We start from the raw sequence: 89065 nt of genomic DNA on the forward strand, positions 1-89065 counted from the left end.
GCGCCAGACCTTCCTGTTCTCGGCGACGTTCAGTCCGGACATTCTCAACTTGGCCAGGCAGTGGACGCATGGCGCCACGCACGTCGAGATCGAGGCCAGCCTCGAGAATGCCGCCAACATCGATCAGCGTGTCTATCTGGTGGGCGACAGCGACAAGCAACGCCTGCTGATCAACTTGCTCAACCAAGAGAGCATGGAGCGCGTGATCGTGTTCGGTAACCGCCGTGATCTGGTACGTAGTCTCGACTCGAGTTTACGTGACGCCGGCATCAATGTGGCGATGCTTTCCGGTGATGTACCGCAAAAAGCACGTATCGAAACTCTCGATCGTTTCCGCAACGGCGAGGTGGATGTGCTGGTCGCTACCGACGTGGCAGGGCGTGGCATTCATATCGACGATGTCAGCCATGTGGTGAATTACACCCTGCCGGAAGATCCCGAGGATTACGTTCACCGTATCGGCCGCACGGGTCGTGCCGGCGCCGAGGGTGTGTCGATCAGCTTCGTCGGCGAAGAAGACGCTTTTGCGCTGCCGGGAATCGAATCCTACATCGACGCCAAGCTGCCCTGTCAGCATCCTCCCGAAGGGCTGCTCTGACCCTTGGCGGAAACGGCATCACAGACGCTCGATCCCGAGCTCAAGGCGACTATTCAGACGGCCTACCGGCAGGTGCTCGATGGGCTCGAGCTGACGCCGCGTTATGGGCAGCGTCTGATGATCGCCGAGATCGCGCGGACCCTGGGCGGCATCGAGGCAGATGACGCTGGGCGACGTCTCTCCAACGAGCATGTCTGCGTGCTTGAAGCGGGGACCGGCACAGGCAAGACGCTGGCCTATCTGCTTGCCGCGCTACCCATCGCCCAGGCGCGCGGTAAGCGCTTGGTGATCTCCACCGCCACGGTGGCGCTGCAAGAGCAGGTGTTGCATCACGATCTGCCGGCCCTCAAGGCGCATAGCGGCCTCGATTTCGAATACGCCCTGGCCAAGGGGCGGGGGCGCTACCTGTGCGTGGCGCGACTCGATCAAGCCTTGGAAGGCGGAGAAGACAACCCCACGCTGTCGCTTTTCGAGGAGGCGATGTCCTCCGGCGACGGTGACGACTTCCAGGCCCTGGCGCACGAGATGGCCGAGGCCTACTCGGCAGGGCGCTGGGAAGGGGATCGCGATAGCTGGCCGACGGGGATCGACGATGCCGATTGGCGCCGTCTGACCATCGACCATCGCCAGTGCACCAATCGTCGCTGTGGCCACTTCGGCGCCTGCGCCTTCTTCCGTGCCCGCCGTGGGCTCGACCAGGCCGATATCATCGTGGCCAATCACGATCTGGTGCTGGCGGACCTTTCCTTGGGCGGCGGATTGGTATTGCCATCGCCCAAGGAGTGCATCTACGTCTTCGATGAAGGTCACCATCTGCCCGATAAGGCGCTCGATCACTTTTATCATCGTCTGCCGGTCAACGGCACGCTGCGCTGGCTGCGCACGCTGAAGAAGTCACTGACCGAGCTCAACACCGCGCTGGCCGTGCAGCCGACCCTGGCGCGTTTGCTGGGCAGCCTGCCGGAAGCCATCGCCGCGCTGGAGCCGCGCCTCGGCGAGGCGTTCGCCATGGGGCATCGTATCGCCGAACTGGAGCACGGGCTGCCTGAAGAGGCCAGTGACGCCGTGCATCACCGCTTCTCCATGGGGCGGGTGCCCGAGGCGCTTTCCGAGCAGGCCGGGGCGATGGTCACGGCCTTTGCCGAGTTGTCGCGTACGCTCGAGAGCATGGCCGATATCCTGCGCGAGAGCCTCGACCCGGAAAAGGCCACGGGCTTACCGCGCGAACAGGCCGAGGCCTGGCTGCCGTTGATCGCTCTGCTGCATGGCCGTGCCCTGGAAGCGCACGCCTTGTGGCAGGCGTTGGCCACGACGGACCCCGAGGACGGCGTGCCGCAGGCACGTTGGCTGACCTTCGAGCGTGTCGCCGGTGAGGCGGAGTTGACGTTTTCGGCAAGCCCCGTCTCGGCCGCCGAAACCTTGGCCCGGCATCTGTGGGGCACATGCTATGGTGCGGTGGTAACCTCGGCGACGCTGACCGCGCTCAATCGCTTCGAGCGTTTGCAAGAGCGCGCCGGTCTTGCCAACCGCTATCGCTATCAACGTCTGCCCAGCCCTTTCGATTATTCGCGGGCGGTGCTCAGCGTGCCGCCGGAAGCCGTCGACCCCAGCAATCGCGAGGCCCACGAGCGTGCGCTGATCGATTTCACCCAGGCACTGGGCGAGCGCGAAGCCGTGCTCATGCTGTTCTCGTCACGCAAGCAGATGCGTGCCGTGCTCGAGGCATTGCCAGAGGCGGTGCGTCAGCGGGTGTTGGCGCAGAATCATCTGCCCAAGCGTGAGTTGCTGCAGCGCCATCGTGCGCGCGTCGATGCCGGGGAGGGAAGTGTCATCTTCGGGCTGGCAAGTTTCGCCGAGGGTATCGACCTGCCGGGCAAATACCTGACGCATGTGGTGATTACGCGGCTGCCGTTTTCCGTGCCTGATGATCCGGTAGGAGCGACCCTGGCGGAGTGGATCGAAAGCCGAGGCGGAAATCCGTTCATGCGCATCTCGGTGCCGGATGCCTCGATTCGTCTAGTCCAGGCCTGCGGCCGATTGATCCGCAAGGAAGCCGATCAGGGGCGTATCACATTACTCGACCGCCGTGTCCTGACGCGCCGTTACGGACGGGCGCTGCTCGATTCATTACCGCCTTTCCGACGTGAAATAGACGGCGCGGCGCAGTAAGGCGCTTTTCAGACAGCCTATTTCGAGCAATGCCGGGTCTCACGAGCGATAGGCGATGAAACCGACCCCGCGGGTGAAGCGGGGTCGTGGAGAGGGTCTTGCTCGCGAGGGACTTATTCGCCGCGCTGGCGTTGGGTCAGCACCGGCTTCAACTTCTCGTTCATCTCGCGCATGGCCGTTTCGGTGGTCGGCCAGTCGATGCAGGCGTCGGTGATCGAAACGCCGTACTGTAGCTGTGAGCGATCCTCGGGGATCTTCTGGTTGCCCCAGCCGATGTGCGACTCGACCATCAGCCCCATGATCGAGGTGTTGCCTTCGAGGATCTGGTTGGCGATGTTATCCATCACCAGGGGTTGCAAGGACGGATCCTTGTTGGAGTTGGCGTGCGAGCAGTCGACCATGATGTTCGGTATCACGCCGGCATTACGCAGTTCCTTGTCGGCGAGGGTAACGCTGACGCTGTCGTAATTGGGCTTGCCGTTGCCGCCGCGCAACACGATATGGCCGTAGGGGTTACCGCGTGTGCGAATCACGGCGACCTGCCCGCCCTGGTCGATACCCAGGAAATTGTGCGGATGGGCAACCGACTTGAGCGCGTTGACCGCGACATCGAGACTGCCATCGGTACCGTTCTTGAAGCCGACCGGCGACGACAGGCCGGACGCCATCTCGCGGTGGGTCTGGGACTCGGTGGTGCGCGCCCCGATGGCCGACCAGCTGATGCAATCTTGCAAATACTGCGGCGAGATGGGGTCGAGCGCCTCGGTGGCCAATGGCAGGCCCATTTCGGCGAGCTCCACCAGAAGGCGCCGAGCGGTGCGCAGTCCTTCCTGAATGTCGAAGGTGTCGTCGAGGTGCGGGTCGTTGATCAGCCCCTTCCAGCCGACGGTGGTGCGCGGCTTCTCGAAATACACGCGCATGACCACGTACAGGCTATCGCTCACCTCGTCGGCGAGCTGGCGTAGGCGGCGAGCATAATCGCGTGCCGCGTCCACATCGTGGATCGAACAGGGGCCGATGACGACGACAAGACGCGGGTCGTCGCCGTCGAGAATCCGTTGAACGGTTTGGCGACCTTCGAGTACCGTGCGCTCCGCCTCCTCGGAAAGGGGAATTTCACGCTTGAGCGCTTCGGGTGTGACCAGTACGTCCTGGGAAAGGACGTTAATGTTATTGACCTGCTGTTCTGACATTCCGCTACCTGTAGATATGTGTCGCGAAGGGCATCGGTTTCGCTTGCAAAGAAGCGCTACTATCGCTTGTCGGCGCTGGGAAAATCAATGTCATGGCCGAACTTCTCGCCATGATGGCGGTCAATGCTCGGATGCCATCAGCGCATCCGCCGCTTTATCGTCTTGATGGGGCGAGCAGAAAAAGGAACACTAGGCACTACTTAAGTTAAGCAAGTGGATCGGCCACATGACCCTAGGTCTTCGCCCAATTTCGTCTATTACCTTGATTATTCAGCGCCCCGTGGGCTCGACTGGAACATGATGACCACACAGCAGAGACAATTTTCCTGCGCTGGCGCCGTTGTCTGCGCTTCGCTTTATAGTGCCTCCGGCATGGGGGAGGAATGAATGGGCACTAGGGAAACCGATCACCAGCTCGTCGAGCGTGCCCAGAAGGGAGATACCCGGGCTTTCGATCTCCTGGTCAAGAAGTACCAGCACAAGATTCTCGGATTGATCGGGCGTTACGTGCATGATCCTGCCGAAGTGCAGGATGTCGCTCAGGAAGCCTTCATCAAGGCATACCGCGCCTTGAGCAAGTTCCGCTCCGATAGTGCCTTTTATACGTGGATGTATCGTATCGCCATCAACACCGCCAAGAATCATCTTGTTTCGCGCGGTCGGCGGCCGCCGGGCAGTGACATGGACATCGCGGATGCCGAGGTGCTCGATCATAGCGGTCGCCTTTCCGATATCGAGACCCCGGAAGCTGCCTTGCAGCGCGATCAGCTCGAGGCGGTGGTGTTCGAGGCCATCGAGAATTTGCCGGAAGATCTACGCACCGCGATTACCTTGCGCGAGATGGACGGTCTCGCCTATGAAGACATCGCCAATATCATGCAGTGCCCGGTGGGGACGGTGCGCTCGCGCATCTTCCGGGCGCGTGAGGCGGTGGACAAAGCCATCGAGCCGATGCTCAACGCACCGCGTCACGCCGATGCCACGGTCGAGTGATCAAGGCGGGTGATAAAAAAGTGTCGCTCGACGCATTCAAAATTGAACTGTCCGGCGCCTTTGACGTCTCAACGAGTACCAGTGGAATGAGTGGGCGCTACCGCGTCAGGTGGGCAAGGCGCTCGTGCCAGATATCAAGAAAAGGTGTTGCCACACGTGAACCGCTGCGTAGCGCCCAGTAGACGATGGGCATTCGTCTTCTCGAATGTGAGGGTGTAGGTATGAATCAGAACGTGCGAGAGTCCTTGTCCGCGCTGATGGATAATGAGGGCGACGAGCTCGAGGTACGCCGTGTCATGAGGTCGTTGCAAGACGCCCCTGAAGACGCTGAAACATGGCGACGTTATCACTTGGCACGCAGCATGATGCAGCGTGATCGTGGTGTGGATGTCAGTGCGGATCTTTCCGCCGGTGTAATGGCACGCTTGGCCGATGAGCCTGGGGTGCAGGAGGCGACGCCCCCCGGCTCGCGTCGTGCGGTGCCGTTTTCCTTCGCCGGAAGTGCCGCCATCGCGGCGGCGGTGTCGCTGATGGTCATCACCGGCGTTCAGGTATATAACGCCAATTCGCCGAGTGGCGTCAGCGGTGAAGGTGCCGAGTTCGCTAGCGGTAACGCCTCTTCCGGCGAGACGCCTTCCGCCGAGGGCGGCGCCAGCGTGCAGCCAGCATCGCTGCAAAGCGCGCCCTCGGGGGGCGCGGTCGGTGCCAGGCTCGCGAGTTTCGGCGGTGACGGTACTGGGTTCTTGACCTCGTCTGGGGCGAATCCGGTATTTCCCAGCCTAGCACCTTCGGGTCCCGGCGGTGCCATGGAAGCCAGCATGGACGCGTCGCTCTTTTCCGACTCCCCGCGTCAGACGTCACGCAGCGACTATGAACAGGCGCGTCTCCTACAGGCGTACCTGAACCAGCAGTCCGGTGGTGCGAACGAGGCTTGGATGTCGTCTTCTCGTGCATCCGATGGTATGGGTGCCGAGGTGTCGCGCCAGCGTTAATTCAGAGTCGTCAGTCGTTCGCGTGTGACGCTCTCGTCGGTCACTGCGCCAAGGCGCGTCACCTGTTATCAGGGGCGCGCCTTTTGTCGTTTTGCGCTCGCCGATATGCGGTGCAGCAGGGTGGGATGAGCGCGGCTGGCAGGTACCCGTGCCGCGCATTGAACTCGTGGCGTTGAACTAATTACGTTGTTCAGTGAACTCTTGTCCCGTTAGTGTATCAATGGAGTTGGCGATGCTAGGTTTCGTAGCCGTCGACCCATGGTAAGCCGGTAATGCGCACCGGCACCTTGTCAATGTGACTCCTCGTTTTGGTTAACGAGTTCACGCTTTTCATCAGGAGTCTTTTATGCAACGTCTCTCTCGTTATGTCACTCCACTGTTATTGGCGTTTGTAGCGCTATGCGCTGCGCAGTTCGCGCAGGCGCGCGAATTGCCGGACTTCACCCAATTGGTCGAGGACGCCGCGCCGGGCGTCGTCAACATTTCCACTACCAGCACGGTCGATACACGGGCCATGCAGGGCTCGCCATTCGGTGAACAGGGCGTCCCCGATATCTTTCGCCACTTCTTCGGCGATCAGATGCCGCCCATGACGCCGGGGGCGCCTGGCCAGGGCAGTCAAGAGCGCCACTCACTGGGGTCAGGGTTCGTGATCAGCCATGACGGTTACATCATGACCAACGCCCATGTGGTGGACGGTGCCGATGAGATCGTGGTGAGGCTCAACGACCGCCGCGAGCTCGAGGCCACGCTGGTGGGCGCCGACAAAAAAACCGACGTCGCCGTCCTCAAGGTCGATGCCGACGACTTGCCGACACTCGACATGGGCGACTCCGACGATCTGCAGGTGGGTGAGTGGGTTGCTGCCATCGGCTCGCCTTTTGGGTTCGATCATTCGGTCACCGCAGGCATCGTCAGCGCCATCAACCGTACCCTGCCGAGTGACGCTTACGTCCCCTTCATCCAGACCGATGTGGCGATCAATCCCGGTAACTCCGGCGGTCCCTTGTTCAATCTCGATGGCAAGGTCGTGGGTATCAACTCGCAGATCTACACCCGTAGCGGTGGCTTCATGGGTGTTTCCTTTGCCATTCCGATCAACGTGGCAATGGACATCGCCGATCAGTTGAAAGACTCCGGACACGTCAGCCGTGGGTGGCTCGGGGTGGTGATCCAACCTGTGTCGAACGACTTGGCGGAATCCTTCGGTCTCGACGATACGCGTGGTGCGTTGATTGCCGATGTCAGCGATGACAGCCCTGCCAGTGAGGCTGGACTCAAGGCCGGCGATGTGGTGCTCGCGGTCGACGACGAAGAGGTCGAGGACTCCACCACCTTGCCTCGTTTGGTGGGCCGTGTGTCGCCTGGCGATGACGTGACGCTGAACATCCTGCGTGATGGCGAGCCTCAGAAGGTCGAGGTCACCGTGGGCAATTGGCCGGAAGAGGGCAAAATGGCTTCCAGCCAACAACACCCCGAAAACGACAGCCAATCGCGCCTGGGTGTCGCGGTCAGCGACCTCGACGATCAGATGCGTAGCCAACTCGACGTCGACAGCGGTGTCGTGGTGCGTCAGCTTGATCCGCGCGGTGCCGCGGCGGCCGCCGGGATCGCGCGCGGCGACGTCATCGTCAGCTTCGATAGCACCGCCATTGATGACACCGATGCCTTGATCGAGGCGGTGGAAAACGCGCCGACCGATCGCGCCATCCCGGTGCGTATCGTTCGCGAGGGGCGTTCGCTGTTCGTGGCGCTGCGGTTGCAGTCCACTGATGACTGACGCCGGATCGATGTGCCGACGCTAGGAATCGAGGCCCCGCTCAGCCGGGGCCTCGTCATGTCGATCACACACCCTCGCTGTCCATGAAGGGTGCTTGCCGGTACAATGCCTTTCAATTGAATGCCCGTCGGTCCGCGTACGCTTGCCTCGCGGTATTGCTTGGCCGGATCGTGTTTCTGACTCAGGTAGGACTTGATGAGCCGCGACGAAAATAACGCAACGCTTCCACTCATTCGCAATTTCTCCATCATTGCCCACATCGACCACGGCAAGTCGACGCTTTCCGACCGCATCATCCAGATCTGCGGTGGCTTGACCGAGCGCGAGACGAAGGAGCAGGTGCTCGACTCGATGGATCTCGAGCGTGAGCGAGGCATCACCATCAAGGCTCAGTCCGTGACACTGGACTACAAGGCCGAGGATGGTCAGGTCTATCAGCTCAACTTCATCGATACGCCGGGCCACGTCGACTTTTCCTACGAAGTGTCGCGCTCGCTTTATGCCTGCGAGGGCGCGTTGCTGGTGGTCGATGCGGCGCAAGGCGTCGAAGCGCAATCGGTGGCCAATTGCTACACGGCGGTGGAGCAAGGGCTCGAAGTCCTGCCGGTCCTCAACAAGATCGATCTGCCCCAGGCCGACCCCGATCGCGTGGCCCATGAGGTAGAGGAAATCATCGGCATCGATGCCTCCGATGCCTGTCAGGTCTCCGCAAAGAGTGGCCTGGGCATGGAAGCCTTGCTCGAGCGTCTGGTGCGTGACGTACCGCCGCCCAAAGGCGACCCGGAAGCGCCGTTGCAGGCGCTGATCGTCGACTCGTGGTTCGACAATTACCTAGGTGTGATTTCCCTGGTACGCCTCTTCGACGGCACGATCAAGAAGGGCGACAAGATCCGCATGAAGTCCACCGAGCGGGCCTGGGAGGTCAGTGAAGTCGGTATCTTCACGCCCAAGCGCAAGCAAACCGGTGTCCTGCGTGCCGGTGAAGTCGGTTTCGTCGTGGCGGGCATCAAGGACATTCATGGTGCGCCGGTGGGTGACACCATCGTGCATGCCAAGGGAGGGGATGACGTCGCGCGCCTGCCCGGGTTCCAGAAGGTCAAGCCCCAGGTCTATGCGGGCATGTTTCCGGTCAGCTCCGACGATTACGAAGACTTCCGCGATGCGCTGGAGAAACTGGCCCTCAACGATGCGTCGCTGGGTTACGAGCCGGAAAATTCCGATGCATTGGGCTTCGGTTTCCGCGTCGGCTTCCTCGGCACCTTGCACATGGAAATCATCCAGGAACGTCTCGAACGTGAGTACGATCTGGATCTTCTGACCACGGCGCCGACGGTCATTTACGAACTGGTCATGAAAGACGGTGAGATACGTTACGTGTCCAATCCGTCCAAATTGCCGGACATGGCCGACATCGAAGAGATGCGCGAGCCCATCGTGCGTGCCAGCGTTCTGGTGCCGCAGGAATACGTCGGCAATGTCATCACCGAGTGCGAGCAGCGGCGCGGGACACAGCTCGACATGCTGTTCCTGGGCAGTCAGATTCAGCTCACCTACGAATTGCCGATGAGCGAAGTGGTGATGGACTTCTTCGATCGCTTGAAGTCGATCTCCAAAGGCTATGCCTCGCTCGAATACAACTTCGAGCGTTTCGAAGCCGCCAATCTCGTGCGTCTCGACGTATTGATCAACGGCGACCGCGTTGATGCGCTCGCCACCATCGTGCACCGCGATCACGCCCATCCGCGTGGGCGCGCGCTAGTGGAAAAGATGAAAGAGCTGATCCCGCGACAAATGTTCGATGTTGCCATCCAGGCGACGTTGGGCGGTCAGGTCGTGTCGCGCTCGACCGTCAAGGCGTTGCGCAAGAACGTGACCGCCAAGTGCTACGGCGGCGACGTGACCCGTAAGCGGAAATTGCTCGAAAAGCAAAAGGCAGGCAAAAAGCGCATGAAGCAGGTAGGTAAAGTGGAAATTCCCCAGGATGCCTTCCTTGCCGTCCTCAAGATGAATGATTAGGAATCATAGCCATGGATTTTTCGTTGTTGCTGGTGTTGGCGGTGGCCATCACCGGCGTTGTCTGGCTGGTTGATATCGTATGGTGGCGGCGAGCCCGCCGCGCCCGTCTGGAAAAGGCCGAATCGCAAGTCGATGGTGGGCTGGATACCGCGACGCGGAACAAGTTGAGCAAGGAACCCTGGGCGGTAGATTATGCGCGTTCCTTCTTCCCCGTGTTGCTGATCGTGCTGGTGCTGCGGAGTTTCGTGGTCGAGCCGTTTCAAATTCCCTCCGGCTCGATGCGCCCGACACTCAAGGTCGGGGATTTCATCCTGGTCAACAAGTTCACCTACGGGCTGCGGTTACCCGTCATCAACACCAAGGTCGTCGATTTCGGCGAGCCCGAGCGGGGCGATGTCATGGTATTTCGCTTCCCGGACGATCCCTCGGTCGACTTCATCAAGCGTGTCATCGGCTTGCCGGGGGACCGCATTCGCTATGAAGACAAGCAGCTTTACGTCAACGATGAGCCGGTCGGCAAATCGGTGACGGATGACGAGATCAAGGCAGCGCCCGGCGAGCAGCAGCTCGAGGAGCAATTGGGCGGCGTGTCGCATGCCATTTATAACAATCCCGACGATCCCGGTCCGCAAATGCGTGAGGTCGTGGTGCCGGAAGGCCAATACTTCATGATGGGCGACAACCGCGACCATTCCAACGATAGCCGCTACTGGGGCTTCGTGCCGGAAGAGAATATCGTGGGCAAGGCGTTCGCGGTGTGGATGCACTGGGATAGCGGCTTGCCGAGTTTCTCTAGTGTCAGAGTCATCGAATGAACCATACTCTTGTATGACTCATACTGGGGGAGAGCAACGCTCTCCGCCGCTTCACCCAGAACAGATGAAAAAGGCAGTGTCGTGAGTAGCCCTTTGTACGCCCTCAGTAAACGAATTGGTTACCAGTTTCGCGATGCCGCGCGGCTTGAGTTGGCGGTGACCCATCGTAGCTATGGGGGCAAGAACAACGAGCGCCTGGAATTTTTGGGTGACTCCATCGTCAACTTCGTGATCGGTGAAGCGCTTTTCCAGCGCTTCCCCCAAGCGCGAGAAGGTCAGTTGTCGCGTTTGCGCGCGCGCCTGGTGAAAGGGCAGACCCTGGCCGAACTGGCGCGCGAGTTCGAGCTGGGCGAATGCCTGCGACTCGGCTCCGGCGAGATGAAAAGCGGCGGTTACCGGCGCGATTCGATTCTTGCCGATGGCGTGGAAGCGCTGATCGGCGCCATCTATCTCGATGCGGGCATGGACGTCGCCAAAGCGCGGGTGCTGTCGTGGTACGCGACGCGCCTGGAAGCGCTCGATCTACAAGACAACCAGAAAGACCCCAAGACGCGACTGCAGGAGTTCTTGCAGTCGCGGCAGTCGGCGTTGCCACGCTATGACGTGGTCTCGGTCGAAGGCGAAGCGCACGCGCAGATCTTCACCATCGAGTGTCATGTCGAGATGCTCGAGGATCATACGCTAGGCGTCGGTTCCAGTCGCCGCCACGCCGAACAGCAAGCCGCCGAAAAGGCGCTGGAAATACTCGAACCTTCCCAGAGCAGGCACGCATGACGCAACACTGTGGTTTCGTGGCCATCGTTGGCCGCCCCAATGTCGGCAAGTCGACGCTGATGAACCGGATTCTCGGTCAGAAGATTTCCATCACCTCGCGGCGTCCGCAAACGACGCGCCATCAGGTGATGGGCATCAAGACCGAGGAAGACACCCAGTTCATCTATGTCGATACACCGGGCATGCACATTCAGACGCGCGATCGCAACAAGGCGATCAATCGCTTCATGAATCAGGCCGCCACGCACGCCCTGCGCGATATCGACTGCGTGATCTTCATCGTCGACCGCACCAAGTGGACCGAGGAAGACGACGTCGTGCTCGAGAAGCTCAGCAACGTGCCGGCACCAGTGATTCTGGCCGTCAACAAGGTCGATTGGCTCGAGGACAAGAGCAGTCTGCTGCCGTGGCTGGATAGCGTGAGCAAGAAGCGCGAGTTCGCGGCCGTGGTACCGCTCTCGGCCAAGAACGGCACCAACGTGCCTGAGCTTGAAGCCGAAGTCGCCCAGCGCTTGCCGGAAAGCGTGCATTACTTTTCCGAAGACCAGATCACCAACAAGAGTCAGCGCTTTCTGGCCGCCGAGTTGGTGCGCGAGAAGGTCATGCGTCAGCTCGGTGACGAACTGCCGTATCAGATGACCGTCGAGATCGAGGAATTCAAGGATGACGGCAAGACGCTGCACATCAGTGCCTTGATTCTGGTCGAGCGCTCGGGGCAGAAGAAAATCCTGATTGGCGACCAGGGCGAACGTATCAAGAACATCGGCCGCGAAGCCCGTCTGGAGATGGAGCGTGCCTTCGATGCCAAGGTCATGCTCAATCTGTGGGTGAAGGTCAAGCGGGGGTGGTCCGACGACGATCGCGCCCTGAAAAGCTTGGGTTACGATCTCGATTGATGGCGCTTGCCATGGCGCATGGATGCCGCGATGACGCCTGAACCGGCTTTTTTACTGCACAAGCGTCCCTACCGTGAGACCAGCGCCATCGTCGAGTTGCTGACGCTCACTCAGGGGCGTGTGCGTGCCGTTGCCCAAGGCGTGCAACGCGGTGGCAGCAAAGCGCGCGGGATTCTGCAGCCATATTCCCCCCTGCACGTCACCTGGAGCGGCAATGGCGAACTCAAGCGTTTGCGACTGCTCGAAAGCCAGGGCAGTACGGCCTTGCTGGCCGGCGAAGGGTTGCTGTGCGGATTTTACGCCAACGAACTCATGGCGCGGGTATTGCCGCTTGAGTATCCGGTGGGCGAGGTATTTTCGCTTTACGCGCTGACGCTCGAGGCCTTGCCATCGCCTGCCAAGCGGGCCGGCGCGTTGAGACGCCTGGAAATCACCCTGCTGGAGAGTCTCGACATGGCGCCCCGTTTCGTCGATGAGCACGACGCCCCGCTGGATGCCTACACGCATTATCGGTACCACGCCGAACGTCATTGTTTTCGCGCCGTCGCTGCCGGTCAGGGGGGCATCGACGGGCGCAGCCTCAAGTGGTTGGCGCGGGGCGACTGGGAAGCGCCGGGTCTGGCCGGCGTTGCCAAGCATGTCACGCGTGCGGCATTGGCGCCTCTGTTGGGCGAGCGCCCTCTGCGCTCGCGAGAGTTGATGCGGCGACTGGCCGAGCGTCGACGCACTTCCTGACGATCATTTCATCTTCTTCTTATTTCAACTTCTTATCGAAAGGACATCGCCATGCATCCGCCACGTATCCTATTGGGCGTCAACATCGACCATATCGCCACGCTGCGCCAGGCCCGCGGGACACGCTATCCCGACCCGGTGCAGGCGGCCATGCTGGCCGAAGAGGCCGGCGCCGATGGCATCACCCTGCATCTGCGCGAGGACCGCCGTCATATCCAGGAACGCGACGTGCGCGTGCTGGCCGAAACGCTGGCCACGCGCATGAACCTGGAAATGGCCGTGACCGAGGAGATGATCGCCTTCGCCGAGACGTTGCGTCCCGCCAACGTCTGCCTGGTGCCCGAGCAGCGCGAAGAGCTCACCACCGAAGGCGGGCTCGATGTCGTGGGTGCCTGCGAGCGGGTGGGCGAGGCTTGCCGCCGGCTAGCCGCAACGGGCAGCGAAGTATCGCTGTTCATCGATCCAGAGCCCGCCCAGATCCAGGCGGCGTTCGAGTTGGGCGCGTCGACCGTCGAGCTGCATACCGGGGCGTATGCCGAGGCCCGTGGCGAAGCACAGAGTATCGAGTACCAGCGCTTGGTGGCGGCGGCCGAGATGGCGTTCGAACTGGGACTGACGGTCAATGCCGGTCACGGGCTGCATTACCATAACGTCGAGGCGATTGCCGCGATCCCCGGCATTCATGAACTGAATATCGGACATGCGATTATCGCGCGAGCGCTGTTCGTGGGCCTCAAAGAGGCCGTAGCGGAAATGAAGCGTCTCGCCATCGCCGGGCAGGAAGCCGGGGTCATGGCGCAGATCGATGCCCACGAGCACGGTCATGACCATGACCACGATCATGACGATAACGGCGAGTGTTGCGGCGATTGATCCTGGGTTTGTCAGGTCTGCCAGTGCTGGGCCTGCCACTCACGTAGCCGGGTGATCGCGGTCTGCAGCGCCGCGTAGAGTCCCTGGCAGGCCTCGAGCCCTTGGGCCTTGAAGCGGGTTTCCAGCGTCTCCGCCAACAAGGCCAGTTGCGGCACGCCGCAGTAGCGACAAGCGCCATTGAGGCGATGGACCTGCTCATGGAAAGCCTCGGCATCCTGGGCGACCCAGGCGGCGTGAATCGCCTGCTCGGATTCATCCAGATGCTCGAACAGCAGGGTAAGCATGTCGTGCGCCAGTGCTTCGCGGCCTCCGGCCATGCGCATGCCAAGCTGCATATCGACCACCGGTAATTCATCCCCAGCGGTATCGTCCTGGGCTGCTTGCGTCGGGGCCTCGTCGGGTGGTGGCGAGGGCAGCGCCGTGGGGCGAGAGTCGGGTGTGGAGTTGACGGCCTCGCCCAGGTGGCGTTTGAGCAGGGTGTCCAGCGCCTCCTCGCGAATCGGCTTGATCAAGCAGTCGCTCATGCCATCGCGCAGCAACTGCTGGCGTTCCTCTTCGAGAGCGTGCGCAGTCAGCGCCACGATAGGCCGCCGCTGCCAATCGTCGCCCAGTGCGCGGAGCGCTTTCATGGCGTCCACGCCGTTCATGCCGGGCATCTGGATGTCCATCAACACCAGCGAAATGGACTCTCCATAGGCCATTGCCAGCGCTTCCTCGCCGCTTCCCGCGAGTAGCGGCGTCAAACCGCGGTCCTGCAACAACTCCTTGACCAGCAAGCGGTTGGAGGGCGTGTCATCGACGACCAACACCTTGCCGGCCGGCGTGGGGGATGGCGCTTCCAGCGTTGCGGGCGCCGGTGCGCTTTCGCTCGTCAGCAAGACATTGATGGCATTACCCAGGCCGCGTCGCGAGACAGGCTTGGTGGTGATTTCGCCGCCATGAGGAAGCGCCAGGTCGGGGAGTTCGAAGGGGTCGGCATTGACCAGCAACAGCCCCGGACAGGCGCACTGGTTCAGCACTTCGCGCCAGGCCGTGATCTCCCGGGGGCGCAGGTCGTCCTGGGTCAGCCCCAGCACCAATAGGTCGATCTCTGGCGGCGGGGTCGTGCAGGCCTCCCGCGAGGGCAGCGACACGACGCGGGCATCCCAGCGCTCGAGCAGATGCGTGAAGGCTCGCCGGCTGGCGGCGTGAGCTTCGAACAAGCCGACGCGGTAGCCGCCCAGGTTCAATTCGGGAAGGCGTTCGCGTTGTTGCGTGGCGATCAGTGTCAGCGAAAACGTGAAAGTCGTGCCTTCGCCGCTTTCGCTTTCGACATCGATCTCACCGCCCATCTGCTCGACCAGACGCTTGCTGATCATCAGCCCCAGCCCGGTGCCACCGTATTTGCGCGAGCGGCTCGCATCGCCCTGGCTAAAGGCCTGGAACAGCCGCTCGCGACTCGCCAGGTCGAGGCCGATGCCGGTATCGCGGACGCTGATATGCAGCTTGGTGCTGGTGGCGCTGAGATCGTCGAGCATGACGCGCACCACGATCTCGCCGCGCTCGGTGAACTTGACGGCGTTGTTGACCAGATTGGTCAGCACCTGCTTGATGCGCAGCGGATCGCCGAGCAGTTGGTCGGGCACATCGTCGTAGATCAGGCCCAGCAGGTGCAGGTTCTTGCGCTGCGCGTTGGGGGCCTGAAGGCCAAGCACTTCGTCGACCAGGGCCACCATGTCCACCGGTACGGTTTCCAGTTCGAGCTTGCCAGCCTCGATCTTGGAGAAATCCAGCACATCGCTAATCAGCGAAAGCAGGTTGTCCGAGGCAGTTTGTACCTGTTCAAGCCACTCGCGCTGGCGACTGTCCAGGGCGCTGCGTCCGAGCAGTTGGCAGAACCCGATGATGCCGTTGAGCGGCGTACGAATTTCATGGCTGATATTGGCGAGAAACTGGGACTTGATGCGGTTGGCTTCCAACGCGCGACGGTGGGCCATGTCGAGCTCGATGTTCTTGACCTCGATGGTTTCCATCGACTCGCGCAGGTCGAAGGTCGTCTGATCGATCTGCGCCTGGGTGTCCTCGCGCAGGCGCATCATGTGATCGCCCAGGTCGTTGAGCTGGTGACCCAGTGTTGCCAGTTCACGCGCGCCACGAGGCTTCAGGCGGGCGCTGTAATCGCCACCGTTGAGGCGTTCGAGCAGGTCGATCTGATGTTGCAGCGGCCGGGTCAGGCGGCGGCTCAGCGGGTAGGCGAGCAAGAACAGCAGCAAGCCCAGTACCAATCCGGCCATGCCGTGGCCGGCTAGCTGGCGATAAAAGGTCAGCGTCAGCGCTGTGGTGCCCAGATCGACATCGAGCCAGTAGGGCGTGGCATCGTCTGCCGTCTCCGTATTGATCGTGCCCAAGGGTTGCAGCCAGCGCCAGCGTTGCGCGTGCTCCTGTAATGTGCCCTGGGTCGGCATCGGCCGGGCGGGGGCTTGCTGCGTTTCGCCGAGGCTGAGCACGGCCTCGCCGTCACCGTCGCGAACGCTGACGGCGTCGACCTCATCGATATCCAGCAGGCGTTGGGCCAACTGGCGGAGATGCTCGTCACGCCCTTCATCGAGCGCCAGCGTGAGAGCCGGCGCCAGCGTCGTGGTGACATCGGCGATGCGTGTGGCGAGTGCCTGACGCGCCTCCTGGCGCCCGGCATAGATATCATATGTCCCATAGGCGATTCCCACGCCCAGGGGCAAACCCAGCAATAAAAGCAGCAAGCGCAGCCTTAGTGACATTCCTACCGTTCCCTTCGTGTTCCCCGTTGGCAGTATGCCACACTCAGCGGGTTCGCCTGTCGCCGACGGGCCGTCCCGGATATAATTGGACGCATCGAATTACCGACGAATGCGTTTTGATGCGACGCGCATCGCAAAGGATGAATCATGCAATTTCCCACTCTCGCGGATGTGGTCGGCCACACGCCGTTGGTCCGTTTGACCCGCCTGCACGCTGGTCGCAACAACACGTTATTGGCCAAGCTAGAGGGCAACAACCCGGCGGGGTCGGTCAAGGACCGCCCGGCACTATCGATGCTCGGAGAAGCCGAGGCGCGTGGCGAGATCAGCCCCGGCGACACTCTGATCGAGGCGACCTCGGGCAATACCGGCATTGCGCTTGCCATGGCGGCGACGATCAAGGGATACCGCATGACCTTGATCATGCCCGAGAGCGCTTCCAGCGAGCGCAAGCAGGCGATGGCCGCTTATGGCGCGCAGTTGATCGAAGTCAGCAAGGAAGCGGGCATGGAAGGTGCGCGCGACCTGGCTGACGAAATGATCGCGCGGGGCGAGGGTAAGCCGCTCAACCAGTTCGCCAATACCGACAATCCTTTGTCGCACTATCGCACCACCGGGCCGGAGCTCTGGGAGCAGACCGACGGACAAATCACCCATTTCGTCAGCTCGATGGGCACCACCGGCACCATCATGGGCGTCTCGCAGTATCTCAAGGAACGCCGCGACGACATTCAGATCGTCGGCCTGCAACCCGCCGATGGCGCCAGCATCGCTGGCATTCGCCGTTGGCCGCATGAGTACTTGCCGAGCATTTTCGATGCCTCGCGGGTCGACGTCACCCTGGATATTGGCCAGCAGGAAGCCGAGGAGCATATGCGGTTGCTCGCCCGCGAAGAAGGCATCCTGGCGGGTGTCTCCTCCGGCGGCGCGCTGGCGGGGGCGCTGCGGATCGCCGAGCAAGTGGAAAACGCGGTGATCGTGTTCATCGTCTGTGATCGTGGCGACCGTTACCTGTCCACCGGCCTGTTCGCTCCGGAGCGCTGAGATGGCGATGCTGGGCAAACGGCGCCCACCGCGCGCCGCTACAGGCCGCGTGCGTCGTGAAAGTGGGGCGAATACGCCACGTAGTGGCGAGGCGGCAGATACGTTGACCATCGAGCGCTTGGCGCATGATGGTCGGGGCGTGGCACGCGACCCGCATGGCAAGACGGTATTCGTCGATCAGGCGCTCCCCGGTGAGCGTGTGCGCATCGCCGTGCATCGTCAGCGCAAGCGCTTCGACGAGGCGCATGTCGTCGAGTGCCTTGAGCCCTCCCCGCAGCGGGTAACACCGCCTTGCGCGTACTACGGGCGTTGCGGCGGTTGTGACTTGCAGCACCTGGCACTCGAGGAGCAGCGCACCCATAAGCAGCGTACGCTTGAGGAGCTGTTCGCGCGTCAGGGGCTCGAGCTCCCTGAGGTGCAGCGTTTGGCCGGCGAGGGGCTGGGCTATCGGCGTCGCGCGCGCCTGGGCGTCAAATGCGATGCCGAGGGCACGCCGCATCTCGGCTTTCGCGCCCGGGGCAGCGAGCATCTGATCGATATCGACACCTGCATGGTGCTCGAGCCTGTACTCGCGGACTTGATCGCCCCGCTGCGCGAATGCCTGACCACTCTGGAGGCGCCACGACGCGTCGGCCACATCGAATTGCTCGCCACTGCCGAAGGCGCCTGTGTGGTGATACGTCAGTTGCGCGATGTGCCCGGTGACGAAACCCGCTGGCAACGTTTCGCCGCCGAACGCGACATCACGCTGATCTGGCAGGTGGGGCGCGAGTCGCCCACCCGGCGTTGGCTGCATGCGCCGTTTGGCGAGACGCTACACGTCACGCTGGCGCTGGACGACACCACCTTGCAACTAGGGTGCGCGCCGGGCGATTTCCTGCAGATCAACGCCGAGGTCAATGCCCAGTTGGTGCGTACGGCACTACACTGGCTTGCACCACGAGGGCACGAACGGGTGCTCGACCTGTTCGCCGGCGTGGGCAATTTCACCCTGGCGCTATCGCCGCATGTGGCCGCGATCAGTGGCATCGAAGGTAGCCCGGCGATGGTCGAGCGTCTTGCCGACAATGCGCGCCGCGCCGGTTTGCACCATGTCGAGGCACATCAGGCCGATCTGACCACGCGAATGCCCGATGTCGACGATGTCGATTGGGCCGTGCTCGACCCGCCGCGTGGCGGTGCCGAAGCGCTGTGTCGGGGGCTTGCCGAGCATCCGGTGGAAAAGGTGCTGTATGTCTCGTGCGATCCCGCCGCGCTGGCGCGGGATACGGCACATCTTGTGCAAGGTGGCTACCGCATCGAACGTGCCGCGGTGGTCGATATGTTTCCGCACACCGCGCACTTGGAGTCCATGCTGTTGCTGACCCGCGAGTTATCGCGCGGTCGATCCATGTCCGCAGAAAGGGAAGATCATGGTCAAGGTCCGTGAAGACCAACCGCTGACGCCGGCCGGCGAGGTCGATATCGCATTGTGGTTGAAGCGTCTCCAGGATGACGTCGTGCTGCGCGATACCGAGGAGATGCGCCAGGCCTGCGAACTTGCCCGGCATCTGGCCTATAACGCCGAGAAACCGCACCACAACTGGGCCGAACCGGCCTCGAGCTTCCGCACCGGCCTGGAAATGGCCGATATTCTCGGCGAACTCAAGCTCGATCAGTCGATTCTCGAGGCGGCGGTACTGTACCGCGTGGTACGCGAGGGGTTGATCACGCTGGAGGCCATCGAGAAGCGCTTCGGCGCGGAAGTGGCCTCGCTGATCGACGGCGTGTTGCACATGGCGGCGATCAGCCAACTGCAGGCGCCGCGTCAGGGGTTATCGCAGCACAATCAGCAGGAAAACCTGCGCAAGATGCTGGTGGCGATGGTCGACGATGTGCGCGTTGCCTTGATCAAGATCGCCGAGCGTACCTGTGCGCTGCGCATGGTGCGCGACGCGCCGCGCGACAAGCGTCTGCGGGTGGCGCGCGAGGTCTTCGATATCTACGCACCGCTGGCCCACCGTCTGGGTATCGGGCAGCTCAAGTGGGAGCTCGAGGACCTGTCGTTCCGCTATCTGCAAGAGAGCGACTACAAGGCCATCGCCAAGCAGCTGGCCGAGAAACGCCTCGACCGCGACCGCTACATCCATGACGTGGTGGAAACCATCAAGGGATTGCTCGATCAGCAAGGCATCAAGCAATACGATGTCGACGGCCGTGCCAAGCATATCTACTCGATCTGGCGCAAGATGCAGCGCAAGCACATCGACTTCTCACAGGTCTACGACGTGCGCGCGGTGCGCATTCTGGTGCCGGAAGTCGCCGACTGCTACACCGCGCTGGGCATCGTGCATTCGAGCTGGCATCACGTGCCGCATGAATTCGACGATTACATCGCCAATCCCAAGCGCAATGGCTATCAATCGCTGCACACGGCGGTGATCGGCCCCGAGAACAAGGTGCTGGAGATCCAGATCCGTACCTTCTCCATGCACGAGGAGGCCGAGCTCGGTGTCTGTGCCCATTGGCGTTACAAGGGCCACGATGTCGACTCGAAAAGCCGCAGCTACGAGGAGAAGATCGCCTGGTTGCGCCAGGTGCTCGAATGGCAGGAAGAAGTCGGCGAGCTGGGCGACCTGCGCGAGGGCCTGTCCAGCGACGTGGCGCCGGATCGTATCTACGTCTTCACCCCGGATGGCCATGTCATCGACATGCCCAAGATCGCCACGCCCATCGACTTCGCCTACCGCGTGCATACCGAGGTCGGCCATCTGTGTCGGGGCGCCAAGGTCGATGGCCGCATCGTGCCGTTGACGTATCAGCTTGAAACCGGGCAGCAGGTCGAGATTCTCACCGCGACCAAGGGCGGGCCGAGCCGCGACTGGCTCAATCCCAACCTGGGCTTCGTCAAGACCTCGCGGGCGCGGGCCAAGATCCAGGCATGGTTCAAGTACCAGGCGCGCAGTCAGAACATCGAGGAAGGTCGCACCCTGTTCGAGAAGGCGTTTCGGCGCCTGGACATCGAGGGCGTGGATTTCGACGCCCTGGCGCAAGCCGTCAATTACCAGACGGTCGACGACATGTATGCCGCCATCGGCGGCGGTGATCTGCGCATCGGGCAAGTCTTGCACCAGGCGCAGCAACTTTTCGGCGATACCGACGATCAAGAGCAGCTCGACCGCCTGCTGGCCAAGCCGGGGCGCTCGTCCAAAGCGGCGGTGGACGACATTACCGTGCTCGGCGTCGGCAACCTCAAGACCTCGATGGCCAATTGCTGTCACCCGGTACCCGGCGATCAGATCGTCGGCTATATCACCCAGGGGCGTGGCGTCACTATCCACCGTCAGGATTGCCCCAATATTCTGCAGCTACGTGCCGAGGAGCCGCGACGCATCGTCGATGTCGAGTGGGGCAACGCCAGCGCTCAGTACCCGGTGGATATCGAGATCGAAGCCTGGGACCGCTCGGGATTGCTGCGCGATGTCACGCACATTCTCACCAGTGATCGTATCAATGTGCTGTCGGTCAATACGCTGACCGATAAGCACGACAACCTGGCACGTATGAAGATCACCCTGGAAGTCGATGGCCTCGAGGCCTTGGAGCGCATCTTTTCGCGAATTCAGCAGCTCCCCAACGTCATCGACGTCAAGCGGCTGCGCAGTGGAGGAGGCAAGACGGCATGAGCGAGGCATCCGCGCGTTACGGGCTCGACGATCTTTTGACGTTGATGGCGGTGTTGCGGGACAGCGATCAAGGTTGCCCCTGGGACGTCAAGCAGGACTGGGACAGCATCGTCCCGCACACTCTGGAGGAGGCCTACGAGGTGGCCGATGCCATCGAGCGCCGGGCCTTCGACGAGCTGCCCGGCGAGTTGGGCGATTTACTCTTTCAGGTCGTCTACTATAGCCAGTTCGCGCGGGAGGAAGGGCGCTTCGATTTTCACGCTGTCGTCGACGTGCTGACCGCCAAGATGGTGGCGCGCCATCCGCATGTCTTCCCCGAAGGAACGCTTGACTCGCGGCGTCCGGTTGGCGTCTCGGCCGACGAGGTCGAAACGGCGGGCGTCAAGACGCGCTGGGAAGCCCTCAAGGCGCAGGAGCGCGAGACCCGCGAGGCGGTCTCGGTACTCGATGACGTGCCTCGCACGCTGCCGGCGCTGTCGCGTGGTGCCAAGCTTTCCAAGCGCGCCGCGCGGGTCGGCTTCGACTGGCCCGATGCCCAAGGCGTTTACGACAAGATCCGCGAAGAATTGGCAGAGGTAGAAGAAGCTGCGGATCACCAGGACGCAGACCACGTGCGCGAGGAAATCGGCGACCTGCTGTTCGCCGTGACCAACTTGGCCAGGCGCTTCGATGTCGACCCCGAACGCGCGCTACGCGAAGCCAATGGCAAGTTCGAGCGCCGTTTTCGTCATGTGGAGAGTGCGCTGGCGGAGCAGGGCGATTCGCTCGAAGCCTCCTCCCTCGACGAGATGGAGAGCCACTGGCAAGCCGCCAAGCGCGGCGAAACCTCGGTGTCCTGAGAGGGAACATCCGTTGTGGGTGTCGGCGTGCCCGGGTAATGTAGTCAAGACAACAATAGTCAAGACAACAACTTGCCATGTCGGTCACCGCGATGACCGGCACATCCACCACGGAGGGCATCATGAGTCACGACTTGCATGAATCGCTGCGCGACAACGTCCGCATCCTCGGCGATAGCCTAGGGCGCACCATTGCCGATGACCTGGGCGATGGCTTCGTCGATAAGATCGAGACCATTCGCAGCCTGGCCAAGCAAGGGCGTCAGGAAGACAGCGAAGGCCGCCGTGAATTGATCGAATACCTGCGCGCGCTGCCCGAGCAGGACTTGCTGCCGGTGACGCGTGCCTTCAACCAGTTCCTCAACTTCTCCAATATCGCCGAGCAACATTACCGCGCGCGCTTTCGTCGCGTCGAGGACTACAAGCCCGGCACCCAGCCCGATCTCGGCGAACTCTTCGGGCGTATTAGAAGCGCCGGGCACGCGCCGCGCAAGCTGGTCGAAACACTGGCCGCCATGCGCGTGGAACTGGTGCTCACCGCGCATCCCACCGAGGTCATCCGGCGCACTCTCATCCGCAAGTACGACGCCATAGACGAGTGCCTGAGCACCATGGAAGGCGCTACCGAGCGTGAGGAAATCGCCGACCGCGCCCGTGGGCGGCTCGAAGAATTGATCGGCCAGGCCTGGCACACCGATGAGATTCGCCACGAGCGTCCGACGCCGGTGGACGAAGCCAAGTGGGGCTTCGCGGTGATCGAGAACTCGCTGTGGCAGGCGGTGCCCGATTTTCATCGTGAGCTGGATGACCTGTTGCTGGCCTCGGCCGGTGAACGCTTGCCGTTGGATGCCGCGCCCCTGCGCTTCGCTTCGTGGATGGGCGGGGATCGTGACGGCAACCCCAACGTCACCGGGCGGGTCACCGAGGAAGTCTTGCTGCTGGGCCGCTGGATGGCCGCCGATCTCTACGCGCGTGACCTGTTGCGTCTCAAGTCGGAGCTCTCGATGTGGAAGGCCAACGGCGCGTTGCGCGCCGAGGTCGGCAGTGATCCCGAGCCGTATCGCGCCTTGCTCAAGCGCTTGCTGGCACGGGTCGAGGCGACGCGCGATTGGGCCAAGGCGCGTCTCGACGGGCGCCCCTTCGACAGCAATATCCCCATCATCGAAACGCGCGATCAGCTTTATGCGCCGTTGTTGTCCTGCTATCGCTCGTTGTGTGACGTGGGCCTGGATACCATCGCCAATGGCAGCCTGCTGGATACTCTGCGGCGGGTGGCGGTGTTCGGCGTCTCGCTGACCAAGTTGGATATTCGTCAGGAATCCAGTCGTCATGCCCAGGTCTTCGACGAGTTGAGCGATTGCCTGGGCTTGGGCCACTACCGCGACTGGGATGAAGAACAGCGCCAGGCTTTCCTGCTCGAGGAACTGGAATCGCCACGCCCGTTGATTCCTCGGCGCTGGGATTGTTCGGCGGAAACCCGTGAGGTTATCGATACCTTCCGCGTCATCGCGCGCGAGCACCGCGAAGCGCTGGGTACCTACGTCATCTCCATGGCGGGGCAGCCGTCCGACGTGCTGGCGGTGGCGCTTTTGATGAAGGAAGTCGGCGGCGACATGCACCTGCCCATCGCGCCGTTGTTCGAGACGCTCGACGATCTCAATCGCGCTGGCGACGTCATTGCCCGGTTACTGTCATTGCCGGGGTACCGGCGCATGGCCGGCGATGGCCAGGAAGTCATGATCGGCTATTCGGACTCGGCCAAGGACGCCGGTCAGTTGGCCGCCGCCTGGGCTCAGTACCGTGCCCAGGAACAACTGGTCGGCATCTGCCGCGAGCACGGCGTCGCATTGACGCTGTTCCATGGGCGTGGCGGTACCGTGGGGCGTGGCGGCGGTCCGGCGCATGCGGCGATCCTCTCGCAGCCGCCGGGCTCGGTGAACGGTAGCTTGCGCGTCACCGAGCAGGGCGAAATGATCCGTTTCAAGTTCGGTCAGCCGGATATCGCCCTGCGCTCGATGGAGATCTACGCCTGTGCGGTGCTCGAAGCCACGCTGCTGCCACCACCCGACCCCGAACCGGTGTGGCGCGAGGAAATGGACCGGCTGTCCGATATCGCGCATCGCGCCTACGTCGGCGTGGTGCGCGAGGACCCCGACTTCGTCCCCTATTTCCGCTCGGTAACGCCGGAAAGCGCGCTCGGCCGCCTGCCGCTGGGATCGCGCCCGGCGAAGCGTCGCCAAGAAGGCGGCGTGGAGTCGCTGCGCGCGATTCCCTGGATCTTCGCCTGGACCCAAACGCGCCTCATGCTGCCGGCTTGGTTGGGCAGTGGCGAAGCCTTCGCCACGCGTCTTGCCGAACCCGACGGCCGCGAGCGCCTGCGTGACATGCGCGCGCGCTGGCCGTTCTTCGGCACTTATCTGGATATGCTCGAAATGCTGCTGGCCAAGGCCGATCCGGACATCGCCGCGTATTACGAGCGCCGCCTGGTCGACGAACCGGCGCTGCAAGCCCTGGGCAAGTCGCTGCGCAATCGCTTGTCGCATCTGGAAACGGCGCTGCTGGATATCCTCGACCAGGATGAACTGCTCGAGCACACGCCGCTGATTCGCCAGGCCATTGAGGTGCGTAACCCCTATATCGATCCCTTGCATGGCTTGCAGGCGGAGCTTCTACAGCGTAATCGCGACGCCGACGGCGCGATCAGCCCCGAGCTGTCGCGGGCATTGATGGTGACCATGGCGGGCATCGCGGCAGGGCTGCGCAACACTGGGTGAGTGCTGCTTCTGCTTGCGCCGAGCGCTTGTCATGACTGGCGGGCGGGCGTCAGCAGCGCCCGGGTCAGCATGCCGCCGACGAGGCCCCAGAACGCGGCGCCGACACCCAGTAGCATCACCCCCGAGGCGGTGATGAGAAAGGTGACCAGCGCCGCGTCGCGGTGGGCTGCGTCGTGTAGCGCGTTATGCAGGCTACCGCCGATGGTGGTCAATAGCGCCAGCCCTGCGATGGCTAGGACCAAGGGGCCAGGCAGGGCGGCAAACAGCGTGCCGATAGAACCGCCGAAGAGCCCCGCCAGCAAGTAGAACGCCCCCGCGCAAGCGGCGGCCATGTAGCGTCGCTCGGGGTCGGGATGCGCCTCGGGTCCCATGCAGATGGCGGCGGTGATCGCCGCCAGGCAGATCGAGAAACCGCCCAATGGCGCCAATATTAGCGTCGCCAACCCCGTACAGGCGATCAACGGCGATACCGGTGGCGTATAGCCCGCCGCGCGCAAAGTCGCCACGCCCGGCGCGTTCTGGGACGCCATGCTGACCACGAATAGCGGAATACCCACGCCGATCAGTGATGACAGCGTAAAGCGTGGCGCGACCGGTTCGGGCATATCGATGGCCAGCGTGACCTGCGTCGTGTCGATGCCGCCTTGCAGTCCGGCGACGGCCAACCCCGCCAGCAGGACACCCAGTACCGCATAGCGGGGGCAATAGCGCCGCCCCAACAGATACGCGATGCACATGGCACCCACCAGGGTGAGGTTATCCTCGAGGGAAGCGAACGCCTCGAGCCCGAAACGTAGCAGCACCCCGCCCAGCATGGCAGCGGCAAGGGCATGCGGAATGCGTTCCATGAGCCGCGCGAATATCCCCGTTGCTCCACATATCACCATCAGCGCGCCCGAGAACAGGAACACGCCGATGGCCTCGGCGAGCGTATAGTCGCCAAGGCTCGTTGCCAGTAGCGCCGCGCCGGGAGTCGACCAGGCAGTCAGCACCGGCACGCGATAATAAAGCGACAGCCCCAACGAAGTGACGCCCATGCCCAGCCCCAACGTGCTCAGCCAGCCGCCGATCTGCGCAGGGCTGGCGCCGGCGGCCTCGGCCGCCTGAAAGACGATCACCGCTGAACTGGCGTAGCTCACCAGCACGGCTACGAATCCCGCCACGATTGCCGAGACGGAAAAATCGCGTAGGAAAAAAGGCTGACCCATGGTGGCTCCTTGCCCAGGCAGTCGGATGATTTTGGCGTGCTGTGCGTTATAACGCACGATAGCAGCGCCGACGATGACGTACAATTAATCTGCAGTGCATTAACCCGCAGTGCATTAATCCACGGTGTAGGCCTTGTCTGAAAAGTCGACGAGCGATGATCAGGCAAGGCAAAAATCGGCGAAAAGACGGAGTTTACAATGGTAAATGAGTACTTTGATCGGACTCGCGCACGAGCCAATTTTTAACACAGCATGGTCGAGCGCAGACACTTTTCGGACAGTGCCTTGTCATTCCAAGGACGGTTTTTCGGAGGTCAGGGACATGCAGGAACCGACACCGCACATCGCCGCGACACTCAAGACACTGCGCGCCGCGCAAGGTTGGAGCCTGGATCGGGCATCTCGCGCCACGGGCGTCAGCAAGGCGATGCTGGGGCAGATCGAACGTGGTGAGTCGAGTCCCACCGTGGCGACGTTATGGAAAATCTCGGGGGGGTTCCGAGTGTCGTTCTCGCTTTTCTTCGAACAGGCTTCGGTCGAGGGCGGCCCCCCGAACAACGCCGCCACGGCGGTATTGGAAGACGCTGCCGCCGGCATGACGGTGACCCCGCTCTTCGCTTTCGATCCGGCTCTGCGCTTCGAGATGTTCTTGATCGAGCTGGCACCGGGCGCGTGTAGCGAGTCATCGCCCCACGAGCGTGGCGTGGTCGAGCACGTCGTGGTACTAGAAGGCGTACTGGATTTGGGTCTCGATGGGACGTGGTATGCCTTCGGCGCTGGTGAGGCACGCCGTTTTGCCGCCGACCGCGAGCATGGCTATCGCAATCCTGGCGATCATGCGGTGAGCTTTCACGACATCATTCATTACCCGCAGGTTTAGCCTCGGGCCGGTATTTCTCCAGCAACGCCCAGAGAATGGCGGCGCTGTGCGCATCCGGATAGCCGTCATGGCGCATGGGGCGAAAGTGCATCTGAAACGCGCGCAAGGTATCGCGTGTGAGCGCGTCGAAGCGGCCGGTGACATCCACGGGATAACCGTACGCCGCCAGCGCGCGCTGCCACTGGGTCAGCGAGGGCGGCGACGTCATGAAACGCCTCTGGTAGGCCATCACGCGCTCTGTCTCCGGCCAGGCGCCGATGCCGGCCCGATACAGGCGATACCAGGGAAAGCGTGGGCCGGGATCGATCTTGCGTCGCGGTGCGATATCCGCGTGTCCCACGACATCCACCGGGTCGATGTCGTGGCGTTCGATTATATCCCGCGCCAGGGCAATGAGCGTGTCGATCTGTGCCGCGGGGTAGGGCGTCCAGGTACGTCCACGGGGCGTGTCGCGTGGCCCTCGGTTGACGATCTCGATGCCAATGGAGGTGTCATTGAGGTTCGAACGCGACCCCCAGGCGCTAGCCCCGGCATGCCAGGCGCGTCGCGATTCATCGACTAGTTGATAAAGTCTCGGCGTCGCTTCGCGCGTCACCAAATAGTGTGAGCTTACGCGCGGTCCCGTCAGGGTGCGGAGCGAACGCCGGGCATCGCTGTCGGTGTAGTGCAGCACCAAGTGGCGTACGCGGCTGCTCTGTGCACTGGACTGATAAGAATGATCGACTCGGTAGCCGTCTCGCGACTCGGTTATCGCTGTTCCGCCGCACGCCGTCAGCGCGAATAGGCAAATGACAATGAGGCAGGCCAGCGGAAGGCAAGGCGCGGGTAGCCGCCAGCGCGCTGGGTGCGAATGAAAGCATGGCGTTGGCATGGCGGCGTCTCCGGCGTTGACGTATTACAGTGCGGCATACCAGTGGGCGATCAATATGCCCAGGGTGAGCGTCAATGAGAAGCTCAGCATGGTGCCCAGCAAAACGTACTCGGTGAGCTTGCGGTCGCGATCCTCACGCAAATCGCCGAAACGCAATACCGATTTAGCGGCCAGTAAGAAGCCAATGGGCACGAGTTGATCGGCCAGCACGAAGGTTAGCACTAGAAACCGCTCGAGCATGCCGATCCGCGCGCCCGCATCGGCGAGCGTACCGCTGTTGTCCACGCCATGGCTCCAACGCCGCATGATCAGGGCGATGAGAATCGAGAACGGCCGCATGACGATCAAATACGCCAAGGCCACCAGCAGGGTTCGAGGGTGCAATAGCCATGCGACGGCGTGGCCGAGCCAAGCGCCGTCACCGACCAACCATGCCCAGATGATAACGAGCACGCTGACATGTAGGGCTTGGTCGACGACGAAGTAACGCACGTGCTCGGCTGGGGCGTGGCTCTTGAAGGCGTCGATGACGAGATGCGTGACGGCGATGAAAGCCGCCCCCAGCAAAGCGGTGGCAAAGGATTGAGAACTTATCAATACCAGCCAGGCCAATGCGCCATGCACGCCAGCATGCAAGTAAAGGGCTCGGGAACGCTGGCGACGCGCGTTCTTGTCGCGAACCCAGGCCGCGCTCTGAAGCAGAAAGTCGCCGGCCAGGTGCGCGATCAGCAAAAGCAGCAGTGTGGTCAAGGGAGAACCGATCATCGTGGCGCCTCCATGATGGCGGCGATGCGCTGACCGACATGCGCGAGATACTCCTCGATCAGTGGCCAGCGTGCGGCATGCAAGCGTTGATGAATCGTCGACTGCGCGCGCCCGAGGCGTTCTGCCAAGGCTTTCTGCGTTTCGGCATGCTGCAGTTGCCAGTACGTTACTTCGGCGGCGTTATGGGTCCAACCCTGGATGGTGGCATCGGCGAAACGCGTCAACAGGGCCAAGGTGTCATCAGGCGCGGGCAATGACAGCGCAAAGCGCGTATCGCCCTCGCTCAAGGCATCCAGAGCCTGGCCGGAGCGCACGTAGACCTCGCCATTGGCCGAGGCGAAACGTCCCGTTTCGGGTAAATGTCCCGGGCCGATGGCCACTGCGATGCGGGCGTCCCAGGTCTCGCGCCGAGAAGGGGAGTGCCGTATCAACGCGGCACGGGTCAGCACGGCAGCCGTCATGGCCTGCGCGGGCGAGCGCAAGGCGACTTGGAAGCCATCGCCACGGTAGCGATCCACGTATGCCCCGTATTGCAATTCTAAGAGTCCAAGTGCGCTTTCTAGCGCTTGATCGAGGCGCGTGTGATCATCGATACGGCGTGACCCGACGATGTCGCCGGTCAATACGCTGAGTGGGATTTCATTCATGTCGTTTTATCGCCTTTTAATACGATATATGGCAATAATAGTATAATAAATCTATAAGTCTAACCGATCGCAAAATAAATCGATTATTGAGCTGATCTAAAGCGATATCCTGTATGCTGTAATTATATACAGTATTTTAGACATGCCAACCCCGCAAGGGGCCACCGTGTCGGTGGAGCGAGGTTGTAATCAGGGGGGGCTGCTATCCGGCGTGGGTCTCAAGCGCTTCGACGGGTGACGAGAGCATACGCGCCTGGGTGGTATTGCGGCCCTGGGCTTTGCAGGCATACAGGGCTTCATCGGCGCAGGCAATCATGTCGTCGATGTCTGCGCCGACGCCGGGAGGACTCGTCACGACTCCCACGCTGACGGTCACGACTTTGGCGGTGGGCGAGTACTCATGCGGGATGCCCATGGCCTGGATCATGCCACGCATGGCATCGGCCAAGCGCCAGGCCTCTTGACTAGGGGTGTCGATGAGTAAGACGAGAAACTCCTCACCTCCCAAGCGAACGACGATATCCGTCTCACGACGGAAAGTATCGCGCAATACGCCAGAGATCTGCACCAGACACTCGTCGCCGGCTGGATGACCGTAGTAGTCGTTATAAGGTTTGAAATGGTCGACGTCCATCATCAGCACTGACACCGTACAGTCGAGACGCCGCGTCAGCGGTAGGGCGACATCGAGACGATTTTCCAGCATGCGGCGATTGCCCAGTTTCGTGAGCGGATCGACGAGCGATTGTTCCAGCAACTGGGCATTGTGTGCCTTGAGGTCCTCGACCAAGTGTTGAAACTGGCGTGCCAGCTCGCCGACTTCATCGCGGCGTTCGGAGAGGTAGGTCGTCATCATGAGGTGGGTATTGTCACCTTCATGCAGTCGACGCGCATGCTCCGCGAGCCGCCGCATGGGGTGTAAAAGGTCCCTTTCGATTCTCAGTAACACCCAGCCTGCTGTCAGTGATATCAGCAATAGCAGCGCGATGACCTGTATGGGCCAGGGCCAGTGTGCCTCACCGACTCCCCAGCCGAGCAGGCCGCTGCCCATGAAGGCCAGCACACTCAGGCGCGCCCATCGCCCCTTGAGGATAAGTGGTTGTTTTCCCTGCATCGATATTATAGACATTAGTATCCATGCCGTTTTTTTATGAAGCGATTAGTCTAAACAGTCAGCTAATGTAAATAAAGTTATCTTATAAGTAAAATAAAATTAAATTTTGTGATTTGATGCAGATCATTTTAAACATGCGTTTGATGGAAGTGATATATCAAATGCAGTATTGAAGTTATGTTTTACTTTTAAAGTATCGGTTCAATCGCGTGGTAGAGAAGAAAGGCGAGGGTAGGCACGAGACAAGGCATGCGTGACATGCTCGGCCCGACGTGGCGTAGAGCATAGCGCATAACATAAAAAACCCCGCTCCTGGGGAGCGGGGCAAAAACGTCAGCTAGTCAAGAAAGCTCTTAGAAGTTGAAGCCGAAGTTGGTCTGCAGGCTGGTGTGCCAGTCGCCGTCGGTCGGCGAACCGAAGTAGCCGAGGGCGTTCTTGTTGGCAATGACACTGAACCAGGCGTAGTACGGACCGGCGGTCACTTTCATGCCCAGGTCGTTGAGCATCGGATCGTCGACATTGCCGCCATCGCCGCTCGGCGAGTAATCGCCTTCGGGGCTGACATAGCTGAAGTCGTTGTAGAAATAGAGGTTATCGATGTCACCCCAGTCGACGTTCATGCTGTACGCCAAGCTGGCGGAATACATCTGGCCTTCAGCGGGGATGAAGTAATTGAAGGCGAATGCACCGACCTGCATTACGTCGTCGGAAATACCGCTATCGTCTGGATTCTCGGCATCGTATTCGTAGGCGGTAGCCTGCAACAGCGTATACCAGTTGCCGTAGCTGCCGTTCAAGCCCACGGCGGCCTGCCAATTATCACCGCTGTCATTGGTATAGTTGTTGTAAAGCTGACCGCCCTTGGCCGAGAAGTTGATCTCGGTGGTGTAGTCGGTGCCCTGACCGAAGGTATACGCCACACGACCGGCAAGCTGGTTCTCGGCGGTATTGCCTTGGTTGGTGGGGTTACCGTCATCGTCTGTGGGTGCATTACCGACGGGGTTCGCCCCGTAGTGCTCGTTGCCGTCACCCAATTGGTCGCTCTTGAAGAAGGCCAGCGAGGTGTCCCAGGCGCCCTGGCTGTGATCCCACTTGATACCGGCGTTCTGGTTGTCGTTGAAACCGGAGAGATACGGCAGGGTGCCGTACCAGCCGAGGTAACCGTAATCCATGTTGCCGAACGGCGTCTGGACCAGACCCACCTTGACGGTATCGTTTTCGCTGGCTTGGTAACCCATCCAACCGCTCTTCAGGAACTGGTAGCCGTCGTAGAAGCGATAATCGAACCCGTAGAGGAAGTTGCCGTGCTCACCGTTGAGGGCGAGGACGAACTTGCCGAAGTTCATGTCACCGGCTTTGTCTTTATTGGCCTGGTCCCAGTCGTTGTAGCTCGCGTTGAGCTGGAGCGTACCGCTGATCTGCGAGTTCTGGATCGAGTCGATCAGTGAGCGGTTTTCTTCGGCAAGCTCACGCGTCTCTGAGGTAGCCTGGCCGCTGTCGGCGGTCGTGGTCGACTGCTGAGCATCGAGTTGCTGCTCCATGCGCTCGACTTGTGCGCGCAGAGCATCCAACTGACGCTGCATGGCTTCGGTGTCTTGTTGTGCCAATGCCGGTGCAGCAAAAGCCAGTGTGCCGGTAACGCCCATGGCGAGGCCGGCTGCCTTGAATGATAGTTGTGCCACTTTTTTCTCCGTTTCCTGCTTAGGGTCGTGAGTCGTCGGATGGGCTGGGTAGCCCTTTGCGAACTGACGCCAGGAAACCCTGAACCGCGTGCTTGAAATGAGCACACAACGCCATGCCATACACGAAGACGCGCCCCCTGAAAGCGAGGACGGTTCCCATGCTTCGCGAGCCATGCGTTGGATATGATTCAGGCGTTCCCTTGATTGCCTTTATTTTCATTATGAGCGGTATCATACCTAAATCTTGCCGTTACATAAATAGGTGTTATGGAATGGCGGGGGAGTCCCCGTATGAGCGCTTATGAAGGGCGCCGGAGGGATCTCGCAATGGGGGGGGCGAGGGCTAGTGAGATGACGCTGAGGGCCCAATTGACGATAATGTCCCACCAACGCCCGGTGAAAGGCAGGGCGAGTATGGTGAGGAAGTCAGTAGACAAAAGGGACAAGGAGAACGAGATGCGCCAAGTCTGGCTAATGGCGATTCTAGTAGGCGGTATCGGAGCAAGCGTGTCGGCGTGCAGTTACACACCCGCGCGTATCGACCCCGAGCCCGTTGTTGAAGTCGGTGATGGACACCATGACCACGATGAGCGACATGAGCATGGGCATGGCGGTGATTTCTGTCCGCCCGGGCAAGCCAAGAAAGGCAACTGCTGAAGCGCCATTAAAAGCGCCCGCGCGATCATTTCATGATGACCGTTCCCTGCATCATAAAAACGCCATGGCCGATCATTTCGGCCATGGCGTAATATCCTGCGCTCCCTTGGCGTCTTCCTGACGCACCGGTGCTTTGCCGGTTCCCGTGAGCCTCCTAGCTCAGCATGCTTCCCTAACGCGCTTAACGACAGTGTCCCTTGTCTGACGAGCAATGGCCTGTTGCCATGCATCGTCACCACCTGTTGTACCCAACCTCTGTGACAATGTCGCGTCACGGATGTGACGTTTTGATGGCCACTTTTGATGGCCGCTTCTAATGGCCACTTCTGTTAGTATCCCGCACTTTTGATACAACACACTCAACGGGAACAAGGCAATGAATGCGGTTATTTTGGCCGTTCTGGTCATGGTGGGGCTCGCATTGGCGCGAGTATCGGTAGTGTTTGCGCTTATCGTGGGCGCCTTGGTGGGCGGCCTGGTTGGCGGCCTGGGACTCGAGGACACGTTGGCTGCGTTCAACGAGGGCGTGGGAGGCGGCGCCAAGGTGGCGCTGGCCTACGCAACGCTTGGGGCGTTCGCGGTGGCGATTTCACGCTCAGGGCTTCCCGACTTATTGGCTCAGCGCTTGATTCGTCTGCTTGGGCACGAGGCGTCATATAAACGTCAATCGGCGGTGAAATACATCCTGCTCGTGGCTTTGCTATTAGTGGCGATTTCCTCGCAGAATCTGATTCCGGTGCATATTGCCTTCATTCCCATTCTGGTCCCGCCGCTGCTCAAGATCATGAATCCCCTGCGTCTGGATCGACGCATGGTGGCGTGCGTACTGACCTTCGGCTTAACGGCGCCCTATATGTTATTACCGGTCGGGTTCGGGGCGATCTTTCTCAACGATATCCTGCTGGCCAATATCAACTCGGCGGGTGAAGCCGTGGGACTCGAAGTGACGCGTGGCATGGTGCCGCTCGCCATGGGGATTCCCGTTGCCGGCATGGCACTGGGGCTTCTGGTGGCTATTTTTTATTCCTACCGCAAACCGCGTGATTATGAAGCGCGCGATGTCGTGACGAGTAACATCCCGCATCGTTCCAGTGAGGTCAGTCTCCATACTCGTGGATTGGTAATGGCCGTCGTGGCCATCGTCTCCGCCTTATCGATTCAATTGTATAGCGGCTCGATGATTATGGGCGGGCTCGTTGGCTTCGCCCTATTGTCGCTAGGCGGCATCTTCAAATGGCGTGAAGCCGATGACCTCTTCACCAGCGGTATGCGAATGATGGCGCTTATTGGCTTCATCATGATTACGGCGGCGGGGTTTGCCTCGGTCATGCAAGCGACGGGCGAGATCGACACACTGGTCGAAAACGCCTTCGCCATTATCGGCGACCATCAAGGGCTTGCCGCGTTGATCATGCTGTTAGTTGGTTTGTTTATTACGCTGGGGATTGGCTCGTCGTTTTCGACGATTCCCATTATTGCCGCGATCTACGTACCGCTCGCCATACAGTTCGGCTTCTCACCCATGGCGACGGTGGCCCTGGTGGGTACCGCCGCCGCGCTGGGCGATGCTGGCTCGCCGGCCTCTGATTCGACGCTGGGGCCGACCTCGGGACTCAACGTCGATCGCCAACATGACCACATCTGGGACTCGGTCGTCCCCACCTTTTTACATTACAACATCCCGCTCATCGTCTTCGGCTGGCTGGCGGCAATGTGGCTTTAAATGGGGGCATTGCTTTGAAAGTGAGACAGGCTAATGTCGATCTGCTTGCTTGAAAGCGAATTAACGGCAACTCGGAAAGGCGAAGGTTGCGATAGGTAAATAAAAAATAAGGTGGGGCTTGGCAATAAGCGAATAAATGGCGATAATATGGACACATCCCAACTGTCTAGAGGTAAAGAATGTCTCTGTTGAGCGAGTACATGAAAAAGGAACAGCTGCTAAAGCAACTCAGCGAAGAGTTGCAGCAGCTGGAACAGGACCAGCGCCTGACATCTGAGCTGGAATTCAAGGAAAAGCTCGAAACCTTGATGAAAGAGTACGACAAGACGCCTGCTGCCGTTATCGAACTGCTTGATCCGCAGCCTGCTTCTCGTACTGCGTCGTCGTCTCAGGCGAGCACCGGCGGACGCCGCAAGCGTAAGCTGAAGATCTACAAGAACCCCAACACCGGTGAAGTGGTGGAAACGCGGGGTGGTAACCAGAAGACGCTCAAGGCGTGGAAAGATCAACACGGCAACGAGACCGTCGAGTCTTGGTTGGTACGCGTCGAGGACTAAACGTCTTCTGAGAACAAGCGCTTTCCAGCGAAAGCGCGTTGCGTTCCAAAGCGTATGTTCGGAAGAGGCTGATGCTTGAGCATCAGCCTTTTTTTATGTGCCGTACCCATTGGCTAATGAATCGTCAATCGTCAAGAGTGGCGTTCGAAAGCCACTGCGCCCAGCGAATGGGTATCGTGAGTTTCGCGGTTGATCGATGACTCCGGCTATCCCGTTTCAATAGACAGCAGCGTGGTAGCTTGGCTGGAGCGCAGATCAATAACACAAGAGGCATAACGGAATGGCACAAAAGGCGCCACGGGCGTCTACGCTAGTTGATGAGGCCTCGGGTAAAAGGATGAAAGGCTTCTCATCAACGGCAGGAGGCCGTAAACATGGCAATGGGAATTAACAAGGCCAGGTTTTGGCTAGGGCTTTTATTAGGGCTTTTATTGGTGCTGGCGACCCTCTCGCTGGGAGAGGCTTGGCTCACGTTCGCCCTGGCGTCGGCCGCGCTGGCCATGGCGGGCCTTGCCATCTGGCTGGCGTGGTGGCGCGAGCGCAAGCAGCGTCTGAAGCGCCAAGCCCTGCGCAACGACCGAGTGACCGATCTGCCGGGGCGCGTGCTCCTCGAGCGACACTTGCAACGCTTCATGGACGATGCCTACGCCGTCTCGCTTTATTATCTGGCGTTCGATGCCTTGCGCCATCTGCGCGCTCAGTTCGGGGTCGAATGCGCCGACCTGGCGGCTCAGGGCATCGCCGAGCGCCTGCGCGATACCTGCGGCGGCGTGTGTTACCCGGCGCGCCTCTCGGACGACGTCTTCGTGGTCATGGCCTCTGGCGCGCAAGATCCCCTGGCGATGGCTGCGCGTTATCAGGAAATGCTCCACGCGCCCATCGAGGTGCATGGTGTGCCGCATCGGCTCGAACCACGCATCGGGGTTGCCGTTTCGCCCGAGCATGGCAAGACGCCCACGGCGCTGTTACAAGCCGCGCAGGATGCCGCCGACCAAGTGCTAGCCAGCGCCGGGGCCGAGCCGCAGCTATTCGAGCTCGATCTGCTCAAGACGTCCGAGCGTCGGCGTTTCCTGGCGGAGACGTTGGCCGATGCCCTGGAGCAGGAAGCTCCGTTCTTCGAGCTGTATCTACAACCTCAATACCGTCTCGCCAATCGGCAACTGGTGGGCGCCGAGGCCTTGATTCGTTGGCAGCACGACACCTTCGGCACTATCTCGCCCGGTGAATTCATCCCGGTGGCCGAAGCCAGCCACCAGATCGTGCCGCTGGACGAAAAAGTGTTCAACACCATGCTCGCCTGGCTGGCGCGTCACGAACTGCCGCATACGCAGAGCCTGGTATGGGCGGTCAATCTGTCGATACGGCATTTCGACGACCAGCGATTCACCGATTGGCTGCTGGAACGCTGCCAGCATTACGGCGTTCCCCCACAATGCATCGAGCTCGAGGTCACCGAGCACGTCGCCACACAAGACCTTTCTCAAGTGCGCCAAATCATGCGCATCTTGCGCCTGCACGGCTTCGGGCTGGTGCTGGACGACTTCGGGGCCGGTTATACGTCGCTGCGTTTTTTAAAGGAACTGCCGTTCACCAAGGTCAAGCTCGATAAGGTCTATATCGATGCCATCGCCGAGGACGAGCGCAGCCAATTGCTGGTCAAGGGCATCATCGATCTGGCGCGGGGGCTGGGGTTGACTGTTGTCGCCGAAGGGATAGAAACTCAAGAGCAGATGGATGTCCTGCGCGGACTGGGTTGCCCCGTTGGCCAGGGCTATCTATTAGGGCGACCCAGGCCCGTCGAGTCTTTCCTGTGGCGGCTATCACAGCGCCAAGAAACGCCACTAGCGCGCTCCGCGCGCACGCACTAGCTTCTGTACGCCAATTCGGTGAGTGCGGCGCATGGCGCATATAGCACATAAAGAAACGTAGGGATTGAACTTCGCAGATTTGGCATCATCTATAATATCGGGCCGAGTCAACGCCAAGCGATTTAGACATCGCCTATTCAGAGCAACCGTTTTTCCGCGTTACCTATCTGTGTGACTCGTTGCCGTACGTCGAGCGTCTCCGGTACACCTGACCGAAGCCGTGTTATTACGCTTTTGAACCGCTACATCGTGATTTCAATATTTCCATGAAAAACAATCGTCAAGCCTCGTCACGCCATATGGACGAGCGTGAAAAGCTCCGCAAGTTTCGTGAACTCGATGACGCCTTCGCCACGGCTCTCCAAGAGCTCGATGGCGGCGGCGCAAGCAATGAAGATGCCGCGCCCCAAGAGCCGCCGTTCGAGGAACGCCTGCAGGCGCTGATGCAGGAGTACAACCAATCCAGCCAAAGCGTCGCCACGCTGATGCGTACCATCGTCGAGATCGGTCACGCGTCACGCGAAGCGCAGTGACATATCGCTCGGGGCGCGCCACTGGCGCGCTGAGAAGATACGACGAGAAAGTGTTGACAGCGCTCCGGCAAAGGTCCAAGCTTAGCTCAGTAGGTTAGCAAGTGGCATACCGTCAGTAGTAATCGATGTCTTCGAGAGCCTGGTGTATCGCTTATTTGTTTTACCCACTGCAACTCGGGTAATACCCGGCAATTGAAAGCGCAATGCGTGTAAAGGATATCGAAAATGGCAACTGGTACAGTTAAGTGGTTCAACGACGCTAAAGGTTTCGGCTTTATTTCTCCGGACGATGGCGGCGACGACCTCTTTGCCCACTTCTCCGAAATTCAGGCTGAAGGCTTCAAATCTCTGCAGGACGGTCAAAAGGTTTCCTTTGACGTCACTCAGGGCAAGAAAGGCCTTCAGGCGTCTAACATCAAGCCCGAGTAACTTCGCGTTTGATTCGAAGCCGCAAGGCTTCGCATAACAGGGCCCGCTTCGGCGGGCCTTGTTGCGTTTGGGGTAGCAGTTGATCAACGGTCGCTCGGCAGTGAGTCCAGCCATTGGCGTATACGATGTTGATGCCAGCGGCGCGAGACCCGATGGGTGTCGAACGTAGTGGGCACGATCAAGCAATCATTATTTTTCTCGTTGGGGTCGAGCTCGCTCTTCTCAAGCATGAAACACCGGTACGCGCCGACTGGGCGGTCTTCGCTGCCATAGATCGCGATCAGCCGGATCTCCAGCATCCTCAGCTTTTCATCTTCTAGCGTCAGCGTGTTTCGGTCGATATCAAGCTCGTGCCCTTCGGCGATATGATCGATGATCTCTCTGAATGAGCACACCTGATGATAATCGCCGGAATCCAGAGGTCCCTGGCGGGTGGCATGCTGCTCGCTACTCCCTTGCTCGCTGTTGTCTGATCGGGTGTAATCAGTCAGGTCGCAGGTATATTCACCCCTGGACGTGTGCAATACCCCCATGACATTCGAGACGAAGATCGCCTCCGAACTCATGTTGCTGATCAGACACATACCGTCCGGCGACTTGCTGCGCCCGCGATTGATGATGATGCGCGGCCGGCGCTGACGTGCAAAGCCCAGGTAAAGAAGCTGCGCGTAGAATAGCCATACGCCCAGGGTGCAGAAACTCGCGACCGCGCTCAGCGCGCCGCTGTTATTGTTGAGCCATTCAAGCATTCCTTGCTCTCCTTGTAAGTGCTAAGTAAACGTTATTGTTTGGAAAAGAAAAACGCTACCTGACAAGTATCGTCCGGCAGCGTTGACTGTGCGACTTTAGCAAAAGCTGTGAAGCGTGCGGCGCGAAGGACGCGGTGCATTACACCTATTGCGTGGGCCATGTAGCTTGATATGTCATAAACTCAGTTTCAATAACAATTGTTAAACACGGCACATGAACCCTGTCGCTGTAGAAGGTTGATATAAAACAATGAACACAGCGTTTGCCTTCAATCTGCGCGAGGTTAACGGGGCGCTGGGCGATCTCGGCACCTTGCTGCCGCTGATGCTGGGGAGTATCGCCATCGGCGGGCTAGCGCCCGTTCCGGTGGTGCTGGGGTTTGCCATCTTCTATCTGGGCACGGCATTTTACTATCGCCTGCCGATCCCCGTGCAGCCCATGAAGGCCGTGGCAGCCGTCATATTGACGGCAGGCATGTCGCCGCTGGAACTGGCCATCGCCGGGGCAACGATCGGTGTGGTGTTATTGATCCTGGGGCTGACCGGCTGGATCGCGCGCCTCAACCGCTTGATCCCGCAATCCGTATTGACCGGTCTGCAACTGGGGCTGGGGGCGTTGTTGGCCTTGACCAGCCTCACGCTAATGGCCGAGCAAGCCTGGCTAGGCATCGCTACGCTCAGCGTGCTGCTGGTGGCAATGCGCTTTCCGCGCTGGCCTTCCGTGGTGCTGGCGTTATTGACGGCCTGGGGGCTAGGGCATTTTCAGGCTGCGAGCGCGCCGCTCATCGACACCGGCACCACGTGGTTTCCCGCGCTGGCGAGCTGGCCGGATATGCAAAGCATCGAACGCGCCATGTCGATGCTGGTGTTGCCGCAACTCTCGTTGACCGTCACCAACGCCATCGTCTTGACCACGCTCGTCGCCGGCGACTACTTCGGTGAGCGCGCCGCGCATGTCACGCCGGCGCGCTTGTCGGTTTCCACCGGGCTGGCGAATCTCGTCTTCGCCCCGATGGGTGCCTTGCCGATGTGTCACGGCGCCGGGGGCTTGGCCGCGCATTACCGCTTCGGCGCACGCACCGGCACCGCGCCGCTACTACTGGGAAGCTTGTTGCTGGCCATGGCATGTTTACCACCGCAATGGGGGCTGGGGCTGCTTGCCGGTATTCCTAGCGCCGGGCTCGGTGCCTTGCTACTCGTTGCCGCTTGGCAACTGGCCATCACCAAGCGGTTGTTCGATAGCAAGCCCTCGTGCTGGCTGGTAATCGCCGCGACCGCCGTGATCACGCTCGCGCTCGATCCTTTCTGGGGGCTGGTCGCCGGTGGCATCGCCGAATGGGCGCGAATTAGCTGGCGTCGCCGCCATCACGCTTGAGGCGTTTCACCCAGCGCTGCTTGGCGTACTTGCGCAGGTTCTCGACGTTGGGGAAGGCCTTAGGCACTTTGCGGACTATGCCTAGTCTTGGAAAAGGTCGGAATGACTGCCGGTACGTGCCAAATGCCACTCATCGCCCACGACGCAATACAGCAATAACCAGTCTGGTTCGATGTGGGCGTCCCGGTAGCCATTCCAGTTTCCCCGCAGCGGATGATCTTGGTATTCCTCAGGCAATGGAGCCTGCGCGACGAGTAGGGCGAGCAGGCTCTTCAGTTTTGTTGTGTCCTTGCCACGCTTAACGGCGCGCTTCACATCCCGTTTGAATTGGCTGGAGCGAACAGGTGTCAGCATCAGACACCCAAATCATCGAATAGAGCGTCAGCACTATCGAAGCGTTTTCCCTTTCCGGCTTCTAGCTCATTCATCGCCGTTGTAGTGGTCGTATTCGGCACTTGAACGGCGAAGGGCAAACGTTTTTCGTCAGCGACTCGCAGCATCAACAAGCGGATGGCATCGGAAACCGACAGTCCCATCGCTTCCAGCGCCGCAGTGGCGCGCTCTTTGGTTTCGCTGTCGATACGAGCACGGACGACAGTATCGGCGCTCATGGCATTGCCTCCTTTTGTAGCTACATGGTGACTACAGTATAGCCGATATAATCGGTAGCAGCTATTCATCAACCTGACGCTTGCATCATGGCGTATCGCCGCCATCACGCTTGAGGCGTTTCACCCAGCGCTGCTTGGCATACTTGCGCAGGTTCTCGACGTTGTCCGTCTCATCGACGATATCCTGGCCAAGAATCGTCTCGATCACGTCTTCCATAGTGATCAAACCCACCCAGGTGCCGTGTTCGTCGTACACCACGCGCATGTGGCCGTGATCCTTGAGCATCGCGGTGAAGACATGCTCCACGTTATCCGTCTCGTGCAGCGCCTCGATGGGGTGCATCAGCGCCTTCATGGTCTGCTCATCTTCGGCGTGATAAGTATCTGCCTTGTGGATATAGCCAATCGCCTGCTCGCCGCCGTCCATCACCGGAAAGCGCGTGAACTGCATCTTGCCGTACTGCGCATCGAATTCCGCCACGCTGAGATCCGGCGTCACCGCCACGCACACCGTGCGCGGCGTCATCACGCTCTTCACCCGAATCTCATGCAGATTGAGGATATTGACGATGGCGCGCGTCTCGTCGCTATCCAGCGCCTTCTCATCCAGGCCGATGCGCGCCAGCGCCTTGATCTCCCCGCGCATGTCGACATCGTTCTGCGTGCTGCCGATACGATTGGTGATCCGCTCGGAGAGCCAGATGAACGGCGTCAGCAGTACGATCATCACCCGTAGAATCGGCGGCAGCAGCGGGGCGAGGGCCCGCCAATGGCTCGCGCCGATGGTTTTGGGGATGATCTCCGAGACGACCAGAATCGCCAGCGTCATCAGCGCCGAGGCAATCGCCACGTGCGCATCGCCGAACACCACCGCGACCTGCGCGCCCACACCCGTCGCGCCCACGGTATGCGCGATGGTATTAAGCGTGAGAATCGCCGCGAGCGGCCTATCGATGTTGGACTTCAGCTTGGAAAGCGAGGCATGCAGCTTCGGGCGATCATCCTTCAACTGCGCGATATAGCTCGGCGTGAGTGACAGCAACGCCGCCTCGAGAATGGAACACAGAAACGAAAACCCGATGGAAAGCAGGGCAAAGGCCGCAAGGAGGACCATGAAGACTCTTGGTTGAGAATGGAGCGAGTATTTATCCAGTCCCTAAGAAGACTGTCAATCCATGCGTGAGGCGTTTTTCGACGGAGGGTGGCGGGGTGGGTGTAGCGTGCCTTATCTATCGCGTTTTCCTTGTCAAAATTATTTATTGGGGGTACGTTAAAGAAAGAAGGATAATCCAATGAGGTATGCCAATGATCGCGAAAAAAGACGATTCAAAGACTACTTGGATTGATCCTGATGATGCTCCAGAGCTCGACGACGATTGGTTTGAGGGAGCTTATCAGTACGAGGATGACAAGCTGGTCAAGCGTGGCCGTGGGCGACCGCCTTTGGCGCGCAAGAAGATGCCGGTAAAGGTGCGGTATGACCAAGACGTCATCGACGCCTTCCGGGAATCTGGCCCTGGCTGGCAAACGCGCATGAATGAAGCCCTTCGCCAGTTTCTGGCCGAGCATGACATCAACGAGCTGGATAGGCGACAGTGATTGGCGTAAGACAGCTTGGTGACGGCGTGCTGGGCCAGCTATCAAGCCGATCAGGGGATCGCCCATGACGACATGCGTGCGCTTTTTGATCGGTCGAGTGAGTTGTGACTTGGCGTGTTTTCTACCACCCAGACGTACAGCAAGACCTGACGCGACTGGGCTCGGCCGCTGCAACACGTAGGCTGGATGTCATTGAAGCGCGAATCCGCGATGGCGAGCCTGACAAGCTCGGGAAGCCACCTCGAGGGACGCTAGCCGGTTGCCGGCAAATTCGTACTGGCAATACGCGGATCGTGTACAAGGTGGATGGAGAGGCCCTCCAGGTTTTGCTCGTGGCGGTGGGCACGCGACGAGATGAAGAAGTTTATAAACTCGCTGATCGACGGGTTTGATATCCTCCCCGCCTAGCAACCATACCCGTCTGTAATTGTTTTGAAGTTGTATTGTCGGCACTCGATATTAGCGTGACGGAGCTGGCATAAAGCAGTTTGGCCTCATTGCTTCCATCGACAGTCACGCCTAAGCGATCTATGGTAGTTAGAGGTATTACCTATTGCTACAAGCTTTAACCACGGAGGCTGACATGGCGACCCCGACATCCATCAAGCTCGACGACGACTTGAAAGGCAGGGTGCAGCACTTGGCCGATGCGCGCCGACGCTCACCGCACTGGCTCATGCGTGAGGCCATCGAGCAGTATGTAGTGCGTGAGGAAGGCCGGGAAGCCTTCAAGCAAGATGCGCTCCGGGCTTGGGAGGACTACCAAGCAACGGGCCTGCACGCGACTGCAGGCGAAGTAGAGAAGTGGCTGAATAGCTGGGGAACGGATCACGAGGAGTCCGCTCCCACATGCCACAAGTGATCTTCGCCCCTGCAGCGATCAGAGACCTCGAGCGGCTGCGTGAATTCTTGCGACCGAAGAACCCCGCAGCGGCCGAGCGAGCTGCTCAGGCTATCCTGCAAGGCGTCCAGGCACTCGGAGAAAATCCCCATATCGGACGCCCAATCGACGACCTGCCAGAAGCCTATCGGGATTGGCTGATTGACTTCGGTGATAGCGGCTATATCGCCCGGTACCTTGTCGATACTAACACCGTGGTGGTGTTGGCCATCCGCCAACAGAAAGAAGCGAGCTTCTAGCTGAGCCGTTCAGTCACCATGCCCATTAGCAATAGCCTCAACCCGATATTCCGGATACCCGAATCAAGATGACCGACTTCATTACCGATTCCACGCGCGATCGACTTATCGAGGGCGTTCACGCCGCCGGCCAAGAAGTCATGGCGATCTACCGCCGCGACTTCGCCATCGAGGAAAAGGCCGACGCCAGCCCGCTCACCGAGGCGGACATGGCCTCGCACCACGCCCTGGTCGGGCTGCTGGAAGTGCTCACCCCCAAGGTGCCGATTCTCTCCGAAGAATCCGCCGAGATCCGCTACGAGACCCGCCAAACGTGGCAGCGTTACTGGCTGATCGACCCGCTGGACGGTACCAAGGAATTCATCAGCCACAATGGCGAGTTCACGCTCAATGTCGCCCTGGTGGAAGACGGCGTGCCGGTATTCGGCATCGTCCACGCGCCCGCGCTGGAAAGTGGCCCCGCGACCTGGTGGGGCCAGCACGGGCAGGGCGCCTACAAGCGCGAGAACGGCAGTGACGATCAACCGATTCACGCCCGCGCATTGCCCGATCCCCAGGCCGAACCCTGGAAGATCATCGGTAGCCGCCGCCATGGCGCCGACATCTTCGAAGCCTTCTGCCAGCGCCTGCCCACGCATGAATGTGTCTCCATGGGCAGCTCGTTGAAGCTATGCCTGGTCGCCGAAGGCCAAGCCGATCTCTACCCGCGCCTTGCCCCCACCTGCGAATGGGACACCGCCGCCGCCCAAGCCGTTGTCACCGCCGCTGGCGGCCAAGTGCTTGATGTCGAAACGCTCCAGCCGCTTCGCTGCAACCAGCAAGACAGCGTCTTGAACCCCTTCTTCATCGTCTGCGGTCAGCGCGACCAACGCTGGGAAAACGCCCTGCGCGAGAGCATCGCCTAACCCGGGGCAAAAGCTGCGGGATACGAGCCACGGGCCGCGAGCTACAGGCTACAATATTGCTCGAAGCCGCTCTTCACAGCGCCCCGAACCTGGCGCTCGAAGCCCGAAAATATGAACGGTCGCCTGCTGCGACAAACGATCCAGGGGGATGACAATGGCGGACGATATCCGTTGGCAACAGCGGTTCGCCAACTACATCAATGTGTTTACCCGGTTGGAACAAGCTGTCGAGGCGTATGGCGACACGACGCTGGATATCATCAAGGAGGGTGTCATCCAGCGTTTCGAGTTCACTCACGAGCTTGCCTGGAAGGTGATGAAGGATTACCTGGAGCATGAAGGTATTCAAAACGTGACGGGATCACGCAGCGCAGCCCGGCATGCCTTCAACATCGGCCTTCTGGAAGACGGCCAAGCCTGGATGGATATGATAGAAACCCGTAACCATACGGTGCATGCATATCGTTACAGCATCCTGGAAACTGAATTCAAGAACATCGTCGAACGCTACTATCCGGCATTGAAGCAGTTTCGAGAGACGATGGAGGGCCAGCGCGAACTCGATAACGAAGCCCTACGCGAGCATATCGAGAGGGTTGGCCAGAGATTCGATGCGACCCATTCACCGTATCACCCTCGCTAAAGCTGGCGGGATAACGCTGCCACGAGCAACGAGCAACGAGCCGAACGCCTTGCAGAGATGAACACCATGCGCCTGACTGACAGCCAACGACACACCATCCGGCAGCTCGTCACCGACGAGCTTGGTCCGGGCAGCACGGTAAAGCTTTTCGGCTCACGGCTGGATGATAGCGCCCGTGGCGGCGATATCGACCTGTTCGTGGAAGTCGGCGCACCGGTGGAGCATCCCGCACAGCTCGCCGCCCGGCTCAGTGTGCGTATCATGCGCGCCATGCACGGGCGCAAGGTGGATGTGCTGCTGAGTGCTCCGAATCTCAATGAGCAGACGATACACAAGCTGGCACGGGAACAAGGCGAGTGTCTATGAATAACAGTTCTATGAATGACAGTCCCATGAACGGCCGCCCTATGAACGACAATCTTGCGGAGCGCTTGCGCTTCCTGAAACGCGTGGTCGAGCGTGAGATCCACCATCTTCGCTACTCATCGGATCGCGTGTTTGCCGCGCCGTTCACCGAGGAACTTGCCGCCAGGCTGGGTGAAGATGAGGCATTGGCAGAGAAGCTGGAAGCCTACACCAGCCGATTCTGCCGACTTCAGGACACGACCGGCGATAAACTGCTTCCGCTTTGGCTACGTGCCCTGGGCGAGAAGACTGGGGCCGTTGCCGACAACCTGGATCGCGCCGAAAAGCTTGGTGTGCTCGATTCTGCCGACAAGTGGCTCGAGATTCGTCAGACACGTAATCAAATGATCCATGAATACATCGAATCCCCTCAGGTGCTGGCCGACGCGCTTAATACAGCACATGACTATCAGGAAACGCTCATGGCGTTTGCCCATGCCATGCTCAGTGATGCCAAGCGGAGAAACTTGCTTGAGTAAGCCTGCGTCACGAGCCACGAGCTACAATATTTCACTAAGCCGCTCTCCACAGCGGCCCGGCCCTGGCGCTCGCAGCCCGCAGCGTAGAACAATAGCGATGCCGAAAGCATCACGTGATATGCTATAGATCTATCAAGTGATGGAAGGAGGCGGCCATGTCCAGCACGATCAAAGAGTATCGTCCCAAGGCGGTGGATCGGAAGAAGGGTTTCTGGCAGACCCTGGGCTTGCCTTCTCGAGGGCCAAAACTGCATGAAGCGCTGAGCGAAGGCGTTCCCTACGAGGTCTACACCAATCTCGCCGCTGTCTCTGGCCTGGAAAGCCAAGAGCTGGCGCGGTATGTCGTCATCTCCTCGGCCACCTTGCAGCGGAGAGCGAAAGCAGGCCACTTCAAGCGCGACGAAGGCGACCGTCTGTATCGTTTTGCTGAAGTCTACAAAAGTGCCGTCGACCTGTTCGAGGGAGACCGGCAGCGGGCCAACACCTGGCTGCTCAACCCGGTGCGTGGGCTAGGGGGCCAGCGTCCAGTCGAGATGATTGCGACGACCGCGGGGGCGGAAGCCGTGCTGGACCTTATCGGGCGGCTTGAGCACGGCGTTTTCGCATGAGCACGATACAAGGATACCGTCTCGTCAAGCGTAAGTGGCTCAAGAGCGCCTTCGATGGCGAAGGCGCCCGTTTATACGGTGGGCGGTGGAACAGCAAAGGAAAAGCTTGCGTATATCTCGCGAGTGCTGAGTCGCTGGCCATCCTCGAAGTGATGGTGCATCTCAACGACTACCGCCTGTTGGAAGACTATGCGCTGCTCGAGGTGACGTTTCATGACGATGACCTCATGCAGCTTCCAGAGGATGGGCGACCGGACGATTGGATGGTTGAGCCAGCGCCATCGTCTACCGCCGAGATCGGCGACGGTTGGTTGGAAAGTCAGTCGAGTCTGGTGCTGGCCATACCGAGTGTCGTCGTGCCCAGGGAAACGAATTATCTCGTCAACCCGGAGCACCCCGGCTTCAAGGCAATGGTCGAGAGCGCCAAGGAAATGGCATTTACCCCGGATAAACGCCTCTGACGTTTTCCTCGAATACCAGAGCGCGTACTACGAGCAACGAGCGAGGCTGCCGCCCGCAGTGCCTGGCAATCAAGGATGCTGTTGCAGGTAGTCGTTCAGCGCATGGCGGGTGAGGTCGTTGAGCGAGATGCCGTGCTGCGAGGCTGAAACGGCGGCGGCCAGGTGCAGGTCGTGGCCGACGCGCACGTTGAAGGACCCCTTGCACGGCGTCTCGGGCGTCTCGCCGAGTTGCTCGCAGGTGGCGAGGTAGTCGTCGACGGCTTCGCGAAACGCGACTTCCAGCTCCGCCACTGTCTCGCCTTCGTAACTGACCAGGGCGCGAACGAACTGTAGCTTGCCGAACAGACAGTTGTCTTCGGTGCTGACGTCGAGAGAGCCGTAGTAGCCCCGGTACTTCAAGAGTTTTTCCATTAGATCAGCCCTCCTGAGCGTAGCTGCTCGCTGAACGGCACGCTCTGGTGCGCTTCGAGTCGCACTAACATGTTCACGTCACTCCCAGGAACTCGAGTCTTTGGGAAGCAGCCCATTGGGATCATGGACCTTTAGCATATCGCCTTCTCAGCGCGGTGGCTTCTTCGAGGGCCAGATAAAGTGCCGGTACCCCAGGGCGGTTCAGTCGACCACCATGTTCACCTGCACCGGCTCCGCTAGTAGGAGCAAATGCCCATCTAGGCACATGGACACGATAAGCCTCTGTTGCAAACCGCAGACGCTGGATCATCCGGTGACCCCGGCTTTGAGCGACTGTACATAGCGCACCAGATCATCAGTGCGGCCAGCACTCACCAGTTGCTCGGGGGTTTGATAGTCGAAAGGCGGTATCGGCTCATTGCGGAACCAGAATAGAGCGTCCGGCAGGTTGCCATTGATATCCGCGGCCACCCCCAGCACGCGGATGGCATCGCGTAGCAAGATCGTCGACGATGAGCTGGTGATTCTGGTGTTGGACATCGGCCCCAGAGGAGACATTTACAAATGAACGCACAGATCATTGAACGGGAAGGGCGGCCAGAATAAGCCGTCATTCCTTATGACGAATACCGGGAGCTGTTGCACAAGGCTGAAGAGCTGGATGACGTGACAGCTTTTGATCATGCGACGCGCGAGCTGGCAGAGGGACGTGACGAGCTGGTGCCGGCAGAGGTGGTCGACCGGCTGCTTGCCGGGGAGAACCCCGTCAAGGTCTGGCGCGAACACCGCCGCTTGACCCAGGCCGCGCTGGCCGAGCCGGCTGGCGTATCCCAGTCGTACGTCGCCATGATCGAGCGCGGGGACCGAACCGGGCGTATCGAGGCACTGCGCAGGATCGCCGATGTGCTCGGCGTGAGCCTGGATGACCTGCATGACGACGTACTGCGGGAAGACGAAGCAAGTGGGCCATAGAGATCGCCTTGCGCGAAAGCGTCGCCTAACCCGAGCCACGAGCTAAAAGCTGCGAGCTACGAGCGGCGGGCTACGAGCGACAATGCCGCCCGAAGCCCGAAGCAAATACGTCAAACTAGGGATGTTTTGTAATCTTTTAGTTTACACATGTAGCCAAATAGGCTACACTTACTCTAATGATCAAGACGTTCAAAAACAAGGCCCTAGCGACGCTTTGGGAAACCGGTACATCCAAAATCGACAAGCGTATGCATAGGCGCATTCTTATCCGCTTGGCTGTGATCAACGAAGCTGCCAGCGTCGAAGATATCAACCTACCAGGTTATAAGTTTCATGCTTTGCAGGGCTTCAACCCAAAGCGCTACACCGTACATGTGAACGGTCCTTGGTGCCTCACTTTTGAATTTGAGGCCGGCAACGCTTATCAAGTTAATTTTGAGCAATACCACTGACTAAAAGGTGAAGCCACCATGGCTATTACTGCGAAGCAAAACCCCGACCGCTGCCCGCCGCACCCTGGCGAGGTGATCGAAGACATGCTGGAAGATATGGACTACAGCAAGGGCGATATTGCCCAGATGCTGGGCATTTCACGTCAGCAGCTGCACGCCATTCTCGCCACACGCAAGCCTGTCTCACCACAAACAGCCGCGCGGCTCGGCAAGCTGTTTGGTAACGGTCCGGGCCTGTGGCTACGGCTCCAGGCGGCCTATGACGCCTGGCATGCCGAGCGCGAAGTAGACGTCAGCGCGGTGCCCTCGCTAAAGCTGGCGGGATAACGCTGCCACGAGCAACGAGCCGAACGCCTTGCAGAGATGAACACCATGCGCTTGACTGACAGCCAACGACATACCATCCGGCAGCTCGTCACCGACGAGCTTGGTCCGGGCAGCACGGTAAAGCTTTTCGGCTCACGGCTGGATGATAGCGCCCGTGGCGGCGATATCGACCTGTTCGTTGAGGTTGACGCGCCGGTGGAGCATCCCGCACAGCTCGCCGCCCGGCTCAGTGTGCGTATCATGCGCGCCATGCACGGGCGCAAGGTGGATGTGCTGCTGAGTGCTCCGAATCTCAATGAGCAGACGATACACAAGCTGGCACGGGAACAAGGCGAGTGTCTATGAATAACAGTTCTATGAATGACAGTCCCATGAACGGCCGCCCTATGAACGACAATCTTGCGGAGCGCTTGCGCTTCCTGAAACGCGTGGTCGAGCGTGAGATCCACCATCTTCGCTACTCATCGGATCGCGTGTTTGCCGCGCCGTTCACCGAGGAACTTGCCGCCAGGCTGGGTGAAGATGAGGCATTGGCAGAGAAGCTGGAAGCCTACACCAGCCGATTCTGCCGACTTCAGGACACGACCGGCGATAAACTGCTTCCGCTTTGGCTACGTGCCCTGGGCGAGAAGACTGGGGCCGTTGCCGACAACCTGGATCGCGCCGAAAAGCTTGGTGTGCTCGATTCTGCCGACAAGTGGCTCGAGATTCGTCAGACACGTAATCAAATGATCCATGAATACATCGAATCCCCTCAGGTGCTGGCCGACGCGCTTAATACAGCACATGACTATCAGGAAACGCTCATGGCGTTTGCCCATGCCATGCTCAGTGATGCCAAGCGGAGAAACTTGCTTGAGTAAGCTGGCGCCGCGAGTTATTACGTAGCCGGCGCTCGAAGCCCGCCGCCTAGTACGAGATGCATCCAACGGTTCTTCGCTGGTTAGAGTAGACCAAAGGTACACGAGGAAAATTGATGATGAGTACCTCACTAGACCCTATCGTCTCGGAGTTCGAGACGCAGGAGCAAGCCGACCGTTACGACCGGTGGTTTCGCGAGCGCATTCAGCAAAGCCTCGACGACCCGCGCCCCAACGTCCCCCATGACGAAGCGATGGCGCGTATCCGGGCCATGATCGAGTCCAAGAAGCACCGGCATGCTAACGGTTGAGTGGCGTGCTTGGACGTACTCCACGCTCGCCGGGAATATCCCTAGCCGTCAACGGTGATGCACCGGGCTGGCGCTCCAGTTTCTCTCGCCTTCGACGGTCGTTACTGGTGTCCGGATTTAGTGGTTGATCGACACAGTCAAAGGGCGCCGTTGTGGCGCCCTACCCATAATCCATTTGGCTTGGGGAAATTTTCTCAAACCACGCTTACGCCAGCTTGGCGAAGCGCTCGATGTCCGGCTGGGCGCGGTGTTCGGCCTGCCACAAGTCGTAATCGCCTTGTACCGCCAGCCAGGTACGCGCCCGGCCGATGCCGGCCCGTTCCAGGCGAACGGCGAGGTCGGGGCTAATCGGCGCCCGCCCGTGTAGAATCCGCGACAGGGTTTCCCGCGCCAGCCCCAGACGGCGAGCCATTTCCGTTACGCTGATGTCCAGCGCTGGCAACACATCTTCGCGCAGCGTCTCACCGGGGTGCGGGGGATTGTGCATGTGGGCCATGTGTCACCTCAGACGCTTGGCGTGGTCGGTGCGAATTCCCTTGGTAGTGCCTGTTTCGAAGTTCAAGAGTTTTTCCATTAGATCAGCCCTCCTGAGCGTAGCTGCTCGCTGAACTGCACGCTCTGGTGCGCTTCGAGTCGCACTAACATGTTCACGTCACTCCCAAGAACTCGAATCTTTGGGAAGCAGCCCATTGGGATTATGGACCTTTAACATATCGTCCTCTTCCAGTGATTCAGGGTAGATGACCAAGTTGGTGCCAGCAGGATTGGCTTGCGAAGGGAAGAGAATGCCTGAACTGCCCGCAGCGAGGGCAATATCGCCGAGAAGCCAGGAAGGGGGCTCAATATGGTCGTTAAACCATAGTCTGCGCCAATCACAGTGGAGCTCTTGCCAGATCTCGTCCCAGTCCTCGTTGTACCCTCTGCTGAAGTCTACGACGTGGCGTATCTTGACTTCGTAGCTCACGATGAGCCCTGGCGGCATCAAACTTGAAAGCTGCTTGTATTCAGCCAACGCGGTGGCTTCTTCGAGAGCCAGATAAAGTGCCGGTACCCCAGGGCGGTTCAGTCGACCACCATGTTCACCTGCACCGGCTCCGCTAGTAGGAGCAAATGCCCATCTAGGCACATGAACACGATAAGCCTCTGTTGCAAACCGCAGGCGCTGGATCATCCGGTGACCCCAGCTTTAAGCGACTGTATATAGCGCACCAGATCATCGGTGCGGCCAGCACTCACCAGGTGCTCGGGGGTTTGATAGTCGAAAGGGGGAATCGGCTCATTGCGGAACCAGAAGAGGGCGTCCGGCAGGTTTCCATTGATATCTGCGGCTACCCCCAGCACGCGGATGGCGTCGCGTAGAAAACTTTGCAGCTTTTCGGCCCCTTGGCCCCGAGTGATGGTCGATCTATGCACGTGGGCGCGGCTGGCAAGTGTCTGAATATCCATGCGCAGGGCACTGGCAAACAATCGTGGGCTGATGACCGGCTCGCCTTCGGCACGTGCCGAGGCTTTCAGGTCCTCAACGAAACGTGCATACGATGCCGGTGCGTGATACTCAGCCGGGTCGGGCAAGGGGTCTTTCAGAACTTCAGCGGTCATGGGAAGCGCCTCGCAACGGATATGCTACATAAATGCTACTCCCATGTAGCATAGCATTATCGGTCATAGTGTGCAGGGCATGCGTGCATGCCACCTACCCTTTCCCCTTCGCTGGTCGCTCCAGCAAGGGCTCCAGCGCTTGCAAGCAGGCCACGACCTCTTCCTCGCTGTTGTAATGACTCAGCGCCAACCGCGTGGCCGTTTTGTACCCGAAGGGGGTGAGCAAGCGTTCGGCCTCGGGCGAGTTCAAAAGCTGGGCGCTGATCCCCGTGGCGGCCAGCCACTGCACCACCTCCCACGCCTCGATGCCTCGCACATCGAACGCCAGGGTGCCGTCTCGCCATCGTGCATGCGGCGCGCCGATCACCCGCACGCGGGGATGCCCCTGCAAGCCGCAGCGGGAAAGCGGGGGCGTGGTAGTGGTAATGGTAGCGCGCGTCGTCGGCAGGCCGTCATCGACGCCATGCAACAAGCGCTGCAGCAAGGCCCGCTCATGGGCTTGAATCGCCTCGCTCGCCGCCACCAGGCGCGGGCGCCGGGGAATCGTCGTGGAGAAAAACCCGCCCAGCCAATCCAGATACGCCACCCACTCGGTGATACTCGCCAACACGTCGGGCGTCTCGCCTCGCTGCGGTGGCATCAAGCCGCTCGGTGGCGCATCGCGCATGGTGAGACACAACCGCCGCGACAGCCACGCAAACCCCTGGCGAGGGCGGCAGAAGAGCGCCTCCGACCCCACCACATAGGCATCGATCTCCCACTGCGCCACATCCAGCGGCCCATGCGCGGCATGATGCGCCCCCAGCACCAGAATGAAACAAGAGGGCGCGACCTCGCGTATGGTGCGTGCAATCGCGGCCACATCCTGGCGAATGCCGGTGACGGGGCAGGTATGCACGAGCGTGGCAACACGCGTCTCGGGCGTCACGCAGCGGGCATACTCGAGTGTTTCCAGCCGACCGGTCAGCGGATTGACCGGCACCGTGGCGGTGCTCAGCGCCCGCCGCCTGGCATGCAGCGCGATGGCCGTGGTCTCATTGCTGGACGCCAGCACTGTACTCACCACCTGGCTCTGCGGGGGAATCGCCTCCAGCGCCAGACCCAACACCCGTGCCCAGCACTCATCCACGCTGGGCGCCCGCCACAAGCGACCATGCGACACGCCAAGCAACGTCTCGAGATCCTCCCAGCCGTGAGTGGCCACCGTTGCCTGCGCAGAATACCCCGGCGCATCCGCCTCCAGCGGCGCCGGCAGGCTCGCCAGCTCCGCGCCCACCTGGACCGCCGCCTTCAAGGCCAGCGGCTCCCCGGCGGCGTTCAGGTGAATCCGCCTACCATCGATGGGGCAGTGATCGACGTAATAGAAGTGCGTTCGCACCTGCGCCTGCAGCGCCTCGCTGAACAACCCCGTCTCGTCGCAGGGCGGTGTGCCGTCGTGATGGCAGGCGGACGCTCGAACCGGTGGCATCGTGTTTTTCCTCCCGTAGCTGCGTAACCTATATGTCACTTTATAAGTAACTATTGATTAAATTGCCAGTCGCATTCGAGAAAGCTACCTCTGTGGGAGGAGAATTCATGAAGTAGGAATGGTGCTGCCGTAACGGCAGTGAGGGGGAACGCAGCGAGGCCGCGGGGCTGGGGCGAGAGCGTGGCCTGTAATGAGGTTCCGCTAAGTCTCAATGAGTAAAAACCTCATGACGGCTGGTCACGAAAGTTAACTTACCTTAATATTGCAGGCTGACGCGGCTAAGGCCGCGTTTTTCGTTTCCAAGCGGCATACAAGACCGTAGGTAACCGTGTTAGCGCAACGCTAACCGACATAAAGAATAAAGGGCGCGGCATATAAGGCGCCCCAAGACCGTAAACGCGAGGGGCTTCATGTCAGGAAATGCTGCAACCGCCACGTCGGCCACGCACGATGAAGTGTCGTTGGTTGATATGGCTGTCGTCTTCGTGCGTGGCTGGAAGGTCGCGCTGTTCGTCTTCGTGGGCGTGCTGCTCGCCAGTGCGCTGGTCGCCTGGTGGCTACCGACCCAGTACACGTACTCGTCTGTCTATCAGATGGCCGAGGATACGGCCAAACCCCAACCGGAAGACGCCAAAGAGCGAGCGCAGGGCCTTGAAGCTTCGGAGGGCGTGCTCAACAAAACCCGCCTCTACTATCAGCCCCAGGCCATCCGCGAGATGCTCAAGCAGCAGGGGCTCGGCTCACTTCCGTTCAACGTCACCCTGACGCAGCCGGAGGATACGCTGTTGTTGGTGCTGAAGAGCGAAGCAGCACCTGGCCAGCACAACAATGTCAAAGTCTTGCATCAGCGGATATTGCAAGCCGTAGCAGCCCATCAGAACAAGCAGTATGAGCGAGTTCATGGGCTATTCTCGAAAAAGGTAGCCAGTCTGGATGAAAGCATCGAGAAACTGCGCGGCGATGATGGCGCCAACACCGGCCAAGTCCTGGTCAAATACCAAGAAGAACAAGTGAAAGCCTCCACCCGCCTGGAAGGCCTTCGGAAAGGCCGTATCGAGCAACTGGCATCGCCGAGCGAGAGTGCCACCAGCCTCAATCCGCTAGTGATCCTGGTGGGCGGGGCCATGTTCGGGCTGCTGCTTGCTGTGATGTCCGTATTCGTTGGTCACTTCATCAAGCAAGTCTCCCAGCGCCTCAAGGAAACAGCGTGAGGCGCGTACCTTATCGCTTTCCCGAATAGGCCCTAAGCGGTCGCCGTAATCGCCTTGAGCCGGCACATGGCAACCACGAAATGACCTGTAGGCCATGGTTGCCTGTCGCGAGCAGGCGACAAGCGAAGCGGTCGAACACACAAAAAATCAACGTGTTGGTGGTAGAGAAGGGGGAAGGGGTCACATAGAATGGGGCGGCGTAACAAGGAAGGTTACGCGTTGCTGTCTCCTCGAATCGAGCGCCATCGACAACCGCGATGCTTTTACAGGCCGGGGGTTGAACCAGGAAGGTGAGCGGCGTCCGCTCGTTGCGTTGCATCTTCTCCTGCTGGCCTCTCGTGATCGCTTGACCAGCTTAACGCACCAAGCGGAGCAATCGCGCCTATTCTATGCTAGGGCCTTGGGAAGCCGCCCGGTGAATCCCAGGGCGGTAGCGTGCCCAAATCAAGACCTTGTTGGCGATTAAGGATAACTGCGTAATGACACAACCGCCCGCGCAACAAAACCAGAACCCTACGCCCGAGCGGCGCTACGAACACGATGATGAAATATCCTTGGTGGACCTCGCTGTCATCCTGATACGCCGCTGGAAGGCCATGGCCGTGATCTTCGTTGTCGTCGTGGCTCTGGCGGTGGTTTTCGCGCTGATGCAAGCGGCGCGTTATCAATACACCTCGCTCTACAGCGTGGCCGAGTACACTAATAGCAATGGTCAACGCGTGGCCATCGAATCCCCTGCTTCTGTCGTTGCCAAAACGGAGAATCTGTATCTCGGACCGGAAACGCGCAAGCTCCTGGAAGAAAAGGGCCTCCAATCACTGCCGTTTAAGGTTGAAGCCTCCAACCCGAGCAATACGTTACTGCTGCAATTAAGTAGCGACGCCACGCAAAATAATCAAAAGCTGGTAGCGACGCTTCACCAACACGTGATTGACCGCTTGCAAGAAGATCAGGCGGAATTGGTGGAGAGCCGCAAGGCATCGCTTGAACGTCAACTTGATTCGGCTAAGCAAGCGCTGGAAAGCGCTCGACAATCTTCAAGCCCGAGTGCAGCAGAATTAATCGCTACTTACTATAGCCGCGTCTCTGATTTGGAAGGCCAGCTCAATGAACTGCGTGAAGGGGAGATTACTCAGCATGCGGTACAGAGTTTGGAGCCCACCGGTTCGAATAAAAAGCTCATTATCGCTCTAGGTACCGTGCTAGGTGGGATGCTGGCTATTATGGGGGCGTTTTTGATGCAGTTTATAGGATTGATTTGTCAGCATATGCGTCGTAATGCTGAATAATTTTACAATTTTTTTATTGACCAAAGCGATTTTTGCTTTGGGAAAACTTGTGATGGGAAATTATGAAACTGCTTATCACCGGCGGCGCGGGTTTTATCGGCTCGGCTGTGATTCGTCATATCATTAAGGATACGGTCGACAGCGTAGTCAATGTCGATAAGCTGACCTACGCTGGCAATCTAGAATCACTAGCTGATGTAAGCGACAATGACCGCTATACGTTCGAACAAGCGGATATTTGCGATGCGCAAGCAATGCAGGCGATCTTCGATGAGCATCAGCCTGATGTCGTCATGCACCTGGCGGCGGAGAGCCATGTCGATCGTTCCATCGATGGTCCCGCAGAGTTCATTCAAACGAATGTGATGGGCACCTCTGTCTTATTGGAGGCTGCGCGCCGCTATTGGAAAGCGCTGCAGGAGACCAACCCGAAAAAAGCGCAGGCGTTTCGGTTCCATCATATTTCGACGGATGAAGTCTACGGTGATCTGGAAGGGCCGGAAGGATTGTTCACAGAGGCAACACCCTACGCTCCAAGCTCCCCGTATTCCGCAAGCAAGGCAAGCTCGGATCATCTGGTGAGGGCCTGGCAGCGCACCTTCGACATGCCGACGTTGATTACCAACTGCTCCAATAACTACGGGCCTTACCATTTTCCTGAGAAGCTTATCCCATTGATGATTCTCAATGGGTTGGCCGGTAAGCCGTTGCCAGTGTATGGAGATGGTCAACAAGTGCGGGACTGGCTGTACGTGGAAGATCATGCACGTGCCTTGGTGGAAGTGGCAACACGTGGAGAAGTCGGTGAGACGTACAACATCGGCGGCCATAACGAAAAAACCAATCTGGAAGTCGTACAGACACTATGCGACTTGCTGCAGGAGTTAGCTCCCAAGCAGGATGCGGGGCACTATCGCGATCAAATCATCTTTGTGGCTGACCGGCCGGGGCATGACCTTCGCTATGCCATAGATGCCAGCAAGATCGAGCGTGAATTAGGCTGGACGCCTGACGAGACCTTCGAAACGGGGTTGAAGAAGACTGTGCAATGGTATCTGGAGAACGAGGCCTGGTGGAAACGTGTACAGGATGGTAGTTACCAAGGACAACGCCTAGGGGTTGGGGCATGAGACAAACCGTGAACAAGATTCTCGTAACGGGGGGCACGGGACAAGTCGGTCATGAACTGCAGCGCGATCTGAGCGTGCTGGGTGAGGTCATGGCGCCGGACCGTCATGAGCTCGACTTATCGGATGCAAACGCTGTCTCGCATTGGCTGGCGACTCACCGACCCGATACCATCGTCAACGCGGCCGCTTATACAGCAGTCGACAAGGCTGAGAGTGAGCCGGTATTGGCGAAGCGGCTCAATACCGAGCTACCGCAACAACTGGCGAGCTATTGTATCAATCACAATGCATGCCTGGTGCATTACTCTTCCGATTATGTTTACTCAGGCAGTGGCGATACGCCGTGGAAAGAAGATAGCCCGACTGGCCCACTCAGCGTATACGGCCAAACGAAGCTGGAAGGTGACCAAGCCATCGAGGCGGCGGGTATCCGCCATCTGATATTCCGCACAAGCTGGGTATACAGCGCGCGTGGTAATAATTTCATGAAAACGATGCTGCGCCTTGCTCGTGAAAAGGATGCGCTCAATATCGTATCCGATCAAATTGGAGCGCCGACGTCCGCACGCCTGATCGCGCAAGTGACGCTATTGGGCTTGAGTCACAACATCAACCCAGGGGTTTATCATCTTGTGCCGCGGGGTGCGACAAGCTGGCATGGGTTTGCCAAGTGCATTTTTGAAAAGGCAGAGGCGCTAGGCGAGAGCCTGAAAATTGAAGAAAACAACGTCTCTGGCATCCCCACCTCAGAATACCCGACGCCTGCCCAACGTCCTTTGAACTCTCGGCTCAACCTCGACAAGCTCGAGGATGCACTTTCTATCACAATGCCAACTTGGGATTTCCAGTTGGGGCTTACATTAAAAGACTACCTTGAAACGTAACGAACAATATGTGGACGGGAACAAGTAAAGGAGTATTTCATGGCTCGTAAAGGTATCATTCTCGCGGGCGGATCTGGTACGCGTCTTTATCCCATTACCAAGGGTATCTCCAAGCAACTATTGCCCGTTTACGACAAGCCGATGATCTATTACCCGCTGTCGGTGTTGATGTTGGCGGGTATCCAAGAAATCCTAATCATTACGACCCCAGAAGACCAGGAAGGCTTTCAACGTCTATTAGGTGACGGTAGTCAGTTTGGTATCGCGCTCAGCTATGCTGTGCAATCTAGCCCAGATGGCTTAGCGCAGGCTTTTATTATTGGCGAGACGTTTATTGGCGATGACTCGGTCTGTTTGGTGCTGGGTGACAACATCTACCATGGTCAAGGTTTTTCTAAGTTGCTGCAGGCCGCCAATGCCCGTGAAAATGGCGCCACGGTATTTGGCTATCGAGTCACCGACCCTGAGCGTTTCGGCGTGGTGGAGTTCAATGAGAATCGGCGTGCCACCTCTATTGAAGAGAAGCCCGAGAACCCCAGGTCACACTATGCGGTGACCGGGCTCTATTTTTATGATCGCGATGTAGTTGAGATTGCTAAAACGGTAAAACCCTCGCATCGTGGCGAACTGGAAATTACCAGTATTAACCAAGCCTATCTAGATCGCGGTGATCTCAATGTCGAGCTGCTTGGGCGTGGCTATGCCTGGCTTGATACTGGCACTTTCGATTCGCTACATGAAGCCTCGAATTTCATCGAGACCCTGGAGAAACGTCAGGGCTTGAAGGTGGCTTGCTTGGAAGAAGTGGCTTACCGAATGGGCTATATTAGCCGCGAGGCGCTGCTTGTACAGGCAGAGGAGTTAAAAAAGAACAGCTACGGTACTTATCTCCAGCAGCTCGCCGACCTAGAGGCCTAATCATATGGAAGTGATCGAGACTCGCATCCCCGACGTTAAGCTAATCAAGCCCAAGGTATTTGGTGATGAACGTGGATATTTTTATGAAAGTTTCAACCAGAAAGCGTTTGACGAGGCAGTAGGACACCCAGTGACCTTCGTACAGGATAACCACAGCCGCTCGGTGAAAGGCACGTTGAGGGGGTTGCACTACCAGCTACCACCACACCCTCAGGGTAAGCTGGTCCGTGTGACAGTCGGTGAGGTGTTCGATGTGGCGGTTGATGTCCGGAAGAGTTCACCAACTTTTGGACAGTGGGTAGGAGAGTTGCTTTCTGCGGATAACAAAAATCAGCTCTGGATTCCGCCTGGTTTGGCACATGGCTTTTTAGTCATTAGTGAGATGGCCGAGTTTCAGTATAAGTGTACAGACTTCTACGCACCTGACTGTGAAGCGGCAATTCGCTGGGACGACGTCGAACTGGGCATCGATTGGCCGATCAAGGGACAACCACTGATCTCTCCCAAGGATGGTCAAGCGCCGTCTTTCCTCAAGGCGGAGTATTTCGATTGAGTCGAGGGCGGGTGAAACGTTTAGTTGCGATGGGGCAGGGGAGTGGACTGCGCGCCCAACTTCTTCGTGGGGGGATGGGCGTGGGCGCGATGAAGCTGCTTTCGGTGCCATTGACTTTTCTGGCAAGTATATTACTTGCTCGTGGCCTTGGCCCGGAAGGATTTGGTCAATATGCATTCGTTATTGCCTTGATCACCACTCTATCCATTCCTCTTGCGCCGGCGATGATGCAACTCACTACCCGTGAAACGGCGGCTCTGCATCAGTCTGGTCAAGAAGATTTGATCCGTGCGCTTCTGCGCTGGGCCAATCGCCATGTTTTGATCGGTAGTGTGCTGGCAATCATGGTGGTGGGTAGCGTCGCTGTCTGGATGGCCGATTGGCGAGCCGATGATCGCTGGACAATGCTGCTGGCGGGGCTGACTGCGTTACCGTTACTCGGTTTCAATGCCGTGCGTTCCGGAATCCTGGCAGGGCTGCGTCGGGTGGTACAAGGGCAGTTCGCCGAGCTATTTGTGCGCCCGCTAACATTGTTGCTCGTTGCCGCTTCCCTGCTCCTGGCAGGTGCTTTGAATCCTTTGACGGCCTTGCTTGCCTTCCTCGCTGGGGTCACATTGGCCTTCGTCGTGGGCAGTGTGCTGCTCAGACGTACATTTGCCGAAAGCGAAGAAGTAACACTTCCAGACGGTCCCGTGAAGAACCGACAATGGTTGAGGGCTTGGGTTCCCTTTACATTACTAGTGATGGCTAGCACTCTGAATGCACAAGTCGGTATTCTCTTGCTGGGCTGGATGAGCACGGACGAACAAGTGGCTGCCATGCAGGTGGCCGAACGGGGAGGAATGTTGGTGGTTCTATCCCTGACCGTAGTTAACTTAGTGATTGGTCCACATATTACCCGGATACATCGTTCCGGGGATCGCGCAAGGTTGCAAGCCATAAGTCGTCACTCGGCCCGGATGGCACTAGTAGTGGCGCTACCGATTGCTCTGCCATTGATTTTTTTCGGCAAATCTATTCTGAATGTTATTTTTGGAGCGGAATATGCTGAGATAGCAACATGGCCGTTAGTGATCCTCGCAATTAGCCAGCTCGTCAATGTCGTGTTTGGCTCGGTAGGGAGGCTGCTGGTAATGAGTGGTTATGAAGCTCACTCCTTATTGGGGCAACTCGTTGCATTGTTGGTTGTGGTGGTGTGTAGTTTTTTTCTAATTCCTGCTTATGGTGCCACGGGGGCTTCAGTTGCAATCGGTTTTGGAATTTTGATCTGGAATGTAGTGCTGTCCTTTAAAGTTTATTATGTTTTAGGCATTCGGCCTGGGGTGGTTTGAAGGTAAAATGAAAATCATAGGTAAAATTTTTAACCCAAAGAAAAGTCTGCCTTTAAGAATGAGTCAAATGTTTATAGAGTTTTTTTTGAACTCTAGCCCGCGAATTGGGTTTGTAGTAGGTGGTGTGCAAAAAGGTGGTACGAGTGCACTCGACACATACCTTAGAGATCATTCACAGGTATGTATGGCAAGTAGGAAGGAGGTCCACTTTTTTGACAATGAGTTGGTGCAAAAACTTCCATCGCGACTTCGTTATGCGTATTATCATTCATTCTTTTACCCATGCGGATCTGATGGCTTGCGTGGAGAATCTACACCAATATACATTTGGTGGCCGAATAGCCTGGAGAGAATAAAAAAATATAACCCTAAGATTAAGCTGATATTTGTTCTGCGAGACCCCGTATCTAGGGCATATAGCCATTGGAATATGGAGCGTCAACGCGGTCTCGAAAAAGATTCCTTTTCTACATGTATTCGTCGAGAAGATGCCGTCGGTGACTGTTCGAGAGTGTCTTCATACGTTTCTCGTGGTTTCTATTTTGAGCAAGTTAAAAGAGTTAGAAAAATATTCCCGGAAGACCAAGTCCTTTTTCTTAGGCATGAAGACCTTTTGGGGGCTCCGTCCTCGACGCTAAACAAAATAACTGAATTTTTGGGGGTATCATCATTAAGTGTGGTGGAAGAAAAGCGTGTTCATTCCAGACAGTACGAGTCTCCATTGAATGATGACGACGAGGTTTTTTTGAGGAATTTATTTCTTCGCGATGTTGAGCGGTTGGAGTGTGAGTTGGGTTGGGATCTGAGTTGCTGGAAGTAACTGAGCAGTTTTACTGATTATTGAGGGAAGGCTTTGTTTTGAGTTCGCCAATTATATTTATCGGTATGCATAGGTCAGGGACAAGCTTGCTGGGGCGTTTGCTTGAGCAACTTGGGTTGTTTGTTGGAGAGAAAAAAGATGAAAACAATGAAGCACTTTTCTTCTTGGAGCTCAATGCTTGGTTGATGTCGCAATGTGGTGCACGTTGGGACCAGCCTGAGCCGATTTCTGATCTATGGAAAGAAGCCTCTAAAACTGTGCTTTCCTCTTCCAAAAGCTACGTGAGGGAGTTGATGAATTCCCCGCGTGCCGCTCGTTACCTAGGGTTCCGTCGTTATCTTAGGTACCGTTCGATTCCGGAGTTGAGTGTCCCTTGGGGATGGAAGGATCCCAGGAATACCTACACGCTTCCTTTTTGGCTGGAATTTTTTCCGAATGCACGGGTTATTTTTATCGAAAGACATGGCGTCGACGTTGCGCAAAGCCTGTGCGTACGAGCTAGTCGTTCGGTAGATACGACAACGAAAAGGTATGAGCAATTCAAACCCATTTCATGGGTTTACCCAAAACGAGGCGGGTTCTCCGATTCCCCACGCTGCTTGTCTCTTGAAGGTGGTTTTTCTTTGTGGGAATCTTACCAGTATCAAGCACTGGATCAGTTGGAAAATTTCCCCGAAAATAGAATTTTTCGAGTGCGTTACGAAGAATTACTATCTGATCCTTTTTATACTTTGAAAGGTGCTGCCAGTTTTTGTGGTTTGTCAGTACTCGATGAAAGAATTCGAATGGTTACAAGGACTGTTAACCCTGATCGGGCATGCTCTTACCGCAAGAATTCAGAGCTTCTTAAATTTGCGGAAGCGCAGGAGGATCGTTTGAGGTTATGGGGCTATACGCCTTGATAATGTACGCAATGTTTTGAGATCTCTGCTGATATTCGAGCTTCCTGAACTGATAAACCGAGAGGGTTGATTCCCTAGTGTTTGATTCTTATCCTATGGTGTGTTGGGCATGAAAGCCTCTTTCTTTACTTCAAAAAATAGCATTTGGCTTTCTCCTCTAACGATTTTAATGTCGTTTGGAAGTGTTGGCTTGATAACCAATATTTTGGTTTATTCTGATTGGTCCCTTTCTCATTGGTTGTTTTTAGGCGGATTGTTGTCTTTTGGTGTGGCTTATCTTTTTGTCCGTCTATTGTTTAGCGTGCCCGTTTCCACCCAATCAATTCGCAGACATTCCCGTTTCGTACCGTCAAACAGAATCAATAAACCATTGGTTTCAATATATTGGTTGCTTGGTCTTCTAGGTGCAGTTGTCTCTTTGTACGTTATTATAATGATTGGTGCACTAGGCGAGCGCGATTTATTTTTCAATCTGCGGTACTCGCACACTGTTGAGGGGGCTACTCCAAAATCTATTGGTTATCTTTCTTTATTTAGTTTTTCTCTGGCATTGTTTTATGCGTACAAGGGGTTCCCTAAGCTGTCATTAGTTAACTTGGCAATGTCTCTTTTGGGAACTTTGGCTTTTGCTGAAAGAACTGGCTTGTTGATGAAGATTGCGGCTGTTTCTTACATTTTTGTTTGGGTCTACGGGTTCAGATTAAAGTTTTTTCTGACTGCAGCTTTGGTTTTTTTGGTCCTGTCTTTTGTTATTGCTTTCGGTGCCGGAAAGGTAGGTGGTTCTGATTCTGAGTTTTTTTTGGTGAAATATATTGGTTATGGGGTAAGTTCGTTTGATAATTGGATCTATGGAGCTGAACCAGTACCTTGCTACCAAAGCGTCTTTGGTACTATTTTAGGCGGGAGTATTGATAGTTTAATTGGTACAGCTTCTCGTTGTGCTTATGTCCCGGGCGCTCCCCCCGGGGAGTTTAATGTGTATACATATATGTCGAATCCTTATGTGGTTTTTGGTTCAATCGGAGTATATGCTGCTATGGCCTTATTAGGTTTGTTTTATTCTTTTTTGTTTCATGTGGCTTCGAGAAATCAGGGTGTGTGGGTTCTGTTGCTGTCGATTTTTGTATATCCTTTGGTTATGGTTTTTTACGCTTGGCAGTTTAGTTTGACTACATTTGTTTATTTGGCGATATTGCTGTTTCCATTGTTTTTTTGTGTATCTCGCTCGGCGTGCTCAAAAGTTTATAAGTGATGAGGCTGATGAATATTGATATTGTTATAGTAAACTGGAACGCCGGCTCACAATTGCGCGAGTGTGTAGACTCGGTGCTTGCGCATGGGGATGATGTCGTCTCGCAGGTGATCGTGGTGGATAATGGCTCTACCGACGGTTCTTCTGACATGGTTGAAAATCTCCTTGGTGTCAAGGTCATCCGCACGGGTGAAAATCTCGGCTTTGCCGCAGCGTGCAATATGGGAGCGATGGTGGGGGATGCGCAATATCTGTTGTTTCTTAATCCGGACACGCGTGTGGAAGCGGGTTCTTTCTCTGTTCCGCTGGCATTTATGCGGCAGCCAGAAAATGCAAGGGTAGGCATCTGCGGTATACAACTCGTTGATAAAAACGGGAAGGTAAGTCGGACCTGTGCAGAGTTCCCGACGCTGTTGCGCCTGACGGCGTCGGCGTTGGGAGTTGATCGGTTGCCTGGGCTTCGTGGAATGGGGATGCGCATGGCCGAGTGGGATCATGATGATACGCGGCGTGTGGATCAGGTCATGGGCGCTTTTTTTTTGGTCAGAAGAGAAGTGTTCAGCGAGTGCAAGGGATTTGACGAACGGTTTTTCGTATATTTCGAGGAGGTGGAGCTGGCACGCCGTGCCCAGCTCGCCGGTTGGGAAAGCTGGTATCTGACCGGCGCCAGGGCTTTCCATGCTGGCGGCGGCACGTCGCGGCAGGTCAAGACGAGGCGTCTGTTTTATTCTCTGCGTAGCCGTTTGCTATACGGTTTCAAACATTTTCCATCGTGGCAGGCCTGGTTATTAGTGGCGGTAACAGGGTTAATTGAACCGGTTACTCGAACGGCTTGGTGTATTGCTCGTGGCGATAGGGCTGGGGTGCGCCAAACTTGGTCTGCGTATCGAATGCTATGGTGCAGCATGGGTCGTATTATGCGTGGTGAGGGCCGTTGGAATCCATGAAAGTCCTTCTGTTATCCCGGTACGGCCCGATGGCTGCCAGTTCCAGGGTTCGATTTTTGCAATACCTGCCTTATTTTCAGGCTCAGGGTGTTGAAGTTACCGTTGAGCCGCTATTGTCTAATGCCTACCTGTACGCCCTCTATAACGGCGGTTCTCGCTGGCGTGAAGTATTCAGGGGATACGCCCGCAGAATTACGTTTTTGATGCGTGCACAGCGGTTCGATGTGGTGATTATCGAAAAGGAGCTGTTCCCCTTCACTCCCGCACTTGCCGAGCGGCTTTTGCGGGCAATAGGTGTCCCATACGTGGTGGATTATGACGATGCTCTATTCCATCGCTATGATTGCCACTCCAGTGCAATAATTAGGCAGATACTGGGTCGTAAAATAGATACGGTAATGCGCCATTCAGCAGCGGTAATAGCGGGTAATAAATACCTGGCCGAGCGGGCACAAAAAGCTGGTGCGCGAAAAATAGAAATCGTCCCCACCGTGGTAGATGCCGACCGCTATCAGCCGAAGCTCAGAGTGACTGGTGAGGTTCCGATCGTTGGCTGGATCGGAACGCCAAAAACCAGCCGATACTTGAAGCCACTTTTGCCGGTGTTCGAGTCGATCAAAGAGAAAATGCCGGTGCGCTTTGTGGCCGTTGGGGCTCGAGAGGGGGATTTCGCAAACTCGCCGGTGGAAGCCTGGCCTTGGTCTGAAGAAACGGAAGTGGAGTCAATTCAGCGGTTTGATATTGGTATAATGCCCCTTCCTGACACCCCGTTCGAGAGAGGCAAATGTGGTTACAAATTGATCCAGTATATGGCTTGTGGTTTACCAATAGTAGCATCCCCTGTGGGGGTAAATAAAGAGATTGTGGTGCCAGAGAAAAATGGACTACTTGCTGAGACAGTCGAAGAGTGGGATCAGGCGTTGCGAGCCCTGTTACAAGCAGATTTTTCAAACCATGAGGCGATGGGCAGTGCTGGCCGAGCGTGTGTTGAGAAATGGTATTCATTGGGCGCTCAATCTCCTCGTTTATTGGCTACTATTTTTTCCTCTATAGAATGATTCATAGAGTTTTGTTTCCTGTTTCATATTTAAATGTGTTTTTTACATATCTAGTTTTATAATGATTTTATTATTCAGGTTAATGGGGGTATTGTGTTTTCCGCCAATCACTCTATGCTCCCAAAAGTTTTCGTGTAAATATTTCTCAACACTTATTGATAGTGGGGCAGGTCATATTGATGACTGCGAATGATGTCGAGAGTCGAGAAATCGTCGCACTCGGGGTAGTTCTCAAGTCAGTTACCTTTCGCTGTGGTAACTTTCCCTTAACAACTGACCTTAAGGCGTATCAGCGCTTGCGTGATACCTATCGCCGCTATCGTCCCAAGTTGGACACCACTTTCATGCCAAGCCAGTTATCCTTGGGTCTATCGTAGCCTGCCGTGAGCTTTGCGCTAGTGTGCGTGTCGTAAATTTCATAACTGGCCTTGCGCATACTTTCGTTTAAGGAAGGGCTGGTTACCCAACTAGCGAGTGCTGGCTATCGTTTTGCATTGCTGAAATGAAATATGCCTGTCTTCCAGAATAGAGATGACTAGGCCTTGTTTCAAAAGCATGGCTGGGTGTCAGCCACCAATCAGCGCCTGATCGTGGGGTCGGGCATCGACATTGATCGTTTCACCCTAGTTGATCGTACCCAACATAATTGTGAAGCATTATGGCATCATGTTAAGCCAGAAGAGATCCATGTATTTGTGGCGGTCGCTAAATTAGTACGACAACGTTACCCCGAGGCTCGCTTTGCTTGGACCGGCGAGTATGCAGTCGCCTGTCTGATGTCGTGCCGCTGATGGAGAATCGGACATGGTCATGTTTACCTCCTCCTATCGTGGGGGGTATGTGGGCGGGCCGTATGTGTGCATATTAAGAGGCTCTTGGTCTTGGTCGGTCGTGAACCAGTATTTATTTTTATGAATGCTTTGTGTTACGAGGAGAAATGAAATGACCCGCGCGAGGAGGTTGTTATGGAAAAGGGGGTAAGTTTGATTTCGCTGCTGGTTGTCGAAGTGAGGCGCTTAATAAGAGATAGGAAGGTTTTATGAGTAACACTATCGAACCCGAACGGATCTTGGTGTTGGGAGGAGTGTCGCTTTCCCTGCTTAATTTCCGCGGTCCGCTGCTAAAACGGCTAAAATTACGGGGCCATGAGGTGGTGGCCGCGGCACCTCCGGATGAGAATGCTGCTAGTGTTGCCGATACTTTGGAGTCTTGGGGCATCCGCTTCATGCCGGTATCATTGTCGCGTGGCAGTGCAAACCCTATTAGGGACTGGTCCTCGTTTTGTGCAATCAAGCGCTTGCTTGCCGAGGTGCGTCCTAATAGCCTGATTGCCTATACAGTCAAGCCGGTGGTCTATGGGGGAATGGCGGCCCGCTCGGTAGGGGGGGTTCGTTTCTTTCCCATGATCACCGGGTTGGGCTACGCCTTCACGGAAGGAGCTGGTTTGAAGCGCGCGCTACTGCGCCAGGTGGTCATGGGGTTGTATCGCCGTGGGCTGAAGGACGCCGAAAAGGTGATCTTTCAGAATCCGGACGATCAGGCACTTTTCGAGCAACTAGGGCTGGTGAATGATCCGCAACGGTCCGTGCGGGTTTACGGTTCAGGCGTGGACCGGGTTGACTTTCCAGAGCACCCGTTGCCTGATGACCAGGTTTTCCTTATGGTCGCCCGCCTGGTGGCGGACAAGGGGGTGCGGGAGTATGTCGAGGCGGCTCGCCAGGTGAGGGAACGGTTTCCGAATACCCGCTTTCTTTTAGCCGGGGGGCTTGATCCAAACCCGGCGGGTATCTCTCAGGCTGAAGTTGACGAATGGGTTGCGGAGGGAGCAATCGAGTATCTAGGAGCCGTTCAGCCGATACAGTCGGTACTAGCCCAGTGTCGCTACTTTGTCTTGCCATCTTACTATCGAGAGGGAACTCCGCGCTCCGTACTGGAGGCCATGTCTACTGGACGTCCGATCATTACCACCGATGCACCGGGTTGTCGGGAGACGGTTAAGCATGGGCGCAATGGGCTGTTGGTACCGCCACGGGACAGTCGTGGGCTGGCTGATGCAATGGAATCTCTCCTTCAACGGCCAAGGGATGTGATTGTTTCGATGTCAGAGGAAAGCCTTGGGTTAGTGCGTGAGCGATTTGATGTGGATCGAGTGAACGACCACCTGTTGTCGATAACAAACCTGTAGGCCGGAGGGAGTGGCCAGAGTTCGTTTCTTTCGGGGTTTCTGTGAGTTTGACGAGGTATTTGATGATGGTTAAGAACCTATAATAGAAACATCCGTGGCGTCGGCATCATGGTACGCTGTTGACTCTGTAGGCGCCCTATGCACTCCCCAATCAGAGACCTCAGAATAGGCAAGAAGACATCAGTTCAGTTTAGCCATGCTCTCTTACCACCTGAAACAGTGAAAGAATACATCGGCACCGAAGCGCTAAAATCGGTTGAGAAGAGCGCTGCTGGCCTGAGGGCTAGGCGGTTTATCGTCTGCCTGCTTTAGATGTACCGAGCTACCGAAGTACTATTGAACCGCAGGGAAACGGACATACTGGCTCCCGCCCGGAATGCCATGGCTTTGGTCGATGCCATCCAAGAACTTGTCGAGCAAGATTTTGCCATTCAGCGGACTGTTGATCAGTCCTTTGGCGATCTTTAAGTGCCAAGCATGAACGATGCACCTGCGGTATGCATTCTGGTCACTGGTGCCACAACCCTCTGGGCTACGCCATGGTCGAATGATTGGCGGAGGCATTAGGATGAGAGCCAGTGTTGGAGGGAGCGCCGGGACGCTCGATGAGTTAACGGCTTTCGCCGAGGTCCTAGATCAGCCGCGACTGCTCGGCGAAGATGGACCGCGTGCTCAAGCCTTAGCCGCCGAGCGTTCGACCGTTACCTTCTAGCCGATAGCTGCGAGGCCTGGATGGAAGGCGCTCCCACTCGAAACCACTGTGTAGGAGCATAATTCGAACCGCTCGCGACATTTTCGCCATGCCTGCATTCTAGCAAGGCAGGTGATGTTACCTGAATGATGTGATGACTCCCTACACTCATTAGCCGACTGAATTACTGCCCATGAAACGCCTGTTGGATATCATCGTTGCTTCGTTCGCGTTGCTGCTACTGTCGCCCGTAATGGCAATCGTCGCGCTGCTCATTCGTCGTCGAGTGGGGAAGCCAGTGATGTTTCGCCAGACCCGACCGGGGTGTTACGGCAAGCCCTTCAAGATGGTCAAGTTTCGCACTATGTGTAATGCCATCGACGCTCATGGCAATCCGCTACCAGATGCCGAGCGTATATCGCCCTTTGGTAACTTTCTTCGCAAGACCAGCTTGGATGAATTGCCGGAATTATGGAATGTGTTGAAGGGCGATATGAGTTTAGTAGGCCCGCGCCCACTACTGATGGAGTATTTACCCCTTTACAATCAAGAGCAGTATCGTCGTCATGAGGTGCGCCCTGGGGTGACTGGTTGGGCCCAAGTTAACGGTTGGAATGCTTTGAGTTGGGAAGAGAAATTCAAACTCGATGTTTGGTATGTTGACCATCAATCATTATGGCTAGATTGTAAGATCTTGTGGCTGACAATCAAGAAAGTCATCATGCGTGATGGCATCTCTGCGGAAGGGCAGGCAACGATGGAGCGTTTTCGGGGGAATAAGGATGATTAAGCTTGCCATCCTAGGTGCTAGTGGCCATGGCAAGGTGATAGCGGATACCGCGTTGCAAGCTGGTTGGGCTCAGGTCGTGTTTTTCGATGACGCCTGGCCAGAGGTTGCCGAGAATGGCTCCTGGTCAGTGGTTGGCGATTCCAGTTCTTTGTTTGATCGCCTGAGCGACTTCGATGGCGTTGTTGTGGGTATTGGGAATAACCGAATTCGCTTGGAGAAGACGCGTGGTCTGCAGTCGAAGGGGGCTAAACTGACAACCATTATTCATCCCCGTGCAACCGTCAGTGATTCTGTTAAAATCGGTGCTGGGAGTGTAATACTTGCCGGCTCAGTAATCCAAGTGGACTCCGAGCTTGGCGTTGCATGCATCGTCAATACTAGTGCCAGTATCGATCATGACTGCTTTCTGGGTGATGGAGTGCATGTTTGCCCTGGTGCGGCTGTGGCTGGTTCCGTACGTGTAGGCGAGGGCAGTTGGATCGGTATCGGCTCGTCTATCAAACAGTTGATCAAAATTGGTTACGGAGTGACGGTCGGGGCAGGGGCAGCAGTCATCAGAGATGTACAAGATGACCAGGTTGTTGTTGGAGTTCCGGCTGCTCCCGTCACTCAATAGTTTATGAGTTATTATCAAATTTGGTGATTAGATGCTGAATGGACCCTTTTCGCCTTGGCCTTCTTTTACAAATGAAGAAGCCGAGGCAGTACAGCGTGTGCTGCTTTCCAACAAGGTCAACTATTGGACGGGGACTGAGGGACGTGAGTTTGAGCGTGAATTCGCGGCTTTCGCGCAAACGCATTACGCAGTTGCTGTTGCCAATGGCACCACCGCGCTGGATTTGGCTCTCAAGAGTTTGGGAATTGGCCAAGGAGAAGGGCAGGCACGTGACGAAGTGATCGTGACATCGCGCACCTTTCTCGCTTCGGCCTCAAGTATCGTGACAGCTGGGGCCGTGCCGGTGTTTGCCGATGTGGATCGCGACTCTCAGAACATTACGGCCGAGACGGTGGCCGAAAAGATTACTCCCCACACTCGTGCGATTATCGCCGTGCATCTGGCAGGTTGGCCATGTGAGATGAATGATCTCATGGCCCTGGCGGAGCAACATGGGCTTTATGTGATCGAAGACTGTGCCCAAGCTCATGGTGCTACCTATGCAGGGAAAAGTGTCGGTTCCATAGGGCATGTCGGCTGCTGGTCCTTCTGTCAGGACAAGATCATGACCACAGGCGGTGAAGGTGGCATGGTCACGACCGATGATGAAGCTCTGTGGCGACGCATGTGGGCCTACAAGGATCATGGTAAAAGCTGGGAGGCGGTGTACGAGCGCGAGCATCCCCCTGGTTTCCGCTGGTTACACGAGAGCTTTGGCACCAACTGGCGTATGACGGAAATGCAAGCCGCTATCGGGCGCATTCAACTGGAGCGCATGCCCGAGTGGAAGGCCGCCAGGCAGGCCAATGCCCAGCGAATCTGGCAAACGGCCTCTGAATGCCAGGGGCTGCGGGCACCGACCATTCCCGAGCATGTCGAGCATGCTGCCTACAAGTGCTACGTATTCGTCGAACCTGAGCGGCTCGCAGACGGCTGGGATCGGGATCGTATCCAACAGGAAATAGTGGCGAGTGGTGTGCCTTGCTTCTCGGGCTCCTGTTCCGAGGTCTACCGTGAGAGAGCTTTCGATGGTACGGAGTGGCGACCTGATAAACCGCTTCCCATAGCGCAAGAGCTGGGCGAGACGAGCCTGATGTTTCTATGTCATCCGACGCTTATCGAGGCCGAGGTGGATAAAACCTGTCAGGTAATCCAGGCGGTCATGGCACAGGCTACAGCCTGATATGCCCTTGGAAGCTTTGCTGACGCTGGGCGCGGTACTTTCGGTACTCGCCACGCTTGTCATTACCCGCATTGCGCCGGACGTCGTCCTGATGGCGGCGCTCGCCTTCCTGGTGATCAGCGGTATCCTCACGCCCAGCGAAGCGCTGGCGGGGTTCGCCAACCCCGGCGTGATGACCATCGCCACGCTCTACGTGGTCGCGGCGGGGTTGAAGGAAACCGGGGCCATCCAGTGGCTGGCGCATCGCTTGCTCGGTCAGCCCCGGCGTTTGCGGCAGGCGCAGTTGCGCGTATTACTCCCGGCCTCGGGGCTGAGCGCCTTCATGAACAACACCACCGTGGTGGCCATGTTCATCCCGGCGATTCAGGAATGGGCGGCGCGCCTGCGGTTGCCGACCTCCAAGTTGCTGCTGCCGCTCAGCTACGCCTCGATACTCGGGGGCACCTGCACGCTGATCGGCACCAGCACCAATCTCGTGGTGGATGGCCTGCTGCAGAGCGAGCGGGGCATCTCGCTGCATATGTTCGAGCTGGCCTGGGTGGGCGTGCCGCTTGTGGTCATCGCCGGGGGCTTCCTCTACCTGATGGCGGATCGCCTTTTGCCCAACCGCCAAGGGGCGCTGGAACAGCTCGAACAGGCGCGAGAATACGCCGTGGAAGTCCGCGTGATTCCGCAAGGCCCCCTGGAAGGCAAGAGCATCGCCGATGCGGGCCTGCGGAGCCTGGCGCATGGTTACCTGGCGGACATCGAGCGTGACGGCGAGCTGATGACCGCCGTGCCGCCGGAAACCAAACTGCAGGCCGATGACATCCTCGTCTTCGTCGGTGCCCCCGAATGCGCCCGTGAGTTGCGCCGTGTCCACGGCCTGCGCCCGGCCAATGGCGACGTGCGCAAGCTGGATATCGCGCATCATCGGCGCTGCCTGGTCGAGGCCGTGATCGGCCCGGATTTCACCGGGATCGAACAGACGGTGCGCGAATCGCGCTTTCGCTCGCGCTATCAGGCAGTGATTCTCTCCATTTCTCGCCATGGCCGCCGCTTGCCCGGCAAGCTGGGGGATATTCGCCTTCAGGTGGGCGATACACTATTGATGGAAACCGCCCAGGAATTCGTCTCGCAATACCAGTACCGCAAGGATTTCCTGCTCGTCAGCGCGCTCAACGACTCCACGCCGCCGGATTTTCGCAAGGCGCCCTGGGCGTTGGGCATTCTCGGTGCCATGGTGCTGGTCAGTGCCACGGGTCTGTTGAGCATTCTTGAGGCGGCGTTTCTGGCCGGTGGTGCCATGCTGCTCACGCGATGCGTCACGGCGAGCAAGGCACGGCGCTATCTGGAGCTTTCGGTACTCATTGTCATCGCCGCCTCGTTCGCCCTGGGCAACGCCATGGACAAGACCGGCGCCGCGAGCCAGATCGCGCAATGGCTACTCCTGATGGACGGCCTCTCGCCCTGGATGGCCCTGGCCATGGTCTACGTCCTGACCGTGATCTTCACCGAGCTGATCACCAATAACGCCGCCGCCGTATTGATGTTTCCGGTGGCCGCCGCCGTGGCCGAGCAACTGGGCGTGAGCATCATGCCCTTCGCCATCGGCATCATGTTCGCCGCCTCGGCCAGCTTCATGACCCCACTGGGCTACCAGACCAACCTCATGGTTCTCGGCCCCGGCGGTTATCGTTTCGTGGATTACCTGCGCCTCGGCGCCCCCATGAGCCTGTTGGTCGGTGTTATCGCCATTGGCCTCATACCGCTGGTGTGGGGGTTTTGAACAAGCTTGAAGAGCGCCGCTTCGCGGCTGGAAGAAGACAGAAGGAAGAGGGCAGAAGCAAGAGACAGGAGACGGGGTGGCCGTTGGTTTTCCTTCCTTCTTACGTCTTACTTCTTCAGTCTCTGGCTTTCAAATCGCCTCAACACCCGTTTCTAACAACCAAGGTTTTTAGATGTCTGAGATAACTCCCGAACGCCAAACCCACCTCAAACAGCTTGAGGCGGAGTCGATCCATATCATCCGCGAGGTGGCTGCCGAATTCGCCAACCCGGTGATGCTGTATTCCATCGGCAAGGATTCGTCGGTGATGCTGCATCTGGCACGCAAGGCGTTTTACCCCGGTACGCCTCCGTTCCCGCTGATGCACGTCAACACCACCTGGAAGTTCAAGGAAATGATCGAGTTTCGCGACCGCATGGCCGCGGAGGTCGGGATGGAGTTGATCGAGCACATCAACGAGGAAGGCCGGGCCGCGGGCATCAACCCCTTCGATCACGGCAGCGCCAAGTACACCGATATCATGAAGACCCAGGCGCTCAAGCAGGCCCTGGACAAGCACGGCTTCGATGCCGCCTTCGGCGGCGCGCGCCGCGACGAGGAAGCCTCGCGCGCCAAGGAACGCGTCTACTCCTTCCGTGACAAGCACCACCGCTGGGACCCCAAGAACCAGCGCCCGGAGCTGTGGAACATCTACAATGGCAAGGTGCAGAAAGGCGAGTCGATTCGCGTCTTCCCGCTCTCCAACTGGACCGAGCTGGATATCTGGCAGTACATCTACCTCGAATCGATCCCCATCGTCCCGCTGTATTACGCCGCCCCGCGTCCGGTAGTCGAGCGCGACGGCATGCAGATCATGGTCGACGACGAGCGCCTGCCGCTCGAAGAGGGCGAAGTCCCCGAAGAGAAATGGGTCCGCTTCCGCACCCTGGGCTGCTACCCGCTCACCGGCGCCGTGGAATCCACCGCCGCCACGCTGCCCGAGATCATCCAGGAAATGCTGCTGACCAAGACCAGCGAGCGCTCCGGCCGCGCCATCGACAAAGACCAAGTCGGCAGCATGGAGCGCAAGAAGCGGGAAGGGTACTTCTGAGCCGAAGGCTCAGAAGAGCCGGAAGTCGGAAGCTAGAAGCTGGAAGAAAAAGCAAAAAAGACATCTTATGGACTTCGAAAAACTTCAGGTTTGGAAGCGTTCTGCCAGGCTGTCGGCAGAGCTTTATAAGTCGATGCGCGACCTGCGGGACTTCGGTTTCAAGGATCAGATTACGCGATCCGGGCTTTCGGTACCCAGCAACATTGCAGAAGGCATGACGCGAGGAACACCTAAGGACAAGCGTCACTTTCTCCTGATTGCGAAGGGCTCATGTGCTGAGCTCAGAACACAAATCTACATCGGTATCGACATTGGTTACATCGATAAGACCTGTGGAAACCGGTGGTTACAGGAAACACGTGAGGTTGCCGCCATGCTTTCGGGGTTGATCGGCAAGCTCACCAACGAATGAATCGGCAGGAAGCTACGTGGGGTTGGGGTTTCTTCCAGCTTCTAGCTTTCAGCTTTCAGCTATGGGAATGGGTATGTCACACCAATCGAATTTGATCGCTGACGATATTCAGAGCTACCTGCAGGAACATGAGAACAAGGACCTGCTGCGCTTCATCACCTGCGGGAGCGTCGACGATGGCAAATCGACCCTGATCGGGCGCTTGCTGCACGACTCCAAGATGATCTACGAGGATCAGCTGGCGGCGATCACCCAGGCCTCCAAGACCAGCGGCACCACCGGTGACCAGGTTGATCTGGCATTGCTCGTCGACGGCCTGCAGTCCGAGCGCGAGCAGGGCATCACCATCGATGTCGCCTATCGGTATTTCTCTACCGACAAGCGCAAGTTCATCATCGCCGATACCCCGGGGCATGAGCAGTACACTCGCAACATGGCCACCGGCGCCTCCACGGCCAGCCTCGCGGTTATTCTCATCGACGCTCGCCACGGCGTGCAGACCCAGACCCGGCGGCACAGCTTCATCGCCGACCTGTTGGGCATCCAGCACCTGGTGATCGCGGTCAACAAGATGGACCTGGTCGATTACTCCCAGGCGCGCTTCGACGAGATCGTCGCCGAGTACCGCGAATTCGCCGCCAAGCTCAACGCGCCGGACATCCACTTCGTGCCGCTGTCCGCGCTGGAAGGCGACAATGTCGTCAATCGTAGCGAGAACATGCCCTGGTACAGCGTCGATGGACAACCGGGGACGCCGCTGCTCGAACTGCTTGAGACCGTCGAGGTCACCCACGACCGAAACCTGACGGATCTGCGTCTGCCGGTGCAGTACGTTAACCGCCCGCACCTCGACTTCCGTGGCTACTGCGGCACGCTCGAGGCCGGCATCCTGCGTCCCGGGCAGGCCATCAAGGTGCTGCCCTCGGGCAAGGCCTCCACGGTGTCGCGCATCGTCACCTTCGACGGCGACCTCGAGGTGGCCTATCCGGGGCAGGCGATCACCGTCACCCTTGAAGATGAGATCGACATCTCGCGGGGCGACTGGCTGGTCGCGGAGGATGCCGAGGTGCCGCTGGCCGATGCCTTCGAGGCGGACATCGTGTGGATGCACGACACCGCGTTGGAACCCGGCCGGCTGTACGATCTCAAGCTCGCCACCCGAGACCTGGCGGGCAAGATCAGCCGGATCGACTACCAGACCGACGTCAACACGCTCGAGCATCACGCCGCCGAGACGCTGAATCTCAACGCCATCGGCCGCTGCCGCATCGAAGTTGCCGGCACGCTGCCGGTAGACGATTACCGGGTGAGCCCCGGCACCGGCAGCTTCATCGTCATCGACCGGCTGACCAACGTCACCGTTGGCGCGGGTATGGTGCATCGGCATCTGGAAAGCGAGCCGCCCTACGAATACCGCACACACGACAGCAAAGCCGAGGTGGTGTGGAATCGTTCCAGCGTGACGCCTGCGATGCGCGCACACATCAAGGGGCATGCCGGCAAGTGCATCTGGTTCACCGGACTTTCCGGCTCGGGGAAATCCACCCTGGCCAACGCGCTGGAAGTCGAACTCAACCGGCGTGGTTATCACACCATGCTGCTGGACGGTGACAACATTCGCCACGGCCTGTGCAAAGACCTCGCCATGAGCGAAGCCGACCGTACCGAGAACATCCGCCGGGTAGGGGAAATCGCCAAGCTGTTCGCCGATGCCGGTATCATCGTGATTACCGCCTTCATCTCGCCGTTCCGTTCCGACCGGGCGGCCGCGCGCGAACTGTTCGAAGACGGCGACTTCATTGAAGTGCATGTCGACACACCGTTGGATATCTGCGAGCAGCGCGATCCCAAGGGGCTCTACGAAAAGGCCCGCCAAGGCAAGATCAAAGACTTCACGGGGATCAACAGCCCATATGAAGCACCTTCCCAGGCGGAGGTATCTGTACAGAGTGCGGAATATAGCCAACAGGAGTTGGTCGCTCAGTTGCTCAAGAGAGTCATTTGAAAAAGGTCATTTGGAAAAGAGTCATCTGAATGCGTGACAACACAAGGATGAGATGATGGCCCAAGCACGTATGCATCAGTCGATTGCCGGGCTCAGTCGCGGCAAGAAGCGTTTGGTGATGGTCGCGGCGGATCTTGTCGCGTTGCCGTTGGCGCTGTGGTCTGCCTATGCACTTCGCCTTGCCGAGTGGTGGCCGGCACGCTATCTCGAGCCTTTTTGGTGGTTGTTTTTGATCGTGCCGCCGGTCGGCGTGTTCGTTTTTGCCCGGTTGGGGCTCTATCGCGCCGTTGTACGCTTCATGGGGCCTCAGGCGCTGTGGGCGGTGGTCAAGGGGGCGCTGCTATTGGCGCTGTTGATGTGGGCCTCGGCGTTCTTTTATCGATGGCAGATGTTCCCGCGCTCGGTGCCGGTAAACTTTGCCTTGGTAACGTTGGTGTACGTGGGCGGTACGCGACTGGTGGTACGAAGTTACTATCAGTGGTTGATCAAGCACTATACACAAAAAGAGCCGGTGGCCATCTATGGAGCTGGCGGTGCCGGAGCGCAATTGACGCTTGCGCTAGCCAATAGCCGTGAGTTCTACACGGCGGCCTTCATGGACGATGACCCCGCGTTGTGGGGCTTCACTATCAAAGGAGTGAAGGTCCATAACCCGGCTCGCTTCAAGGCGGTAGCTGAGGAACTGGGCATCAAGCGCGTGTTATTGGCTATGCCCAGTGCCACCAAGGCACAGCGCAAGCAGGCGTTGGATAATCTCGGCGATGTGCCGGTGCGAGTGCAAACGGTGCCTTCCATGCCGGAGATCGTCTCGGGTATTGCGAGCGTCGATCAATTGCGCGAGGTGGAGCTGGAGGACCTGCTGGGGCGTGACCCTGTCCCGCCACAGTATGATCTGGTGAATGCCAGCATCCGCGATAAGGTGGTCATGGTCACCGGGGCGGGTGGCTCTATCGGCAGTGAGATGTGTCGTCAGGTGGTTCGCGGTAAGCCTAAGGCACTGATTCTGTTTGAGGTGAGCGAGTTTGGCCTTTACGCCATCAATCAAGAGTTGGAAGCGGCGCGTATCGAGATGGGGGAAAGCTATCCCATCGTGCCGCTGCTCGGCAACGTGTGTGATCGTAACCGGGTGGAGGCGGCAATTCGCCACTACGGCGTGCAGACGCTTTACCATGCCGCCGCTTATAAGCATGTACCCATCGTCGAGAACAACGTGCTGGAAGGGGTGCGTAACAACGTACACGGCACCCGCGTGGTAGCTGAAAGCTCCGCTAGCTTGGGCGTGGAACGCTGTGTGTTGATCTCCACCGATAAGGCGGTACGGCCCACCAATGTGATGGGAGCGACCAAGCGCATGGCGGAGCTGGTGCTTCAGGACCTGGCTACGCGCTACGCCTTGAAGGATGGCCATCGCACGACTTTTTCTATGGTGCGCTTTGGTAACGTGCTGGGCTCTAGTGGCTCGGTGGTGCCATTGTTTCGTCGCCAAATCGCCGAAGGCGGGCCGATCACGGTGACGCATCCCGATATCACGCGTTTCTTCATGACCATCCCCGAAGCGGCGTTGCTGGTGGTGCAGGCCGGTTCCATGGCCGAGGGAGGCGATGTATTCGTGCTGGATATGGGCGAATCGGTGAAGATCATCGACCTGGCGCGACGTATGATCCAGCTCACCGGCCTCGAAGTGAAAGATGAAGAAAACCCTGACGGTGATATCGAGATCGTCTATAGCGGACTGCGTTCTGGTGAGAAGCTTTATGAAGAGCTGCTGATTGGAGATAACGTTGTGGGTACCAAGCATCCGAAGATCATGCGTGCCCAGGAAGAAGCCCTAACGCATCAAGAATTGATCGCACTGCTGGGAGAGCTGCAAGCGGCCGAGCGAACCCTCGATAGCCAGCGCTCTTGCGCCATTTTGAAGAAAGGCGTGAGGGGGTTTGCCCATAATGGCAATATGGTGGATTTGCTGCCAACAACGCCGGCAGAGACAGTACGGCTTTCTGTGCCATCGGGCACGTCAAAGCATTAGCAATACGCCCGTTTCAGACGCCCGGCCCCCTCGTGGGGCTGGGCGTCTTTGTGTCTGAATGTAGCTTTATAAATTTCCCCGGATATGCGACGTCTGGTACTCTGTCGCGCTTTTGATAGCACTGGCGAGGCGAGATACCTGTCTCGACGTGTGTAAAGCCGGATAGGGCGCGAACACAGGGGTAGATCGGTAGATGGAAAGTAGCAGCAGGTGGGTGTCGCGGCCCGGCTGGAAACAGACGAATTACGCGATTGGTTGGGTGGCGCTATCCCTCTATGCCTTCACGTGGCTGATCGATTTTGATCTCTCACGTGCAGGAGAATCCGTTTTCATTCTATGTTTCGTTATCGCCTGGTGCACGGAGCCCGAGCCATCGATCAAGCGGCATAGGGTGTTCTTGCTGCTGCTCTCGTTCGTCGCGCTACAGATCGGCGTATACTTTTTTGCGGTAAAGCGTTTCCCTGATTTTGCCGATGAGCAGGTAAAGGCCGCCAGGCACTTTGGCAAGTTGTTTCTGTGCATTGCCGTGGCCTGGTGGTTGCGGGGCTCCATGCGGGCGGCCAAGTATCTGTTGATGGTCTTTCTGGTCGGCTTCCTCGTTTCTCTGGCGCTTAATTCCAACACTGGGGAGTGGTTGGCGGCTATCGCGGGGCGCCGAGCGGATTTCGGCTACACGAACGCACAACACACCGCCTTCTTCATGGGCCTTGTATTGATCGTGGGCGGCAGTTGGCTTGCCCGGTGTCTACAACGGCCTGTTCGAGGCGTCGAATGGGGGGCAGCGCTGAGTTTGACGGTACTTGGCTTGGTGGGCATTGCCGTGACCCAGACGCGGGCGGTCTTGTTGGCAATAGCTATTGTAATGGCGGGTTTGCTGCTCGTGGGCTTGGTGTCTCTATGCAGGCGGCGGCACTACAAGGCGTTAAGCGCCAAGGGCGTGGTGGTATCCATTGCCGTGGTTAGCGTGTTGTTGGCGCTCGGATACTCGTTGGCACCATTCTTCGAGAAACGGCTCCACGCCTCGCAAGCGACAATTCAATCGCTTGAGACGGGGGATTTAGACGAGATTTCATTAAAAAATGGTATCGGCATTCGTATCCATACCTGGCTGTATGCTTTGGAGAGAGTATCCGAACGCCCCTTGACGGGCTGGGGCGCGGAGAGCCGCAAACCCTTGATTGATGAAGGCCCCTTTCCGGACCGGGTGAAACATCGCTTCGGGCATTTCCATAATTCCTATCTGGAAATCCTGCTGGCGTACGGCGCCCTGGGGATGCTGGCGTTGATGATTCTCACCTGGATGATTCTCAAGGGGACCGTTCGACTGCTTCGTCCAGGGCAGCGTTATTGGGGCGTGGGGCTATTATCGGCCTGGGCGTTCTTTTTCATCATCAACGTGTTCGAGTCATACCTGATCTTCAATTCCGGCATGTACTTCTACATCATCGTCGGCGGCGTGGGGATGTCTTACTACCTGTTCGGAGAGCGTGAGGAGACGGAGGTGGTAACCAAATGAATGTCGTCTTGTGTGCGGACGAGGGTTATGCGCGCTATGGCGCCGTCGTTATGGCGTCTGCCATTGCTAACGCCTCCAACCCCGAGCGGCTGCGTTTTTTCGTACTGACCACAGGGCTGGAAAAAAACACTCAGGAATGCTTGCGTGTTTTGGTGGAAGAGGCCGGTGCTACCATTCACATCATCGACGTCGATGTACAGGAGCTGCAGGGTTTGCCGACTGGACGCTTCGGTGTCGCGGCTTTGCTTCCATTGTTGATGCATCGCTATTTGCCGGCCGATTGTGAGCGTGTCATCTACCTGGATTGTGACGTGTTGGTGCTTGGTGATCTCGAGGAGCTGTGGTCCACGCCATTGGAAGGGCACGCCGCAGCGGCGGCGATGGATCTGTGCAATCCATCCAGCAAGCATACCCGGCGTGATCCCGATAACTATTTCAACTCAGGCGTGATGCTGGTGAATCTGGTGGCATGGCGTCGCGAGCGAGTCGCTGAGAAGGCGCTGGAATGTCTGCAAACGGATGAGACCGCTCGCTATCCCGATCAGGATGCCTTGAATCAGGTGCTGGAAAGCAAATGGCGCCGACTTGGGCCGGAGTGGAATTTCCAGCCAACGGCCTATGCGGCTATGGAAAAGCGCTACGCGCATCTCACTCAGTACTTGCCTTCACTGGAAGCGGCCAGCCGACAGCCGCGAATCGTGCATTTTATCGGGGCGGTGAAGCCATGGCACGCACGATGCGTTCATCCATTTCAGAATGACTTTATCGCTTACTCGACGCTTACCCCCTGGCCCATAGAAAAGGCCGCGTTGAGATCGACATTGCCGTGGGGAAAACGTATTCGTTTGTTATTGAAACAGCCGAAGATTCGCCGTCGTCGTATGCTGGTGCGATCGTAGGTTTGGCATTTATCGCGGAGTTACAAAGGATGTTCGACCTCTATCGGCCGCCTGCTATATCAACAATAGTCACTGCCATGTTGGAGGCCTGATGCGCACTTTGGTGGTCGTGCGCTCCCTGAAGATGGGTGGCATGGAGCGGGTGGCGGTCAATCTGGCCGATGCGTTTGCAGATGCTGGGCACGAGAGCCATTTGGTCAGCTTTCGTAAGGTGGCGAAACCGTTATGCCCCCTGCATCCCGAGGTGAGGCAGCATCATTTGCCGCTGAGGCACTTAAGTCGTTTGACAATAGTCGGGGCTCTTCTGGAGTTTTTCGCGCGTTGGGTACTCAACCCTATGCTCAAGCGTGCCGTGTTCCTGGGCACCGGGATTATGGGCGGGGTCGTGTTCCGCCTGTGGCTACGGCGCTTCGAGCGTCAGTACGGGCGGGTGGATAGGATCGTCTTTCGCGGCCAGGGCACTTTCGAGCAGGTATGGACGTTTCGAGATAACCGCGCGCGTTATGTGTTGGAAAACATTGTCCGCGCGCATAGGCCGAGTCTCAGCCGCCGGTTGTTTGCACGTTGTCTTTACCAGAATCGGCATTTGGTGGCGGTATCGGAAGGCGTTGCCGAGACAGTGCGCCAGGGCATGGAAATGTGGCGGTTTTCGCCAGCGAGTTTGGAGGTCATCCCTAACCCTTGCCCCGTGATGGATATACGCCACGCGATGCTGGCGCCGGAGCCGGATATTCCCGCCGAGCCTTACATCGTCAACGTGGCGCGTATGGTGCCGGCTAAAGACCAAGCGCTACTGCTGCGTGCCTATGCGCGTTCCGGAGTGACAATGCCGCTCGTGCTGGTAGGGGATGGCTGTGAGCGATCCAACCTGGAAGCACTGGCCACGGAGTTGGGTGTCGAGGGGCGTGTGGTCTTCGTCGGTCAACGGGAGAACCCCTATCCCTGGATGCATCATGCTCGGCTGTTCGTACTCAGTTCGCGCTTCGAGGGCATGGGCATCGTGCTTTTCGAGGCGTTGGCCTGTGGCACGCCAGTGCTGAGTGTGGATTGCCCAGGCGGTATTCGCGCGATTCTCAAGGGAGAGTTAGAGAGCAGTATCGTCGTACATAGCGAGGAGGATCTTGCCACGGGTATTCAAAAGGCCATTGAGGATCATCCACCCGACATCAACGAAGCCTGGCTGGACGATTTCAAGTCGGAGAGGGTGGCGGCGCGGTTTCTGCGATCACCAGGTAGTTAGCGTTAGGCGAAGATGCTCATAGCGTTATAAACTAAGTAAACGTGATTTTATAAAACGTTACCCTTATGCAACGTGCGCGTAAATTGATATCATGCTAACTATTAAGAAAGCATGATGCATATAACGAGGCACGACGCATGGAACATGGGCAAACGTATCTTATCTTCGGCTTGCCACGAGGGCACAAGCAAAGAGCTTCATTTATTTCCTCGGTGAAACAGGAGGGCGCGGCGTGAAGTCTTTGCTGCTTCGTGAGCACCGATTGCCCACGCCGCCCGCGGGCGACCCCGCATTCGCTCCCCTGGAAGACCCCCGCATGTACTGGCCGGTACAGCGGGCACGCTTGTCAAAAACGGTGAGAGAGGGCGCTCAATCCTTGGGTGTGCCGGTGGAACTGGGTTTGCTTCGCTTGTGGCAACATAATCTGCCGGGCGCCGCCTGGGTCGAACGTATCGGCTTGCCACGCCGCGCGGTTGAATTAACGCTTGACGATAAGCTGATCTTGCACGTGAATCCGAACGACCTGGTTCGAGCCACTCACTGGCAAGGCTGGCCCCATAAGTACCGACCGACTTCCTCGGCGTTTATTTGGGATGGCGAGTGGGACCTGCGGCGTGGAGACTTACGAACCAGCTCCCGCGCACGATTCATCGCGGATATCGATGCGCACCGCGATGACCTCGCACAGTCGGAAGCCTTCGCCAAGTACATGGCGCGCTTGAAAGCCGGAAAGCCCTGGTCGTCGCATCAGCAAGGCATTCTGCTGGATAGCGAGGCCCGCATTCTCACCTTCTTGCGCGTTTACCTGAGTTTCATGGACGACATGGCCGTGCGCGGCTTCGATTCCACGCGTGGCAAGGATATGCTGGGTGTCGCTGTCACACGCGAAGGGCGGCTTCTCAAGATCAACCGTGGCTTGCATCGCCTGGCCATGGCCCAGCATATCGGCTTACCTTCCGTGCCGGTTATGGTTAAGGCCGTGCATCGCCAGTGGTGGGAGCGGGTGACGCAAGGTACAGTAGGCCATGTTGCTTGGCAACGCACATGTGGAGAGTTACCTACCTGCATACCCGAAATGGAAGCTGGGCCCCTCGACCCTATAGAGTCGTGAAGACAAAAATACGGACATAGTGCTGCGTAACCTCCAGTAAAAGGTAACGAAGTGTTGTTACCTTTTAGTAGCATCAATAATTTAAACTGGTCTCGTCGCAGGGGGTATTTTGATAATTAGTCATAAGTATAGGTTCATGTTTATACATTGTCGAAAAGTGGCCGGAAGCTCTATCAAAAATACGCTATGGCCTTATTTGGGTGATGATGACATTGTGATAGGAAGCCTAGATGAGATTCTTAAAAATGGGCATACATTAAATAGCAGAGCCAAAAAAACCTTATATCATCCTAGAGCGCTGAATGTGACACGAAAAGCTTTCTTGGAAAGGTGGCGATACGGTAATACGAACCGATATCGCAACCTTGTGAATACTGCGGTTAAGGCCAAATATAAAAAAACGCTTTTTAGAAATCCTGTGCATTCACCGGCTGAGGCTGTAAAGCGCTATTTTCCTTATGAGTGGGAGAACTACTATAAGTTTTGCTTCGTGAGAAATCCATTCGATCAGGCCTTGTCGGAATATTTTTATCAAACTCGAGGCTTGGAACGAGATGTCTCTTTTAGCCATTTCTTGAAAGCGATGGCGGGCGAGGTGGATGACCCGAAAATCGTGCCTCATGGATTTAGAAGTAACTGGCCACTTTATACTTGTGATGATGAGCTGGCTATTGACTATGCTGGTAAGTATGAAAGTATCGAGGAAGAGTTTAAAATTGTTTGCCAACACCTTGGTGTCCCTTGCCAAGACAGGTTGATGAAAGAAAAAAAGGCTAAAGGTGATAAAGGTGAAATCAGTAGCTGGTACAGCGAGGATGATATTCAGAGGGTCAGGTCTATTTACGCGGACGAAATTCGTTTCTTTGGGTATTGAGAAATCTGTCGAGCGGGAGGGAATGTGCTTTTAAAACGTTTTTTTAGAGAACGAGTTTCGTTTGTTTCTTACCCGAAGAGTGGCAGGACTTGGTTGCGTGCCATGTTAGGAAGTTACTTTTCTTTAAAGTACGAGGGCGATAGTGCTGGTACTTTCCCCGATGTGAGAGAGTTGAGTGATAAAAATGGGTTGCCTAAGATTAAGTTTACCCATGATGGGGCTTCCATGCAGGCTAGCTTAAGCTATAAAGATCTGCGAAGCGGACATAGAGATTATAGAAAAAACAAGGTAGTTTTTGTTGGAAGAGATGTCAGGGATACGTTGGTATCGGCTTATTTTCAAGCCACAAAGAGAGTTAATGTCTACGAGGGAAGTGTTAGTGATTTTTTGAGAAGCGATACGTATGGCGCTGATAAAATATTGAGCTTTTACCAGCTATGGCATTCTGCATGTAATGAGCCTCGCGCCTTTCTTTACACGAGTTATGAGTTGATGCATGAAGATGCAAGACGAGAGTTGACTCGTGTTTTGAATTTTATGGGTGTTGAAGTTGATGATGATTTAGTTGGGAAGTCTGTTGATGCATGTTCGTTCAATAACATGAAAAAAATGGAGAAGAGTGGAGAAGGAACGTCATCGGCTTTTCGTCCGGCTGATACGAAGGATGAAGAGAGCTATAAGGCAAGAAAAGGAAAAGTTGGAACGTATACGGAAAACCTCTCGGAAGAGGATATTGATTATATCAGTAAACGTGCCTCGGCTTATGGAATAGATTTGTATGATCCATGGAATGGCCAAAAGAGCCATTGATAAGTAAGCCATGATGCTTATTAGCTTCATATCGCCTGATCAAGCCAGGCGACCTCAAGCCAACGACATGATGGAGCGCTTCCACGGCCGGGTCGTCTATGTGCTGGCCTGGCACCTGCGTAGTAATTTCTTGTAAACCCCTCCTTAAAAATTAGCCTTTCGTGCTATCTTAGATTTGAAGTGATATATAGACAGAAAGCCCTTTGTATTAGGTTATTGGGTTTTTCTTACATTCATATCTCCCCGAGATAGGCATGAAATATAAGGTTAATCCCGTTTCAATACCCAATAATGTCGCTATACGGCGACAGCCTCATCCGAAAGATGGAAGTATCAGCGAAGAGCAGTTACAAAACTTCGATGATAAGTTCGTATTTTATGATGTATTCATCGACCCTGACGTGGATGAGCTGGTGGGAATCGGTCCTCCCGCGCTCAATGTGAAGCCTTACGTCGAGGATATGAAGGTCTGGGTGAACGGGCGCCAGCGGAAGTTTTCTTTCGTTGACTACCCGGAGCACAAGGTGTCCCTGTTGAAGGCGCGGGTGCCGCATGCCGAACGGTATGAGGTAGTGCTGGAGTTTTCGGATGCGACACACGAGATGACGTTGTTGCGAGATTCGTCGCGAGATTTGTCGCGGAACCCGACGGCGCGGGGTCGTAAGGTGCTGACCGCGATATCCAAGAACAATGCCGTTGAATGGATCGATGAGTGGATCGATTTTTATAAGGCGAATTACGGCATTGACGATGTCTTCATTTACGACAATGGAAGCGACAACCTAGAAGCGCTTGAGGAGAAGGTAGGCGAGAAGGCGAATATCGTCAGCTGGAACTTTCCCTTTGGCCCAACGGCCAAGCGCTTCAGCTCTTTTGCCCAGCCGGTCGCCCTGAATCATTGTCTGAAGCGTTTTGCCAAGGGCGGGGTGCTGTTCAATTTCGACATAGACGAGCTGCTGATTGCCGACGAAGACCGCATCATGTCGGCGGTTGCTCGTCATAAGGTCGTCTACTTCGAAAGCCATAACGTGCCTTACGTTAATCCCGGTAAACGCGATTACTCGTTCTGCGATTTCAGGTATCGCTACCCGGAAAGGAAAAGAACGGCGCGCAAGTTTGTCTGTGACGCGGATGCCAATTTCTTGATTTCACCGCATAACACCTGGGTGAAAAAGAATTATCTCCTGGCGAGCCGTTTGAAGCGCAACAAGCCGGATGCTCTGGTCGATGCCGATGCGTACTTCTTGCACTTTCTCGGCATCACGACCAACTGGCAACCCGACCTGGACAAGTTGAAGGAGGTCCCTAAGGAAAGCTTGGTAGAAGATGATAGTCATATACGGATGATGCCTGTGGGTTGAATTGCGCCTAGGATGGCGCTTGACACAGGCACTGAAAAAGGAATTTACAGTGGCTGATGGAAAATCTTTTTTATTTGTTTCCGACCATTTGGGTGGGGGCGGTGCCCCAATCTCGATTTTAAACTTGGCGGAGATACTGGCCCAACGTGGCCATGATGTCACCATTGCCGTGCTCAGCGATAAGGTGTGGCACGACATACCCGAGGGAGTGACGGTCAAGACGCTTCCCTTCCGATACAAGAACGTCTGGCAAAAGCTGCGGCGCTTTCGTTTGCACGCCGCGAAAGTCGATGCGTGGCTGCGCGAGGACGCGAAAACGTACGATGTCGTCATCGCGAACCTGTATTACGCGCACCGGGTCGTCACATATTCCTCGTTGGCGGCGCAAGCGTGGCTGTGCATTCGCACCGATCCTACGGAAGCATTGCTGAGTAAACGGCGCTCTCGACCAAAAGCGTTACGCAGGATTAGAAAGCTCTATGGCGGGCGCCGGGTCGTCGCTATTTCCCACGGCATATTGGCCTCGTTATCCGACGCTAAGGCGGCGCCGGGACATGGCAAGGTCATTCACAATGTCATCGACGCGAGCACCATCGAACGCCGCATGGACCAGAGCGTCGAGGTGAGCGACTACATCGTTAGCGTGGGGCGCCTGGGACTGTGGCAAAAACGCTATGATCGCCTGTTGCGTGCCTACAAAGAGAGCGGCATCACACAGAAGCTGGTCTTCGTCGGCGATGGGGAGCTTGAAAACGTCCAGGCGCTGGTCCGTGAACTGGGGCTCGAATCGCGCGTGGTGTTCCTTGGCCAGAAGGCCAATCCCTACCCGTATATTCGTCACGCCGATCTTTTGGTGCTGGCATCTGATTACGAGGGCTTCGGCCGTGTCATCGCGGAGTCGCTGATCTGCGGCACGCCGGTGGTGAGCACCGATTGTCCGTCGGGGCCGCGGGATATCCTGACGGGAGAGTTGGCGACTTGTCTGGTACAAACAGACGATGAGCAGGCATTAGCCCGTAAAATGCGCGAGGTGTTGGAAGCTCCGCCGGTGATAAAGGCCGAGCATTACACATGCTTCTCTCCCGATACGATTGCACGCCGCTATGAGACGCTCGCGGGCTGATCGGTGGCGCTGTGGTATACGACGCCCAGGTTTTGTAACGACAGCGATAGCTATATAGGGTGTGTGTTCATTTTGTGTCGAACGTCGATGCCGGCGATGTGGCTCGGCGCCTCGACGATGCCTAAAAATCTGACTTACAACTTCAATATTACGGGGTGATCGAATTGAGCAACCAGCTACTGACCGGGCGCAGCTCCCTGATGTTCAGCACGGCCTTGGCCGCTTTGTTTCTGGCAGCGCCGTCCTTGTCGGCCAGTGAGGCCGAGCAGGAAGAGTCGGCCAGCAAGCGCGGGTCGGAAACCATCGCCAGCCAATTCGTGTTCGGCTCCGGCAAGGAGTGTCCTCATGAACCGTACTGCCTGCCCGCGCTCGAGCAAGAGTACGGCTTGCACTTCGCCGATTTCGTGGTCACCGACCCCGGTGGGCCGCGCACGCGAGAGGCGCTTCTGAACGGAGACATCCAGATCGGCGTGCTCTTCACCACCAATGGGTATCTTGCCACTGACCGCTTCGTCCTGCTGGAGGATGATCGTAACGCCCAGCCGGCGGAAAACGTCATTCCGGTGGCCCATCAGTCCATCGGCGATGCCTACCCCGAGCTCGGTGAGGTGCTCAATCCGCTCAGCGCCGCCCTGACGACTCCGGAACTGACCGAGATGAACCGACGCTTCGCGCTCGACGGGGTGGAGGCGGAGACCATCGCACGAGAGTGGCTTAAGGAACATGGAGCGTCCGCGCCTTCGGAGAGTGCGCCGAAAAAAGAGGGCCCCACCATCGTGGTCGGCTCCGGTAACTTCGCCGAGAGCATCATCCTGGCGGAGATGTATCGCCAGGCGCTTGATCAGGCGGGATACCCCACCCGGCATCGCCAGGAAATCGGCAACCGCGCCACCTATCTGCCCCTGCTCGAGAGTGGCGAGATCGACCTGTTCCCGGAATACACCGGCAGTCTGGGTGGCTGGCTGAACACGATCGCGGACACGAGCGGACAACCCCTGTCGGCATTGCTGCCCGAACACGACCTGGTGGGCTTCGAGCCAGCCCCTGCGCAAGACAAGAACGGCTTCGTGGTCACCGCCGAGACCGCGCAGCGCTACGATCTCGAAAAGATCAGCGATCTGGCGAAGCCCGCTCCCTGAAGCTTGCTTCTTGGAGTTTGCATATTGGTCAACACGGCCGAGGCATGGCGCCCACCCAGGTTGTGAGAAGATATTAGTGGGAGCGAATTTATTCGCGATAGTCCCTGTCCCAGGTGCCCGCAACGCGGTAAGCTTCCAGGGTCGAGACAGGAGCACGCATGGCGAGTCAACCCCACCACCCTCACGACCACAGCTATAAGTTGCTGTTCTCTCACCCCGAGATGGTGAGAGATCTATTGACCGGGTTCGTCAAGGAAGCCTGGGTGGAACAACTCGACTTCTCGACACTGGAGAAGGTCAGCGGCTCCTATATCACCGAAGATCTGCGGGATCGCGAGGACGACGTCATCTGGCGAGTGCGCTGGGGCGACGACTGGCTCTATGTTTACTTGCTGCTCGAGTTCCAGTCGAGCGTCGATAGATTCATGGCCGTGCGAGTGATGACCTACCTGGGGCTGCTCTATCAGGACTTGATTCGTCAGGGGGCCTTTACTCCCAATGGCAAGCTACCGCCGGTATTGCCGATTGTGCTCTATAATGGGGAGAAGCGCTGGACGGCAGCACAAAACGTGGCGGACCTGGTCGAACAGGTACCCGGAGGGCTCGAACGCTATCGGCCGGACTTGGCCTATCTGCTTCTCGACGAAGGGGCGGTCATCAGCGACCCTGAG

Annotated in this window: 88 protein-coding genes (1 of these 88 cut by a window edge); 69 read left to right on the forward strand and 19 right to left on the reverse strand. The window is 57.7% G+C overall.

The genetic code is table 11. The annotated features are described in order from the left end of the window. Both OP494_RS07725 and dinG read left to right on the forward strand, forming a co-directional pair. A protein-coding gene (locus tag OP494_RS07725; RefSeq protein WP_280540175.1) for a DEAD/DEAH box helicase crosses the window boundary here: on the forward strand, positions 1–598 show its end. Its footprint begins 677 nt before the window's first position; only the last 598 of its 1275 coding nucleotides appear in the window; its start codon lies off the left edge, out of view; the stop codon is at positions 596–598. Positions 599–601: 3 nt separating this feature from the next. Next, positions 602–2767: an ATP-dependent DNA helicase DinG gene (gene dinG, locus OP494_RS07730; RefSeq protein ID WP_280540176.1), complete on the forward strand. Its 2166-nt coding sequence runs from the start codon at positions 602–604 to the stop codon at positions 2765–2767. Positions 2768–2880: 113 nt separating this feature from the next. Here dinG and OP494_RS07735 read toward each other — a convergent pair whose 3' ends face one another. After that, positions 2881–3960: a 3-deoxy-7-phosphoheptulonate synthase gene (locus OP494_RS07735; protein ID WP_280540177.1), complete on the reverse strand. Its 1080-nt coding sequence runs from the start codon at positions 3958–3960 to the stop codon at positions 2881–2883. Positions 3961–4347: 387 nt separating this feature from the next. Here OP494_RS07735 and rpoE point away from each other — a divergent pair, with 387 nt between their 5' ends. The 9 genes from rpoE (at position 4348) to pdxJ (ending at position 13834) form a co-directional block, all read left to right on the forward strand. Next, complete coding sequence (gene rpoE, locus OP494_RS07740) at positions 4348–4953, forward strand: RNA polymerase sigma factor RpoE (protein WP_280540178.1); 606 nt, start codon at positions 4348–4350, stop codon at positions 4951–4953. Between the two features lie 221 nt (positions 4954–5174). Continuing rightward, positions 5175–5945 (forward strand): sigma-E factor negative regulatory protein, encoded by a 771-nt coding sequence (locus OP494_RS07745; protein WP_280540179.1) that lies wholly within the window; start codon positions 5175–5177, stop codon positions 5943–5945. A 346-nt stretch (positions 5946–6291) separates the two neighbouring features. After that, a complete protein-coding gene (locus OP494_RS07750; RefSeq protein WP_280540180.1) occupies positions 6292–7725 on the forward strand; it encodes a DegQ family serine endoprotease in 1434 nt (477 codons plus the stop codon). Positions 7726–7920: 195 nt separating this feature from the next. Next, positions 7921–9741 carry a translation elongation factor 4 gene (gene lepA / locus OP494_RS07755; RefSeq protein WP_280540181.1) on the forward strand — a complete coding sequence of 607 codons (1821 nt, stop codon included), beginning with the start codon at positions 7921–7923 and terminating at the stop codon, positions 9739–9741. Between the two features lie 11 nt (positions 9742–9752). Then, complete coding sequence (gene lepB / locus OP494_RS07760) at positions 9753–10556, forward strand: signal peptidase I (RefSeq protein WP_075370414.1); 804 nt, start codon at positions 9753–9755, stop codon at positions 10554–10556. Positions 10557–10637: 81 nt separating this feature from the next. Further along, positions 10638–11330 carry a ribonuclease III gene (gene rnc / locus OP494_RS07765; protein ID WP_280540182.1) on the forward strand — a complete coding sequence of 231 codons (693 nt, stop codon included), beginning with the start codon at positions 10638–10640 and terminating at the stop codon, positions 11328–11330. Next, positions 11327–12226 carry a GTPase Era gene (era, locus tag OP494_RS07770; RefSeq protein ID WP_280540183.1) on the forward strand — a complete coding sequence of 300 codons (900 nt, stop codon included), beginning with the start codon at positions 11327–11329 and terminating at the stop codon, positions 12224–12226. The genes rnc and era overlap by 4 nt, the downstream gene beginning before the upstream one ends. A gap of 30 nt (positions 12227–12256) precedes the next feature. After that, the gene (recO, locus tag OP494_RS07775; RefSeq protein WP_280540184.1) at positions 12257–12961 is read left to right on the forward strand and encodes a DNA repair protein RecO; all 705 of its coding nucleotides are present in this window, start codon (positions 12257–12259) and stop codon (positions 12959–12961) included. Between the two features lie 51 nt (positions 12962–13012). Further along, positions 13013–13834 (forward strand): pyridoxine 5'-phosphate synthase, encoded by an 822-nt coding sequence (gene pdxJ / locus OP494_RS07780; RefSeq protein ID WP_280540185.1) that lies wholly within the window; start codon positions 13013–13015, stop codon positions 13832–13834. A gap of 11 nt (positions 13835–13845) precedes the next feature. Here the strand turns inward: pdxJ and OP494_RS07785 are convergent, their stop codons facing one another. Continuing rightward, positions 13846–16590 carry an ATP-binding protein gene (locus tag OP494_RS07785; RefSeq protein WP_280540186.1) on the reverse strand — a complete coding sequence of 915 codons (2745 nt, stop codon included), beginning with the start codon at positions 16588–16590 and terminating at the stop codon, positions 13846–13848. 147 nt (positions 16591–16737) lie between these two features. On the opposite strand from OP494_RS07785, the gene cysM reads away from it, so the two are divergent. From cysM to ppc, 5 genes are all read left to right on the forward strand, one after another. Then, complete coding sequence (gene cysM / locus OP494_RS07790; protein WP_280540187.1) at positions 16738–17634, forward strand: cysteine synthase CysM; 897 nt, start codon at positions 16738–16740, stop codon at positions 17632–17634. A 1-nt stretch (position 17635) separates the two neighbouring features. Next, positions 17636–19063, forward strand: coding sequence for a 23S rRNA (uracil(1939)-C(5))-methyltransferase RlmD (gene rlmD / locus OP494_RS07795; RefSeq protein WP_280540188.1), 1428 nt, complete (start codon positions 17636–17638; stop codon positions 19061–19063). Continuing rightward, positions 19047–21299 (forward strand): GTP diphosphokinase, encoded by a 2253-nt coding sequence (relA, locus tag OP494_RS07800; RefSeq protein ID WP_247620014.1) that lies wholly within the window; start codon positions 19047–19049, stop codon positions 21297–21299. Before rlmD ends, relA begins: the two co-directional genes overlap by 17 nt. After that, positions 21296–22138 (forward strand): nucleoside triphosphate pyrophosphohydrolase, encoded by an 843-nt coding sequence (gene mazG / locus OP494_RS07805; protein WP_280540189.1) that lies wholly within the window; start codon positions 21296–21298, stop codon positions 22136–22138. Before relA ends, mazG begins: the two co-directional genes overlap by 4 nt. Before the next feature lie 122 nt (positions 22139–22260). Beyond that, positions 22261–24912 (forward strand): phosphoenolpyruvate carboxylase, encoded by a 2652-nt coding sequence (gene ppc, locus OP494_RS07810; RefSeq protein ID WP_280540190.1) that lies wholly within the window; start codon positions 22261–22263, stop codon positions 24910–24912. Positions 24913–24941: 29 nt separating this feature from the next. On the opposite strand, the gene OP494_RS07815 is transcribed toward ppc, so the two are convergent. After that, positions 24942–26120 (reverse strand): benzoate/H(+) symporter BenE family transporter, encoded by a 1179-nt coding sequence (locus tag OP494_RS07815; RefSeq protein WP_280540191.1) that lies wholly within the window; start codon positions 26118–26120, stop codon positions 24942–24944. Positions 26121–26442: 322 nt separating this feature from the next. On the opposite strand from OP494_RS07815, the gene OP494_RS07820 reads away from it, so the two are divergent. Continuing rightward, a complete protein-coding gene (locus OP494_RS07820) occupies positions 26443–27000 on the forward strand; it encodes a helix-turn-helix domain-containing protein (RefSeq protein WP_280540192.1) in 558 nt (185 codons plus the stop codon). Here OP494_RS07820 and OP494_RS07825 read toward each other — a convergent pair. The 5 genes from OP494_RS07825 to OP494_RS07845 form a co-directional block, all read right to left on the reverse strand. Beyond that, positions 26978–27871, reverse strand: coding sequence for an N-acetylmuramoyl-L-alanine amidase (locus tag OP494_RS07825; RefSeq protein WP_280540193.1), 894 nt, complete (start codon positions 27869–27871; stop codon positions 26978–26980). The two genes, OP494_RS07820 and OP494_RS07825, sit on opposite strands and share 23 nt — an antisense overlap. A gap of 24 nt (positions 27872–27895) precedes the next feature. Beyond that, a complete protein-coding gene (locus OP494_RS07830) occupies positions 27896–28636 on the reverse strand; it encodes a DUF3307 domain-containing protein (RefSeq protein WP_280540194.1) in 741 nt (246 codons plus the stop codon). Next, positions 28633–29283 carry a hypothetical protein gene (locus OP494_RS07835; RefSeq protein WP_280540195.1) on the reverse strand — a complete coding sequence of 217 codons (651 nt, stop codon included), beginning with the start codon at positions 29281–29283 and terminating at the stop codon, positions 28633–28635. The genes OP494_RS07830 and OP494_RS07835 overlap by 4 nt, the downstream gene beginning before the upstream one ends. A 202-nt stretch (positions 29284–29485) precedes the next feature. Next, positions 29486–30397, reverse strand: a complete 912-nt coding sequence (locus OP494_RS07840; RefSeq protein WP_280540196.1) for a sensor domain-containing diguanylate cyclase — start codon at positions 30395–30397, stop codon at positions 29486–29488. 353 nt (positions 30398–30750) lie between these two features. Next, complete coding sequence (locus OP494_RS07845) at positions 30751–32079, reverse strand: hypothetical protein (RefSeq protein WP_247639577.1); 1329 nt, start codon at positions 32077–32079, stop codon at positions 30751–30753. Between the two features lie 456 nt (positions 32080–32535). Between OP494_RS07845 and OP494_RS07850 the strand changes: the two genes are divergently transcribed. The 6 genes from OP494_RS07850 to OP494_RS07875 all read left to right on the forward strand — a co-directional run bounded on the left by OP494_RS07850 (position 32536) and on the right by OP494_RS07875 (position 37846). After that, positions 32536–32736, forward strand: a complete 201-nt coding sequence (locus OP494_RS07850; RefSeq protein WP_098060090.1) for a hypothetical protein — start codon at positions 32536–32538, stop codon at positions 32734–32736. A gap of 376 nt (positions 32737–33112) precedes the next feature. Continuing rightward, positions 33113–34459: a Na+/H+ antiporter family protein gene (locus OP494_RS07855; protein WP_075370429.1), complete on the forward strand. Its 1347-nt coding sequence runs from the start codon at positions 33113–33115 to the stop codon at positions 34457–34459. Between the two features lie 179 nt (positions 34460–34638). Then, positions 34639–35016: a histone-like nucleoid-structuring protein, MvaT/MvaU family gene (locus OP494_RS07860; protein ID WP_075370430.1), complete on the forward strand. Its 378-nt coding sequence runs from the start codon at positions 34639–34641 to the stop codon at positions 35014–35016. Positions 35017–35390: 374 nt separating this feature from the next. Further along, positions 35391–36884, forward strand: a complete 1494-nt coding sequence (locus OP494_RS07865; RefSeq protein ID WP_280540197.1) for a bifunctional diguanylate cyclase/phosphodiesterase — start codon at positions 35391–35393, stop codon at positions 36882–36884. Positions 36885–37150: 266 nt separating this feature from the next. Then, positions 37151–37417 carry a hypothetical protein gene (locus tag OP494_RS07870; protein ID WP_247620039.1) on the forward strand — a complete coding sequence of 89 codons (267 nt, stop codon included), beginning with the start codon at positions 37151–37153 and terminating at the stop codon, positions 37415–37417. Positions 37418–37642: 225 nt separating this feature from the next. Further along, positions 37643–37846: a cold-shock protein gene (locus OP494_RS07875; protein WP_040243594.1), complete on the forward strand. Its 204-nt coding sequence runs from the start codon at positions 37643–37645 to the stop codon at positions 37844–37846. A gap of 83 nt (positions 37847–37929) precedes the next feature. Here the strand turns inward: OP494_RS07875 and OP494_RS07880 are convergent, their stop codons facing one another. Next, complete coding sequence (locus OP494_RS07880; RefSeq protein WP_280540198.1) at positions 37930–38595, reverse strand: hypothetical protein; 666 nt, start codon at positions 38593–38595, stop codon at positions 37930–37932. A gap of 250 nt (positions 38596–38845) precedes the next feature. On the opposite strand from OP494_RS07880, the gene OP494_RS07885 reads away from it, so the two are divergent. Beyond that, positions 38846–39970, forward strand: a complete 1125-nt coding sequence (locus tag OP494_RS07885) for a putative sulfate/molybdate transporter (RefSeq protein ID WP_280540199.1) — start codon at positions 38846–38848, stop codon at positions 39968–39970. Between the two features lie 81 nt (positions 39971–40051). On the opposite strand, the gene OP494_RS07890 is transcribed toward OP494_RS07885, so the two are convergent. From OP494_RS07890 to OP494_RS07900, 3 genes are all read right to left on the reverse strand, one after another. Continuing rightward, positions 40052–40324 (reverse strand): type II toxin-antitoxin system YafQ family toxin, encoded by a 273-nt coding sequence (locus tag OP494_RS07890; RefSeq protein WP_280540200.1) that lies wholly within the window; start codon positions 40322–40324, stop codon positions 40052–40054. After that, positions 40324–40581 carry a type II toxin-antitoxin system RelB/DinJ family antitoxin gene (locus tag OP494_RS07895; protein WP_280540201.1) on the reverse strand — a complete coding sequence of 86 codons (258 nt, stop codon included), beginning with the start codon at positions 40579–40581 and terminating at the stop codon, positions 40324–40326. The genes OP494_RS07890 and OP494_RS07895 overlap by 1 nt, the downstream gene beginning before the upstream one ends. An 85-nt stretch (positions 40582–40666) precedes the next feature. Then, positions 40667–41695, reverse strand: a complete 1029-nt coding sequence (locus tag OP494_RS07900; protein ID WP_280540202.1) for a CNNM domain-containing protein — start codon at positions 41693–41695, stop codon at positions 40667–40669. A 191-nt stretch (positions 41696–41886) separates the two neighbouring features. On the opposite strand from OP494_RS07900, the gene OP494_RS07905 reads away from it, so the two are divergent. From OP494_RS07905 to OP494_RS07945, 9 genes are all read left to right on the forward strand, one after another. Then, entirely contained in the window at positions 41887–42180 is a 294-nt protein-coding gene (locus tag OP494_RS07905; RefSeq protein WP_280540203.1) for a BrnA antitoxin family protein, read from the forward strand. A gap of 583 nt (positions 42181–42763) precedes the next feature. Continuing rightward, positions 42764–43042 (forward strand): CopG family ribbon-helix-helix protein, encoded by a 279-nt coding sequence (locus OP494_RS07910; protein WP_280540204.1) that lies wholly within the window; start codon positions 42764–42766, stop codon positions 43040–43042. Further along, positions 43030–43320, forward strand: coding sequence for a type II toxin-antitoxin system RelE/ParE family toxin (locus OP494_RS07915; protein WP_280540205.1), 291 nt, complete (start codon positions 43030–43032; stop codon positions 43318–43320). The genes OP494_RS07910 and OP494_RS07915 overlap by 13 nt, the downstream gene beginning before the upstream one ends. 68 nt (positions 43321–43388) lie before the next feature. Continuing rightward, positions 43389–44225: a 3'(2'),5'-bisphosphate nucleotidase CysQ gene (gene cysQ, locus OP494_RS07920; protein WP_280540206.1), complete on the forward strand. Its 837-nt coding sequence runs from the start codon at positions 43389–43391 to the stop codon at positions 44223–44225. A 154-nt stretch (positions 44226–44379) separates the two neighbouring features. Next, complete coding sequence (locus tag OP494_RS07925; protein ID WP_280540207.1) at positions 44380–44868, forward strand: nucleotidyltransferase substrate binding protein; 489 nt, start codon at positions 44380–44382, stop codon at positions 44866–44868. Between the two features lie 66 nt (positions 44869–44934). Beyond that, positions 44935–45234 (forward strand): nucleotidyltransferase domain-containing protein, encoded by a 300-nt coding sequence (locus tag OP494_RS07930; protein WP_280540208.1) that lies wholly within the window; start codon positions 44935–44937, stop codon positions 45232–45234. Beyond that, positions 45231–45752: a hypothetical protein gene (locus OP494_RS07935; RefSeq protein WP_246921014.1), complete on the forward strand. Its 522-nt coding sequence runs from the start codon at positions 45231–45233 to the stop codon at positions 45750–45752. The genes OP494_RS07930 and OP494_RS07935 overlap by 4 nt, the downstream gene beginning before the upstream one ends. 155 nt (positions 45753–45907) lie before the next feature. Continuing rightward, on the forward strand, positions 45908–46360 hold the full coding sequence (locus tag OP494_RS07940) for an antitoxin Xre/MbcA/ParS toxin-binding domain-containing protein (protein ID WP_246921033.1): 453 nt from the start codon (positions 45908–45910) through the stop codon (positions 46358–46360). Then, positions 46357–46821: an RES family NAD+ phosphorylase gene (locus OP494_RS07945; protein ID WP_280540209.1), complete on the forward strand. Its 465-nt coding sequence runs from the start codon at positions 46357–46359 to the stop codon at positions 46819–46821. Before OP494_RS07940 ends, OP494_RS07945 begins: the two co-directional genes overlap by 4 nt. Positions 46822–46890: 69 nt before the next feature. Here OP494_RS07945 and OP494_RS07950 read toward each other — a convergent pair whose 3' ends face one another. From OP494_RS07950 to OP494_RS07960, 3 genes are all read right to left on the reverse strand, one after another. Beyond that, positions 46891–47232, reverse strand: a complete 342-nt coding sequence (locus tag OP494_RS07950) for a type II toxin-antitoxin system HicB family antitoxin (protein WP_280540210.1) — start codon at positions 47230–47232, stop codon at positions 46891–46893. A gap of 121 nt (positions 47233–47353) precedes the next feature. After that, positions 47354–47542: an RES domain-containing protein gene (locus OP494_RS07955; protein ID WP_246921025.1), complete on the reverse strand. Its 189-nt coding sequence runs from the start codon at positions 47540–47542 to the stop codon at positions 47354–47356. After that, on the reverse strand, positions 47539–47772 hold the full coding sequence (locus OP494_RS07960) for a hypothetical protein (RefSeq protein WP_246921023.1): 234 nt from the start codon (positions 47770–47772) through the stop codon (positions 47539–47541). The genes OP494_RS07955 and OP494_RS07960 overlap by 4 nt, the downstream gene beginning before the upstream one ends. 126 nt (positions 47773–47898) lie before the next feature. Here OP494_RS07960 and OP494_RS07965 point away from each other — a divergent pair, with 126 nt between their 5' ends. The 6 genes from OP494_RS07965 (at position 47899) to OP494_RS07990 (ending at position 50154) form a co-directional block, all read left to right on the forward strand. Then, the gene (locus OP494_RS07965) at positions 47899–48204 is read left to right on the forward strand and encodes a helix-turn-helix transcriptional regulator (RefSeq protein WP_246921021.1); all 306 of its coding nucleotides are present in this window, start codon (positions 47899–47901) and stop codon (positions 48202–48204) included. 176 nt (positions 48205–48380) lie between these two features. Next, positions 48381–48656 carry a type II toxin-antitoxin system RelE/ParE family toxin gene (locus tag OP494_RS07970; protein WP_246921019.1) on the forward strand — a complete coding sequence of 92 codons (276 nt, stop codon included), beginning with the start codon at positions 48381–48383 and terminating at the stop codon, positions 48654–48656. 18 nt (positions 48657–48674) lie between these two features. After that, the gene (locus OP494_RS07975; protein ID WP_246921017.1) at positions 48675–48983 is read left to right on the forward strand and encodes a HigA family addiction module antitoxin; all 309 of its coding nucleotides are present in this window, start codon (positions 48675–48677) and stop codon (positions 48981–48983) included. 45 nt (positions 48984–49028) lie between these two features. After that, on the forward strand, positions 49029–49328 hold the full coding sequence (locus OP494_RS07980) for a nucleotidyltransferase domain-containing protein (protein WP_246921015.1): 300 nt from the start codon (positions 49029–49031) through the stop codon (positions 49326–49328). Beyond that, a complete protein-coding gene (locus tag OP494_RS07985; RefSeq protein WP_246921014.1) occupies positions 49325–49846 on the forward strand; it encodes a hypothetical protein in 522 nt (173 codons plus the stop codon). Before OP494_RS07980 ends, OP494_RS07985 begins: the two co-directional genes overlap by 4 nt. 116 nt (positions 49847–49962) lie before the next feature. After that, positions 49963–50154, forward strand: coding sequence for a stability determinant (locus OP494_RS07990; RefSeq protein WP_246921012.1), 192 nt, complete (start codon positions 49963–49965; stop codon positions 50152–50154). A 205-nt stretch (positions 50155–50359) separates the two neighbouring features. On the opposite strand, the gene OP494_RS07995 is transcribed toward OP494_RS07990, so the two are convergent. From OP494_RS07995 to OP494_RS08010, 4 genes are all read right to left on the reverse strand, one after another. Beyond that, entirely contained in the window at positions 50360–50650 is a 291-nt protein-coding gene (locus tag OP494_RS07995; protein WP_280540211.1) for a HigA family addiction module antitoxin, read from the reverse strand. Positions 50651–50806: 156 nt separating this feature from the next. Further along, positions 50807–51325, reverse strand: a complete 519-nt coding sequence (locus OP494_RS08000) for an RES domain-containing protein (RefSeq protein WP_280540212.1) — start codon at positions 51323–51325, stop codon at positions 50807–50809. Then, positions 51322–51753 (reverse strand): DUF2384 domain-containing protein, encoded by a 432-nt coding sequence (locus OP494_RS08005; protein WP_280540213.1) that lies wholly within the window; start codon positions 51751–51753, stop codon positions 51322–51324. Before OP494_RS08005 ends, OP494_RS08000 begins: the two co-directional genes overlap by 4 nt. Before the next feature lie 94 nt (positions 51754–51847). Further along, the gene (locus tag OP494_RS08010) at positions 51848–53221 is read right to left on the reverse strand and encodes an aminotransferase class V-fold PLP-dependent enzyme (protein WP_280540214.1); all 1374 of its coding nucleotides are present in this window, start codon (positions 53219–53221) and stop codon (positions 51848–51850) included. Positions 53222–53631: 410 nt separating this feature from the next. Between OP494_RS08010 and OP494_RS08015 the strand changes: the two genes are divergently transcribed. From OP494_RS08015 to OP494_RS08160, 30 genes are all read left to right on the forward strand, one after another. Continuing rightward, the gene (locus tag OP494_RS08015; protein ID WP_280540215.1) at positions 53632–54432 is read left to right on the forward strand and encodes a hypothetical protein; all 801 of its coding nucleotides are present in this window, start codon (positions 53632–53634) and stop codon (positions 54430–54432) included. A 479-nt stretch (positions 54433–54911) separates the two neighbouring features. Continuing rightward, on the forward strand, positions 54912–55721 hold the full coding sequence (locus tag OP494_RS08020) for a Wzz/FepE/Etk N-terminal domain-containing protein (protein ID WP_280540216.1): 810 nt from the start codon (positions 54912–54914) through the stop codon (positions 55719–55721). 62 nt (positions 55722–55783) lie between these two features. Then, positions 55784–56851, forward strand: a complete 1068-nt coding sequence (gene rfbB, locus OP494_RS08025; protein WP_348521699.1) for a dTDP-glucose 4,6-dehydratase — start codon at positions 55784–55786, stop codon at positions 56849–56851. 8 nt (positions 56852–56859) lie between these two features. Continuing rightward, entirely contained in the window at positions 56860–57735 is an 876-nt protein-coding gene (gene rfbD / locus OP494_RS08030) for a dTDP-4-dehydrorhamnose reductase (protein ID WP_280540217.1), read from the forward strand. 39 nt (positions 57736–57774) lie between these two features. After that, positions 57775–58653: a glucose-1-phosphate thymidylyltransferase RfbA gene (gene rfbA, locus OP494_RS08035; protein WP_280540218.1), complete on the forward strand. Its 879-nt coding sequence runs from the start codon at positions 57775–57777 to the stop codon at positions 58651–58653. 4 nt (positions 58654–58657) lie between these two features. Beyond that, entirely contained in the window at positions 58658–59206 is a 549-nt protein-coding gene (rfbC, locus tag OP494_RS08040) for a dTDP-4-dehydrorhamnose 3,5-epimerase (protein ID WP_280540219.1), read from the forward strand. Positions 59207–59280: 74 nt separating this feature from the next. Continuing rightward, on the forward strand, positions 59281–60537 hold the full coding sequence (locus OP494_RS08045; protein ID WP_280540252.1) for an oligosaccharide flippase family protein: 1257 nt from the start codon (positions 59281–59283) through the stop codon (positions 60535–60537). Between the two features lie 858 nt (positions 60538–61395). Then, the gene (locus OP494_RS08050) at positions 61396–62259 is read left to right on the forward strand and encodes a sulfotransferase (protein ID WP_280540220.1); all 864 of its coding nucleotides are present in this window, start codon (positions 61396–61398) and stop codon (positions 62257–62259) included. Between the two features lie 109 nt (positions 62260–62368). Next, positions 62369–63511 (forward strand): O-antigen polymerase, encoded by a 1143-nt coding sequence (locus tag OP494_RS08055; protein WP_280540221.1) that lies wholly within the window; start codon positions 62369–62371, stop codon positions 63509–63511. Between the two features lie 8 nt (positions 63512–63519). Beyond that, complete coding sequence (locus OP494_RS08060; protein ID WP_280540222.1) at positions 63520–64458, forward strand: glycosyltransferase family 2 protein; 939 nt, start codon at positions 63520–63522, stop codon at positions 64456–64458. A gap of 29 nt (positions 64459–64487) precedes the next feature. Then, positions 64488–65516, forward strand: coding sequence for a glycosyltransferase family 4 protein (locus tag OP494_RS08065; RefSeq protein ID WP_280540223.1), 1029 nt, complete (start codon positions 64488–64490; stop codon positions 65514–65516). Positions 65517–66555: 1039 nt separating this feature from the next. Next, positions 66556–67701: a glycosyltransferase family 4 protein gene (locus tag OP494_RS08070; RefSeq protein ID WP_280540224.1), complete on the forward strand. Its 1146-nt coding sequence runs from the start codon at positions 66556–66558 to the stop codon at positions 67699–67701. A gap of 884 nt (positions 67702–68585) precedes the next feature. Beyond that, entirely contained in the window at positions 68586–69182 is a 597-nt protein-coding gene (locus OP494_RS08075; protein WP_280540225.1) for a sugar transferase, read from the forward strand. Continuing rightward, positions 69175–69798 (forward strand): acetyltransferase, encoded by a 624-nt coding sequence (locus OP494_RS08080; protein ID WP_280540226.1) that lies wholly within the window; start codon positions 69175–69177, stop codon positions 69796–69798. Before OP494_RS08075 ends, OP494_RS08080 begins: the two co-directional genes overlap by 8 nt. Positions 69799–69829: 31 nt before the next feature. After that, entirely contained in the window at positions 69830–71020 is a 1191-nt protein-coding gene (locus OP494_RS08085) for a DegT/DnrJ/EryC1/StrS aminotransferase family protein (protein ID WP_280540227.1), read from the forward strand. 1 nt (position 71021) lies between these two features. After that, on the forward strand, positions 71022–72788 hold the full coding sequence (locus OP494_RS08090) for an SLC13 family permease (RefSeq protein WP_280540228.1): 1767 nt from the start codon (positions 71022–71024) through the stop codon (positions 72786–72788). Between the two features lie 172 nt (positions 72789–72960). Further along, positions 72961–73878: a sulfate adenylyltransferase subunit CysD gene (gene cysD / locus OP494_RS08095; RefSeq protein ID WP_280540229.1), complete on the forward strand. Its 918-nt coding sequence runs from the start codon at positions 72961–72963 to the stop codon at positions 73876–73878. Positions 73879–73945: 67 nt separating this feature from the next. Then, complete coding sequence (locus OP494_RS08100) at positions 73946–74290, forward strand: four helix bundle protein (RefSeq protein ID WP_280540230.1); 345 nt, start codon at positions 73946–73948, stop codon at positions 74288–74290. Between the two features lie 73 nt (positions 74291–74363). Then, positions 74364–76295 (forward strand): sulfate adenylyltransferase subunit CysN, encoded by a 1932-nt coding sequence (cysN, locus tag OP494_RS08105; protein ID WP_280540231.1) that lies wholly within the window; start codon positions 74364–74366, stop codon positions 76293–76295. 55 nt (positions 76296–76350) lie between these two features. Then, positions 76351–78321 carry a nucleoside-diphosphate sugar epimerase/dehydratase gene (locus OP494_RS08110; RefSeq protein WP_280540232.1) on the forward strand — a complete coding sequence of 657 codons (1971 nt, stop codon included), beginning with the start codon at positions 76351–76353 and terminating at the stop codon, positions 78319–78321. 193 nt (positions 78322–78514) lie between these two features. Then, positions 78515–79837: an O-antigen ligase family protein gene (locus OP494_RS08115; RefSeq protein WP_280540233.1), complete on the forward strand. Its 1323-nt coding sequence runs from the start codon at positions 78515–78517 to the stop codon at positions 79835–79837. Beyond that, positions 79834–80736: a glycosyltransferase family 8 protein gene (locus tag OP494_RS08120; RefSeq protein ID WP_280540234.1), complete on the forward strand. Its 903-nt coding sequence runs from the start codon at positions 79834–79836 to the stop codon at positions 80734–80736. The genes OP494_RS08115 and OP494_RS08120 overlap by 4 nt, the downstream gene beginning before the upstream one ends. Positions 80737–80827: 91 nt before the next feature. Further along, positions 80828–81976 carry a glycosyltransferase gene (locus tag OP494_RS08125; protein WP_280540235.1) on the forward strand — a complete coding sequence of 383 codons (1149 nt, stop codon included), beginning with the start codon at positions 80828–80830 and terminating at the stop codon, positions 81974–81976. 232 nt (positions 81977–82208) lie between these two features. Next, complete coding sequence (locus OP494_RS08130) at positions 82209–83087, forward strand: hypothetical protein (protein ID WP_280540236.1); 879 nt, start codon at positions 82209–82211, stop codon at positions 83085–83087. 109 nt (positions 83088–83196) lie between these two features. Continuing rightward, the gene (locus OP494_RS08135) at positions 83197–83961 is read left to right on the forward strand and encodes a sulfotransferase family 2 domain-containing protein (RefSeq protein ID WP_280540237.1); all 765 of its coding nucleotides are present in this window, start codon (positions 83197–83199) and stop codon (positions 83959–83961) included. A gap of 24 nt (positions 83962–83985) precedes the next feature. Beyond that, positions 83986–84771 carry a sulfotransferase domain-containing protein gene (locus OP494_RS08140; RefSeq protein WP_280540238.1) on the forward strand — a complete coding sequence of 262 codons (786 nt, stop codon included), beginning with the start codon at positions 83986–83988 and terminating at the stop codon, positions 84769–84771. 254 nt (positions 84772–85025) lie between these two features. Beyond that, entirely contained in the window at positions 85026–86132 is a 1107-nt protein-coding gene (locus OP494_RS08145; RefSeq protein ID WP_280540239.1) for a glycosyltransferase family 2 protein, read from the forward strand. A gap of 19 nt (positions 86133–86151) precedes the next feature. Continuing rightward, positions 86152–87255, forward strand: a complete 1104-nt coding sequence (locus OP494_RS08150; RefSeq protein WP_280540240.1) for a glycosyltransferase — start codon at positions 86152–86154, stop codon at positions 87253–87255. Between the two features lie 164 nt (positions 87256–87419). Continuing rightward, positions 87420–88394 carry a glycine betaine ABC transporter substrate-binding protein gene (locus OP494_RS08155; protein WP_280540241.1) on the forward strand — a complete coding sequence of 325 codons (975 nt, stop codon included), beginning with the start codon at positions 87420–87422 and terminating at the stop codon, positions 88392–88394. A 158-nt stretch (positions 88395–88552) separates the two neighbouring features. Next, a partial coding sequence (locus OP494_RS08160; RefSeq protein ID WP_280540242.1) for an Rpn family recombination-promoting nuclease/putative transposase occupies positions 88553–89065 on the forward strand: 513 nt, incomplete at its 3' end.

Origin of the sequence: Chromohalobacter sp. 11-W (assembly GCF_029889905.1) — a bacterium.
Taxonomy (GTDB): Bacteria; Pseudomonadota; Gammaproteobacteria; order Pseudomonadales; family Halomonadaceae; genus Chromohalobacter.

Coding starts and splice junctions, on each gene's coding strand:
- OP494_RS07735 (WP_280540177.1), bottom strand. CDS start 3,960: ATGTCAGAACAGCAGGTCAATAACATTAACGTCCTTTCCCAGGACGTA.
- rpoE (WP_280540178.1), top strand. CDS start 4,348: ATGGGCACTAGGGAAACCGATCACCAGCTCGTCGAGCGTGCCCAGAAG.
- OP494_RS07745 (WP_280540179.1), top strand. CDS start 5,175: ATGAATCAGAACGTGCGAGAGTCCTTGTCCGCGCTGATGGATAATGAG.
- OP494_RS07750 (WP_280540180.1), top strand. CDS start 6,292: ATGCAACGTCTCTCTCGTTATGTCACTCCACTGTTATTGGCGTTTGTA.
- lepA (WP_280540181.1), top strand. CDS start 7,921: ATGAGCCGCGACGAAAATAACGCAACGCTTCCACTCATTCGCAATTTC.
- lepB (WP_075370414.1), top strand. CDS start 9,753: ATGGATTTTTCGTTGTTGCTGGTGTTGGCGGTGGCCATCACCGGCGTT.
- era (WP_280540183.1), top strand. CDS start 11,327: ATGACGCAACACTGTGGTTTCGTGGCCATCGTTGGCCGCCCCAATGTC.
- recO (WP_280540184.1), top strand. CDS start 12,257: ATGACGCCTGAACCGGCTTTTTTACTGCACAAGCGTCCCTACCGTGAG.
- pdxJ (WP_280540185.1), top strand. CDS start 13,013: ATGCATCCGCCACGTATCCTATTGGGCGTCAACATCGACCATATCGCC.
- OP494_RS07785 (WP_280540186.1), bottom strand. CDS start 16,590: ATGTCACTAAGGCTGCGCTTGCTGCTTTTATTGCTGGGTTTGCCCCTG.
- cysM (WP_280540187.1), top strand. CDS start 16,738: ATGCAATTTCCCACTCTCGCGGATGTGGTCGGCCACACGCCGTTGGTC.
- rlmD (WP_280540188.1), top strand. CDS start 17,636: ATGGCGATGCTGGGCAAACGGCGCCCACCGCGCGCCGCTACAGGCCGC.
- relA (WP_247620014.1), top strand. CDS start 19,047: ATGGTCAAGGTCCGTGAAGACCAACCGCTGACGCCGGCCGGCGAGGTC.
- mazG (WP_280540189.1), top strand. CDS start 21,296: ATGAGCGAGGCATCCGCGCGTTACGGGCTCGACGATCTTTTGACGTTG.
- ppc (WP_280540190.1), top strand. CDS start 22,261: ATGAGTCACGACTTGCATGAATCGCTGCGCGACAACGTCCGCATCCTC.
- OP494_RS07815 (WP_280540191.1), bottom strand. CDS start 26,120: ATGGGTCAGCCTTTTTTCCTACGCGATTTTTCCGTCTCGGCAATCGTG.
- OP494_RS07820 (WP_280540192.1), top strand. CDS start 26,443: ATGCAGGAACCGACACCGCACATCGCCGCGACACTCAAGACACTGCGC.
- OP494_RS07825 (WP_280540193.1), bottom strand. CDS start 27,871: ATGCCAACGCCATGCTTTCATTCGCACCCAGCGCGCTGGCGGCTACCC.
- OP494_RS07830 (WP_280540194.1), bottom strand. CDS start 28,636: ATGATCGGTTCTCCCTTGACCACACTGCTGCTTTTGCTGATCGCGCAC.
- OP494_RS07835 (WP_280540195.1), bottom strand. CDS start 29,283: ATGAATGAAATCCCACTCAGCGTATTGACCGGCGACATCGTCGGGTCA.
- OP494_RS07840 (WP_280540196.1), bottom strand. CDS start 30,397: ATGCAGGGAAAACAACCACTTATCCTCAAGGGGCGATGGGCGCGCCTG.
- OP494_RS07850 (WP_098060090.1), top strand. CDS start 32,536: ATGCGCCAAGTCTGGCTAATGGCGATTCTAGTAGGCGGTATCGGAGCA.
- OP494_RS07855 (WP_075370429.1), top strand. CDS start 33,113: ATGAATGCGGTTATTTTGGCCGTTCTGGTCATGGTGGGGCTCGCATTG.
- OP494_RS07860 (WP_075370430.1), top strand. CDS start 34,639: ATGTCTCTGTTGAGCGAGTACATGAAAAAGGAACAGCTGCTAAAGCAA.
- OP494_RS07865 (WP_280540197.1), top strand. CDS start 35,391: ATGGCAATGGGAATTAACAAGGCCAGGTTTTGGCTAGGGCTTTTATTA.
- OP494_RS07870 (WP_247620039.1), top strand. CDS start 37,151: ATGAAAAACAATCGTCAAGCCTCGTCACGCCATATGGACGAGCGTGAA.
- OP494_RS07875 (WP_040243594.1), top strand. CDS start 37,643: ATGGCAACTGGTACAGTTAAGTGGTTCAACGACGCTAAAGGTTTCGGC.
- OP494_RS07880 (WP_280540198.1), bottom strand. CDS start 38,595: ATGCTTGAATGGCTCAACAATAACAGCGGCGCGCTGAGCGCGGTCGCG.
- OP494_RS07885 (WP_280540199.1), top strand. CDS start 38,846: ATGAACACAGCGTTTGCCTTCAATCTGCGCGAGGTTAACGGGGCGCTG.
- OP494_RS07890 (WP_280540200.1), bottom strand. CDS start 40,324: ATGCTGACACCTGTTCGCTCCAGCCAATTCAAACGGGATGTGAAGCGC.
- OP494_RS07895 (WP_280540201.1), bottom strand. CDS start 40,581: ATGAGCGCCGATACTGTCGTCCGTGCTCGTATCGACAGCGAAACCAAA.
- OP494_RS07900 (WP_280540202.1), bottom strand. CDS start 41,695: ATGGTCCTCCTTGCGGCCTTTGCCCTGCTTTCCATCGGGTTTTCGTTT.
- OP494_RS07905 (WP_280540203.1), top strand. CDS start 41,887: ATGATCGCGAAAAAAGACGATTCAAAGACTACTTGGATTGATCCTGAT.
- OP494_RS07910 (WP_280540204.1), top strand. CDS start 42,764: ATGGCGACCCCGACATCCATCAAGCTCGACGACGACTTGAAAGGCAGG.
- OP494_RS07915 (WP_280540205.1), top strand. CDS start 43,030: ATGCCACAAGTGATCTTCGCCCCTGCAGCGATCAGAGACCTCGAGCGG.
- cysQ (WP_280540206.1), top strand. CDS start 43,389: ATGACCGACTTCATTACCGATTCCACGCGCGATCGACTTATCGAGGGC.
- OP494_RS07925 (WP_280540207.1), top strand. CDS start 44,380: ATGGCGGACGATATCCGTTGGCAACAGCGGTTCGCCAACTACATCAAT.
- OP494_RS07930 (WP_280540208.1), top strand. CDS start 44,935: ATGCGCCTGACTGACAGCCAACGACACACCATCCGGCAGCTCGTCACC.
- OP494_RS07935 (WP_246921014.1), top strand. CDS start 45,231: ATGAATAACAGTTCTATGAATGACAGTCCCATGAACGGCCGCCCTATG.
- OP494_RS07940 (WP_246921033.1), top strand. CDS start 45,908: ATGTCCAGCACGATCAAAGAGTATCGTCCCAAGGCGGTGGATCGGAAG.
- OP494_RS07945 (WP_280540209.1), top strand. CDS start 46,357: ATGAGCACGATACAAGGATACCGTCTCGTCAAGCGTAAGTGGCTCAAG.
- OP494_RS07950 (WP_280540210.1), bottom strand. CDS start 47,232: ATGGAAAAACTCTTGAAGTACCGGGGCTACTACGGCTCTCTCGACGTC.
- OP494_RS07955 (WP_246921025.1), bottom strand. CDS start 47,542: ATGATCCAGCGTCTGCGGTTTGCAACAGAGGCTTATCGTGTCCATGTG.
- OP494_RS07960 (WP_246921023.1), bottom strand. CDS start 47,772: ATGTCCAACACCAGAATCACCAGCTCATCGTCGACGATCTTGCTACGC.
- OP494_RS07970 (WP_246921019.1), top strand. CDS start 48,381: ATGATCAAGACGTTCAAAAACAAGGCCCTAGCGACGCTTTGGGAAACC.
- OP494_RS07975 (WP_246921017.1), top strand. CDS start 48,675: ATGGCTATTACTGCGAAGCAAAACCCCGACCGCTGCCCGCCGCACCCT.
- OP494_RS07980 (WP_246921015.1), top strand. CDS start 49,029: ATGCGCTTGACTGACAGCCAACGACATACCATCCGGCAGCTCGTCACC.
- OP494_RS07985 (WP_246921014.1), top strand. CDS start 49,325: ATGAATAACAGTTCTATGAATGACAGTCCCATGAACGGCCGCCCTATG.
- OP494_RS07990 (WP_246921012.1), top strand. CDS start 49,963: ATGAGTACCTCACTAGACCCTATCGTCTCGGAGTTCGAGACGCAGGAG.
- OP494_RS07995 (WP_280540211.1), bottom strand. CDS start 50,650: ATGGCCCACATGCACAATCCCCCGCACCCCGGTGAGACGCTGCGCGAA.
- OP494_RS08000 (WP_280540212.1), bottom strand. CDS start 51,325: ATGATCCAGCGCCTGCGGTTTGCAACAGAGGCTTATCGTGTTCATGTG.
- OP494_RS08005 (WP_280540213.1), bottom strand. CDS start 51,753: ATGACCGCTGAAGTTCTGAAAGACCCCTTGCCCGACCCGGCTGAGTAT.
- OP494_RS08010 (WP_280540214.1), bottom strand. CDS start 53,221: ATGCCACCGGTTCGAGCGTCCGCCTGCCATCACGACGGCACACCGCCC.
- OP494_RS08015 (WP_280540215.1), top strand. CDS start 53,632: ATGTCAGGAAATGCTGCAACCGCCACGTCGGCCACGCACGATGAAGTG.
- OP494_RS08020 (WP_280540216.1), top strand. CDS start 54,912: ATGACACAACCGCCCGCGCAACAAAACCAGAACCCTACGCCCGAGCGG.
- rfbB (WP_348521699.1), top strand. CDS start 55,784: ATGAAACTGCTTATCACCGGCGGCGCGGGTTTTATCGGCTCGGCTGTG.
- rfbA (WP_280540218.1), top strand. CDS start 57,775: ATGGCTCGTAAAGGTATCATTCTCGCGGGCGGATCTGGTACGCGTCTT.
- rfbC (WP_280540219.1), top strand. CDS start 58,658: ATGGAAGTGATCGAGACTCGCATCCCCGACGTTAAGCTAATCAAGCCC.
- OP494_RS08045 (WP_280540252.1), top strand. CDS start 59,281: ATGGGCGTGGGCGCGATGAAGCTGCTTTCGGTGCCATTGACTTTTCTG.
- OP494_RS08055 (WP_280540221.1), top strand. CDS start 62,369: ATGAAAGCCTCTTTCTTTACTTCAAAAAATAGCATTTGGCTTTCTCCT.
- OP494_RS08060 (WP_280540222.1), top strand. CDS start 63,520: ATGAATATTGATATTGTTATAGTAAACTGGAACGCCGGCTCACAATTG.
- OP494_RS08065 (WP_280540223.1), top strand. CDS start 64,488: ATGGCTGCCAGTTCCAGGGTTCGATTTTTGCAATACCTGCCTTATTTT.
- OP494_RS08070 (WP_280540224.1), top strand. CDS start 66,556: ATGAGTAACACTATCGAACCCGAACGGATCTTGGTGTTGGGAGGAGTG.
- OP494_RS08075 (WP_280540225.1), top strand. CDS start 68,586: ATGAAACGCCTGTTGGATATCATCGTTGCTTCGTTCGCGTTGCTGCTA.
- OP494_RS08080 (WP_280540226.1), top strand. CDS start 69,175: ATGATTAAGCTTGCCATCCTAGGTGCTAGTGGCCATGGCAAGGTGATA.
- OP494_RS08085 (WP_280540227.1), top strand. CDS start 69,830: ATGCTGAATGGACCCTTTTCGCCTTGGCCTTCTTTTACAAATGAAGAA.
- OP494_RS08090 (WP_280540228.1), top strand. CDS start 71,022: ATGCCCTTGGAAGCTTTGCTGACGCTGGGCGCGGTACTTTCGGTACTC.
- cysD (WP_280540229.1), top strand. CDS start 72,961: ATGTCTGAGATAACTCCCGAACGCCAAACCCACCTCAAACAGCTTGAG.
- OP494_RS08100 (WP_280540230.1), top strand. CDS start 73,946: ATGGACTTCGAAAAACTTCAGGTTTGGAAGCGTTCTGCCAGGCTGTCG.
- cysN (WP_280540231.1), top strand. CDS start 74,364: ATGTCACACCAATCGAATTTGATCGCTGACGATATTCAGAGCTACCTG.
- OP494_RS08110 (WP_280540232.1), top strand. CDS start 76,351: ATGGCCCAAGCACGTATGCATCAGTCGATTGCCGGGCTCAGTCGCGGC.
- OP494_RS08115 (WP_280540233.1), top strand. CDS start 78,515: ATGGAAAGTAGCAGCAGGTGGGTGTCGCGGCCCGGCTGGAAACAGACG.
- OP494_RS08120 (WP_280540234.1), top strand. CDS start 79,834: ATGAATGTCGTCTTGTGTGCGGACGAGGGTTATGCGCGCTATGGCGCC.
- OP494_RS08125 (WP_280540235.1), top strand. CDS start 80,828: ATGCGCACTTTGGTGGTCGTGCGCTCCCTGAAGATGGGTGGCATGGAG.
- OP494_RS08145 (WP_280540239.1), top strand. CDS start 85,026: ATGAAATATAAGGTTAATCCCGTTTCAATACCCAATAATGTCGCTATA.